Annotated in this window: 101 protein-coding genes and 1 pseudogene (1 of these 102 running past the window's edge); 60 read left to right on the plus strand and 42 right to left on the minus strand. The window is 71.4% G+C overall.

The features are described 5' to 3' along the window. Positions 1 to 89: 89 nt before the first annotated feature. The 6 genes from ACIQWG_RS29300 to ACIQWG_RS29325 all read right to left on the minus strand — a co-directional run bounded on the left by ACIQWG_RS29300 (position 90) and on the right by ACIQWG_RS29325 (position 8507). Positions 90 to 659, minus strand: coding sequence for a GNAT family N-acetyltransferase (locus tag ACIQWG_RS29300; RefSeq protein ID WP_404101157.1), 570 nt, complete (start codon positions 657 to 659; stop codon positions 90 to 92). Positions 660 to 719: 60 nt separating this feature from the next. Further along, a complete protein-coding gene (locus ACIQWG_RS29305; RefSeq protein ID WP_404101158.1) occupies positions 720 to 1094 on the minus strand; it encodes a VOC family protein in 375 nt (124 codons plus the stop codon). A 115-nt stretch (positions 1095 to 1209) separates the two neighbouring features. Continuing rightward, a complete protein-coding gene (locus tag ACIQWG_RS29310) occupies positions 1210 to 3174 on the minus strand; it encodes an AMP-dependent synthetase/ligase (RefSeq protein WP_404101159.1) in 1965 nt (654 codons plus the stop codon). 128 nt (positions 3175 to 3302) lie between these two features. Next, entirely contained in the window at positions 3303 to 4847 is a 1545-nt protein-coding gene (locus ACIQWG_RS29315; RefSeq protein WP_404101160.1) for a von Willebrand factor type A domain-containing protein, read from the minus strand. A gap of 148 nt (positions 4848 to 4995) precedes the next feature. Further along, positions 4996 to 5859 (minus strand): ABC transporter permease, encoded by an 864-nt coding sequence (locus ACIQWG_RS29320; protein ID WP_404101161.1) that lies wholly within the window; start codon positions 5857 to 5859, stop codon positions 4996 to 4998. Continuing rightward, positions 5856 to 8507, minus strand: coding sequence for a CocE/NonD family hydrolase (locus ACIQWG_RS29325; RefSeq protein ID WP_404101162.1), 2652 nt, complete (start codon positions 8505 to 8507; stop codon positions 5856 to 5858). The genes ACIQWG_RS29320 and ACIQWG_RS29325 overlap by 4 nt, the downstream gene beginning before the upstream one ends. A gap of 698 nt (positions 8508 to 9205) precedes the next feature. Here ACIQWG_RS29325 and ACIQWG_RS29330 point away from each other — a divergent pair. The 8 genes from ACIQWG_RS29330 to ACIQWG_RS29365 all read left to right on the plus strand — a co-directional run bounded on the left by ACIQWG_RS29330 (position 9206) and on the right by ACIQWG_RS29365 (position 17124). Continuing rightward, a complete protein-coding gene (locus ACIQWG_RS29330) occupies positions 9206 to 9340 on the plus strand; it encodes a helix-turn-helix transcriptional regulator (RefSeq protein WP_404101163.1) in 135 nt (44 codons plus the stop codon). Between the two features lie 144 nt (positions 9341 to 9484). Beyond that, complete coding sequence (lxmK, locus tag ACIQWG_RS29335; RefSeq protein WP_404101164.1) at positions 9485 to 10606, plus strand: class V lanthionine synthetase subunit LxmK; 1122 nt, start codon at positions 9485 to 9487, stop codon at positions 10604 to 10606. Further along, positions 10603 to 11628 carry a T3SS effector HopA1 family protein gene (locus ACIQWG_RS29340; RefSeq protein WP_404101165.1) on the plus strand — a complete coding sequence of 342 codons (1026 nt, stop codon included), beginning with the start codon at positions 10603 to 10605 and terminating at the stop codon, positions 11626 to 11628. The genes lxmK and ACIQWG_RS29340 overlap by 4 nt, the downstream gene beginning before the upstream one ends. Before the next feature lie 64 nt (positions 11629 to 11692). Further along, positions 11693 to 13474 carry an ABC transporter ATP-binding protein gene (locus tag ACIQWG_RS29345; protein WP_404101166.1) on the plus strand — a complete coding sequence of 594 codons (1782 nt, stop codon included), beginning with the start codon at positions 11693 to 11695 and terminating at the stop codon, positions 13472 to 13474. Then, on the plus strand, positions 13471 to 14112 hold the full coding sequence (locus ACIQWG_RS29350) for a flavoprotein (protein WP_404101167.1): 642 nt from the start codon (positions 13471 to 13473) through the stop codon (positions 14110 to 14112). Before ACIQWG_RS29345 ends, ACIQWG_RS29350 begins: the two co-directional genes overlap by 4 nt. A 20-nt stretch (positions 14113 to 14132) precedes the next feature. Next, positions 14133 to 14897: a class I SAM-dependent methyltransferase gene (locus ACIQWG_RS29355; protein WP_404101168.1), complete on the plus strand. Its 765-nt coding sequence runs from the start codon at positions 14133 to 14135 to the stop codon at positions 14895 to 14897. A gap of 71 nt (positions 14898 to 14968) precedes the next feature. Continuing rightward, a complete protein-coding gene (locus ACIQWG_RS29360) occupies positions 14969 to 15907 on the plus strand; it encodes an ABC transporter ATP-binding protein (RefSeq protein ID WP_404101169.1) in 939 nt (312 codons plus the stop codon). After that, the gene (locus ACIQWG_RS29365; RefSeq protein ID WP_404101170.1) at positions 15904 to 17124 is read left to right on the plus strand and encodes an ABC transporter permease; all 1221 of its coding nucleotides are present in this window, start codon (positions 15904 to 15906) and stop codon (positions 17122 to 17124) included. Before ACIQWG_RS29360 ends, ACIQWG_RS29365 begins: the two co-directional genes overlap by 4 nt. Positions 17125 to 17514: 390 nt before the next feature. On the opposite strand, the gene ACIQWG_RS29370 is transcribed toward ACIQWG_RS29365, so the two are convergent. The 3 genes from ACIQWG_RS29370 to ACIQWG_RS29380 all read right to left on the minus strand — a co-directional run bounded on the left by ACIQWG_RS29370 (position 17515) and on the right by ACIQWG_RS29380 (position 22361). Further along, positions 17515 to 18303, minus strand: a complete 789-nt coding sequence (locus ACIQWG_RS29370) for a S1 family peptidase (protein ID WP_404101171.1) — start codon at positions 18301 to 18303, stop codon at positions 17515 to 17517. Between the two features lie 221 nt (positions 18304 to 18524). Next, positions 18525 to 21335: an AAA family ATPase gene (locus ACIQWG_RS29375; RefSeq protein WP_404101172.1), complete on the minus strand. Its 2811-nt coding sequence runs from the start codon at positions 21333 to 21335 to the stop codon at positions 18525 to 18527. Positions 21336 to 21530: 195 nt separating this feature from the next. Next, a complete protein-coding gene (locus ACIQWG_RS29380) occupies positions 21531 to 22361 on the minus strand; it encodes a LuxR C-terminal-related transcriptional regulator (RefSeq protein WP_404101173.1) in 831 nt (276 codons plus the stop codon). Positions 22362 to 22485: 124 nt separating this feature from the next. Between ACIQWG_RS29380 and ACIQWG_RS29385 the strand changes: the two genes are divergently transcribed. Beyond that, positions 22486 to 24156, plus strand: a complete 1671-nt coding sequence (locus tag ACIQWG_RS29385) for an AMP-binding protein (RefSeq protein WP_404101174.1) — start codon at positions 22486 to 22488, stop codon at positions 24154 to 24156. Continuing rightward, positions 24153 to 25736, plus strand: coding sequence for an AMP-binding protein (locus ACIQWG_RS29390; protein ID WP_404101175.1), 1584 nt, complete (start codon positions 24153 to 24155; stop codon positions 25734 to 25736). Before ACIQWG_RS29385 ends, ACIQWG_RS29390 begins: the two co-directional genes overlap by 4 nt. On the opposite strand, the gene ACIQWG_RS29395 is transcribed toward ACIQWG_RS29390, so the two are convergent. Together ACIQWG_RS29395 and ACIQWG_RS29400 are read right to left on the minus strand one after the other, a co-directional pair. Beyond that, entirely contained in the window at positions 25733 to 26236 is a 504-nt protein-coding gene (locus tag ACIQWG_RS29395) for a GNAT family N-acetyltransferase (RefSeq protein WP_404101176.1), read from the minus strand. The two genes, ACIQWG_RS29390 and ACIQWG_RS29395, sit on opposite strands and share 4 nt — an antisense overlap. A 118-nt stretch (positions 26237 to 26354) precedes the next feature. After that, a complete protein-coding gene (locus tag ACIQWG_RS29400) occupies positions 26355 to 27050 on the minus strand; it encodes a hypothetical protein (RefSeq protein ID WP_404101177.1) in 696 nt (231 codons plus the stop codon). 157 nt (positions 27051 to 27207) lie between these two features. Between ACIQWG_RS29400 and gcl the strand changes: the two genes are divergently transcribed. Further along, entirely contained in the window at positions 27208 to 28992 is a 1785-nt protein-coding gene (gcl, locus tag ACIQWG_RS29405) for a glyoxylate carboligase (RefSeq protein ID WP_404101178.1), read from the plus strand. A gap of 113 nt (positions 28993 to 29105) precedes the next feature. Here the strand turns inward: gcl and ACIQWG_RS29410 are convergent, their stop codons facing one another. The 4 genes from ACIQWG_RS29410 to ACIQWG_RS29425 form a co-directional block, all read right to left on the minus strand. Further along, positions 29106 to 29345, minus strand: a complete 240-nt coding sequence (locus ACIQWG_RS29410; RefSeq protein WP_404101179.1) for a hypothetical protein — start codon at positions 29343 to 29345, stop codon at positions 29106 to 29108. 393 nt (positions 29346 to 29738) lie between these two features. Next, the gene (locus tag ACIQWG_RS29415; RefSeq protein ID WP_404101180.1) at positions 29739 to 31196 is read right to left on the minus strand and encodes a catalase; all 1458 of its coding nucleotides are present in this window, start codon (positions 31194 to 31196) and stop codon (positions 29739 to 29741) included. Positions 31197 to 31378: 182 nt separating this feature from the next. After that, complete coding sequence (locus ACIQWG_RS29420; RefSeq protein WP_404101181.1) at positions 31379 to 32269, minus strand: 2-hydroxy-3-oxopropionate reductase; 891 nt, start codon at positions 32267 to 32269, stop codon at positions 31379 to 31381. A 131-nt stretch (positions 32270 to 32400) separates the two neighbouring features. Continuing rightward, positions 32401 to 33240, minus strand: coding sequence for a TIM barrel protein (locus ACIQWG_RS29425; protein WP_404101182.1), 840 nt, complete (start codon positions 33238 to 33240; stop codon positions 32401 to 32403). A gap of 157 nt (positions 33241 to 33397) precedes the next feature. Here ACIQWG_RS29425 and ACIQWG_RS29430 point away from each other — a divergent pair, with 157 nt between their 5' ends. The 7 genes from ACIQWG_RS29430 (at position 33398) to ACIQWG_RS29460 (ending at position 39150) form a co-directional block, all read left to right on the plus strand. Then, the gene (locus tag ACIQWG_RS29430; RefSeq protein ID WP_404101183.1) at positions 33398 to 33649 is read left to right on the plus strand and encodes a hypothetical protein; all 252 of its coding nucleotides are present in this window, start codon (positions 33398 to 33400) and stop codon (positions 33647 to 33649) included. Continuing rightward, positions 33646 to 34014, plus strand: coding sequence for a helix-turn-helix domain-containing protein (locus ACIQWG_RS29435; protein ID WP_404101184.1), 369 nt, complete (start codon positions 33646 to 33648; stop codon positions 34012 to 34014). The genes ACIQWG_RS29430 and ACIQWG_RS29435 overlap by 4 nt, the downstream gene beginning before the upstream one ends. Before the next feature lie 184 nt (positions 34015 to 34198). Then, positions 34199 to 34708 carry a 2-oxo-4-hydroxy-4-carboxy-5-ureidoimidazoline decarboxylase gene (gene uraD / locus ACIQWG_RS29440; RefSeq protein WP_404101185.1) on the plus strand — a complete coding sequence of 170 codons (510 nt, stop codon included), beginning with the start codon at positions 34199 to 34201 and terminating at the stop codon, positions 34706 to 34708. A gap of 7 nt (positions 34709 to 34715) precedes the next feature. Continuing rightward, positions 34716 to 35111 (plus strand): hydroxyisourate hydrolase, encoded by a 396-nt coding sequence (gene uraH / locus ACIQWG_RS29445; protein WP_404101186.1) that lies wholly within the window; start codon positions 34716 to 34718, stop codon positions 35109 to 35111. A 7-nt stretch (positions 35112 to 35118) separates the two neighbouring features. After that, a complete protein-coding gene (gene pucL / locus ACIQWG_RS29450; protein WP_404101187.1) occupies positions 35119 to 36042 on the plus strand; it encodes a factor-independent urate hydroxylase in 924 nt (307 codons plus the stop codon). A gap of 109 nt (positions 36043 to 36151) precedes the next feature. Then, entirely contained in the window at positions 36152 to 37531 is a 1380-nt protein-coding gene (locus ACIQWG_RS29455) for an 8-oxoguanine deaminase (RefSeq protein WP_404101188.1), read from the plus strand. Between the two features lie 224 nt (positions 37532 to 37755). After that, the gene (locus ACIQWG_RS29460) at positions 37756 to 39150 is read left to right on the plus strand and encodes a nucleobase:cation symporter-2 family protein (protein ID WP_404101189.1); all 1395 of its coding nucleotides are present in this window, start codon (positions 37756 to 37758) and stop codon (positions 39148 to 39150) included. A 96-nt stretch (positions 39151 to 39246) separates the two neighbouring features. Here ACIQWG_RS29460 and ACIQWG_RS29465 read toward each other — a convergent pair whose 3' ends face one another. Beyond that, a complete protein-coding gene (locus ACIQWG_RS29465) occupies positions 39247 to 39696 on the minus strand; it encodes a spore-associated protein (protein WP_404101190.1) in 450 nt (149 codons plus the stop codon). Positions 39697 to 39769: 73 nt separating this feature from the next. After that, a pseudogene (locus ACIQWG_RS29470) lies at positions 39770 to 41175 on the minus strand (MFS transporter). A 92-nt stretch (positions 41176 to 41267) separates the two neighbouring features. Here ACIQWG_RS29470 and ACIQWG_RS29475 point away from each other — a divergent pair. After that, the gene (locus ACIQWG_RS29475) at positions 41268 to 41663 is read left to right on the plus strand and encodes a winged helix-turn-helix transcriptional regulator (protein WP_404101191.1); all 396 of its coding nucleotides are present in this window, start codon (positions 41268 to 41270) and stop codon (positions 41661 to 41663) included. Between the two features lies 1 nt (position 41664). Here the strand turns inward: ACIQWG_RS29475 and ACIQWG_RS29480 are convergent, their stop codons facing one another. From ACIQWG_RS29480 to ACIQWG_RS29500, 5 genes are all read right to left on the minus strand, one after another. Beyond that, positions 41665 to 42087: an acyl-CoA thioesterase gene (locus ACIQWG_RS29480; protein WP_404101192.1), complete on the minus strand. Its 423-nt coding sequence runs from the start codon at positions 42085 to 42087 to the stop codon at positions 41665 to 41667. A gap of 51 nt (positions 42088 to 42138) precedes the next feature. Continuing rightward, the gene (locus ACIQWG_RS29485) at positions 42139 to 42771 is read right to left on the minus strand and encodes a hypothetical protein (RefSeq protein ID WP_404101193.1); all 633 of its coding nucleotides are present in this window, start codon (positions 42769 to 42771) and stop codon (positions 42139 to 42141) included. A gap of 62 nt (positions 42772 to 42833) precedes the next feature. Continuing rightward, positions 42834 to 43433 carry a histidine phosphatase family protein gene (locus ACIQWG_RS29490; RefSeq protein WP_404101194.1) on the minus strand — a complete coding sequence of 200 codons (600 nt, stop codon included), beginning with the start codon at positions 43431 to 43433 and terminating at the stop codon, positions 42834 to 42836. 3 nt (positions 43434 to 43436) lie between these two features. Continuing rightward, the gene (locus ACIQWG_RS29495) at positions 43437 to 43970 is read right to left on the minus strand and encodes a hypothetical protein (RefSeq protein WP_404101195.1); all 534 of its coding nucleotides are present in this window, start codon (positions 43968 to 43970) and stop codon (positions 43437 to 43439) included. A 25-nt stretch (positions 43971 to 43995) separates the two neighbouring features. Then, positions 43996 to 45207 (minus strand): pyridoxal phosphate-dependent aminotransferase, encoded by a 1212-nt coding sequence (locus tag ACIQWG_RS29500; RefSeq protein WP_404101196.1) that lies wholly within the window; start codon positions 45205 to 45207, stop codon positions 43996 to 43998. A gap of 87 nt (positions 45208 to 45294) precedes the next feature. On the opposite strand from ACIQWG_RS29500, the gene ACIQWG_RS29505 reads away from it, so the two are divergent. Further along, positions 45295 to 45921: a winged helix-turn-helix transcriptional regulator gene (locus ACIQWG_RS29505; protein WP_404101197.1), complete on the plus strand. Its 627-nt coding sequence runs from the start codon at positions 45295 to 45297 to the stop codon at positions 45919 to 45921. A 66-nt stretch (positions 45922 to 45987) separates the two neighbouring features. On the opposite strand, the gene ACIQWG_RS29510 is transcribed toward ACIQWG_RS29505, so the two are convergent. The 3 genes from ACIQWG_RS29510 to ACIQWG_RS29520 are packed head-to-tail and all read right to left on the minus strand — an operon-like array spanning position 45988 to position 49628. Beyond that, positions 45988 to 46791, minus strand: a complete 804-nt coding sequence (locus ACIQWG_RS29510; protein WP_404101198.1) for a hypothetical protein — start codon at positions 46789 to 46791, stop codon at positions 45988 to 45990. Next, on the minus strand, positions 46791 to 48059 hold the full coding sequence (locus tag ACIQWG_RS29515; protein ID WP_404101199.1) for a VWA domain-containing protein: 1269 nt from the start codon (positions 48057 to 48059) through the stop codon (positions 46791 to 46793). The genes ACIQWG_RS29510 and ACIQWG_RS29515 overlap by 1 nt, the downstream gene beginning before the upstream one ends. A 54-nt stretch (positions 48060 to 48113) precedes the next feature. Continuing rightward, the gene (locus tag ACIQWG_RS29520) at positions 48114 to 49628 is read right to left on the minus strand and encodes an IucA/IucC family protein (protein WP_404101200.1); all 1515 of its coding nucleotides are present in this window, start codon (positions 49626 to 49628) and stop codon (positions 48114 to 48116) included. Between the two features lie 93 nt (positions 49629 to 49721). Here ACIQWG_RS29520 and ACIQWG_RS29525 point away from each other — a divergent pair, with 93 nt between their 5' ends. Then, a complete protein-coding gene (locus ACIQWG_RS29525) occupies positions 49722 to 51230 on the plus strand; it encodes an IucA/IucC family protein (RefSeq protein WP_404101201.1) in 1509 nt (502 codons plus the stop codon). A 43-nt stretch (positions 51231 to 51273) separates the two neighbouring features. Here the strand turns inward: ACIQWG_RS29525 and ACIQWG_RS29530 are convergent, their stop codons facing one another. Next, positions 51274 to 52737, minus strand: coding sequence for a catalase (locus tag ACIQWG_RS29530; protein WP_404101202.1), 1464 nt, complete (start codon positions 52735 to 52737; stop codon positions 51274 to 51276). A gap of 264 nt (positions 52738 to 53001) precedes the next feature. Here ACIQWG_RS29530 and ACIQWG_RS29535 point away from each other — a divergent pair, with 264 nt between their 5' ends. Together ACIQWG_RS29535 and ACIQWG_RS29540 are read left to right on the plus strand one after the other, a co-directional pair. Beyond that, positions 53002 to 53916, plus strand: coding sequence for a HipA family kinase (locus tag ACIQWG_RS29535; RefSeq protein WP_404101203.1), 915 nt, complete (start codon positions 53002 to 53004; stop codon positions 53914 to 53916). Further along, positions 53913 to 54194, plus strand: a complete 282-nt coding sequence (locus tag ACIQWG_RS29540) for a SelT/SelW/SelH family protein (protein WP_404101204.1) — start codon at positions 53913 to 53915, stop codon at positions 54192 to 54194. Before ACIQWG_RS29535 ends, ACIQWG_RS29540 begins: the two co-directional genes overlap by 4 nt. Position 54195: 1 nt before the next feature. Here ACIQWG_RS29540 and aceB read toward each other — a convergent pair whose 3' ends face one another. Together aceB and ACIQWG_RS29550 are read right to left on the minus strand one after the other, a co-directional pair. Further along, positions 54196 to 55818 carry a malate synthase A gene (aceB, locus tag ACIQWG_RS29545; protein WP_404101205.1) on the minus strand — a complete coding sequence of 541 codons (1623 nt, stop codon included), beginning with the start codon at positions 55816 to 55818 and terminating at the stop codon, positions 54196 to 54198. A gap of 210 nt (positions 55819 to 56028) precedes the next feature. Then, positions 56029 to 56631, minus strand: a complete 603-nt coding sequence (locus ACIQWG_RS29550; protein ID WP_404101206.1) for an NTP transferase domain-containing protein — start codon at positions 56629 to 56631, stop codon at positions 56029 to 56031. Between the two features lie 186 nt (positions 56632 to 56817). Here ACIQWG_RS29550 and ACIQWG_RS29555 point away from each other — a divergent pair, with 186 nt between their 5' ends. Further along, on the plus strand, positions 56818 to 57129 hold the full coding sequence (locus ACIQWG_RS29555; protein ID WP_404101207.1) for a DUF5955 family protein: 312 nt from the start codon (positions 56818 to 56820) through the stop codon (positions 57127 to 57129). A 13-nt stretch (positions 57130 to 57142) separates the two neighbouring features. Here ACIQWG_RS29555 and ACIQWG_RS29560 read toward each other — a convergent pair whose 3' ends face one another. Continuing rightward, positions 57143 to 57835 (minus strand): DUF6304 family protein, encoded by a 693-nt coding sequence (locus ACIQWG_RS29560; protein ID WP_404101208.1) that lies wholly within the window; start codon positions 57833 to 57835, stop codon positions 57143 to 57145. Positions 57836 to 57840: 5 nt separating this feature from the next. Continuing rightward, a complete protein-coding gene (locus ACIQWG_RS29565) occupies positions 57841 to 58635 on the minus strand; it encodes an IclR family transcriptional regulator (RefSeq protein WP_404101209.1) in 795 nt (264 codons plus the stop codon). A gap of 250 nt (positions 58636 to 58885) precedes the next feature. On the opposite strand from ACIQWG_RS29565, the gene allB reads away from it, so the two are divergent. The 4 genes from allB to ACIQWG_RS29585 all read left to right on the plus strand — a co-directional run bounded on the left by allB (position 58886) and on the right by ACIQWG_RS29585 (position 63273). Beyond that, positions 58886 to 60223 (plus strand): allantoinase AllB, encoded by a 1338-nt coding sequence (gene allB, locus ACIQWG_RS29570; RefSeq protein WP_404101210.1) that lies wholly within the window; start codon positions 58886 to 58888, stop codon positions 60221 to 60223. Between the two features lie 38 nt (positions 60224 to 60261). Continuing rightward, positions 60262 to 61377, plus strand: coding sequence for an allantoicase (gene alc, locus ACIQWG_RS29575; RefSeq protein ID WP_404101211.1), 1116 nt, complete (start codon positions 60262 to 60264; stop codon positions 61375 to 61377). Positions 61378 to 61459: 82 nt separating this feature from the next. After that, entirely contained in the window at positions 61460 to 62473 is a 1014-nt protein-coding gene (locus tag ACIQWG_RS29580; protein WP_404101212.1) for a DUF6236 family protein, read from the plus strand. A gap of 11 nt (positions 62474 to 62484) precedes the next feature. Further along, entirely contained in the window at positions 62485 to 63273 is a 789-nt protein-coding gene (locus ACIQWG_RS29585; RefSeq protein ID WP_404101213.1) for a hypothetical protein, read from the plus strand. A gap of 89 nt (positions 63274 to 63362) precedes the next feature. Here ACIQWG_RS29585 and ACIQWG_RS29590 read toward each other — a convergent pair whose 3' ends face one another. After that, positions 63363 to 64130, minus strand: a complete 768-nt coding sequence (locus ACIQWG_RS29590) for an SDR family oxidoreductase (RefSeq protein ID WP_404101214.1) — start codon at positions 64128 to 64130, stop codon at positions 63363 to 63365. Between the two features lie 103 nt (positions 64131 to 64233). Here ACIQWG_RS29590 and ACIQWG_RS29595 point away from each other — a divergent pair, with 103 nt between their 5' ends. From ACIQWG_RS29595 to ACIQWG_RS29605, 3 genes are all read left to right on the plus strand, one after another. Then, positions 64234 to 65043 carry an AIM24 family protein gene (locus ACIQWG_RS29595; protein ID WP_404101215.1) on the plus strand — a complete coding sequence of 270 codons (810 nt, stop codon included), beginning with the start codon at positions 64234 to 64236 and terminating at the stop codon, positions 65041 to 65043. 89 nt (positions 65044 to 65132) lie between these two features. After that, complete coding sequence (locus ACIQWG_RS29600) at positions 65133 to 65759, plus strand: dihydrofolate reductase family protein (protein ID WP_404101216.1); 627 nt, start codon at positions 65133 to 65135, stop codon at positions 65757 to 65759. 151 nt (positions 65760 to 65910) lie between these two features. Beyond that, positions 65911 to 66297, plus strand: coding sequence for a ribonuclease domain-containing protein (locus ACIQWG_RS29605; protein ID WP_404101217.1), 387 nt, complete (start codon positions 65911 to 65913; stop codon positions 66295 to 66297). A gap of 59 nt (positions 66298 to 66356) precedes the next feature. On the opposite strand, the gene ACIQWG_RS29610 is transcribed toward ACIQWG_RS29605, so the two are convergent. Next, positions 66357 to 66557, minus strand: a complete 201-nt coding sequence (locus ACIQWG_RS29610) for a hypothetical protein (RefSeq protein ID WP_404101218.1) — start codon at positions 66555 to 66557, stop codon at positions 66357 to 66359. Positions 66558 to 66736: 179 nt separating this feature from the next. Between ACIQWG_RS29610 and ACIQWG_RS29615 the strand changes: the two genes are divergently transcribed. The 3 genes from ACIQWG_RS29615 (at position 66737) to ACIQWG_RS29625 (ending at position 69982) form a co-directional block, all read left to right on the plus strand. Next, positions 66737 to 67981 carry a sensor histidine kinase gene (locus tag ACIQWG_RS29615; protein WP_404101219.1) on the plus strand — a complete coding sequence of 415 codons (1245 nt, stop codon included), beginning with the start codon at positions 66737 to 66739 and terminating at the stop codon, positions 67979 to 67981. Between the two features lie 82 nt (positions 67982 to 68063). Beyond that, entirely contained in the window at positions 68064 to 68744 is a 681-nt protein-coding gene (locus tag ACIQWG_RS29620; protein ID WP_404101220.1) for a response regulator, read from the plus strand. Between the two features lie 59 nt (positions 68745 to 68803). Further along, a complete protein-coding gene (locus ACIQWG_RS29625) occupies positions 68804 to 69982 on the plus strand; it encodes a cytochrome P450 (RefSeq protein ID WP_404101221.1) in 1179 nt (392 codons plus the stop codon). A 334-nt stretch (positions 69983 to 70316) separates the two neighbouring features. Here the strand turns inward: ACIQWG_RS29625 and ACIQWG_RS29630 are convergent, their stop codons facing one another. Beyond that, positions 70317 to 71339, minus strand: coding sequence for a Gfo/Idh/MocA family oxidoreductase (locus ACIQWG_RS29630; RefSeq protein WP_404101222.1), 1023 nt, complete (start codon positions 71337 to 71339; stop codon positions 70317 to 70319). A gap of 129 nt (positions 71340 to 71468) precedes the next feature. On the opposite strand from ACIQWG_RS29630, the gene ACIQWG_RS29635 reads away from it, so the two are divergent. From ACIQWG_RS29635 to ACIQWG_RS29700, 14 genes are all read left to right on the plus strand, one after another. Next, complete coding sequence (locus tag ACIQWG_RS29635; RefSeq protein ID WP_404101824.1) at positions 71469 to 72206, plus strand: GntR family transcriptional regulator; 738 nt, start codon at positions 71469 to 71471, stop codon at positions 72204 to 72206. A gap of 211 nt (positions 72207 to 72417) precedes the next feature. Next, positions 72418 to 73587: an ROK family glucokinase gene (locus tag ACIQWG_RS29640; protein WP_404101223.1), complete on the plus strand. Its 1170-nt coding sequence runs from the start codon at positions 72418 to 72420 to the stop codon at positions 73585 to 73587. Between the two features lie 2 nt (positions 73588 to 73589). Then, entirely contained in the window at positions 73590 to 74165 is a 576-nt protein-coding gene (locus ACIQWG_RS29645; RefSeq protein WP_404101224.1) for a sugar kinase, read from the plus strand. A 110-nt stretch (positions 74166 to 74275) separates the two neighbouring features. Further along, positions 74276 to 77098 (plus strand): SNF2-related protein, encoded by a 2823-nt coding sequence (locus ACIQWG_RS29650; protein WP_404101225.1) that lies wholly within the window; start codon positions 74276 to 74278, stop codon positions 77096 to 77098. Next, positions 77095 to 79392 carry an SWIM zinc finger family protein gene (locus ACIQWG_RS29655; RefSeq protein ID WP_404101226.1) on the plus strand — a complete coding sequence of 766 codons (2298 nt, stop codon included), beginning with the start codon at positions 77095 to 77097 and terminating at the stop codon, positions 79390 to 79392. The genes ACIQWG_RS29650 and ACIQWG_RS29655 overlap by 4 nt, the downstream gene beginning before the upstream one ends. A gap of 145 nt (positions 79393 to 79537) precedes the next feature. Further along, positions 79538 to 80527 (plus strand): hypothetical protein, encoded by a 990-nt coding sequence (locus tag ACIQWG_RS29660; RefSeq protein WP_404101227.1) that lies wholly within the window; start codon positions 79538 to 79540, stop codon positions 80525 to 80527. A 465-nt stretch (positions 80528 to 80992) separates the two neighbouring features. Further along, positions 80993 to 83116 carry a hypothetical protein gene (locus tag ACIQWG_RS29665; protein WP_404101228.1) on the plus strand — a complete coding sequence of 708 codons (2124 nt, stop codon included), beginning with the start codon at positions 80993 to 80995 and terminating at the stop codon, positions 83114 to 83116. Positions 83117 to 83203: 87 nt separating this feature from the next. Next, entirely contained in the window at positions 83204 to 84715 is a 1512-nt protein-coding gene (pelF, locus tag ACIQWG_RS29670) for a GT4 family glycosyltransferase PelF (protein WP_404101229.1), read from the plus strand. Beyond that, positions 84712 to 86127: a hypothetical protein gene (locus tag ACIQWG_RS29675; protein ID WP_404101230.1), complete on the plus strand. Its 1416-nt coding sequence runs from the start codon at positions 84712 to 84714 to the stop codon at positions 86125 to 86127. Before pelF ends, ACIQWG_RS29675 begins: the two co-directional genes overlap by 4 nt. 84 nt (positions 86128 to 86211) lie before the next feature. Beyond that, positions 86212 to 87213 carry a GDP-mannose 4,6-dehydratase gene (locus ACIQWG_RS29680; RefSeq protein ID WP_404101232.1) on the plus strand — a complete coding sequence of 334 codons (1002 nt, stop codon included), beginning with the start codon at positions 86212 to 86214 and terminating at the stop codon, positions 87211 to 87213. A 31-nt stretch (positions 87214 to 87244) separates the two neighbouring features. Next, the gene (locus ACIQWG_RS29685; protein ID WP_404101234.1) at positions 87245 to 87958 is read left to right on the plus strand and encodes an NDP-sugar synthase; all 714 of its coding nucleotides are present in this window, start codon (positions 87245 to 87247) and stop codon (positions 87956 to 87958) included. 6 nt (positions 87959 to 87964) lie between these two features. Then, complete coding sequence (locus tag ACIQWG_RS29690; protein WP_404101236.1) at positions 87965 to 88891, plus strand: NAD-dependent epimerase/dehydratase family protein; 927 nt, start codon at positions 87965 to 87967, stop codon at positions 88889 to 88891. Further along, the gene (locus ACIQWG_RS29695; protein WP_404101238.1) at positions 88888 to 89544 is read left to right on the plus strand and encodes a spherulation-specific family 4 protein; all 657 of its coding nucleotides are present in this window, start codon (positions 88888 to 88890) and stop codon (positions 89542 to 89544) included. The genes ACIQWG_RS29690 and ACIQWG_RS29695 overlap by 4 nt, the downstream gene beginning before the upstream one ends. After that, the gene (locus ACIQWG_RS29700) at positions 89541 to 90335 is read left to right on the plus strand and encodes an endo alpha-1,4 polygalactosaminidase (RefSeq protein ID WP_404101240.1); all 795 of its coding nucleotides are present in this window, start codon (positions 89541 to 89543) and stop codon (positions 90333 to 90335) included. Before ACIQWG_RS29695 ends, ACIQWG_RS29700 begins: the two co-directional genes overlap by 4 nt. Positions 90336 to 90341: 6 nt before the next feature. On the opposite strand, the gene ACIQWG_RS29705 is transcribed toward ACIQWG_RS29700, so the two are convergent. Beyond that, positions 90342 to 91766, minus strand: coding sequence for a Gfo/Idh/MocA family protein (locus ACIQWG_RS29705; RefSeq protein ID WP_404101241.1), 1425 nt, complete (start codon positions 91764 to 91766; stop codon positions 90342 to 90344). Positions 91767 to 91985: 219 nt separating this feature from the next. Further along, positions 91986 to 94160 carry an MMPL family transporter gene (locus tag ACIQWG_RS29710; RefSeq protein ID WP_404101243.1) on the minus strand — a complete coding sequence of 725 codons (2175 nt, stop codon included), beginning with the start codon at positions 94158 to 94160 and terminating at the stop codon, positions 91986 to 91988. 314 nt (positions 94161 to 94474) lie between these two features. Here ACIQWG_RS29710 and ACIQWG_RS29715 point away from each other — a divergent pair, with 314 nt between their 5' ends. Both ACIQWG_RS29715 and ACIQWG_RS29720 read left to right on the plus strand, forming a co-directional pair. Further along, entirely contained in the window at positions 94475 to 95683 is a 1209-nt protein-coding gene (locus ACIQWG_RS29715; protein ID WP_404101245.1) for a sensor histidine kinase, read from the plus strand. Further along, positions 95680 to 96354, plus strand: coding sequence for a response regulator (locus ACIQWG_RS29720; RefSeq protein ID WP_404101247.1), 675 nt, complete (start codon positions 95680 to 95682; stop codon positions 96352 to 96354). Before ACIQWG_RS29715 ends, ACIQWG_RS29720 begins: the two co-directional genes overlap by 4 nt. Before the next feature lie 32 nt (positions 96355 to 96386). Here the strand turns inward: ACIQWG_RS29720 and ACIQWG_RS29725 are convergent, their stop codons facing one another. Beyond that, complete coding sequence (locus ACIQWG_RS29725; RefSeq protein WP_404101249.1) at positions 96387 to 96860, minus strand: LuxR C-terminal-related transcriptional regulator; 474 nt, start codon at positions 96858 to 96860, stop codon at positions 96387 to 96389. An 81-nt stretch (positions 96861 to 96941) separates the two neighbouring features. Further along, positions 96942 to 97547: a TetR family transcriptional regulator gene (locus ACIQWG_RS29730; RefSeq protein WP_404101251.1), complete on the minus strand. Its 606-nt coding sequence runs from the start codon at positions 97545 to 97547 to the stop codon at positions 96942 to 96944. Between the two features lie 109 nt (positions 97548 to 97656). Here ACIQWG_RS29730 and ACIQWG_RS29735 point away from each other — a divergent pair, with 109 nt between their 5' ends. Both ACIQWG_RS29735 and ACIQWG_RS29740 read left to right on the plus strand, forming a co-directional pair. Then, entirely contained in the window at positions 97657 to 98304 is a 648-nt protein-coding gene (locus ACIQWG_RS29735; protein ID WP_404101253.1) for a hemerythrin domain-containing protein, read from the plus strand. Continuing rightward, positions 98301 to 98987: an SDR family oxidoreductase gene (locus ACIQWG_RS29740; RefSeq protein WP_404101254.1), complete on the plus strand. Its 687-nt coding sequence runs from the start codon at positions 98301 to 98303 to the stop codon at positions 98985 to 98987. Before ACIQWG_RS29735 ends, ACIQWG_RS29740 begins: the two co-directional genes overlap by 4 nt. 30 nt (positions 98988 to 99017) lie before the next feature. Here ACIQWG_RS29740 and ACIQWG_RS29745 read toward each other — a convergent pair whose 3' ends face one another. Continuing rightward, positions 99018 to 99254, minus strand: coding sequence for a hypothetical protein (locus tag ACIQWG_RS29745; protein WP_404101255.1), 237 nt, complete (start codon positions 99252 to 99254; stop codon positions 99018 to 99020). Next, positions 99251 to 99586: a BTAD domain-containing putative transcriptional regulator gene (locus ACIQWG_RS29750; RefSeq protein WP_404101257.1), complete on the minus strand. Its 336-nt coding sequence runs from the start codon at positions 99584 to 99586 to the stop codon at positions 99251 to 99253. Before ACIQWG_RS29750 ends, ACIQWG_RS29745 begins: the two co-directional genes overlap by 4 nt. 361 nt (positions 99587 to 99947) lie before the next feature. Between ACIQWG_RS29750 and ACIQWG_RS29755 the strand changes: the two genes are divergently transcribed. The 3 genes from ACIQWG_RS29755 to ACIQWG_RS29765 all read left to right on the plus strand — a co-directional run bounded on the left by ACIQWG_RS29755 (position 99948) and on the right by ACIQWG_RS29765 (position 105062). Next, positions 99948 to 100649 (plus strand): hemerythrin domain-containing protein, encoded by a 702-nt coding sequence (locus ACIQWG_RS29755; RefSeq protein WP_404101258.1) that lies wholly within the window; start codon positions 99948 to 99950, stop codon positions 100647 to 100649. After that, the gene (locus ACIQWG_RS29760) at positions 100646 to 101557 is read left to right on the plus strand and encodes a pyridoxamine 5'-phosphate oxidase family protein (protein ID WP_404101260.1); all 912 of its coding nucleotides are present in this window, start codon (positions 100646 to 100648) and stop codon (positions 101555 to 101557) included. Before ACIQWG_RS29755 ends, ACIQWG_RS29760 begins: the two co-directional genes overlap by 4 nt. Before the next feature lie 112 nt (positions 101558 to 101669). Then, entirely contained in the window at positions 101670 to 105062 is a 3393-nt protein-coding gene (locus tag ACIQWG_RS29765; protein ID WP_404101261.1) for a BTAD domain-containing putative transcriptional regulator, read from the plus strand. Here ACIQWG_RS29765 and ACIQWG_RS29770 read toward each other — a convergent pair. Next, positions 105041 to 105316, minus strand: coding sequence for a hypothetical protein (locus tag ACIQWG_RS29770; protein ID WP_404101263.1), 276 nt, complete (start codon positions 105314 to 105316; stop codon positions 105041 to 105043). The two genes, ACIQWG_RS29765 and ACIQWG_RS29770, sit on opposite strands and share 22 nt — an antisense overlap. 518 nt (positions 105317 to 105834) lie before the next feature. On the opposite strand from ACIQWG_RS29770, the gene ACIQWG_RS29775 reads away from it, so the two are divergent. The 3 genes from ACIQWG_RS29775 to ACIQWG_RS29785 all read left to right on the plus strand — a co-directional run bounded on the left by ACIQWG_RS29775 (position 105835) and on the right by ACIQWG_RS29785 (position 108749). Further along, positions 105835 to 106323 (plus strand): GNAT family N-acetyltransferase, encoded by a 489-nt coding sequence (locus ACIQWG_RS29775; RefSeq protein WP_404101265.1) that lies wholly within the window; start codon positions 105835 to 105837, stop codon positions 106321 to 106323. Between the two features lie 561 nt (positions 106324 to 106884). Beyond that, entirely contained in the window at positions 106885 to 108300 is a 1416-nt protein-coding gene (locus tag ACIQWG_RS29780) for a DEAD/DEAH box helicase (protein WP_404101267.1), read from the plus strand. Positions 108301 to 108506: 206 nt separating this feature from the next. After that, positions 108507 to 108749 carry a DUF5302 domain-containing protein gene (locus ACIQWG_RS29785; protein ID WP_404089104.1) on the plus strand — a complete coding sequence of 81 codons (243 nt, stop codon included), beginning with the start codon at positions 108507 to 108509 and terminating at the stop codon, positions 108747 to 108749. 420 nt (positions 108750 to 109169) lie between these two features. Here ACIQWG_RS29785 and ACIQWG_RS29790 read toward each other — a convergent pair whose 3' ends face one another. Next, complete coding sequence (locus ACIQWG_RS29790) at positions 109170 to 110855, minus strand: ribonuclease J (RefSeq protein ID WP_404101268.1); 1686 nt, start codon at positions 110853 to 110855, stop codon at positions 109170 to 109172. An 839-nt stretch (positions 110856 to 111694) separates the two neighbouring features. Here ACIQWG_RS29790 and ACIQWG_RS29795 point away from each other — a divergent pair. Continuing rightward, positions 111695 to 111898 carry a cold-shock protein gene (locus tag ACIQWG_RS29795; protein WP_014670069.1) on the plus strand — a complete coding sequence of 68 codons (204 nt, stop codon included), beginning with the start codon at positions 111695 to 111697 and terminating at the stop codon, positions 111896 to 111898. Between the two features lie 310 nt (positions 111899 to 112208). Here ACIQWG_RS29795 and ACIQWG_RS29800 read toward each other — a convergent pair whose 3' ends face one another. After that, positions 112209 to 112832, minus strand: a complete 624-nt coding sequence (locus ACIQWG_RS29800; RefSeq protein WP_404101270.1) for a DJ-1/PfpI family protein — start codon at positions 112830 to 112832, stop codon at positions 112209 to 112211. 88 nt (positions 112833 to 112920) lie between these two features. Here ACIQWG_RS29800 and ACIQWG_RS29805 point away from each other — a divergent pair, with 88 nt between their 5' ends. After that, positions 112921 to 113570, plus strand: the start of a protein-coding gene (locus tag ACIQWG_RS29805; RefSeq protein WP_404101272.1) for a PLP-dependent aminotransferase family protein. The gene runs 688 nt beyond the window's last position; only the first 650 of its 1338 coding nucleotides appear in the window; it begins with the start codon at positions 112921 to 112923; its stop codon lies beyond the right edge, outside the window.

Raw genomic sequence — 113570 nt, forward strand, 5'->3', positions numbered from 1 at the left:
CGCAATCCACACCGAACCCAGAGGCCCTCGCCCCGTTCAAGGACCGCTCAAGGCGTGTCGCCTGTCACCAACGTCCCGGGACAGCACACCTAGACCTGTCGTCGAGCTCCGGGCATCCGGCTCGCGGCGTCCGGCTTCCAGTCCGCGGCGAGCAGGCCGAGCACCACCTCGTCCAGGAACTCGCCCATCACCCAGGCCGAGGAGCGCAGCACGCCCTCGCGGACGAAGCCGTTGCGCTCGGCGGAGCGCAGCATCGCGGCGTTGTCCGACAGGGTCTCGATCTGAAGCCGGTGCAGGCCGCGGACGACGAAACCGTAGTGGCACAGCACGGCGACCACGTCGGTGCCGTAGCCCTTGCCGCGCGCGGACGGCCGCAGCCCCAACCCGATGTGTGCGAACCGGTTGTGCGTGTCTATGCCCCACAGTGTCGCGGTTCCGATCAGCGTGCCGCCGGCCAGCTCCACCGCGGAGAACGAGACGTGCCCCTCCTCCGTGTCGTCCACCACGAGCCGGGAGTCCTTGGAACCCGGTGTGATCGGCCGCCACGGCCGGCCCTCGGCCCGCGCGGCGTTGACCACGTCGTCGTAGAGCTCGGCCCGCAGCACCGGGATGTCGTCCTCGTGCCGGGCCCGCAGCCCGACCTTGCCGCCCTTCAGCATGCAGGGTTCCTATCCGACCGGACCGAGGAGCGGCAAACGAAATAGGCGGCCCGCTCGCCCTCAGTGGAAGCAGAGGCAGAACGGATGGCCGGCCGGGTCCGCGTAGATCCGCCAGTTGGCCTCGGGGCGGAGCTGGTCCGTCCGCTCCAGCACGGTCGCGCCGAGGGCGAGCGCCCGCTTCTCCTCGCCGTCGAGGTCGTCCACGTCGAAGTCCAGGTGGAGCTGTTGCGGGCGCTCCTGGCCGGGCCATTCGGGCCGCTGGTAGCCGTCCACCCGCTGGCAGGCCAGCGGTGTCCCCTCGAACCCGTGCACCTCGACCCAGTCGGCGTCCTCGGCGTCCGCGACCACCCTGCCGCCGAGCAGCTCGGCGTAGAACTCCGCGAGCCGTACCGGGTCGTCGCAGTCCAGCGCGACCGCCTGTAGCTTCCGAATCACTTCCGGCACCTTTCCCTCTACGGCCGCTTCCGTGACGCCCGCGTACGGGAGGGGTCGTACCCGCCGACGGGGTGCGCATGCGTTTCGGTGGGCCGGCCGACCCGGTGTGGGGTCCTCAGCCGCGGTACAGGGCCTCGATCTCGGCCGCGTACGCCGTGGTCACCGCGTGTCGTTTGACCTTCAGGGACGGGGTGAGCATGCCGTTGGCCTCGTTGAACTCGCCGTCGACCAGGGCGAAGGCGCGGATGGACTCGGCTCGGGAGACGGCCTTGTTGGCGTGGTCGACCGCCTTCTGCACGTCGGCGCGCATACGGGGATCCCTGATGACGTCGGGCATCGGGGTGTCGGCCGGCATCTTGCGCACGGCGAGCCAGTGGCTCACCGCGTCCGGGTCGAGGGTGATCAGGGCGCCGATGAAGGGGCGGTTGTCGCCGACGACGAGGCACTGGCCGATGGGTGAGCGGCTGCGCAGGCGGTCCTCCAGGACGGCCGGGGAGACGTTCTTGCCGCCGGAGGTGACGAGGATGTCCTTCTTGCGGCCGGTGATGGTGAGGTAGCCGTCCTCGTCCAGGGCGCCGAGGTCGCCGGTGGCGAACCAGTCGTCCTGGAGCACGGCGTCGGTGGCGGCCGGGTTGTTCCAGTACGAGCCGAAGACGATGCCGCCCTTGATGAGGACCTCGCCGTCGCCGGCGATGCGGACGGCGGTGCCGGGGACGGGGCGGCCGACGGTGCCGGGGCGGGGGCCGAGGGGCGGGACGATGGTGGCGGCGGCCGTCGTCTCGGTCAGGCCGTAGCCCTCGTAGACGAGGATGCCGGCGGCGTAGAAGAACAGGTTGAGGTCGCGGTCGAGGGGGGAGCCGCCGCTGATGGCGTAGCTCGTGCGGCCGCCGAGTTCCTTGCGGACACGGCGGTAGACCAGCAGGTCGTACAGGGCCCAGGCGGCGTAGAGGGCGGGGCCGGGGCCCTTGCCGATGCCGAGGAACTTGTTCAGGTGGGCCTCGCCGAAGCGGACGGCGATGCGGTCGGCGCGGTCGAAGGAGGCGGCGCGGCCCATCTTCTCGGCGGTGGCTCGGCCGGTGTCGTGGATCTTCTCGAAGAGGTACGGGACACCGACGAGGAACGTGGGGCGGAACTCCTTGAGAGCCGGGCGGAGTTCCTCGGGCTTGATGCTCGGGCAGTGGCCGATCTCTATCCGGGCCATGAGGCAGGCGATCTGGAGGCTGCGGCCGAGGATGTGGGCGAGGGGGAGGAAGAGGAGGGTCGAGGCGGTCTGGCCGGTGATCTCCTTGAAGATCGGGTGCAGCAGTTCGACGGTGTTGGCGGCCTCGGCGTGGAGGTTTCCGTGGGTGAGGACGCAGCCCTTGGGTCGGCCGGTGGTGCCGGAGGTGTAGCAGACGGTGGCGATGGTGTCGGGGGTGAGGGCGGTGCGGCGCTTGGTGACCTCTTCGTCGGGGAGGTGGTGGCCGAGGGCGGTGAGGGTGGGGAGGGCGGTGTCGGTGGGGGCTGTGGAGTCGAGGTCGGTCGACTCGGCTTCCAACTGCCATATGCGCGGGGGCTGTTGGTGGTGGGCCGTGCCCGCGGTGACCGTCTCGGTGTTCTCCCGCGTCTCGGTGATGACGAAGTGGGCGCCCGAGTCGCGGACGATCCACTCCACCTGGTCGGCGGAGGAGGTGGCGTAGATGGGGACGGTCTGGCCGCCGGCCGCCGAGATGGCGAAGTCGAGGACCGTCCACTCGTAGCGGGTACGGGACATGACGGCCACCCGGCCGCCGGGTTCGAGGCCGGCGGCCATCAGGCCCTTGGCCACGGCGGTGACCTCGTGGGCGAAGTGCGCGGCGGTGACGGGCTGCCAGGTGCCGTCGCCGTCCCTCTGTCGGCGGCGCAGGACGACGGCGTCGGGGGCGTCGGCGGCGTTGGTGAAGGGGAGGTCGGCGATGCTGCCGGTGGTGGGGTGGGGGGCGAGGGGTGGGGTGCGGGCCTCGCGGACCACGCCGTGGTCGTCCTTGACGATCTCGACCCCGGCGCGGTCGCTCAGCCCGCCGCGCTGCTTCGCCCGCTTCAGATCCTTGCGTACGCCCATGTCGGCTCCCGGTGCCCGTCGGACTTACCGGGGAGTCAACTTACTCGCGCGTAGCTGAGGGTCAATGCCTGCGGCTTGTCGGTGCCGGTCGGTGGCATCAAGGGGCGGAGCCCGCGCCGGAGGCGGAGTCAGCCCTGCGGGGTCAAGCCGCCGGCCGCCCGGATCGCGGCCGCCAGGTCGCGCACCTCCCTGTCCTCCGTCCTCGTCGCCAACCTCTCCGCCCGCTCGGCCAGTTGCGCGAGAGAAGTCCGGCCCGGGAGCGGCTCCCAGCTGCTCGCCCCTCCCCGCAAGGCGTCGGCGAGGTACGCCGCCGTCGCCGTCACCTGGAAGCGCGGGCTCGCGGCCCACACCGACGGCCGCAGGGAACCGGTCTCCAGCCGGCCCGACTCCTCGTGCGGCGCCCGCGAAGCCGGGTCCAGCCAGCGGACGTTCGCCGTCGCGAGGTGCCCCTCCGCGCCGGGTCGGGTGTGGACGGCGTAGAGGGCCGTCACCGTGTGGCCGGGACCGACCTCGCCCCCGTCGACGCTGTCGTCACGGAAGTCCTCGTCGGCCACCTCACGGTTGTCGTAGCCGATGAGGCGGAAGTCGGACACCGTCGCCGGGTCGAAGGCGATCTGGGCCTTGGCGTCGCGGGCGGTGAGGTCGATGTTGCGCGGGAGGTCCTCGCAGAAGAGCTCATGGGCCTCGTCGGACGTCGAGACGTACGCGGTGTGGCCGTCGCCCCGGTCCGCGAGCCGTTCCATCAGGGCGTCGCCGTAGTCGCTGCCGACGCCCACCCCGAACAGGGTGATGCCGTGCTCGCGGCGTTCGGACGCGATGCGTTCGAGGATGGTGTCCGGGTCGGTGTCGCCGGTGTTGGCGAGGGCGTCGGAGACGAGTACGACGCGGTTCGTGGCGCCCTCGCGCAGGCCCTCCACGGCGGTCTCGTAGCCCGTCTCCACACCCGCGCCGAGGTTGGTCGAGTCCGTGGGTTCCAGGGTGGCTATCGCTTCGTGGATCTCCTCGCGGTTGCCGCCCAGACGGGTCATCGGCAGCACCCGCTCCGCCTCGTCGCTGAAGGTGACGATCGCGACCGAGTCGTCGTCGCGCAGGCGGTCGGTCATGACGTCCAGGGACTCCTTCGCCAGGTCCAGGCGGCCCGGTTCGGCCATGGAGCCGGAGATGTCGATGACGAAGGTGAGGGCGGCCGGTGCGCGTTCGCCCGACTCGGCGGCGGGGCGGGTCGCCAGGCCCACACGGAGCAGCGACCAGTTCTCGTCGGCGGTGCGGGCGCCGTCGACGGTCACCGAGAAGCCGTTGCCGTCGGGACGGTCGTAGTCCTGGCGGAAGCTGTTGACGAACTCCTCGGGCCGGACCGTCGAGGGGTCGGGCAGCCGGCCCTCGGCGAGGGTGCGGCGGGCGTAGCCGTAGGAGGCGGTGTCGACGTCGAGGGCGAAGGTGGAGAGGTAGTCGGGGGCCGGGGCGAACTCGCGGGACTCCGGGTTCTCGTCGTTGTTCTTCTGCTCGCCCTCGCCGGTGCCGTTGCCGTTGTTGTAGTCCGGGGCCGGGCGGCCGGTGGGGTAGGTGCTGTTGTCCGCCTTCGACCTTCCGCTGTCCCCCGCGCCGCAGCCGGTGAGCAGCAGGCCCGCCGCCGCGGTGAGAGCCAGCACCCCACGTATTCGGTTTCGGTCCATCTTCCGTGCCCCCTGGATCCGTTGACGTCGGCTTTCTGTGACTGTGACGGGCCGGGGGGCCGGAACGTGCGTTACGTGGCGTTGCGGATGCGTCTCGAAGAGGGCACGGGACCCGCCGTTCGAGACCGGTGGGTGATCTTCCGGTGACCTACGACACGATGTCCTTGCGGGCGAAACCGCGGAAGGCCAGCGCGAACAGGACCACGGCGTACGTTATGGAAATCGCCGTGCCCTGGATCATGCCGGACCACTCGGGAGTGGGCTGTACGGCGTCCGCCCATGCGAACTGCCAGTGCGCGGGCAGGAAGTGACGCCAGTCGCCGAGCGCGGTCACCGCGTCGAGGACGTTGCCGACGATGGTCAGGCCGACGGCGCCGCCGACCGCGCCGAGCGGGGCGTCGGTCTTGGTCGACAGCCAGAACGCCAGGCCCGCGGTGACCAGTTGGGACACGAAGATGTAGGCGACGACCACCAGCAGGCGCTGCGCCGCCGTCCCCGTGTCCAGCGAACCGCCGGTCGGGATCTGCAACGGACCCCAGCCGTACGCGGCCGTACCGACCGCCAGCGCCACCACCGGCAGCAGCACCATCGCGGCCAGGCTGAGCCCCAGCCCGACCACGAGCTTGGACCACAGCAGGCGCGCCCGGGGCACGGGTGCCGCCAGCAGGTAGCGCAGGGACGACCAGCCGGCCTCCGACGCCACGGTGTCCCCGCAGAACAGCGCGACGGGGATCACCAGCAGGAAGCCGGCGGAGACGAACAGGTTGACGGCGGCGAAGTTCGCGCCGGACGCCGTGGCCGTGTCCATCAGGGTGATCCGGTTGCCGCCGCCGTCCGGCTCGCCGCCGATCGCGAACGCCGCGACCAGGACGAACGGCAGCACGGCGAGGATGGTGAACATGGCCAGCGTGCGGCGCCGCTTCAACTGGCGGACCAGCTCGACGCGCAGCGGCAGCGTACGGCCCGCCCGGTAGCCGGAGGCGACCTCGGTGCGCTCGGTGAGCGTGCTCATGCGGAGCCTCCGATCAGGGTGAGGAAGGCGTCTTCCAGGCGCCGGTGCGGGCCGACGCACTGGACGGGCACTTCGAGGCGGACCAGTTCGGCGACCAGACGGGGTGCGCTGCCGTCCGCGTCCAGGCGGACGAGCAGGCCCTCGTCGGTGCTGATCGCCGAGGCGATGCCGGGCAGCGCCGCCACCTTCTCCACGACCGGCTCCTCGATGGGCGCGGCCGTGCCGACCAGCAGGGTGTCGCCCGAGCCGATGATCTCGGCGACCCGGCCGGCCTGTACGAGACGGCCGCGGTCCATGACCACGAGGTGGGTGCAGGACTGCTCGACCTCCGCCAGGAGATGGCTGGAGACGATCACCGTACGGCCGGCCGCCGCGTAGCGGATCATCACCTGGCGCATCTCGCGGATCTGGGGCGGGTCGAGGCCGTTGGTCGGCTCGTCGAGGATCAGCAGGTCCGGCAGGCCCAGCATGGCCTGGGCGATGGCGAGGCGCTGACGCATGCCCTGGGAGTACGTGCGCACCGCGCGGGCCAGTGCTTCGCCGAGGCCCGCGATCTCCAGGGCCTCGTCGAGGTGGGCGTCCTCGGGCGGGCGGCCGGTGGCCCGCCAGTACAGTTCCAGGTTCTCGCGGCCGGACAGGTGCGGCAGGAAGCCCGCGCCCTCCACGAACGCGCCGACGCGGGAGAGGACGGGCGCGCCGGGGCGGATGGCGTGGCCGAAGACGCGGATCTCGCCGGCGTCCGGCTTGATCAGGCCCATCAGCATGCGCAGGGTCGTCGTCTTGCCCGCGCCGTTCGGCCCGAGCAGGCCCAGGACCTGGCCCTTCTCCACACGGAAGGAGAGGTCCCGTACCGCGTAACGGTCCTGCCCTCCCGCGTACCGCTTGCTCAGGTCGGTGATCTGAAGCGGGACTTCGGCCAGTTCGGGGTCGGGTGCCGGGGTGGCGGTGCGCCGACGGGCCGTCAGCAGCAGGGCCAATGCGATCGCCGCGCCCGCGAGCGGCAGCCACCACACCCACGCCGGCAGGGGGACGGCGGCGGTGCCCACGCCGGGGGCCGTGGGGACCGTCAGGTCGCTCTTCAGGGAGACGGTGTACGTCGCCGGGGAGAGCGGCGAGGCGTAGCCGAGGTCGGTGGAGGAGACGACCAGGCGCAGCCGGTGGCCGCTCTCGATGTCGTGGTCGATGGCGGGGAGCGTGACCGCCACGTCCTTGCCGGACTTGGCGTCCTCGACGCGCAGCGGTGTGACCAGCTGGGACGGCAGTACCTGCTGGGTGCCGTCGGGGCCGACGTCGTAGACCTTGGCGAAGAGCACCGCGTCCTCGCTGGTCGAGGTGACGTGCACGGTGGCCTTCGGGGAGCCGGTGATGCGCAGGTTCCCGGTGACCGGCGCCGATTCGAAGGCGGCGAACTGGCCGGGGAAGTCCAGTGACACCCCGAGGCCGAGCGAGGACAGCTGGGCGAGGCCGCCGGAGCCGCCGAGGCCGGGGAGCGCGGAGACGGCGGGCGGGCTGGCGCCGGCCGGGTTGGCGAAGCTCTGTTCGCCGCCGGTCAGCCGGAAGGACTTCGGGCCGCTCTCCAGGCCGGGGTAGGCGTCCGCGCTCGCGCCCCGCAGCAGGGCCTGGCCGTCGGTGGAGTCGACACCTCCGGTGCGGGTGACCCGGAAGGCGGGGCCGGTGTCGGCGCCCTTGTCGTCCTTGAGGTAGCGCTCGAACCAGGACTTCACGCGCCCCTGGATACGGTCCGTCTCCATGTCGCCGCCGTCGTGGCCGCCGGCGATCCAGTCGACGTCGACCGGCGCGCCGTTGGCACGGATGGCCTTCGCGGCCTGGTCGGCCTGGCCCAGCGGGAAGAGCGAGTCGGACTGGCCCTGCATCAGCAGGGTGGGGACCTTGATGCGGTCGCCGACGGCGGAGGGTGAGCGCGCCTCCAGCATCGCGCGGGCCTTCGAGTCCGGGGTGCCGGACTCGGCGACCCGGTCGTACATCTCGCAGATCTGCTTCTCGAACTTCTCGCAGCCGCCCGCCGAGTTGACGAAGATGCCGGCCCAGAGCTTCTTGAAGACACCGTTCGGGAAGAGCGCGTCCGCGAGGTTCCAGTAGGTGATCGCCGGGGCGATGGCGTCCACGCGGTCGTCGTGTCCGGCGGCCAGCAGGGAGATCGCGCCGCCGTAGGAGCCGCCCGCCATGCCGACCCGCGGGTCGCCGGCCTTGTCGAGCTCGACCTGGGGCTGCCCGGCCAGCCAGTCGAGCAGCCTGGAGACGTCGGCGACCTCGCCCTCGGGGTCGTTCAGACCGACCTCGCCGGTCGACCGCCCGAAGCCACGGGCCGACCAGGTCAGCACGGCGTACCCGTCCCCGGCCAGGTCCTCGGCCTGCTGTCGTACGTCGTCCTTGCTGCCGCCGAAGCCGTGGCCGAGCAGGACGGCGGGACGGCGGCCGTCGCCGGCGGCCGTGAAGTACGAGGTGTCGATCCGCACTCCGTCGCCCATGTCCATGACGCGGTCGGCGCGCCGTACCGCGGGCGCGTCGTCGTCGGCCGACGCCACAGTCCATGTGCCCGCACCGGCTATCACGACGACGGCGGCCACGGCGGCCAGCAGCCGCCGCGGCCCCCGCAGCGCGCGGAGCCCGGGCAATCGAAGATCCATGGTTCAACGGTACGGGGCGAACCTGTCGGAACGTTGTCGACCCGAGGCCGAACCTGTAGCCCTCCGACGGGAGTACACGGGCCCCGCCGCATACCGCGTCCGCGGTACGACCGGCCTCGGGGTTGCGCCGCTTTCTCCGGATTCCTCCAGAACATGCTCCAAGAAAAGCGGCCGACCGCATCCGGAACCTCAGATTCCGCGAAAATGCATTGATTAAGTGGAAGCGTCAGTTCGTATACTGTTCGGGCGAACGGCGTCGCGGGCCGACCAACCCGGCGACGCTGGTCACGTGGTCAAACAGCAAGGGGGAAGCATGCTTCAGGACAGGATCGACCACGACCCGGGCCGAACTCTCACGGCCAGACCCACTCGCACACATTAAGTCCGTACCAAAAGATCTGATCTTTAGCTCCGCCTGACGCGCGCCCAGAGGATCCGTGGATTCCTCTTCCTTGACGGCGCAGTGGGCGTGCGAGCTCGCAGAATCAGCGGCGGTACTTATCGGCATGCGCCCGCGGGCATGACACACGCGATGCGAGCTGCACAATCCTCACACCAACAGGCGGAGATTCGACGCCCCACCGTCGGATGAAACCGTGAGGTTACAGGTGAATTTTAGTAGTTCCTTGATAGAGCCCCACCTCAAACTCGGAAACGATCATCTGAGAATCCTGCAACTCGTCTCCCAGGGTTGCACCATGACGCAGGTGGCCCGCCGGATGGAAATGAGCGACCGCACACTCCGGCGTAAGCTCCGGTCGATCTGCCTGCACGTCGACGTCGAAACCCCGATAGAAGCGGTGGTGTGGGCCGTGCGGCGAAGAATCATCTGACGAACGACACGGCGGCGGGTGACGGTTGGCGGAGGAGACCGTCACCCGCCCACCGTGTCCGGCATCCGCGACAGGTCCTGCCGACGGTGGCCGATGCCGGTCAATTCGTTGCCCGGCGGCAGCGCCCCACGATAGAAAACGTCCGTGGCAGGCGAAAAGATTAAATACCCGCAGGGCCGGTCTTCCGCGTCGGCCGTCGACAATCCCGTGGATTCCTCGGTCGAACAGCTGCTGGCCCAGCTCGACTTGGGCTCGTTGAGCACCTCGGAGATCTACTCCTATCCCGGCCGTAACGAGAACTGGTCGGGGACAACGGACACCGGCAATTCGGTATTCGTGAAACAGCTCAAGGGCAGCCCCGAAGAATCCCTGAATCGCTATCGAAGGGTCCTGCTCTTCGAGCGTCTCGCACAGGGTGGTCCGCACCCGTTCCCCCGCCCCGAGTTCCTCGGGGGCGACGAGGAACGGCGGCTGCTGGTGTTCCGGATGCTGGGCGACACCAGATCCGGCAGCGAACTCGCCGCTGACCAGGAGTTCACCGAGTCCATGTCGGCGCTGGCCGGCCGGACGCTGGCGGCGCTGCACCAGCTCCCCCACCGTCCCGGGGACTTTCCCGACTCGGATCCCCACCCGTTCCCACCGGTCGAGGACCTGCGCTCGCTGCCGCTGGAGAACTACCTCAACGCCACCGGCGCCTTCGTCCAGGCCTGGGGGCTGTTGCAGCGTGACGCCCCGCTGGTCGAGGGGCTGGAGCGGCTGCGCGCGACCGAGGCCGGCGTCACGCGCGTGCCCATCCACGGTGACCTGCGGCTGGATCAGTTCCTGATCACCGACGGCGCGTTCTACGTCAATGACTGGGAGGAGTTCCGGCTCGGCGACCCGGCACGCGATGTCGGGGCGTACGTCGGCGAGTGGCTGCACCGCGCGGTGCTGCGGATTCCCGCGCAGGAGACGGACGACGCCTTCTCGGCGGTGCTCACCCACGAGGAGGTCGTGGCGCGGGGCAGCGAGGAGCTGGCCCGCGTACTGCCGCTGATCACCGCGTTTCACCGTGGTTACCGCGAGGGCGGGGGCCCCGACGACGACGGGCTTGTGGTGCGTGCCACCTCGTATGCCGGATGGCATCTGATCGACCGGCTGATCGCCTCGACCAGGGAGAGCGGGCGGCTGTCGGCCATCGTCCGGGCCTCGGCCGGCATCGGCAGGACCGCACTACTGGATCCGCGGAGCTTCGTCTCCACGGTGGGACTCGGAGAGGCAGCATGAGCACGCGCGTCAAGGAGACCGAAGAGGTCGCGGAGGTGCTTTCGGCCGGGCTGCGCGGTGCGCTGACCGACGTGCGGATCGCGCCGGACGGCAGGACGGCCTGGGTGCGCGACGACGAGGTGACCGCGGAGTCCGCGTCCGCGATGCGCTTCACTCTCGCCCGCACCCTCTACGAGGTGCTGCACACCGGGCGCGGCGTCAAGGACCGCGAGGCGCCCAGGACGCTGCGTGCGCCGGAGTACGAGGCACGGCTGGCGAAGGCCACTCCGCACCCGGAGACGGTCGCCGCGGGGATCCGCACCGGGCGGCTGACGAAAGCCGGCCGTCCGGTCGTGGAGATCGACGGCCTGCGGGTGAGTGTCCCGGACTCGGTCACGCTGCGGGAAAGCGGGCGGACCGCGGGCGATCCCGGACGTCCGGTGGTGCTGATGAACCTCCCGTCGGCCCGCCCGCTGGTCTCCCCCGGGTTCTTCCTCGTGGACAGCGGCTCGGGCCGCACCGCCGGCGGCGGCGCTCTGCTGCGGCTCTACCTCAGGGTGGCCGACCCCGAGGCGGCACCCGAGCTGTGGCACACGGTGCTGAGCGCCCTGGAGAGCGGCTCGGTGACCTACCGCGCGAAGATCATCTCGAATCCGGCGAGCCTGCCGCGCAACGACGGCATGGTCGTCTACCTGCCCTCGGCCTCCTGGAACGCCGTCGACGCGGTGGTCCAGAGCGCCATGGCCACCGGCCTGCCGGAGGGCCCCGCCCCCGCTTTCGCCCATGTGCTCGCGCCCGGTGTGACGGCCGCCTGGGAGCCGAAGGACGACCGTACGGGCATGCGCGGACTGAGTTTCGGCGAACACCGGGCGCATGTGGTCGCGCGGGCCTTCGTGGACGCGGCGGAGCAGGGCCGCGAGCGTCCTTCGGCCGCCGCGCTGGCCGACGCGTGCGCCGCGGCGAACGTGGACGCAGCCGACCCCGCCCGCAACCTCGACTCGGACCGCTGGCCGTGGCAGCCGGCCCTCCGGTCCGCGATCTGAACCGTCGGCCGTAGCGCCGAGGGTGACCGGATGTTCACCGCACCCCCGCAGGAGGTCCTTCACCATGGCCAGAGAACCACGCCCGGAGGGCACGGACGAACTGCGTGTCTTCACCCAGCTGCTCGAAGGGCGCAGGCCGACGGTCGCCGCCGCGGTGGTGCTGAGCCTGCTCTCCGCCGCCGCGACGATCGTCCTCCCACTCCAAGTCCGCGATCTGGTCATGGCCCTGGCCGAGGACAAGCGCCCCGTCGGCCCGCTGCTGATGATGGCGGGCCTCGCGGTGGGTGCCGCGGTGGCGACGGCGCTCTCCGCCCATCTGCTCGCCCGTGCCGGTGAGGGCCTGGTCGCGGAGGCACGGTGGCGCACCGCGTCGCACATCCTGACCCTGCCGCTGCGCCGGGTACGGCGGGAGGGGGCCGGCAACCTGGTCGCCCGCGCCAACTCCGACAGCACACAGCTGCGTTCCGTGGTGGACGTCGGCGTCGTGCAGATCCCGTCCTCGCTCTTCCTGGCCGTCGGCACCCTGATCGCCATGGGCCTGCTGGACGGCGTCCTGCTGATCGTCGTACTCGCCACCTTCAGCGTCGCCGGTGTCGGCATCTTCCTGTGCGTGAGGTCGATCCGCAGCGGTGTGGAACGTCAGCAGAACGCCATCGGCACCATGTCCCAGCACATGACGGCGGCCGTCCTGTCCCTGCCCACGGTCAAGGCGTTCCGCGCCGAACGCCAGGTCGCGGCCTCATTGGGCCACAGCATCGAGGACGCCCGTAAGGCGGCGGTGTCGGTCGCGCGGGTGACCGCCCTGGTCGCGCCCACGATGCAGCTCGGGCAGCAGCTTTCGATCGTCGCGGTGATGGTCACCAGCGGTGCCCGAATGGCCTCCGGCCACCTGGGCATCGGCGAGTTCGCCGCCTTCATCGTGTATCTGCTGCAACTCGTGGCTCCGCTGACCCTGTTGGTCTCGGGGGTGGCCAGGATGCAGAGCGGCCTGGCGGCACGCGCACGTCTCAACAGCGTGCTCACGATCGCGTCGGAGAGCTCCGGGGCCACCTCCCCCGTCGAGCCGTCACCGACCGCGGCCGCGGTGGAGTTCGAGGCGGTCAGCTACCGGGACGGTGGGCGAACCCTCATCCACGAGGCGACCTTCGCGGCGCCCGCGCGGGGGCTCACGGCCATCGTCGGGCCGTCGGGGGCGGGCAAGACGACGCTGCTCGGACTCACCGAACGCTTTCTCCTGCCGGAGTCCGGCCGGATCTCCGTCTGCGGACTGCCGGTCGAGCAGTGGCCCCTGCATCAGCTGCGCGGCGCGATCAGTTACGTCGATCAGAGCTTCACCCTTGTGGAGGGCACGGTGCGGCAGAACCTGCTGCTCGGGCGGGACGACGAGACGGGCGCCCTGCCGGACGCGGAGCTGTGGCGGGCGCTGGAGGCACTGGCCCTGCGCGGCGCCGTGGAGGCGCTGCCGGACGGCCTGGACACCGAGCTGGGCCGGGCTCAGGACCTGTCGGGCGGTCAGCGCCAGCGCCTTGCGGCCGCCCGCGTCCTGCTGAGGGACACGCGCATCGTCCTCTTCGACGAACCGACCTCCCAGCTCGACAGCGAGAACGAGGAAAGGCTGCGGACGCTGATGCGCACCCTCGCGGCCGAGCGCTCGGTGCTCGTGGTCGCCCACCGCATCTCCACGGTGCAGGACGCGGATCTGATCGTGGTCGTCGACGAGGGACGTACGGTCGACCGGGGTACGCACGAGGAGCTGCTGTCGCGCTCGGCGCTCTACCAGGAGCTGGTGCACGGTCAGTCGCTGCGCGGCAGTGGTCCGGTGACCGCCGGGGCGGTGGTCCGGTGACCGGCGGGCAGGACGCGGTCGAACCGGTGGGCGCGCGGCGTCTGCTGGTGATCGGGACGGGTTCGGTCACCGCGGCCCATCTGCCGTTCTGGGCGAGCTGGCTGAAGGTCGGGCACCCCGGCACGCAGGTGCGGTACGTGCTGACCGGGGCGGCCGGCAGGTTCGTCACCCGGGAGGCGCTGGCCGCCATCGGCGGCGGTGAGGTGCTGGCGGACCGGTGGCCCGACGAGCCGGAGCCGAAGGCACGCCATGTGGACCTCGCACAGTGGCCGGACACCGTCGTCGTGCTGCCGGCGACGCTGAACTATCTGGCCCGACTGGCCCTCGGGCTCGGTGACTCGCCCTCTCTCCTCGCGTTGCAGTGCACCCGGGCGGCGATCGCGCTGGCGCCCGCGCTGCCGCCCGGCGGCGCCGAGAGCGCGGCGTACGCGGACCACACCGCGAAACTCCGGGCGCGGCCCAACGTGGTCGTCGTCCCGCCCCACCCCGGCCGCAGTACGACCAGCGGGAAACGCGAGGCATGGGCGCCCGCGTCCTTTCCCGACGTGCTGGCCGCGGCCGACCGGCTGCGGGCCGCCCTGGCACATCCGGCTCCCGGCGACCGGGGCGGGCCCGGGCCGGAGCACGTATCCAACTGACACCTCACGGAGGCACCATCATGACCACCGGAACACCCCGGCCGTCCGAGGCCAGCAGCGCGTACGGCGAGTCGCTCGCCGACGTCTACGACTCGCTCTATCCCGCCACGGGCCCCGCCATCGACTCGATGGTCGCCTTCCTGCATGACCTGCGTCCTTCCCCCGCCTCGCTGCTCGAACTGGGCGTCGGGACCGGTCGGCTGGCGATTCCGCTGGCGAAGCACGGCTACCGGGTGCACGGTGTGGACGCGTCCCCCGCGATGCTGGCCAAGCTCCACGAGAACGACACCACCGGGAGTGTCACCACCGCGGTGGGCGACTTCGGCGCGCTGGCCGTCGAGGAGCGCTACGACCTCGTTCTCACGGCGCTCAACACCTTCTTCATGCTGCCCACCCAGGAGCAGCAGATCAGTTGTCTGCGCGGCATCCATGACGCGCTCGCGGACGGCGGGGCGGCGGTCTTCGAGACGTACAACCCTCAGGTGTTCCACCGGCTCACCGAGACGACGACCCGGATCGGTCATCCCGCGCCGGACGCGCTGCTGCTCGACACCGTCCAGGTGAACCGGTCGCTCCAGTCCGTGCTGGTCGTCCACACGATCGTGGGCGCCGGTGAGCTGCGGAAGGTGCCCGAGGTCAGCCGGTACGCCTGGCCGGCCGAGTTCGACGTGATGGCCAGGCTCGCGGGACTGCGCGTCACCGGCCGCTGGGCCGACTGGGACCGCAGTCCGGTGACGGATCAGTCGGAGAAGCATGTCTACGTGGTAGAGCGTCAATCCGTATGACCAAGTTGACGAAGTGATGTGTTAACACAATACTTCATCGAGTTAGTACATCACACGGGGAGGTGCGCGACATGACTGTGCCAGCGCTGGAGGTCGACGGTGTGCGCAAGACGTACGGGAGACGTACGGCCGTCGCCGACATGACCTTCGACATCCGCGCCGGGGAGCTGTTCGGCTTCGTGGGAAGCAACGGGGCGGGCAAGACCACCACGATGCGGATCATCCTGGGTGTCCTCGCGCCCGACGCCGGAGAGGTCCGGTGGCACGGCCGGCCGGTCGACTTCGCCGCTCGCAGGCAGTTCGGCTACATGCCCGAGGAGCGCGGCCTCTATCCGCGGATGAAGGTCGGCGAACAGCTGCGGTATCTGGGCGAGTTGCACGGTCTGTCGTCGGCCGCCGCACGGACCGCGGCCGGCCGGTGGATCGAGCGCCTCGAACTCTCCCGGTACGCCGCGGAGGAGGTCCAGAACCTCAGCCTGGGCAACCAGCAGCGGGTCCAGCTCGCCGCGGCGCTGGTCCACGGACCGAAGGCGCTGGTGCTCGACGAGCCGTTCTCCGGCCTCGATCCGGTGGCGGTGGACGTCATGCACGACGTGCTCGTGGAACAGGCCGCCGACGGCGTGCCCGTCATGTTCTCCAGTCACCAGCTGTCGCTCGTCGAGCGCGTCTGCGACCGGGTCGGCATCGTCGCCGGCGGGCGGCTCACCGCCTGCGGGACGGTCGAGGAGCTGAGCGCGGACGCCGATCGCCGGCTGCTGGTCGACGCCCCGGAGGCGGGCGAGAACTGGGCAGCTGGGCTGGAGGGCGTGGAGGTCGTCAGCCGCGAGGGCACCCGTACCCGGCTTCGCCTGACGAAGGGCGCGGACGACCAGCGGGTCCTGCACACGGCGCTGGCCACCGGGCCGGTCTCCGCCTTCGTCCTGGAACAACCTCCGCTGGCCGACCTCTACCGCGACCTGGTCACCAGGACCGGCACGGCGGACAACCGAAGCGGGGGCGACGAGAGTTGAGCACACTGACACCAACGCCGCAGGACCCCGGCACGCTGTCGGCCCGTCGGGCGGTCGGCCTGGTCACCCGGCGGGAGATCAACAGCCGGATGCGGAACAAGTCCTTCGTCCTGAGCACCCTCGGGCTGTTGCTCGCTGTCGGTGTCTACGCCGTGGTGATCCTCCTCGCCAAGGACGGTCCCGCCGAGGTCGGCGTCGAGCGGGAGGTCTCGGCGATGCGCCCGGTACTCACCGCGGTGGCCGAAGGAACGGGCGGGACAGCCGACTTCGAGTTCGTCACCGTCGACGCCGACCGCGGCGAGCGGCTGCTGCGCGACGGCGAACTCTCCGCCGTGATCGGCGGCGAGGACGGACGGCTCACGCTCCGGGTGGAACGTGAGGCGGACGAGAACCTGCTCGCCGTGGTGCGCGCCACGGTCGCCGAGGAGCGCACCACCCAGGAACTCGAACGCGCGGGCGTCGACCCCGTCGAGTTCAAGGAGCGCGTCGCGTCGTCCACCGTGCGGGTGCGGGCGCTGGAGCCGTCGGAGCACAGCGCGGCCGAACAGTTCGCGCTGATCGTGTCCTCCACCGGTCTGCTGTACTTCTTCTTCGTCTTCTACGGCATCACGCTGGCGCAGGGCGTGGTCGAGGAGAAGAGCAGCCGCGTGGTGGAGTTGCTCCTGTCGACCGTCCGCCCCTGGCAGCTCCTCACCGGGAAGCTCATCGGCGTGGCCGTGGCCGGCCTGACCCAGCTCGTGCTGCTCGGCGGGGCCGCGGTGGCGCTCGCGCAGGGCACCGGTGCCCTCACGCTGCCGGCCGCGGTGGGCGGGACGCTGCTGACGCTGGGCGTGTGGTTCCTGCTCGGCTTCTTCCTGTTCGCCGCGATGCTGGCGGCGGCCGCCGCGCGGGTCTCACGGCAGGAGGATCTGCAAGGGGTGGTGCAGCCGGTGATGCTGCTCATCACCACGCCGTTCGTGCTGGGCATCGCCCTGTTGAGCAAGGACGCGCACGACCCGGTGATCGAGTGGCTGTCGCTCGTACCGCCGCTCAGTCCGATCCTGATGCCGGCCCGCATGCTGCTGGGGATCGCCCCGGTCTGGCAGATCGCCCTCTCCCTGCTCCTCGCGGTCGCCGCACTGGCCGGCATGACCCGCATCGCCGGACGGATGTACGCCAACAGCGTGCTGCGCAGCGGCTCCCGCGTTCCGCTCGCCGAGGCACTGCGGCTGCGTTAGCGCTCCGCTGGGTACGCCGCGATATGCCGTCGTTCGTCTGCGGCTCCGTTGTGGCTGGTCGCGCAGTTCCCCGCGCCCCTGGTCGGCGCTGCCGAACCGCAGGCGACATGACCAGGTCCGCTTAGTCCCCCTGAAAGCCCCGACCCGGTAAATCAACCCCGTAAATCCCAACGCCCTACCCGGAAGGAAACACCTCATGAGCATCGCCCTCTGGATCGCCATCGGTATCGCCGTTCTCGTCGCCGTTGTCGCGGGGATCAAGAAGAGCCAGGGCTGATCCGGCCGATCGGCTCTCCCACCGACGAGGGGGCGGGGGGGGGGGGGGGGGGCCCCCCCCCCCCCCCCCCCCCCCCCCCCCCCCCCCCCCCCTGGTCTCTCAGCCGTTCCCGGTCAGGACTCGACCTGCTCGGTCACCTCGTCCGAGAACGTGGTCAGCCGGGTGTAGACACCCGGGTAACCGGCCTGGGCGCACCCCTCGCCCCAGGAAGTGATCCCTGCCAGGACGCCCCCGATGAGCAGGGGACCGCCGCTGTCGCCCTGGCAGGTGTCGACGCCGCCGGAGGTGTATCCGGCGCAGACCATGTCGGACGCGATGAAGTCCGAACCGTAGGAGCTGGAACAGCTGGAGTTGGAGACCGTCGGCACGGTCGCCGTGCGCAGCTGGTTGGAGGAGCTGCCGTTCGAGGAGGTGGTGCCCCAGCCGAGGATGCGGGCGGTGGTGCCGGCCGCGTACACGCCGGTGTCCGAGGAGTCGACGTACGACGCCGGGGTGTACGACATCGACGTGGACAGGGTCAGCACGGCCACGTCGTTGCCCTCGGTGACGTCCTGGTAGTCCGGGTGGATCCAGATGTCGCTGACCCGGCTGACCGTGCCGTTCGTGCCGTTGAGGTAGGTGCGGCCGCCGACGACGCGGACGCCGGAGGTGCTCTCGCCGACCATGCAGTGGGCCGCCGTGACGACCTTGGTGGCGGAGACCAGGGTGCCGCCGCAGAACTGGTTCTGGGAGGCGTCGGTGATCTGCATCATGAACGGGTACGCGGTCGTCGTGGTCGTCGATCCGCCCACGATGCGCGAGTCGGCGGCCTCAGCGGTGGGGGCGCTGAGCAGGGCCGTCGCGGCGGCTGCGACGGTGGCCGCCACGGCGGCGGTCCTTCTGGCGCGGGTGAGCCCGAACATGAGTCTCCTCATTGGGGGTTGCCGGTGGGGGGTCGCACGGGTGTGGGGGTGTGCACGGGGGGCGTGGGACCGACCCCCGTGTGCCCGGGCGAGCGGCACATCCACAAGGTAGGTCCCGGAAGTTCCCCTTCCCAATGAGGGAACCCCCTAAGGGAGTTGGGCAGGGAAAACCCTCGGTCGGGTACGGTCAAACCCGCGCGCACCGACCGGTACGGGTGAACTCACGTCGTACGACGCTCCGCCGCCAGTCTGACGATGTCGACCCGCGACCGGATCCCGAGTTTGCGGTACACCCGGGTCAGGGTCGCCTCGACCGTCTTGACGCTGATGTACAGACGCGCGGCGATCTCCCGGTTGGTCGCGCCCTCCATCACCAGCGCGGCGACCTGACGCTCCATCGAGGCGAGCCCGTCCAGGCCGGGCGGAGCGGCGGCGGGGGCGGGTGGCGCCTCCGGGGCCGGCAGGGCCGTCGCCGCCTCGACCTGCCGCAGCCAGGGCAGCGCCCGGCAGCGGCGGAACAGCCGGGCAGCCTCGTCGTACGACGCCGGGCCCGCGGTTGCGGTGTGCAGCCGGGCCAGCGCGAAGGCGGCCCGCGCCTCCTCAAGGCCGTACCCCAGCTTGCCGAGCCGGTCCTGTGCCGACGTCAACTGGACGAGGGCGGCGTCCCGTTGGCCGCGTGCGGCGCGGACCAGTGCCTCGGCGCGGTCGAGGACGGCCAGCACGCTCTCCCGGTCCAGCCGCAACGCCAGTTCGCGGGTGACGTCGATGACGTCCTGTGCCTCCGCCAGCTCGCCGCAGCGCACCAGCGCCTCGGCGAGGTCGCCGTGCCAGCGGCCGCGCGCCGGGTCGGTGATGCCCAGGCCCTGCTCCACCTCGCGCACCCGGCGCAGCGAACGCACCGCCGCCTCCGTGTCCCCGGCCACCAACTGGGCGTGCCCCAGCGCGGCCAGGGCACGGGAGACGTACATCTGGTCGCCGACCTCCTCGGCGTGCTCCACCGCTTCCCGGGCCAGCGCCAGCGCGATGTCCACCTCGCCGCCCGCGGCCTCCGCCAGTGAGGTCAGCACGGCCGAGGCCACCTCGCCGATCCCGGTGTCACGGGCGAGGCGCAGACTCTCCCGGGCGAGGTCCAGGGCGCGTCCGCAGTGACCGGAGTGCAGTTCGGTCTCGGCGACCCCGCGCAGGAAGTGCACCTCGCTCTCGACCCAGCCGTGCCGGCGCACCTCGCGCAGCAGCGCGGTCACCACCGCGCGGGCCTCGGGGAGCTGGTCGCTCATGATCAGCCAGCGGAAGCGGGAATAGCCGGCCCCGTTGTGATGGCACGCCACCCTGGGGTCCTGGGGCTCCTCCAGCGCGCGGCGGATGGTCGCGGGCGCGTCCGAGTGGCCCATCAGGGTCTCGATCTGCGCCTTGAGGGCGAGCGCCAGGAGCTCGGTGTAGCGGTCGCCGGCCCGCGCGGCCAGCTCCGCCGCGTACCCGGCCTCCTCGCGGGCCTCGTCGAAGTCGCCCTCCACCAGCAGGGCGCGCCAGGTGAGTTGGTAGTGGACCAGCGCGAGCAGCTCGGGGTCCTCGCCCGCGTCGGCCAGGGCCTGCGGGAAGATCGAGTCGACCTCCGTCATGGCGTGGCCCGCCGTCTCGATCACCGCGATCCAGGCGCGCACCCGCTCGGCGGGCACGGCCGTGCGGGCGAGCACCTCACGGGCGATGTCCCGGGCGAGATCCAGCTCACCGGCGGTGATCGCGTCCTCGACGGCGGTCAGCCGCACGACGTCGGGGTTCGGCGTGCCGTCCGCCGGGGTGTGCCGGGCGGCGAGCAGGGAGAGCTGCGCGGCCACCGAGGGCGCGCCCCGGTCCCGGGCCAGGGTCGCTGCCTCGGCGAGGCGGGCGGCGACCTCGGGGTCGGTGCCGGTGGTCGCGAGCGCCAGGTGCCGGGCGCGTTCGATGGGGTCGAAGGCGGCCGTGGACAGCGCGGCGTGCGCGGCCCGGCGTTCCTGCGCGGGCGCCTCCGCGTACAGCGCGGCGGAGATCATCGGATGCGCGAACCGTACGGCGGGCCCCTCGGGCTCGGTGGCCAGCAGCCCGAGTTCGGCGGCCTGGGCGGTCTCGGCCTCGGCGTTGTCCCGGCCGGCCGCGTGCAGCAGGGCGAGCGTCGGCCGGGCGCCGGCGCTGGCGACGAGAAGGGTGCGGCGGGCCTGGTCCGACAGCATCTCCAGGCGGTTGAGCACCAGGGCGCGCAGCGAGGTCGGCACCGGCAGGGGCTCGCCGGGACGGGGCGGGGTGGCGTTCTCGGCGAGGGCGCGGCCCAGTTCCAGGGCGAACAGGGCGTTGCCGCCGCTGGTGCGGTGGATGTCCCGGACCGTGGAACGGGGCAGGCCGGTGAAGCCGCGGTTCTCCAGCAGGGCGGACAGCTGGGCGCGGGACAGCGGGCCCAGCCGTACGGCGAGGGTGTCCGGCGGGGACGCGCGTAGATGGCGGTCGTACTCCTCGCCCTCGGTCCGCACCGCGCACAGCATCCGGACCGGGGTGTCGCCGAGCCGGCGGGCGGCGAAGCCGAGCAGTTCGGCGCTGGCCGGATCCAGCCACTGGAGGTCGTCGGCGACGACGAGGACGGGGCCCGCGTCGGCGAGGGCGCGCAGGGCGGACAGGACGGCCAGGCGCAGCGCGAGGCCGTCCCGTTGCAGGGTGGACTCGCCGCGGCCGGTGAGCGCCGCTTCCAGCGCGGTGAGCTGGGCGGTGGGGAGCCGGTCGGAGACCTCGTCCAGGACCAGACCTAGGAGGTCGGCCAGGGCGAGGAACGGAAGATGGGATTCGGACTCCGTGGGCGAGCAGCGCAACACGGTGCGCGCCGCGCCGCCGTATTCCCCGGCCAATGCCCGCAGGACCGTCGACTTCCCAATTCCGGCAGGTCCGTGAAGCAGCACGCTGCCGCCCCGCCCGAGCTGCTCACGTGCGGCGGTGAACAACTCCTCCCTGCCGATGACCTGGTCGGGGCGGCATCTGGCAGGCTCCTTGAAGTCCCGTCGCACGGTCACCGCTCCCCTCCGTGTGTCGTGTCCGGGCCAATATTAGGCAACTGTTCTTTGAAATTCGGACCGACCGCGTCGTGAGGGAAATAACAGCGACGGGGCATGGGGAAATTCAAAGCGCGGATGAATGAATGAGGGGTTGTCGGGGTGGGCTGGACCACTGCGGGTGAGCGGCGGGTCCGAGGCGCTCCCACGACAGCCCTACGGGAGCAGCGCCGCCCTGCGCGCCGCCGCCACCGCCTCACCGCGCGTGTGGGCGCCCAGCTTGCGCATCGCCGACCGCAGATAGCCCTTGACCGTCTCCGCGCGCAGCCCCAGCCGTTCGGCGGCGGCCGCGTTCGTCGAGCCGGCGGCCACGCATGCCAGCACGTCCAGTTCGCGCGGGGCCAGCCGCACCTTGCCCGGCACGGACCCCTCCGTCAGCAGGCCGCAGGCGTCCAGCAGTTCCGCGCGCAGGGCGGGGTCGCCGATGCGCGGCGCCAGGGCGCGCAGCGCGGCGTGGGCCTCGCGGACCTGTTCCCACCCCGCGCCCCGTTCGGGCGGCGCCGACGGCGGGCCGGCCGCCGCCACCAGATCCCGCACCTCGTCCCGCACCACCAGCGCCTGCTCCACGTCCCGCGCCGCCGCCACGGCCGCCGTCAGGGTCCGGTCGCCCAGCGGCTGGGCGGTGCGCAGGGCGCCGTACAGGACACCGCGCACCCGGCGCCGTACGACGACCGGCACCGCGAGCACCGAGCACAGCCCCTCCATGGCGACGGCGGCGTCGTACTCGTGGGTGATCTGCCGTGAGGCGGAGTAGTCGGTGACCGCGCAGGGACGGGCGAGGGCGACGGACTTGCCGCCCAGGCCGTTGCCGGCGGTCACCGCGAGTCTGCGCAGGGACTCGGTGGCCGTGCCGTTCAGTTCGCTGATGCGTATCCGCCGGTGGCCGGAATCCACCAGGCCGCCGAAGGCGACAGGGAGGCCCGTCGCGCGGCGCAGGCGCACCAGCGCGCTCCTTATCTCCACTGTTCCGACCGCGTCCACTGCCACGTACTCGCCCTTTCACTGCGGCGTCTCCGGAGCGCACACCCCCGTTCGGGGGTAGTGAGACCCACGTCACGGATTACACGATGGCAGAGAGCCGTCCGGCAAGGTCCGGTACCTAGGAGGACGGATGACGACGGGGACGGAGTCGTTCCGCAGCGCGCGGGACTTCCTGTTGCAGCACCGCGAGGACTACCCGACCGCCTACGAGGGCTTCTCCTGGCCCCGGCCCGAGCGGTTCAACTGGGCGCTCGACTGGTTCGACGTGATCGCGCGCGGGAACGACCGCACCGCGCTGCACATCGTCGAGGAGGACGGCGGCGAGGTGCGGCTGTCCTTCGCCGAGATGGCCGAGCGCTCGGATCGGGTCGCGAACTGGCTGCGGGCGCGGGGCGTGCGGGCCGAGGACCGGGTCCTCGTCATGCTCGGCAACCAGGCCGAGCTGTGGGAGACCGCCCTCGCCGCCATGAAGCTGCGCGCCGTCGTCATCCCGGCCACCCCGTTGCTCGGGCCGGCCGACCTGCGGGACCGGGTGGAGCGCGGACGCGTGCGGCATGTGCTGGTGCGGGCCGAGGACACCGGCAAGTTCGACGAGGTCCCCGGGAGCTACACCCGCGTCGCCGTCGGCGGGGCGCGCGAGGGATGGCAGCCGTACGAGGACGCGTACGCCGCCTCCCGCGACTTCACGCCCGACGGGCCGACCGCGGCCGACGACCCGCTGATGCTCTACTTCACCTCCGGTACCACCGCCCACCCGAAGCTGGTCGAGCACACCCACACCTCGTACCCGATCGGGCATCTGGCCACCATGTACTGGATCGGCCTCAAGCCCGGCGACGTGCATCTGAACATCTCCTCGCCCGGCTGGGCCAAGCACGCCTGGTCCAACCTCTTCGCGCCGTGGAACGCCGAGGCGACCGTCTTCATCCACAACTACACGCGCTTCGACGCGAGCCGGCTGATGGCCGAGATGGACCGCGCGGGCGTCACCACCTTCTGCGCCCCGCCGACCGTCTGGCGGATGCTCATCCAGGCCGACCTGAGCGCGCTGCGCACCCGTCCCCGCGAGGTCGTCGCGGCGGGTGAGCCGCTGAACCCCGAGGTCATCGAGCAGGTGCGGCGAGCCTGGGGTGTGACCGTGAGGGACGGCTTCGGACAGACCGAGACCGCCGTCCAGGTCTCCAACAGCCCCGGCCAGCCCCTGAAGACCGGCTCCATGGGCCGCCCCAGCCCCGGCTTCCGCGTCGAACTCCTCGACCCGGTCTCCGGCGCACCCGGCGCCGACGAGGGCGAGATCGCCCTGGACCTCTCGGAGCGTCCGGTCGGCCTGATGACCGGCTACCACGGAGACGCGGACCGTACGGCGGAGGCGATGGCCGGCGGCTACTACCGCACGGGCGACATCGGCTCCCGGGACGCCGACGGCTACATCACCTATGTCGGCCGCGCGGACGACGTGTTCAAGGCGTCGGACTACAAGATCAGTCCCTTCGAGCTGGAGAGCGCGCTGCTGGAGCACGAGGCGGTGGCCGAGGCGGCCGTCGTGCCCGCGCCGGACGCGCTGCGGCTCGCGGTGCCGAAGGCGTACATCGTGCTGGCGGAGGGCTGGGAGCCCGGCCCCGACACGGCCAAAGTGCTCTTCGAGCACGCACGGGAGGTCCTGGCGCCGTACAAGCGGATCCGCCGACTGGAGTTCGCCCCGCTGCCCAAGACCGTCTCCGGCAAGATCCGCCGTATCGAGCTGCGCGAGGCCACGGCCGCGGGCTCGGACGCCGAGTACCGCGAGGAGGACTTCCGGTGAGCTCCTACACCCACGGAACCGGCGAGACGCCGCTGCTCGGGGATACGATCGGCGCCAGTCTGGACCGGGCGGTGGCGGCCTGGCCGGGCCGCGAGGCGCTGGTCGACGTGCAGTCGGGGCGGCGCTGGACGTACGCCCAGTTCTCCGCGGACGTCGACGAGTTGGCGTATGCCCTGCTCGCGAGCGGCGTGGCCAAGGGTGACCGGGTGGGCATCTGGGCGGTGAACTGCCCCGAATGGGTCCTGGTCCAGTACGCCACCGCCCGGATCGGCGCGATCATGGTGAACATCAACCCGGCCTACCGCACCCACGAGGTCGAGTACGTCCTCAATCAGGCCGGCGTCTCGCTGCTGGTCGCCTCGGTGAGCCACAGGACGAGCGATTACCGGGCGATGGTCGAGCAGGTGCGGGGCAGGTGCCCGCAGTTGCGGGAGACGGTGTTCATCGGGGACCCGAGCTGGGATGCGCTGATCGCGCGCGCGACACCCGTCCCGTTCGAGGACCTGTCCTGCGACGACCCCATCAACATCCAGTACACCTCGGGCACCACGGGCTTCCCGAAGGGGGCCACCCTCTCCCACCACAACATCCTCAACAACGGGTACTTCGTCGGCGAGTTGATCGCGTACGACGAGCAGGACCGGATCTGCATCCCGGTGCCCTTCTACCACTGCTTCGGAATGGTGATGGGCAATCTGGCCGCCACGTCCCACGGAGCCTGCATGGTCATCCCGGCGCCCTCCTTCGACCCGAAGGCCACGCTGGAGGCCGTGCAGCAGGAGCGCTGCACCTCGCTCTACGGCGTGCCGACCATGTTCATCGCCGAGCTGAACCTCCCCGACTTCGCGTCGTACGACCTCTCCTCCCTGCGCACCGGGATCATGGCGGGCTCGCCCTGCCCGGTCGAGGTGATGAAGCGGGTGGTCGCCGAGATGCACATGGCGGAGGTCGCCATCTGCTACGGCATGACGGAGACGTCCCCGGTATCGCTCCAGACCCGGATGGACGACGACCTGGAGCACCGCACCGGCACGGTCGGCCAGGTGCTGCCGCACATCGAGGTGAAGATCGTCGACCCGGCGACGGGCGTGACCCGGCCGCGCGGCACGGCGGGTGAGCTGTGCACCCGGGGCTACAGCGTGATGCTCGGCTACTGGAACGAGCCCGAGAAGACCGCCGAGGCCGTCGACGCGGGCCGCTGGATGCACACCGGTGACCTCGCGACGATGCGCGAGGACGGCTATGTGGAGATCGTAGGCCGCATCAAGGACATGATCATCCGGGGTGGCGAGAACATCTACCCGCGCGAGATCGAGGAGTTCCTCTACGCCCACCCGGGGATCGCGGACGTCCAGGTCGTCGGGGTGCCGCACGAGCGGTACGGCGAGGAGGTGCTGGCCTGCGTCATCCCGCGCGACGCGGATGCCCCGCCGACCCTGGAGGAACTGCGGTCCTTCTGCGAGGGACGGCTCGCGCACTACAAGATCCCGAGCGGGCTGAGGATCCTCGACTCCTTCCCGATGACGGTGTCGGGGAAGGTGCGGAAGGTGGAGCTGCGGGAGAGGTTCGCCGCGGGTTAGCTCCGCCGCATGCACACCCGCGGCCATCGGTCGAGGCCGAGTTCCGCCTCATGGGCACGGATCTTCCGCAGCCCCGGGGTGAGTTCGGCCTCGTCCAGGATGCGGAAGCCGAGGCGTTCGTAGTACGGCGCGTTCCACGGGACCTCGGCGAAGGTGGTGAGCGTCAGACCGGACAGCCCTTCCTCCCGCGCACGATCGGCGGCGTGGGTGAGCAGGGCCCGGCCTACGCCCCGGCGGGCCGCGGCCGGGTGGACCGAGACCTGCTCGATGTGCAGGGCGGCGTCGACGGGTGCGCAGATCAGATAGCCGACCGGGCGGTCCTCGTCGTCGCAGGCGATCCAGGCGTGGCCCGCTCGCCGGTAGCGCTCCAGGACGTCCAGGGCGGGCGGCTCGTCGTCGGCGACGGCCGCCATGCCGAGTCCGCGAAAGACGACGCCCGCGGCACGCTCGATGTCCTGGAGGGCCGGGAGCTCGGCGGGCGCCGGCGGGCGGATGCGCATGTGCCGAGTGTCCGTCGGGGGGTGGGGGAAGCGCGAGCGGATTACCTGTGCGGGGGGTGCCGGCGCGGGTGCGCGAGGTGAGGCACAGGCAGGGGACGGTAACGGCGGCGCGGGCGTGTCACCGGCCGGCGCCCTCCGCGTCCAGGTCGTCCGCGAGGCTGTTGACCGGCTGGGGCGTGCCCGTGAGGTCGAGGACGAACAAGGGGATGCCGAGCGTGTCGGCGCGGGTGCGGGCCTCGGGGGAGTAGCCGGAGAGGGAGAAGTAGGCGCAGGGGACGGATTCCGTCATGGCGGTCAGCCACAGGCACTCGACGTCCCGCAGGGAGGCCGGCGCCACGGTCGGGTCGACCTGGGCGAGCAGGCCGTCCGCGCAGAGGGCGACGCCGTTCGTGGGGCGCCTGCCGGTGCGGCGGATGTCCCGGTAGCCCAGCCAGCGCAGGTACACGGCGGCCGCCGTCACCGCGTCATGGGCGGTGCGGATCGTGACGGGCTGGAAGGCGCGGCGCGCCGGGGGAGCCGGAGGCGGCTCCACCGCGTCCGGTGCCGTCCCCGCCACCGGTACGAGCAGCAGCGTCCCGCAGGGGCAGCCCAGCTCCGGGCGGGGCCACTCGCCCTCGTGGCCGCAGGACGTACAGCGCACCTCGACCCACTCGTCGTCCCAGGCGCGATGGGTGACGGCCGTCGCGGAGCCGTGCGGATCGAGCGGCGGCGCCACCGGCGCACCGCAGCCGCAGGGATACACGGGCGCCGTATAGACGTGCTCGCGACGGCAGGCCGGGCAGCGCAAGGACACGCTCTCGGACATGGCCCTCATCGTCCTCCAAGAGGCCCTGGCTTGTCCCTCTCTTGACGGCATTCGCGCACCCTCCTACATTACTTCCAGATAGCAGAAATACATTTCCACAATACGGAAGAGCTCACCGCGGGGCGCGACGGGAGTGCGAATCCGACAGCCGAAGCAGGAGTACTCAATGGCTCGTATGACCGCTGCCCGAGCGGCAGTCGAGATCCTCAAGCGCGAGGGCGTCAGCAACGCGTTCGGTGTGCCGGGTGCGGCGATCAACCCCTTCTACGCGGCGCTGAAGGCCTCGGGGGGCATCAACCACACCCTCGCCCGCCACGTGGAGGGCGCCTCGCACATGGCGGAGGGCTACACCCGCACGCACGCCGGCAACATCGGTGTCTGCATCGGCACGTCCGGCCCCGCCGGCACCGACATGATCACCGGCCTGTACTCCGCGATCGGCGACTCCATCCCGATCCTGTGCATCACCGGCCAGGCACCGACCGCCGTGATCCACAAAGAGGACTTCCAGGCCGTCGACATCGCCTCGATCGCCAAGCCGGTCACGAAGATGGCCGTGACCGTCCTGGAGGCCGCGCAGGTCCCCGGCGTCTTCCAGCAGGCGTTCCACCTGATGCGCTCCGGCCGTCCCGGCCCGGTCCTGATCGACCTGCCGATCGACGTCCAGCTCACCGAGATCGAGTTCGATCCGGAGACGTACGAGCCGCTGCCGACCTACAAGCCGGCCGCGACCCGCGCCCAGGTCGAGAAGGCGATCGGGATGCTGAACGCGTCCGAGCGGCCGCTGATCGTCGCGGGCGGCGGTGTCATCAACGCCGACGCCGCCGAACTCCTCGTCGAGTTCGCCGAGCTGACCGGCACCCCGGTCGTCCCGACCCTGATGGGCTGGGGCATCGTCCCCGACGACCACGAGCTGAACGCCGGCATGGTGGGCCTTCAGACCTCGCACCGCTACGGCAACGCGACCTTCCTGGAGTCCGACTTCGTCCTGGGCATCGGCAACCGCTGGGCCAACCGCCACACCGGCAAGCTGGACGTCTACACGGCCGGCCGGAAGTTCGTCCACGTCGACATCGAGCCCACCCAGATCGGCAAGATCTTCGCCCCGGACTACGGCATCGCGTCCGACGCCAAGGCCGCCCTGGAGCTGTTCGTCGAGGTGGCACGGGAGTTGAAGGCGGCCGGCAAGCTGCCCGACCGCTCCGCGTGGGCCGCGTCCGCGCAGGAGAAGAAGGCGACGCTCCAGCGCCGTACGCACTTCGACGACATCCCGATCAAGCCGCAGCGCGTCTACGAGGAGATGAACAAGGCCTTCGGCCCGGAGACGCGGTACGTGTCCACCATCGGCCTCTCGCAGATCGCCGGCGCCCAGATGCTGCACGTCTTCAAGCCGCGGCACTGGATCAACTGCGGCCAGGCGGGCCCGCTCGGCTGGACCGTCCCGGCGGCGCTGGGCGTGGCGAAGGCCGACCCGGAGGCGCAGGTCGTCGCCCTGTCCGGCGACTACGACTTCCAGTTCATGATCGAGGAGCTGGCGGTCGGTGCGCAGCACAAGATCCCGTACGTCCATGTCCTGGTCAACAACTCCTACCTGGGCCTGATCCGCCAGGCGCAGCGGGCGTTCGAGATCGACTTCCAGGTCAACCTGGAGTTCGAGAACATCAACTCGCCCGAGCTGGGCGTCTACGGCGTCGACCACGTCAAGGTTGCCGAGGGCCTCGGCTGCAAGGCGATCCGGGTGACCGACCCGGCGGAGCTCGGCGCCGCCCTGGAGCAGGCGAAGAAGCTCGCCGCCGAATTCCAGGTCCCGGTGGTCGTCGAGGCCATCCTGGAGCGCGTCACCAACATCGCCATGTCGACGACCAACGACATCAGCAACGTCGTCGAGTTCGAGGAGCTCGCCACGGAGCCGGGTCACGCGCCGACGTCGATCAAGACGCTCAAGGTCTGACACACCCGCAGTAGCCGACGGGGCGGTCCATCCAAGGGATGGGCCGCCCCGTTCTGTTTGCGCTCCTGCCCTCAGCCCCTCAGCTCCTCAGCTCCTCAGCTCCTTCGCTCCCTCTACTCCTCGTGGTGCTCCGACAGCCCCGGCCAGTCGTCGGGGCCGCCGCCCTGCCAGTCGATGAAGTCGCTGTCCGCCACGTCGGTGACGTACAGGTCGGCGAGCCGCAGGATCTCGCCGACGTCGTCCACATGGGTGGCGATCCCCAGGGTCGCGTCGCCCTCGGTGACCCGCCGGGACCCGTCCAGGGCCGGGGCGTGCACCACGACGTGCGGATGCTCCGTTGGTTGTGCTGCCATGCCTTCAGACTCCTGCGAAAGGGCCCCGCGCGCACCCCGGACGCCGAAGAGCGCCGGGTACGGGACCGTCCGTACCCGGCGCTCTCCGGCCGGTGAGGTATGCGGTTGTGGCCGTCCGACGGTGCGAGGCTGGGCGCGACAGGACATTCGCGCCGCCGGACGGGGTCTGGGGGCTCGGGACCGCGGCGGGAGCGATGGAACCGGGGGCTCCTTCCCTCTGGTCGAAGAAGGAGGCCGGAACCTTCACCACCGCACTGGCTCGCACGCCGCCGCGGTCCTCGTTGCCCGCGCCCCTGCCGGACGACCACCCCTCATCCGGGTCGGCCGGCGACGGGCGCGGGCGATGCGTACGGCTCATGACCTCCCGTCAGGAGCCGTACGCAGCTTGGTGGTTCAGTCCTCGCGCAGGGCGCGGACCGCCTCCTCCACGCGCTTGCCGTACTCCGGGTCGGCGGCGTGGAAGTGGGCCAGGTTCTTCTCGATCACGTCGTCGCGGGAGACCTGGGAGAGGCCGCCGGCGATGTTGGCGACCAGACGGGACCTCTCCTCGGCCGACATCAGCCGGAACAGCTCGCCGGCCTGGAAGAAGTCGTCGTCCTTGGTGTGCAGCGGCGCCTCGTGGGTGCCGGTGTGGCCGGTCACGGCCAGCGGGGCCGACAGCGGGCGGCCGGTCTCGGCGGGGCCGTCGTAGGAGTTCGGCTCGTAGTTCTTCGCCCCGCGGCCCTGGGAGTTGGTCGCCATGAAGCCGTCACGGCCGTAGTTCTGCGCCGTCGTGGCCCTCGGGGCGTTCACGGCCAGCAGGGTGTGGTTGACGCCCAGGCGGTAGCGGTGGGCGTCCGCGTAGGCGAACAGCCGGCCCTGGAGCATCTTGTCGGGGGAGGGACCGATGCCCGGCACGAAGTTGTTCGGCGAGAACGCGGCCTGCTCGACCTCGGCGAAGACGTTGTCCGGGTTGCGGTCCAGCACCAGCCGGCCCACCCGGCGCAGCGGGTAGTCCTGGTGCGGCCAGACCTTGGTGAGGTCGAACGGGTTGAAGCGGTAGTCGGCCGCCTCGGCCGCCGGCATCAGCTGCACATAGAGGGTCCACGACGGGTGCACGCCCCGCTCGATGGCCTGGAGCAGGTCCGTCTGGTGCGAGCCCGGGTCCTTGCCCGCGAGCTCGGCGGCCTGCTCCGACGACAGGGAGCGGACACCCTGGTTCGTCTTGAAGTGGTACTTGACGAAGAAGGCCTCGCCGTCGGCGTTCGTCCACTGGTAGGTGTGCGAGCCGTAGCCGTTCATGTGGCGGTACGACGCCGGGATGCCCCGGTCGCCCATCAGCCAGGTCACCTGGTGCGTGGCCTCGGGGGCGTGCGCCCAGAAGTCCCAGACGTTGTCCGGCTCCTGGCGGCCGGTGAACGGGTCGCGCTTCTGCGAGTGGATGAAGTCGGGGAACTTGATCGGGTCCTTGATGAAGAACACCGGGGTGTTGTTGCCGACGAGGTCGTAATTGCCCTCCGCCGTATAGAACTTGACCGCGAAGCCGCGCGGGTCGCGGACGGCGTCCGCGCCACCGAGGCTGTCGGCCACGGTCGAGAAGCGCAGGAACACCTCGGTCCGCCTGCCCACCTCGCTCAGGAAGTCGGCGTGCGTGAAGCCGGTGACGTCGTCGGTCACCTCGAAGTGGCCGTACGCGCCGCTGCCACGGGCGTGCACCACGCGCTCCGGGATGCGCTCGCGGTTGAAGCGGGCGAGCTTCTCCAGGAGGTGCTGGTCCTGGAGGAGGAGCGGGCCGCCGACGCCGGCGGAGGCTGAGTTCTGGTTGTCGGCGACTGGGGCGCCGGACTCGGTGGTGAGCACGCGCTTCGACATCGGGGACCTTCCGTGCGGTGGCACTTCCGTGCTGGTGGCAGCGGAAAACTCTTTCCGCTTGGTGGAGCCTAGAAGTGAGGGAATCTGAGCGTCAACAGTTTGTTGAAGTCGATTCCGGGCGACGCCCCGCCTGGGCGCGACAGGACAGATGTCAGCGAGGCGCCGCCCGGAAGTCTCGTGGGTCAGACCTGGGCGCCGGAGAGGCGCTCCACGGCCCGCAGCAGGGCCGAGTGGTCCAGGCCGCCGTCGCCCTGCGTCCGCAGGGACGCGACCAGCTGCGCGACCACGGCGCCGACCGGCAGCGCCGCGCCGACGTTGCGGGCCGCGTCCGTGACGATGCCCATGTCCTTGTGGTGCAGGTCGATACGGAAGCCCGGCTTGAAGTCGCGGTTCAGGAAGTTGTCCTTCTTCCGCGTCAGCACGGTCGAGCCCGCCAGGCCGCCGTTGAGGACGTCCAGGGCCGCCTGGAGGTCCACGCCGGACTTCTCCAGGAAGACCACGGCCTCGGCGCACGCCTGGATGTTCACGGCGACGATCAGCTGGTTGGCCGCCTTCACGGTCTGGCCAGAGCCGTGCGGACCGCACAGCACGATGGTCTTGCCGAGCGCCTCGAGGAGCGGCTCGGCCTCGTCGAAGTCGGCCTGCTCACCGCCGACCATGATGGACAGCACCGCCTCGATGGCGCCGGCCTCGCCGCCGGACACCGGGGCGTCCAGGACGCGGATGCCCTTGTCCTTGGCCGCCTTCGCCAGGTCGACCGAGGTCTGCGGGGTGATCGAGGACATGTCGATCAGCAGGGCGCCGGACCTCGCGTTCTCCAGGATGCCGTCCGGGCCGTAGGCGATGGCCTCGACCTGGGGGGAGGCCGGCACCATCGTGATGACGACGTCGGCGTCCCGAACGGCCTCGGCGATCGAACCGGCGGCCGTGCCACCGGCCGCGGCCAGCCGGTCGAGCTTGTCCTGCTCCAGGGTGAAGCCGGTGACCTGGTAACCCGCCTTGATCAGGTTCTCGGACATGGGGGAGCCCATGATGCCGAGGCCGATCCAGGCGATCTTGGGGAGGTTGCTCATGATGGGGGTGCCTCTCTGAACTGCTGTGGTGCGTCTGCGTATGGGCGCCGGGTCAGGGGCGAGTGGCCCGTCCGGCGTTCGAGGACCGGGCCCGTTCGGGGGCGAAGCGGGGGTCCGGGGGTGGAGCGCCGTCAGCGGGCGGCGCGGTGCTCCGCCGGCAGCCAGCCGAAGGCCTCGGTGCTGGGCCGGTCGCCCGGCTTGTACTCCAGGCCGACCCAGCCCTCGTAACCGGCCTTCGTCAGCTGGTCGAGCAGCTCCTCCAGCGGCAGCGTCCCCGTGCCCGGAGCGCCACGGCCCGGGTTGTCGGCGATCTGCACGTGACCGGTCTTCGCGGTGTACTGCTCGATCACCGCCGGCAGGTCCTCGCCATTCATGGACAGGTGGTAAAGGTCCATGAGGAAGCGGGCGTTGCCCAGTCCGGTCGCCTCGTTGACCTTGTCGACGATGCCGACCGCGGCCGGCGCCGACACCAGCGGGTACCGCGGCGACTCGGGCTCGTTCAGGGCCTCGATCAGCAGGATCGCGCCGATCCGGTCGGCCGCGCGGGCCGCGAGGACCAGGTTCTCCAGCGCGAGCGCGTCCTGCTCGGCCGGGTCCACGCCCTCGACCCGGTTGCCGTACAGCGCGTTGAGCGCCGTGCAGCCCAGGGAGGCCGCGAAGTCCGCCGCCACGTCGATGTTGGCGCGGAACCGCTCCGACTCCTCGCCCGGGACCGACAGGGCGCCGCGGTCGGGGCCGGGCAGCTGACCGGCGTAGAAGTTCAGGCCGGTGAGCTGGACGCCCGCGTCCTCGATCGCCTGCTTCAGGGCGTCGAGCTCGGACTGCTCGGGGGTGGGGGAGTCGATCCAGGGCCACCACAGCTCGACCGCGGTGAAGCCGGCCGCGGCGGCGGCCGCGGGGCGCTCCAGAAGCGGGAGTTCCGTGAAGAGGATCGACAGGTTGACGTTGAAGCGCTGCTCTGCGAATCCCATGTCGCCGGCGCTCCCTTCCGTTTGTCGAGATTCCATATAGCGGAAGTTAGTTTCTGCGTACTGGAAGATTGCCGTCGTCTGTCGTGGCTTGTCAAGGGGGCTCGTGCCGATGGTCGAGGGGCTGCCCGAACATTCGCGCGCGCGTTAGGTTGTGCGCGTGCGATTGAGAGTGGAGTTCACGACCGAACCTTTCGACCTGGATGAGGCGCCCGCGCACGCGGTGGTCGCCCGTGAGGTCGTCGAGGCCGCCGAGCTCGACGCGGTGGACGTCGGGCCGTTCGGCAACACGGCGGAGGGCGGGGCCGACGCCGTGCTCACCGCCGTGGACGCCCTGCTGCGCAAGAGCCTGGAGGCCGGCGCCACCCGGATCTCGCTCCAGGTCAACGTGGTCGGGGAGGGCGGGGAGTGACCGGCAGCGGGGAAGAGCCCTTCATCGCGGCCGTGAAGCCGCTGGTCGACGCCATGGGCGGCGAGATACTCCCGCCGGACGAGGCCGGCCCCGAGGATGTCGTGCTCTCCTGGGAGGGTGCCGACGTCCTCGCCGTGCGCCTGCCCCAGCTGGCCGACTCCCTGGATCACATCCTGGCCGCCATGGAGCGCAGGAAGGGCAGGCCGCTGGCCGACCTGGACCGCAAGGACAAGCAGGAGGTCGTACGGATACTGGAGGCGCGCGGCGCCTTCTCCGTCCGGCACGGCGTCGAGACCGTGGCCGGCGCGCTCGGCGTCAGCCGCTTCACGGTCTACAACTACCTCAACCGCGAGAAGGGTGCCTGAGGCGGCACGAACGGGGACACGGGTGTCCGGGAGGGGCTGAACGGGGAGAAGAGGCTCCGGTGACGCCCCGCCCGGTTTCGGTACCGCGAATTTTCAACAAAGTGTTGACGTCTCGTCGTGGTAGGGCGTTAGCTATCGGCACGCCCGTTCAGTACGAAGGCCCTTCGCGGCCACGGAGGCTCCCGTGACGTCGAATTCCACGCCCCCGGGCCTGGCCCGGTTCAACGCCCTGGAGGAGCACGCGGCGCACGCCGCCCTGCACGAGGCGTGCGCCTCCACCGCCTGGGTGAAGCGGCTGCTCGCCGGCCGCCCCCACACCTCCGTCGAGGCCCTCTACACCGCCAGCGACGCCGCCATGGCCGAGCTGACCGCCGAGGACCTGGCCGAGGCCATGGCCGGGCACCCGCCGATCGGCCGCCCCAAGCCGGGCGACCCGACCTCGGCCCGGGAGCAGCGCGGCATGGCCGGCGCCTCCGAGGAGCTCAAGGCGGAGATGCTCGAACTCAACCTGGCCTACCAGGACCGGTTCGGCCATGTCTTCCTGATCTGCGCCACCGGCCGCACCGGCGAGCAGATGCGCGACGCGCTCGAGCAGCGGATCGGCAACTCGCCGGAGCAGGAGCGGGAGATCGTCCGCACCGAGCTGGGCAAGATCAACCGTATTCGGCTCGCCCGCATCGTCGAAGAGGACTGACAGCAGCATGAGCACCAGCACCACGGCCTCCGTGTCCACCCACATCCTGGACACCAGCATCGGCCGCCCCGCCGAGGGCGTCGTCGTCCGGCTCACGGCCCGCAGCGGCCGGGAGGCGGACTGGCAGGCGCTCGGCGGCTCCGCGACCGACGCGGACGGGCGGTGCAAGGACCTCCCCGCGCTGCCGGAGGGGACCACACACGTACGGCTCGACTTCGCCGTCGAGCCGTATTTCGAGAACAAGCAAGCCGATGCGCAGCAGGACGCCCCCGCGAATCGGGACAGCGGACCTGGTGTGTTCTTCCCGGAGGTGGCGATCACGTTCGCCGTCATGCCGGGCGAGCACTACCACGTACCGCTGCTGCTCAACCCGTTCGGCTACTCCGTATACCGAGGGAGCTAGCAGACACATGCCCACGATCCTGGGACAGAACCAGTACGGCAAGGCCGAGAACCGAGTCGTAAAGATCACGCGGGACGGCGCCACCCATCACATCAAGGACCTGAACGTCTCCGTCGCCCTCTCCGGCGACATGGACGAGGTCCACTACTCCGGCTCCAACGCCAACGTCCTGCCGACCGACACCACCAAGAACACGGTGTACGCGTTCGCCAAGGAGTACGGCATCGAGTCCGCCGAGCAGTTCGGCATCCACCTCGCCCGGCACTTCGTGACCTCGCAGGAGCCGATCCAGCAGGCCCGGATCCGGATCGAGGAGTACGCCTGGCAGCGGATCGAGGCCTCCGACGCCAACTCGCAGTTCATCGGCGCCGACGAGGTCAAGCACTCCTTCGTCCGCCAGGGCCAGGAGACGCGGCTCACCCAGATCACCTACGACGGCGAGAAGTGGGAGGTCATCTCCGGCCTCAAGGACCTCGTCGTGATGAACTCGACCAACTCCGAGTTCTGGGGCTACGTCAAGGACAAGTACACGACCCTCCAGGAGGCGTACGACCGCATCCTGGCGACCCAGGTCGCCGGCCGCTGGCGGTTCAACTGGACCGACGACGAGCAGCGGATGCCGAACTGGGAGAAGTCCTACGAGCAGACCAAGAAGCACATGCTGCACGCCTTCGCCGAGACCTACTCGCTGTCCTTGCAGCAGACGCTGTACCAGATGGGCTCGCGCATCATCAACAACCGCAGCGAGATCGACGAGGTCCGCTTCTCCCTCCCGAACAAGCACCACTTCCTGGTGGACCTGGAGCCGTTCGGGCTGAAGAACGACAACGAGGTGTACTACGCCGCCGACCGCCCCTACGGCCTGATCGAGGCGACCATCCTGCGGGACGGCTGCGAGGCGAAGATCCCCGTGGACCTCACCAACCTCTGATCCTTCTCTTTTCGGCACCCGTGTCCGGGGAACCCCCCTCCCCGGACACGGCACTCAAAACTCCCGGGGTCCTGCCGTGCCCTCTCCACATCAGCGCAAAGGACGAACCATGGCAGCAGCCCAGCGCATCGTCATCGAGAACTGTTCGATCGCGACCGTGGACGCGAACGACACCGAGTACGCGACCGGCCACCTCGTCATCGCGGACAACCGCATCGAGTCGCTCGGCGCGGGCAGCGCCCCCGAGGGCCTGGACAACGTGGTCCGCCGTGTCGATGCCACCGGGCATCTCGTGACCCCCGGCCTGATCAACACCCATCACCACTTCTACCAGTGGATCACCCGCGGCCTGGCCACCGACCACAACCTCTTCAACTGGCTCGTCGCCCTCTACCCGACCTGGGCGCGCATCGACGAGGAGATGGTGCGCTCGGCCGCGCAGGGCTCGCTGGCGATGATGGCCCGCGGCGGTGTCACCACCGCGATGGACCACCACTACGTCTACCCGCAGGGCTCCGGCGACCTGTCCGGCGCCATCATCGGCGCCGCCCGCGACATGGGCGTCCGCTTCACCCTGGCCCGCGGCTCGATGGACCGCAGCGAGAAGGACGGCGGGCTGCCGCCGGACTTCGCCGTGGAGACCCTCGAAGGCGCGCTGGCCGCGACCGAGGAGACCGTCAAGCAGCACCACGACTCCTCCTTCGACGCCATGACCCAGGTCGCGGTCGCCCCCTGCTCCCCCTTCTCCATCTCCACCGAACTGCTCAAGCAGGGTGCCGAACTCGCCCGCCGGCTCGGCGTGCGCATGCACACCCACGGCTCGGAGACCGTGGAGGAGGAGAAGTTCTGCCACGAGCTGTTCGGCATGGGCCCGACCGACTACTTCGAGTCCACCGGCTGGCTCGGTGAGGACGTGTGGATGGCGCACTGCGTCCACATGAACGACTCCGACATCGCCGCCTTCGCCCGTACGAAGACCGGTGTCGCCCACTGCCCCTCCTCCAACGCCCGCCTCGCGGCCGGTATCGCCCGCGTCCCCGACATGCTGGCGGCCGGCGTCCCGGTCGGCCTCGGCGTCGACGGCACCGCGTCCAACGAGTCCGGCGAGCTGCACACCGAACTGCGCAACGCCCTGCTGATCAACCGGCTCGGCGCCCACCGCGAGGCCGCCCTGAACGCCCGGCAGGCGCTGCGGCTCGGCACCTACGGCGGTGCCCAGGTCCTCGGCCGCGCCACCGAGATCGGCTCGCTGGAGCCGGGCAAGCTCGCCGACCTCGTGCTCTGGAAGCTGGACACGCTCGCGCACGCCTCCATCGCCGACCCGGTGACCGCCCTGGTCTTCGGCGCGGCGGCCCCTGTCACCGCGTCGTTCGTGAACGGCCGGCAGATCGTCGAGGACGGGCGGCTGCTGACGGCCGACGAGGACGCCATCGCCCGCTCGACGCGGCTGGAGGCCCAGCGCCTGGCGAGGATCGCCGCGCAGGGCTGACCAGTTGAAGATCTCCGGTCGGGAGGGACGGCTCCCGACCGGTGGCCGTGGACCCGAGCGGGGTCCATGGCGGCCGTCTCCGGGGCGCGTGCGTGAACGCGTGCGCCCCGGAACGGTCTCCGTTTCCCCCGGAACGGGCCCGTCCCGGTCCCGCACGACCACTTGCACCACCTCCCTGAAACCCACGTCAGAGCCGACGTGTAACCGCCCGGAGGAGAGCCGCAGTGTCCGCCCAAACCGCTCACCCAGTCGACGAGAAACTCCCCGCCCTGAAAATGGCGACCACCGGTCTGCAACACGTGGCCGCCATGTATGCGGGAGTCGTCGCCCCACCCCTGATCGTCGGCGCGGCCATCGGCCTCTCCGCCACCGACCTGACCTTCCTCACCGGCGCCTGCCTGTTCACCGCGGGCCTCGCCACCTTCCTCCAGACGCTCGGCATCTGGAAGATCGGCGCCCGGCTGCCGTTCGTCAACGGCGTCACCTTCGCCGGCGTCGCCCCCATGACCGCGGTCGTCGCCTCCACCGAGGACAAGTCCGACGCCCTGCCGATCATCTTCGGCGCGGTCATCGTCGCCGGCCTCCTCGGCTTCCTGGCCGCCCCCTTCTTCAGCAAGGCGGTCCGCTTCTTCCCGCCGGTGGTGACCGGTACGGTCATCACGCTGATCGGCATATCCCTTCTCCCGGTCGCCTTCGGCTGGGCGCAGGGTCCCAACCCCGCGGCGGACGACTTCGGTTCGGCGACGAACCTGGGCCTGGCCGCGGTGACCCTGCTGATCGTCCTGCTGCTGCGCCGCTTCACCCGGGGCTTCGTGAAACAGATCGCGGTGCTGCTGGGCCTGGTGATCGGCACGCTGATCGCGATCCCGTTCGGCGTCACGGACTTCGGCCCGGTCGCGGACGCGGACGTCATCGGCTTCCCGACGCCGTTCCACTTCGGCGCACCCCAGTTCCAGCTCGCCGCGATCATCTCGCTGTGCGTCGTGATGGTGGTGTCGATGACCGAGTCGACGGCCGACATGCTGGCGCTCGGTGAGATCGTCGAGCGCCCGGCCGACGAGAAGACCATCGCGGCCGGTCTGCGCGCCGACACCCTCGGCTCGGCGATCAGCCCGCTCTTCAACGGCTTCATGTGCAGCGCCTTCGCCCAGAACATCGGCCTGGTCGCGATGACGAAGATCCGCAGCCGGTACGTCGTCGCCGTGGGCGGTGGCTTCCTGGTGCTGATGGGCCTGTGCCCGATGGCCGCTTCACTGATCGCGGTCGTACCGCGCCCGGTACTGGGCGGCGCGGGCGTCGTCCTCTTCGGTTCGGTGGCCGCGAGCGGCATCCAGACCCTCGTCCGGGCCGGCCTGGAGAAGGACAACAACATCCTGATCGTCGCCGTCTCGCTGGCCGTCGGCATCATCCCGATCACGGCGCCGGACTTCTACCACGCCTTCCCGGAGACGGCACGCATCGTCCTCGACTCCGGCATCTCCACGGGCTGCGTGGCGGCGGTGGCCCTCAACCTCGTCTTCAACCACCTGGGCACCAGCAGGGACGCCCAGGACGTGACCCACCCGATGGAGGCAGGGGAGGAGATCACCGGGGCGACCCGGACGCCGGCGACGCCTTGAGGTCGGCGAACAACGCTGTCTGCTCGACGGCACGCTCGTCGCGGCCGTGCGCCCCGGCATACCCGCCGGGGCGCACGGTGTTCCCGTGGGGCAGGATCAGCGGGTGAAGGTCACCCGGTTCTCCTTGAGGGAACCGCAGTTGGAGCCGGTCACCTGCACGTACACGTTCTTGATGTGCCCACCCCAGTCGACGCAGTGGCCCTTGCCGGTGACGTACGTCGGTCCCGCGTACGACGTGAAGCTGCCGTTGTCCTCGTGGTACTCGTCGGTGTCGGGGACGTAGATCCACGCGGACATGTCCTGGGCGGCGCCCGGGTTCTTGCGGATGGTCACGACGCAGTTCTCGCCGTTGGACGCGTTGTACGTCAGGTAGACGGTGCCCAGCGAGCCGACGGGCGCCGAGTTCACGGTCTTGTAGGCGCTTCCGCAGACCTTCTGCGGGGTGGTGTTGGGCGCCGCGGAGGCGGGCGCGGCCAGGGCGGCCGTGCTCCCCACCATCAGGGCCGCCACCGCGGCGCCGGACAGTACAGAACGGGTGAATCGCATATTTCCCCCTGGTGATCATAGGAGTTGGTTTCTCCTGCATGATGTGACCCACGGGGTATCCGAATGGTTGTGCTCAGTTCTGCCGCGATCGCAGCACGACCGCCGCCAGTATCAGCGCGCCCACCCCGATCAACGCCCCTACCTGGAAAGCAAGTTGATAACCAGCAGCTGTGGCGGCTGTCAGTTCCGTACCGCGCTCGCGCAGGCCACCGACAGCACCGCCAGGCCGAGCGAACCGCCCACCACCTGCGTGGTGTTGAAGAGGCCGGACGCGAGCCCCGCGTCCTCCTCGCGGGCTCCCGACATCGCTAGCCCGGTCAGGGCGGGCATCGCGGCGGCGAAACCGGTGGCGAGCAGGAGCAGGGGCGGGAGCACGTCCGTGACGTAGGAGCCGTCGACGGGGGCGCGGCTGAGCAGTGCCATGCCGGCGACGATGAGCACCAGCCCGGCCAGCAGCACCCGGTACGCGCCGAACCGGCCGACGGTACGGGCCGACAGGCCCAGCATCAGCACGCCGATGGCGATCGGCGCCGGCAGGAACGCCGTGCCGGTCAGCAACTCGCCGTAGCCGAGGACGCGTTGCAGATAGAGGGCGCCGATGAACTGGAAGCCGTACATCGTCGCGATCATCAGGATCTGCACGGCGTTCGCACCGCTCAACAGCCGGGAGTTGAACAGGCGCAGCCGCAGCAGGGGACGTGCCGCCCGTGCCTGGCGGAGCGTGAACGCCGCGAACAGGGCCGGCACGAGGGCGGCGAGCAGCAGGGTGGCGGTGAGTTCGCGCTCGCCGGCGCCGACGATGACGTACACCGTGAGCATGAGGGCGCCGGTGACCAGCGCCGCGCCCGGGTAGTCGGCGCCCCTGCCGAGGCCGGCGCCGCGGTCCGGTCGCAGGATCCGCACGGCCGCGAGCAGGGACACGATCCCGATCGGCAGGTTGATCAGGAAGATCCAGTGCCAGTTCAGGGCCTCGGTCAGCGCCCCGCCGAGAAACGTGCCGAGCGCCCCGCCCGCCGCGCCGACCGCGCTGAACACCGCGATGGCGCGGGCCTGTTCGCGCGGCTCGGGGAAGAGCGCGACCAGCATGCCGAGCACCACGGCCGAGGTCATCGCCCCGCCCACGCCCTGCACGGCGCGCGCCGCGATCAGCATGCCAGGCCCGGTCGCCACCCCGCACAGCACGGAGGCCGCGGTGAACACGGCGAGCCCCGCCGTGAACATCCGCTTGCGGCCGATGAGGTCGCCGAGCCGGCCCGCCAGCAACAGCAGCCCGCCGAACGGGATCAGATAGGCGTTGACGACCCAGGCCAGCCCCGGCCCCGAGAAGCCGAGGTCGCTCTGGACGGCGGGCATGGCGACCGTGACGATGTTGCCGTCCAGGATCGTCATCAGTGTCCCCGCGCACAGCACGACGAGGGACGCCCAGCGGGAGTAGGTTCGGTGTGGTGCCGGCGTCGGGGACTCGACGATGGCCGTCATGGCGGTCCTGCCTCCGGATGCTCCGTGGTGCACGACTTGTAACGGAGTACATCGTGAGTGACCATGGAGGGGCGGCGTAAGGAGGCAGTCCGATGTCCCCGAGGAACACCGGTGTTACCGTCCAGGCAGTGAACGCCGAGGCGTGCCCGGTCCGCGAGGTTCTTGACAGGGTCTCCGGAAAATGGAGCGTACAGATCCTGGTCGCGGCCGCTCACGGACCCATCCGCTTCACCGAGCTGGAGCGCGGGATCGAGGGCATCAGCCGCCGGATGCTCACGCTGACCCTGCGCAATCTGGAGCGCGACGGCCTGGTCACACGGACCGTCCATCCGACGGTGCCGCCAAAGGTGGAGTACGAACTGACGCCCGTGGCGCGGGAGTTGTACGAGACCCTGCGACGCCTGACCGACTGGGCCGAGCGCAACAGGGTCTACATCGCCGACTCGCGTGCGGCCTACGACGAGGAGCACGCACCGGAACCGGGGTGACTCACAGCCCGAACAGGCTCGGGTCCGACGCCAGCTCCTTGAAGATCTCGTCGGGACGGGCCACCAGCTTGCGCTCCGCGAGGTCCAGGAGACCGCCGACCGCCGTGAGCTCGGCGGCCACCGTGCCGTCCGCCTTGCGCACGATCTGCTCGATACGGAAGGTCTTGCCGTCCGACCACTCGAAGACGCACGTCACATCGACCTCGTCACCGGCGAGGAGCTCCCGCTTGTAGCGGATCGTCGTCTCCAGGGCGACCGGGCCGACGCCCTTGCCTATGAGGTTCCGCTGGCCGATGCCCGCGGCCTGGAGCAACGACCAGCGGGCGTGCTCCGCGTAGTTGAGGTACACGCTCTGGTTGACGTGCCCCTGCACGTCCGTCTCATAGCCGCGGACGGTGACCCGGACGGAATACGGCTCGCTCACTTCTTCCCCTTCTGACATTCGATGCGCTGTGCACCGATCTTGGCACGCCCATCAGGTCCGGCGCGGGGACGCCAGCAGATAGCGCGCTCTGGTACGGGGCTCGGTGTACTCGCCGACCTGCCAGCCCGCCTCTTCCAGTGTGGCCGCGCAGGCCCGCAGCCGCTCCCCGTCCGGCTCCCGCACGGCGACCGCGTCGGGCTGCGGGGTCGCCCGCACCCGGTACCCCGCCTCGGAGTCCGGCCCGGCCGGAGGGTGCCCGGCGGCCTCCAGCGCGAGCGCGGCGGCCTGCACGAGATGCGCGCGCTCCCACCCGCACGGCCGGTCCGTCGCCCCGTCCGGGTTGGTCATCCGGCGCAGCTCCAGCATCCCCTGCCAGGCCCCACGCACCTCACGCAGCCGCGCGGGCCCCGGCCTCGGGGGGTGCTCCTCCCCGCCGATCCGCGCGGCGAAGACACCGCGAGCCGCCTCGGTAGGCTCGGACTCCGCGGTTGCGGTCGGCTCGCCCTCCCGTATCCGATGCCCCGCGGGCGTCAGAAAGTGATCGTGCGGCGGCCGCGGATGCCGGAAGGCGAGCCCACGCTTCACCAGCGCCGCGAGCTGTGCCTCCGTGCCCCTGAGCCGCCCGGTGTCGGGATCGGCGGCGTCGATGACACGCCGCTGGGCGGTGGTCGGCGGGCGTGTCATGGCGTACTCCTCCCCGGTGAACTGCTTCCGGGACGCCCCGCTACGGACGACCCATGGGAAGGCTACGACCCGGGTCTGACATTCCAGCCGGCGATGACCGGCCGGCCGTGCTCGGTGCCCAGTCGGCACACCGTTCCCGTCGCCAGTTGGAACAGTGCCCCGTCGGCCGGCGGCAGGCCGAGGCGCCGGGCCGTGAGCACCCGCAGGAAGTGTCCGTGGGCCACGAGCACCACGCAGCCCTCGTTGTTGGCGAAGGCCGCGTCCACCTTGGCCAGCATCCGGTCGGCGCGCTCCCCGACCTGCTCCGGGCTCTCCCCGGGGTGGTCGGGCGGCCCCGGCGCCACCCCGTCCGTGAACAGGAACCACCCCGGCCGCTCGTGCTGGATCTCGACGGTCGTGATGCCCTCGTAGCCGCCGTAGTCCCACTCCCGCAGATCGGTGTCGACCCGCACGTCGTGCAGCCCGATCAGCTCGGCGGTCTCCCGTGCCCGCTGCGACGGGCTGACGAACGCGGCCCCGATCCGATGCGACCGGATCAGCGGTACCAGCCGCCGCGCCTCCTCCCGCCCGCGCTCGGTGAGCGGAACATCCGTCCATCCCGTGTGCCGTCCGGACCGGGACCACTCGGTCTCACCGTGCCGGACGAGAAAGAGATCAGCCATGTGTCACAGGCTAAGAGCCCAGCGTTCCAACTCCGCGAAGTCACGCTCCCGCAGTCCCCTGCGCGCGTCGACCGGCAGCAGCAGCGCCGCGCCTTCGTGGTGGGCCGCCACATGGCGTACGTCGAGGCCGGTGATCATGTCGTCGACCCAGACGAACGGCCGTCCCGCCGCCCACGCGACCACGTGCCGGGTCTTCCAGTACAGCCCCTCGGGGTCCCGCTCGAAGAGGGCGGGCCACTCGATCACCGGCAGATCGGCGGGCAGCCCGATCACCGGCGCGATCATCTCGTTGGCCTGGTGCTGCCAGGTGGTGGCCCACGCCAGCTCGTAGGGCAGTGCCAGCAGCCGCGCCCCGTGCCCGGGATGCAGCCGCACCCGCAGCCCGCGACGCAGCCGCCGGGACCCCGGTGCCTGCCGGGCCGACCAGTTCGCGGGGTGCAGCCGCCGGGTGACATAGCCGCGGTGGCGCAGGAACGGGGCGCGGAACGGGTTGAGGGGGCCGTCCACGTCGAGGAGCAGCAGGGGGCGGGTGCTCATGGAAGGGTCCTACCCACCGGAGCGGTCACTCCTGCCGGTATCCGCTCAGGAACCGCCCGATCCGCCCGATCGCCGCCTCCAGGTCCTCCGCGTACGGCAGGGTCAGAATCCGGAAGTGGTCGGGGCTCGGCCAGTTGAAGCCGGTGCCCTGGACCACCTGGATCTTCTCCCGCAGGAGCAGGTCGAGGACGAACTTCTCGTCGTCGTGGATCTTGTGCACCTTGGGGTCGATGCGCGGGAACGCGTACAGCGCGCCCTTGGGCTTCACACACGACACGCCGGGGATCTCGTTGAGCTTCTGCCAGGCCACGTCGCGCTGTTCGCGCAGGCGTCCGCCGGGCGTGGTCAGCTCGCGGATCGACTGCCGGCCGCCGAGCGCGGCCTGGATGGCGTACTGGGCGGGCGCGTTGGCGCACAGCCGCATGGAGGCCAGCATCGTCAGGCCCTCCAGGTAGTTCTTCGCGTGCTGCTTCGGACCGGTGACCACCAGCCAGCCGGAGCGGAAGCCCGCCACCCGGTACGTCTTCGACAGGCCGCAGAAGGTGAGCACCACCAGGTCGGGGGCGAGGGCGGCGGCCGAGTGGTGCACGGCGTCGTCGTAGAGGATCTGGTCGTAGATCTCGTCGGCGAAGACCATCAGGCCGTGCCGGCGGGCGAGGTCGAGGATGCCCTCGACGATCTCCTTGGGGTAGACCGCGCCGGTGGGGTTGTTCGGGTTGATGATGACCACGGCCTTGGTGCGGTCCGTGATCTTCGACGCCATGTCGTCCAGGTCCGGGTACCAGTCGGACTGCTCGTCGCAGAGGTAGTGCACCGCCTTGCCGCCGGCGAGGGTGGTCACCGCGGTCCACAGCGGGAAGTCCGGGGCGGGGATGAGGATCTCGTCGCCGTCCTCGATCAGTGCCTGTACGGCCATCGAGACCAGCTCGGACACGCCGTTGCCCAGGAAGACGTCGTCGACGCCGACCTCCAGACCGAGCGTCTGGTAGCGCTGGGCGACGGCCCGGCGGGCGGACAGGACACCGCGGGAGTCGGTGTAGCCGTGTGCCTGGGGGAGCATCCGGATCATGTCCTGGAGGATCTCCTCCGGCGCCTCGAAGCCGAAGAGCGCGGGGTTGCCGGTGTTCAGGCGGAGCACGCTGTGGCCCGCCTTCTCCAGTGCGTCGGCGTGCTCGATCACCGGGCCGCGGATCTCGTAGCAGACCTCGCTGAGCTTGTTCGACTGCCGGAACTCCATGCGCGCTCGCCCCTCCGGTTTCGTGTGTTGCTTGGTTTTACCAAGTTCGAGCTTGGAAAGTCCAACAACATGTCTAGACTGCGTCGCATGTCACCTCGCCGAAGCTACGACCAGTACTGTTCCGCCGCCCGCGCGCTCGACGTCGTCGGCGACCGCTGGACCCTGCTGATCGTCCGGGAGTTGCTGGCCGGCCCGCGGCGCTACACCGACCTGCACGCCGACCTGCCCGGCGTCAGCACGGACGTACTGGCGTCACGGCTGAAGGACATGGAGCGGGACGGGATCAGCACACGGCGCAAGCTGCCGCCGCCCGGCGCGGCGTTCGTCTACGAACTCACCTCGCGCGGACGGCAGTTGCTGCCCGTGTTGCAGGCGCTGGTCGAGTGGGGCGAGGCCGAGCTGGGGGAGCGGCGCCCCACCGACGCCGTGCGCGCGCACTGGTTCGCGCTGCCGCTGCTGCGGCAGCTGGACGGGGAGGGACTCGTCGAAGTCCGGCTGGTGGAGGGGGATTTCCATCTCCACCTCGGTGCCGAGGACGGGCCGGTCTACGGCGACGGTGCCGCGCCGACGGAGCCCGACGCGCGGCTGGTACTGGACTCCGGGACGTGCGAGGCGGTCGCGCGGGGGGAGTCGAGCGTGGCGGAGGCCGTCCGGGACGGTCGTATCGAGGTGAGCGGCGACGGGACCCTGGCCAAGGCGCTGCTCGACGTGTGAGTGGAGCGAGCGATGCCCGCCGTACGCGATCGTACGGCGGGCATCGCTCGCTGGACTGACGAGGCGTCAGGCGCCCGGCGGCACCCGCACCGGCCGTCCCGCGCCACGGGTCAGCGCGTAACCGCCGATCCCCGCGAGCGCGGCCAGCACCCCGCCGATCGCCGTCCACACCCACCGGTCGGACCACCAGCCGGACGCCCAGCCGTCGCTGGGTTCGAGGCTCGCGAGCAGCGCCTCCTTGGTGGACTCCTCCTCACCGCCCTGGGAGATGACTCCGGCGCCCGGCACCAGCGGCCGGGCCAGCGAGCCGTCCACCGCCGCCGAACCGCCGATGTCCTTGGAGTCGACCCGGACCTCGGCGCCGACCGGCAGACCGAGGTCGGAGGTGGGCACGTCGACAGCCGTCAGCCGGATGTAGTACGTCCCCGGCAGCGGGTCGTCGGCCCACTGCTCCGACCAGGCGCGGACCGTGCGCAGGACGCAGGTCAGCTCCACCGAGGCCGTGTTCGCCGCCGCGGTGCGCGTCTGGGCCCCGTACTGGCAGGCCTGGCGGCGCCGCAGACCGTCGTACACGTCGATCTGCCAGGTCTCGGCGGCGTGCGTGTCGGGCAGCTTCACCGTCGCCTTCACGGTGGGGCGTCGGCCGGCGTCCGCCGGGAACGACCAGTACAGGTAGTCGCCGGTGGAGGCGCTCGCCGTGGCCGTCTGCCCCTGCTCGACCTCCGTCGCCGTACGGAAGGACGTACCCGCCAGGGTCGGCGCGCCGCCCTCCTCCGACGCGCTCGGCGACGGGGAGGAGTCGGCCGCCGCGGGACCCGCGGCCAGCCCCAGCGCCAGCAGGGCGCCGCTCACCACACGTGTGATCCGCATCAGTTGGTCCTCCAGACCGCGAGCCGCCAGCGCGACAGCCAGCCCCAGACGAGACCGGCGAGGAAGCCGGTGAGGATCAGCGCGCCGAGCAGCCACCAGCCGCGCCCGAGACCGAAGGAGGCCACGTCGCTCGACTGCGACGCACCGTCCACGACGTCGATCGTCAGTTCCAGCGGCAGACCGGGCGTGGTCTGCACACCGGAGCCCGCCGAGAAGGAGTGGGTGATCTGGAGGCACACGGCCTCGGCGGGCGCGGTGTCCTCGTCGTCGTCCGCCTCGGCCTTCGGGTAGCGCACGCCGGTCGACACGACGTCCGTACGGCCGTTGCCCGCCGCCTCGCCGCGCACGATCTCCCGGCCGCGCTCGGTCACCGCCCGCAGCAACACCCCGTAGGAGGGGTTCACCGCACGGTCGGCCGACACGCTCACGGACGCACGCAGCTCCTGGCCGGGCTCGACGTTCACCCGGTACCAGCGCTGCTGCCCGAACTCCTCGCGGTCGGTGTACAGGCCGGACTTCAGCGTGGGCGCCTTCGCACACTGGTCCGCGCCGGTCGTCGCGACCGGAGTCACCACCGGGTCGGCCGCCCGGTCCACCAACTGGTTGACCTTGTCGGTGAGTTCGTCGGTGTGCTCGACCGAGGTGAAGGTGCCGCCGGTCGCCTCGGCGATGCAGCTGAGCTGCTGGCGCAGCTTGGTGTTCGGGACCAGTCCGAGCGTGTCGATGGTCAGGCCGATGCCCTTGGCGGCGATCTCCCGGGCGACCTCGCACGGGTCGAGCGGGGCGCAGGTGTCCTCGCCGTCGCTGATCAGCACGATGCGCTTGGAGCCCTCGCCGCCGTCCAGGTCGTCGGCCGCCTTGAGCAGGGCGGGGCCGATCGGCGTCCAGCCGGTGGGCGCCAGGGTCGCCACCGCGGCCTTGGCCTCGGTGCGGTCCAGTGGGCCGACCGGGTAGAGCTGCGCGGTGTCCTTGCAGCCCGTCTTGCGGTCGTCGCCCGGGTAGTTGGCGCCGAGTGTGCGGATGCCGAGCTGGACCTCCTCGGGAGTCGCGTCGAGCACCTCGTTGAAGGCCTGCTTCGCGGCGGCCATCCGGGACTGGCCGTCGATGTCCCTGGCCCGCATCGAGCCGCTCACGTCGAGGACGAGATCGACCTTGGGCGCCATCGCGCTGGTCTCATCGGCAACCGCCCCGGCCGGGAACGCCATCCCGGCCGCGAGCGCGGCGAGCAGGGCGCAAACCCCGGTCGCCAGCCGTGTTCTTGTGATCATCGGCGGATCTTATTGATCAGAGGTGTCCGGCTTCAAACGAGGTCGGAACGGGGGTCAGAACACCTCACCGACCAGCGGATTGGGCAGTTCCGCCCACTGGTCCCCGGGCGTCCCGGGCGACAGCCGCATCAGGGTCAGCGCCTTCGTGGGCAGCGCCCGATCACCCAGAGCGGCCAGATCCACGGTCCCCGGCAGATCCCGTACGACCGCCTCCAGCGCCCCGCGCAACGCCGGGCCGGAACCCACCGTCCCCGCGAGCGCCCCGGCCACCAGGGATCCGAGCAGCTTGCGGCGCAGGGCCGGCACGTCGTCCGTGACGATCCGGCCGGCCAGCTCGGGAACGGGGATGCCGTGCCGGGCCAGCCGCGCCGGACTGACCCGGATGTCGGCGAGGTCCCGGTAGACCAGCCGCACCGGGGAGCCGTCCGGCCCCACCACCACGAGCAGGTTCTGGCCGTGCGCCTCCAGCGCCACCCCCAGCTCCAGCAGCCGCAGCCCCACGGTGAGGGCGAGCCGGGTGAACTCGGCCTGCCACTTCGGGGACCGGGGCAACCCGGTGGTGACGAGTGCGGCGACCGGCACCACCCGCTCACCGGGACCCGCGTACACCTGCGGCGACTCCCGCACCACCGCCGCCAGATCGGGCGAGTCGGCCGTCGCCGCCCCCAGCGTGCGGGTGACGTGCAGCAGCCCGTCCATGCGGGCCGCCAGCGCCTCCGCGAAGTCGGACAGCGTGGCCGACAGCCCGACGGAGTACACCGAGATGTCCCGCACCGAGGAGGTCAGCCGGGCACTCAACGCGGTCTTGACGTGCGGTCCTCCGGGGACGGCGAGCGTGCGCAGGGACATCAGCGGATGCGCGGCGATCCCCTCGTCGTAGGGGTCGCGGGGCCGCTTGAGCACATGCTCGGCCTGCCACGGATGCACCGGGATCAGCAGCCGGTCCCCGTCCCGCATCCCCTGCGGCCACTCGCCCGTCACCAGGCACTCCCGCGCCCGCACCGGCACCCGCGCCAACGTCACCACCGGCCGGTGCTCGGGCCCGTACGCCAGCTGCTCGGGCACCGAGAAGCCGGGCCGGGAACGGCAGTTGGGGTGGAACGGATGCCCGTCCACGACTCGCTGCTCCCACTCCCAGTCGCGCTCCGGCGCCTCCTGCGAGTGACCTTCCTGACCGGCCCGCGACAGGGCCAACGAGGCCACGCTGTGCCCGAGTTCGGTGGCGAGCGACGCCCCGTGCGGTACGGAGAGGCCGGTCAGCAGCCGGGCCGGATCGTCGTACGAGGTGCCGTCGAGCCGAACGGCGGTGACGTAGGCGGCGGTCGCGTACGGGTCGGCATGCGGGCCGTGCAGCCGGCGACCGTCCGCAAGGCGCAGGGTGAGGCCCTCCCGTCCGCGTTCGCGCCGGTCCACCCACGGCAGCGGCTCGTACGCCAGGGCACGCCACAGCCGGGTCAGCACGGCCGCGCGGGCCCCGGGCAACTCGGCCGAGTACCGCGAGACGAGTTCGGGGCGCACATCGGCCAGTTCGGCCGCTACCTCGGTCTCGGCGCTGGGGGGACGATGCACGGGCAGGCTCCTCGGGTACGAGTAGGGCGTCGGGCAGGCGCCGACCACAGACATACTGATCGTCTTCCCGCCTGAACGGACCGTAGAGAACGAGTGGATCGCGTGCACCTCAACCCTCCGCCCGCCGCCGATGTCGCGGAACGCGCCGACGCCCACTCCGTCGCGCCCCTGCTCAACTGCCTGTTGCGCGAGATCGCCGAACCGCACCGGCCCCCGGAGGGCGAGCGGCGGGTGTACCGGCTGCGCGGCTCGGGCCGTCTGCTGCGCGTCCTCGGCGAGCGGCGGCCCGCCGAGCCCGAGGTGCGCAGGGACGGCGCCTGGCAGCGCATCGGGCATGCCGAACTCGTCAAACTCGTCGCCGACGAGCTGCGTCGGCACACCGGCTCGCCCAACCACGAGCTGCCCGCCGAGATCCTCGACAGCCGGGACGCGCTGGCCGCCCTGCTCACGGCACGCGCGCGTGCGACGCCGCCGGACGACCCCTATCTGCGCTCCGAGCAGTCCCTGCTCACCGGCCACCCCTATCACCCCGCTCCCAAGGCGCGCGGCGGCGGCCCGGTCGCGACCTGGCTGCCGTACGCCCCCGAGGCACACGCCCGCTTCCCGCTGACGCTGCTCGGCCTGCGCGAGGACGCCGTCGTCGAGGAGGGCGACACCTCCGCCCTGGACGCCCTCGGCGAGGCCCCGCCCGGCTACCGGCTGCTGCCCGCGCACCCCTGGCAGCTGGACCTGGTCGGTCCGGCGCTCGCGGACGCCTTCGCCGACGGCAGGCTGCTGCGGCTCGGCACCACGGACTTCGACGCCTGGCCGACGGCGGCGATCCGCACCCTGTACGCCCCCGCACGTGACCTGTTCCTCAAGTTCAGCCTGGATGTGCGCATCACCAATGACATCCGCCGGCTGTGGCGTCACGACCTGCTGAAACTGCGCCGTACGGACTCGCTCACGGCCACCGCCCTCGCCGCGCTCGACGGGCCGGCCGCCTGGCTCGCCGACCGCGGCTACCGCACCGCCGACTTCGCCTTCGAGGAACTGGCCGTCCTGGTCCGCGACGGACTGCGGGACAGCGTGCTGCCCGGAGCGACGCCGCTGCTCGCCGCCGGGCTGGTCGAGGGCTTCGAGGGAAGCCCGCTGCACGGCGCCCGGGACCCGGCGGCATGGTGGCGGGCGTACCTCGCCCAGGTCGTCCCGCCGGCCCTCGCCGCCTTCGCCGACCACGGCGTCGTACTCGAAGCGCACCTTCAGAACGTGCTGGTCGCCGTGGACACCGACGGCCTGCCCGTGCAGGCGCTGTTCCGGGACGCCGAGGGGGTCAAGCTGCTCCCGGACGTGTCCCGGGCGGCCGGCTGGGAGCGGCTGGTGTACTGCCTGGTCGTCAACCACCTCGTGGAGATCGCCGGCGCCCTCGCGGAACACCACCCGGGTCTGGACCCGTGGCCGGCCGTGCGCCGCGAGCTGGCCCGCCACGGCCTTCCCGAGATCCCGGCGCTGCTGGCGTCGCCGACCCTTCCCGGCAAGACCAATCTGCTGCTGCGCTGGACGGGCGCGGACGGCGCGGACGCCCGCTATCTGCCGCTGCCCAATCCATTGCTGCGCGCGTGACGCCGGCGGCCGCCTTCGCCGCCGGCGTCACGCGGCGGCGGCCTCACCCGCCGTTGACCTGGGCGGCGACCCGGTCGCCGATGTTCTTGTCGATGTTCCGCCAGTACTGGATGGCCCGGTCGACGACGGGCCGGCTCACACCCTGGAGGAGGTGGCCGCTGACGTTGGAGACCAGCCGGTCCCGCGCCGCGTCGTCCAGGACCTCGCGGACCATCGTCCCGGCCTGGCCCCAGTCGTCGTCCTCGGCATGCCGCTTGGTCGCCTCGCGGACCAGCTCACCGGCGGTGTGCCAGCTCGCGGGGTCGCCGAAGCGGCCGAAGTCGGCGTCCGGTCCGCCGTAGGAGTTCGGCGCGTACGGCATCGCCGCCCTGGAGGGGGCGTACCGCATGGGGCCGTCCTTGGCGTAGGAGTTCACCGGCGCGTGCGGCCGGTTCGGCGGGAGCTGGGCGTAGTTCGGGCCGATCCGGTACCGGTGGGTGTCCGGGTAGGAGAACAGCCGGCCCAGCAGCATCTTGTCCGGTGACGGGCCGATGCCGGGCACCATGTTGGAGGGCTCGAACGCGGCCTGCTCGATGTGGACGAAGTAGTCCTCGGGGTTGGTGTCGAGGACCATCCGGCCGACGTCGATCAGCGGGTAGTCGCCGTGCGGCCACACCTTGGTGAGGTCGAACGGGTTGAACCGGTAGTCCGCGGCGTCCTCGAACGGCATGATCTGGACCTTCAGGGTCCAGCTCGGCGCGTTCCCGGACTCGATCGCGTCGAACAGGTCACGGCGGTGCTTGTCCGCGTCCGCCCCGGCCAGCTCGTCGGCCTCCTCCTGGGTGAGGAAGTCGATGCCCTGGTCGGTCTTGAAGTGGTACTTCACCCAGAACCGCTCGCCGCCGCCGTTGATCCACATGTAGGTGTGCGACGAGTAGCCGTTCATATGGCGGTAGGTCTTCGGGATACCCCGGTCGCCCATCAGCCACGTCACCTGGTGCGCGGACTCGGGGGACAGGGTCCAGAAGTCCCACTGCATGTCGTTGCTGCGCAGCCCGGTCATCGGGTGGCGCTTCTGGGAGCGGATGAAGTCCTGGAACTTGATCGTGTCGCGCACGAAGAAGATCGGTGTGTTGTTGCCGACCAGGTCGTAGTTGCCCTGTTCGGTGTAGAACTTCAGGGCGAACCCGCGCGGGTCGCGCCAGGTGTCCGGTGAGCCCTGCTCACCGGCGACGGTCGAGAACCGGGCCAGCATCTGGGTGCGCTTGCCCGGCTGGAACAGGTCAGCCTTGGTGAACTGGCTGACGTCGTTGGTCACTTCGAAGAACCCGTACGCTCCGCTGCCTTTGGCGTGCACGACGCGTTCGGGGACCCGTTCCCGGTTGAACTGGGCCATCTTCTCGATCAGGTAGTGGTCCTGGAGCAGAATGGGACCGTCCGCACCCACGGTGAGCGAGTGCTCGTCGCTCTCCACCGGGATGCCGGAGTTGTTGGTGGTGTACGGGGCCGTCTGGGGCTCCTGAGTCATGAGCGTCCTCCGTCCTGAGCCGATTCCAGGTCGCTTCGCCCACCCCAGCAAGTCAAACCCGCTGGCGCGACATCGGCAACTTCTGGACTTTGTCCAAAACGAGCTTCGTTCCGGGGGTCCTGGACGCGTACCCCGATGACGCCGACCGACTCAGCGCATCTCGGTCCCCGGAAAAGCAGTCGTGGTCCGATGTCACGCTCGGTTACTATGCTTTCTTCGTGCCGGAGGCCGGCATCGCCGAGGAGAGGCAGGTGACCTGCGCAAGTGCTGAGAGAGGTCACCGCCGTCCGCTACGTCGCCCCCTTGCACTCCGGCGGCTCCGTGCCCGGAATCGTCGAGGCCGACGACGACGGCACCTACGTCGTGAAGTTCACCGGCTCCGCGCAGGGCCGCAAGGCGCTGGTCGCCGAGGTGATCGTCGGGGAGCTGGCCCGTGCCCTGGGGCTGCGCTTCCCCGAGCTGGTCCTGGTGCATTTCGACCCCGCCGTCGCGGAAGGTGAGCCGCACCAGGAGGTGCGCGAACTGCACGCCGCGAGCGCGGGCGTCAACCTCGGCATGGACTTTCTGCCGGGCGCCCGGGACTTCACCCCCGAGGTGGCGAAGAGCTTCCGTGTCGACCCGCTGGAGGCCGGCCGGATCGTCTGGCTGGACGCCCTGACGGCGAACGTCGACCGCACGGTCCACAGCTCGAACCTGATGATCTGGCCGACGCTCGGCACCGTACCGCCACGGCTGTGGCTGATCGACCACGGGGCGGCCCTGATCTTCCACCACCGCTGGGACGGCTCCGACCCCGAGAAGACCTACGACTTCCGCCATCACGCCCTCGGCCACTACGGCCCCGACATGCGCGCCGCCGACGCGGAGCTGGCGCCCAGGGTGACCGAGGAACTGCTGCGCGGGATCGTGGCGGAGGTGCCGGACGCCTGGCTGGCCGCGGAGCCCAGCTTCGAGACGCCGGACGCGGCCCGCGAGGCGTATGTCGCCCATCTGCACGCGCGCGTGCGGGCGTCCTCCGTCTGGCTCCCCACCGACTTCCCCAGCCGGGAGGAACTCGCCGCCGAGGAGGCCCAGCGGGCGGCGAGGTCGCAGGAAGGCCGGCCGAGGTGGCTGAAGCAGGTGCCCGACCTGCATGGCAAGCCGGCCGCGGAACAGGATTGGTCGGTGCACCTCGGATGAGTGGCCGTGTCGAGATCGAGTACTGCACCCAGTGCAAGTGGCTGCCGCGCGCTGCCTGGCTGGCGCAGGAACTGCTCACCACCTTCGAGGCGGAGCTGTCCGAGCTGGCCCTGAAGCCGGGCAGAGGCGGGGTGTTCGTCGTGCGCGTGGACGACGAGGTGGTCTGGGACCGCCGGGAGCAGGGCTTCCCCGAGCCCACGGCGGTCAAGCAGGCCGTACGCGACCGAGTGGCCCCGGAAAAGTCCCTGGGCCACTCGGACAAGCCTGCGCAGGATTAGATCAGCCCCTGAGCTGCTCGTAGGCGGGCAGCGTCAGGAAGTCCGCGTAGTCCTCGTCGAGGGAGACCTCAAGCAGCAGGTCGTGCGCCTGCTGCCAGTGGCCGGCCGCGAGGGCCTCCTCGCCGATCTCGGCGCGGATGTTCGCCAGCTCCTCGGCGGCGACCTTGCGGGCCAGCTCCGGGGTGGCGTGCTCGCCGTTCTCGAACTGGACGCCCGCGTTGATCCACTGCCAGATCTGGGAGCGGGAGATCTCGGCGGTGGCCGCGTCCTCCATGAGGTTGAAGATGGCGACCGCGCCCAGGCCGCGCAGCCACGCCTCGATGTAGCGGATGCCGACCTGGACGGCGTTGACCAGGCCCGGGTACGTCGGCTTGGCGTCCAGCGAGTCGATGGCGATCAGGTCGGCGGCCCGGACGGAGACGTCCTCGCGCAGGCGGTCCTTCTGGTTCGGCTTGTCGCCGAGCACCTTGTCGAAGGACTCCATGGCGATCGGGACCAGGTCGGGGTGGGCCACCCAGGAGCCGTCGAAGCCGTCACCGGCCTCGCGGTCCTTGTCGGCGCGGACCTTCTCGAAGGCCACCTTGTTGACCTCGGCGTCCCGCCGGGACGGGATGAAGGCCGCCATACCGCCGATCGCGTGCGCGCCGCGCTTGTGGCAGGTGCGGACGAGGAGTTCGGTGTACGCGCGCATGAACGGGGCCGTCATCGTGACCGCGTTGCGGTCCGGCAGCACGAACTTGGCGCCGCCGTCACGGAAGTTCTTGACGATGGAGAACAGGTAGTCCCAGCGGCCGGCGTTCAACCCCGAGGCGTGGTCGCGCAGTTCGTAGAGGATCTCCTCCATCTCGTACGCCGCCGTGATCGTCTCGATCAGGACGGTCGCGCGGACGGTGCCCTGCGGGATGCCGACGTAGTCCTGCGCGAAGACGAACACGTCGTTCCACAGGCGCGCTTCCAGGTGGGACTCCGTCTTCGGAAGGTAGAAGTACGGGCCCTTGCCGAGGTCGAGCAGCCGCTGGGCGTTGTGGAAGAAGTACAGGCCGAAGTCGACGAAGGCGCCGGGGACCGGCTCACCGTCGACCTGGAGGTGGCGCTCGTTCAGGTGCCAGCCGCGCGGGCGCATCACGACGGTGGCGAGCTCGTCGGCGTCCTTGAGGGCGTACGACTTGCCGGACCTCGGGTCGGTGAAGTCGATGTTCCCGGTGTACGCGTCGATCAGGTTGAGCTGGCCGAGGACGACGTTCTCCCAGGTGGGCGCGGAGGCGTCCTCGAAGTCGGCGAGCCAGACCTTCGCGCCCGAGTTGAGGGCGTTGATGGTCATCTTACGGTCGGTGGGGCCGGTGATCTCGACCCGGCGGTCCTGGAGCGCGGGCGGGCACGGGGCCACCGACCACGAGTCGTCCGCGCGGATCGCGGCGGTCTCCGGGAGGAAGTCCAGCGTGGACGTCCGGGCGATCTCGGCGCGGCGCTCCGCGCGGCGGGCGAGCAGTTCGGCACGCCGGGGCGTGAACCGCCGGTGCAGCTCGGCGACGAAGGCGAGGGCCGCCTCCGTGAGGACCTCCTCCTGCCGGGGCAGGGGCTCGGCGTCGACGATGGCCAGCGGGGACGGCGCTGGTGCGGACATGAGCTGTCACTTCCTTCAGCGAGCTACGTGGACGAACTGTCGAGCTTCTGGCACCGGGTGCCAGTCTTCCCGGGTACGGCGGTCGGCGCCCGTGGAGCGGACAGGCGCTTCTGATCAGTGGATACTAGTTTCCTCATAGTGGAAGTTCAATGGTTTGTTGACGTCGAGATTCTCTGGGTCGAGGCAAGGTGGCTCCGGGTGCCACCACCCTCACTCAAGGTGGGCGAGATCGGCCTCCGTGTCGATGTCGTAGGGCTGGGCCACATCCCCGCACTCGACGAGCCTGACCGCCTCCTGGTGTTCCTTCAGATAGACGCGTGCCCCCCGGTCGCCGGTGGCGGTCGCCGCGATGCCGGCCCAGTGGGCGGCACCGAACAGCACGGGATGCCCGCGTACCCCTTCGTAGGCGGCCGAGGCCAGTGACGACTCGCCCTCGTAGGCGGCGCGTACGCGCGCGACCGCCTCCGGCCCGATGCCGGGCTGGTCGACGAGCGAGACGAGCGCGGCCCGCGCTCCGGTACCGGCGAGCGAATCGAGCCCCGCGCGCAGGGACGAGCCCATTCCGTCGGCCCAGTGAGGGTTCTCCACCAGGACGCAGTCCCCGAGCTCCGCCTGCTCCCGTACGGCGGCGGCTCGGGCGCCCAGCACCACGTGCACGCGGGCGCAGCCGGCCGCGCGCAGCACCCCGACGGCGTGTTCCACCAGCGGCCGGCCACGGTGCCGCAGCAGGGCCTTCGGTCGTCCGCCGAGTCGTCGTCCACCGCCAGCCGCGAGGAGCAGACCGGCGACCGGGGAGGCTTCCTTGTCAGTCATGCGTCCTGCATACCTGACACCCGCGCGCGTGCCTGACTTCCAACGACTGAATTTCCGTCCGCGTGGTGGCGCTTCGGCATCGGGTGGCGTTTACTGACCCGCGTCCCCGGCGCCCGAGCTACGCCAGGGGTGCTCGGCGGGGAATGCGCGACTACTGGCGCACAACGGCGTGCGAGGGGGAGAGCATTGTTGCGGAGCTTGGGGCAGAGGCCGGTGACGGGCAGCGACGAGGACCCAAGGGTGGCGGAACTGCGGACGGCCGTGTCCCGTCTGCGCCGCGAACTCGCCGCGCACCCGGCCGAGTTCCCGGACCGGGGCATCGCCGAGGACGAACTCGCGGCGCTGGCCGCGATGGTGATCTCGGGAGCGCCGGAGACCCCCCGGCTGCGCAGGTCGCTGCTGCTGATCGCGGGGGCGATCGGGTCGGTGAGCGCGCTGTCGCCGGGGCTCACACAGGTGCGTGACGCGGTGGAGATGTTCGGGGAGCCGCGCGGCTAGGAGAAGCCCAAGGTCAGGACCGTGTGCGGTACGGGAACGGGCTGCGGTAGCCCCAGGTGGACGTCCGCTGCTCGAACTGGTCGCACAGCCAGGTCTCCTGGACGAACTCGGTGAGCCGCGGCCAGATCGTGAGGATGCCGTGCGGGCCGTGCTTGCCGTCGCACCGCCGGTAGACGTCCTTGGCGTCACGGAAGCAGGCCAGTTGGCTCATCAACCCGTGTCCTACCGGGTGGTAGTCGGACCAGGCGCACGAGACGCACGCCTTGAGCCGGGTGTCCCGGGGCAGCGCGAGCGCGATCTCGTGCAGCCCGTCCTCGAAGTCGTACGTGGGATGCGTGGTGCGGTATTCGCGCCCGTCGAGGCCCAGCGTGAGCGTCAGGTGCTCCTCGTCCAGGCCGCCGGTGTCGGTCCTCGGGTTCCCGAGCCGCAGCGCGCAGTGCAGCGTGGCGACGCGCTCGCCCTGTCCCTCCACCTCGACCGGCATGGTCAGGCCCCACTCCAGGAGGCAGGCGCACAGGTCACCGTCGAGGAAGGTGAACATCGCGTCGAACGGCGGCTCGCCGGTCAGCGCGCCGAGCGAGTCCATCGAGGAGCCCTCGAAGCGGACGCCCCTGATCGTCGTGCGGATCGACTCCCGGCCGTCGGACTCCAGGACGATCTCCTCGGATCCGTGCCGGTCCGTGTACCGCGCCGGCCGGCGCTGCACCGGCGTCAGGCCTGGTTCTGGGTGGCCAGTGCCTCGGAGAGTTCGTCGGCGACCTGCTGGAGCACCGGCACGATTTTGTCCGTCAGCGCCTCGGTGACCCGTCCCGCCGGACCCGAGATGGAGATCGCCGCGGCGGTGGGGGAGTCGGGGACGGAGACCGCGAGGCAGCGCACCCCGACCTCCTGCTCGTTGTCGTCGACCGCGTAGCCGTTGCGCCGTACGTCCTCCAGCGCCGCGAGGAAGCCGTCCGCCGTCGTGATCGTCTTCTCCGTGGCCGCGGGCATCCCCGTGCGGGCCAGCAGGGCGCGCACCTCCTCCGGCGGGAACGAGGCGAGCAGGGCCTTGCCGACGCCCGTGGAGTGCGGCAGCACGCGGCGGCCGACCTCGGTGAACATGCGCATCGAGTGCTTGGAGGGCACCTGGGCGACGTAGACGATCTCGTCGCCGTCGAGCAGGGCCATGTTCGCCGTCTCGCCGGTCTCCTCGACGAGGCGGGCGAGGTAGGGCCGGGCCCAGGTGCCGAGCAGCCGGGAGGCGGACTCGCCGAGGCGGATCAGACGGGGGCCCAGGGCGTAGCGGCGGTTGGGCTGCTGGCGTACGTATCCGCAGGCCACCAGGGTGCGCATCAGGCGGTGGATGGTGGGCAGCGGCAGTCCGCTGCTGGCGGACAGCTCGCTCAGGCCGACCTCGCCACCCGCGTCCGCCATCCGTTCCAGCAGATCGAAGGCGCGCTCGAGGGACTGGACCCCGCCGCCGTTGGACTTGGCGGACTCGGTGGTGCTGGCGCTGGACGTCGGCACGGCGCGTTCCTTTCGGGACCGGTGGGAGGCCAGAAGCCTACCCGTGGGTCGGTCGACTCCCTGCTTGTGCATAGCTACGTTCTGCCTGCTGGAATTGTAATTCCGCTTTGTGGAAACGTCCAGAGAGTGTCGAGCGGGTGCACTGTGGAGAAGTGTGCCCTTGACGGCGCCGGAACGGGAGACGAGACTCCTTCAACAGAACGTTGAATTCCGTGAGAGCGGAAACAAAGTGCGGCAGAGAGGGGTCCGGGTGTCCGACGCTGAACTGGTGCTGCGCTCGACGCGCGTCATCACCCCGGAGGGGACGCGGGCCGCCTCGGTCACCGTGTCCGCCGGCAAGATCACGGCCGTACTCGGATACGACGCCGAAGTCCCGTCCGGCGCCCGGCTGGAGGACCTCGGCGACGACGTCCTGCTGCCCGGTCTGGTCGACACGCACGTGCACGTCAACGACCCCGGCCGCACCGAGTGGGAGGGCTTTTGGACCGCCACCCGCGCCGCCGCGGCCGGCGGCATCACCACCCTCGTCGACATGCCGCTCAACTCCCTGCCGCCGACCACGACGGTCGACAACCTCCGTACCAAGCAGGACGTCGCCCGCGACAAGGCGCACATCGACGTCGGCTTCTGGGGCGGCGCGCTGCCCGACAATGTCAAGGACCTGCGCGCGCTGCACGAGTCCGGCGTCTTCGGCTTCAAGGCCTTCCTGTCGCCGTCCGGCGTCGACGAGTTCCCGCACCTGGACCAGGACCGACTCGCGCAGTCGCTGGCCGAGATCGCCTCCTTCGGCGGCCTGCTGATCGTGCACGCCGAGGACCCGCACCATCTCGCCGCCGCCCCGCAGCACGGCGGCCCCAAGTACGCCGACTTCCTCGCCTCGCGCCCGCGCGACGCCGAGGACACCGCCATCGCCCAGCTGATCGCCCAGGCGAAACGCCTCGACGCGCGCGTGCACGTCCTGCACCTGTCGTCGTCCGACGCCTTGCCGCTGATCGCCGAGGCCAGGCGGGAAGGCGTACGGATCACCGTCGAGACCTGCCCGCACTACCTCACCCTCACCGCCGAGGAAGTCCCGGACGGCGCCAGCGAGTTCAAGTGCTGCCCGCCCATCCGTGAGTCGGCCAACCAGGACCTGCTGTGGCAGGCCCTGGCCGACGGCACGATCGACTGCGTGGTCACCGACCACTCGCCCTCCACGGCCGACCTGAAGACCGACGACTTCGCCACCGCCTGGGGCGGTATCTCCGGACTCCAGCTGAGCCTGGCCGCCGTATGGACGGAGGCGCGCAAGCGCGGGTACGGCCTGGAGGACGTGGTCCGCTGGATGTCCGCGCGGACCGCCCAGCTGGTCGGACTGGACCAGAAGGGCGCCATCGAGGCCGGCCGTGACGCCGACTTCGCCGTCCTCGCGCCGGACGCGACCTTCACCGTGGACCCGGCCGCCCTCCAGCACCGCAACCGTGTGACGGCGTACGCGGGCAAGACCCTGTACGGCGTAGTGAAGTCCACCTGGCTGCGCGGCGAACGCATCGTCGCGGACGGAGAGTTCACCGACCCGAAGGGGCGACTGCTCACCCGGACCGTCTGACTCCCACCCATCGACCTCGAAAGGCAGACCTGATCACCGTGACGGCGATACCGAGCTTCACCGGCGACGCGAACCCCTACGGCGGCGGCGACCCCTACGCGGACTACCGCACCGCCGACTTCCCGTTCACCCAGTACGCCGACCTCGCCGACCGCCGGCTGGGCGCCGGAGTCATCGCCGCCAACGACGAGTTCTTCGCCCAGCGCGAGAACCTGCTGGTACCCGAGCGGGCCGAGTTCGACCCCGAGCACTTCGGGCACAAGGGCAAGATCATGGACGGCTGGGAGACCCGGCGCCGCCGCGGTGCCTCGGCCGAGCACCCCTGGCCGACCGCAGAGGATCACGACTGGGCGCTGGTGCGCCTCGGCGCGCCCGGCGTGATCCGGGGGATCGTCGTCGACACCGCCCACTTCCGCGGCAACTACCCGCAGGCGGTCTCGGTGCAGGGCGCGTCCGTGCCGGGTTCGCCCTCCCCCGAGGAACTGCTCGGCGACGACGTGAAGTGGACGACTCTGGTCCCGCGCACGCCGGTCGGCGGCCACGCCGCGAACGGCTTCGCGGTCTCCGCCGAGCAGCGCTTCACCCACCTCCGGGTCAACCAGCACCCCGACGGAGGCATCGCGCGCCTGCGCGTGTACGGCGAGGTCGTGCCCGACCCCGCGTGGCTGTCGGTGCTCGGCACCTTCGACGTGATCGCCCTGGAGAACGGCGGCCAGGTCGAGAACGCCTCCAACCTCTTCTACTCGCCCGCCACCAACACCATCCAGCCGGGCCGCTCCCGCAAGATGGACGACGGCTGGGAGACCCGCCGGCGCCGCGACCAGGGCAACGACTGGATCAGCTACCGACTGGCGGCGCAGTCCCAGATCCGCGCGATCGAGATCGACACGGCGTATCTGAAGGGCAACAGCGCGGGCTGGGCCTCGGTGTCGGTGAAGGACGGCGACACCGGCGAGTGGACGGAGATCCTCCCGCGCACCCGCCTCCAGCCCGACACCAACCACCGCTTCGTCCTGCCGACCCCCGCCGTCGGCACGCACGCGCGCGTGGACATCTTCCCGGACGGCGGCATCTCCCGCCTCCGTCTGCACGGTTCGCTCACCGAGCAGGGCACGGCGGGCCTGACGGCTCGGCACCAGGAGCTGGGCGGCTGACGCCGATGGCGCACCGGGGCCCCAACTCCGGTGCGCCTCGCTATCGTTGCCCTGGTTGACGTAGAGGGTCCAGGGGGCGTGGATGGGCGTGCTGCTGTACTACCCGACGGTGAATCCGCCCACCGAGGTCGTCCACCAGGCCTTGCTCTACTGGGACGGTCTCGCCTCGGTCGTGCCCCGTGACCCCAGGGTGTACGAGGCGCTCGTCGGCACCGAACTGCGGCGCCTGGAAGAGCGTGAGCTGTACCGGCCGCTCACCTTCACGCCGGAGACACTCGATGTCCTGGACCGGTACGGACCCTCGCCCCACGCCGGCCAGAACTGGTCCCTGCTGACCCGCGAGCTCCAGCGGATCGCGGCCCGCCCGGATCCGCCCCGGCCCACCTCGCCGCCCGAAGCGGTGCTCTTCACATCGAAGATCACCTACGAGCTCCAGCAACTGCTGCTGGAGCTGAGGCTGGCGGCCAACCTGGTGCCCTGGAACCTGAGAGCGGAACTCTCCGTATCCAAGGAGGTCCAGAGCCTTGTCGTCGGCGTGCTGGCCCGTGAGCTCGCCGCCACCACGGACCTCGCCCTCTTCCCGTACACGGACAGCGAGGACGCCTACCGCAACAGCCTGCGCCCGACGTCGCCGACCGGCTGCTTGGCTTGGGAGATGGAACTGGGCCGGCTGCTGCCCGTCCCCGCGCCGGACACCGCGACCGAGGACGTCCTCGTCTTCCGGGAGAGGTACGCCGACGAGCGCCGTCGCCTGATGCGCGCGCTGCACCGCATGCTGGGCGACCTGCGCCGCGACTACGAGCATCCGGCCGACGTCTTCGCCCAGTTGCGCGTGGAGCTCTCCGAGGCGGTCGAGGACTACCGCGCCGCACGCCGCGGCAGCCGTATGGCCTGGGTGCACCGCTCCGTCACGGTGTCGGTCGCGCTGGCCGCCGCGGCCGGCGGTGCCCTGCTGCTGCCGGACCTCGGCTGGCTGCTCGGCACGGTCGGGGGCTACGCCCTGAACGTCGCCACCCGGGAGATCCGCCCGCTGGCCAGGGCCCGCACCGACCACGACTTCAGCTATCTGCACCGGGTGCACAGCGGACTGGCCTGAGGGAGGACACCATGGTGGGACTGGCGGGGAGACAACCGGGCCGCGCACGGCTGGAGGAAGGCCGTCCCTGGCAGGTCGTCATCACCTTCGCGCACGGGTGGTCGGCACTGCGCCTCCCGTCCGGCGGCGAGGCACCCACGTGGGACGAGATCGACCGCTTCCTCGCCGAGGACGGCTACGGGCGCACGGAAGCCGCGCCCGGCCGCGCTCCCCGCGGGGGCGACGAGTTCGACGTGGCGGGCTGGAGCCCGCACCTCGGAAGGTGGCCGCCGTGGGACGACTCCGAGGGGGCCGGGCCGCCGCGGGACGTCGCCGTGACCCTGCCTCTGGTGGAGGTGGGGGAGATTCGACGGGCGCTGGACGCGTTGTCGGCCCACCTTGTTCGTCCCGAGCAGACCGCCCGGGTCACCGCGCTGATCGCGGGGCTGGACGCCATCGGCACGGTGACGGTGACGCTTCCCGAGGCCACCGCGACCGCCCTCCGTTTCACCACGTCACTGGTCGGAGACCGGACCGAGGGGCTGGACGGCGGCACGGTCCACGCGATCGGCGCCCTCACCCGGTACCTGGGCAGCACGCAGCCCGTCGCCGGCCCCTGGCCCCGTGTCCGGGCCACGCTGCGGGACGCCCTGCGCGAGGCGCTGTCCCTGCCCGGCGCCGAGGGGCTGGCCGCGCGCGACGAGCTGCTCGCCGTCCTCCGCGGATTCGCCGACGCCCACGCGACGGCGACGGCGGCGGACGACGCGCAGCAGCGGGACCTCCAGGCGGAGCGGGCCGGGGTGGACGGGACTCAGCCCTAGGCTCCGGCGCCGCCTCGGGGCGAGGTTCGGTCAGGGCCGGTCCCGGTCCAGGGGCACAGCGACCGGCGCCGCCACCCCGCCCGTCGGCGCTACGCCGCGTGCCCGCCGTCCACCGAGAACTCCGCGCCCGTGACGTACTGGGCCCCGGCCAGGTACGCCACGATCGACGCCACCTCGTCCGCCGTACCGAAACGGCCCAGCGCGGTCAGCTGCGCCTGGCCCGGCGCGAACGGGCCGTCCGCCGGATTCATGTCCGTGTCGATGGGACCGGGATGCACGATGTTCGCCGTGATCCCGCGCGCGCCCAGCTCCCGCGCCAGGGCCTTCGTCAGGCCGATCAGGGCCGACTTGCTGGTCGCGTAGAGCGTCCCGCCGGGACCGGGCACGCGCTGGGCCATGCAACTGCCGATCGTGATGATCCTGCCGCCGGCGCCCATGCGGGCGGCCGCCGCCCGGGAGGCCAGGAAGACGCCCCGGACGTTCACGGCGAGGACCCGGTCCACGTCCGTGAGCGCGAGGCCCTCCAGCGGCCCCAGCACGCCGATCCCGGCGTTGTTCACCAGCACGTCCAGGCCGCCGAGCGTCTGAGCCGTACGCTCCACCACGGCCTCGGCCTCGTCCGCGTCACCGGCGTCGGCCCGCAGGGCGACGGCCCGCCGCCCCAGCGCCTGGACGGCCCCTACGACCTCCTCGGCCGCCTCCTTGCCGTGCACGTAGGTCACGGCGACGTCCGCGCCCTCCCGCGCGAGCCGCACCGCCGTGGCCGCGCCGATCCCGCGGCTGCCGCCGGTGACCAGGGCGACCTTTCCGTGCAGAGTTCCGTGAATACCCGTCGTGGGTTCGAGATGCGTTGTCATGCGTCCATCCCAGCTCCGTGCGGGCGCCGATGCTGGCGGCGAACGGTCACCTGGTCGGCCGCAGGAGCGGAACTCTTTGCTCCGCATCCGTCGTTCTCCGGATGTGACCCTTCAGCAAGAGATCGTCGGCAACGCCATGCAGATGGTGGTCGTCAGCCTCCAGCCCGGACAGACGGTGTACTGCGAGGCGGGAAAGTTCCTGTTCAAGACCACCGATGTGGCCATGGAGACGCGTCTGACCGGCCCCTCCGGCGGCAGCGGTCAGCAGTCGTCCGGCGGCGGCATGGGCGGCATGCTGCGCCAGGCCATGGGCACCGCCATGCAGGTCGGCCAGCGTGCCCTCGCGGGCGAGTCGATGGCGTTCCAGTACTTCACCGCCCGGGGCGGCGAGGGCACGGTCGGCTTCGCGGGCGTGCTGCCCGGTGAGATGCGGGCGCTGGAGCTCGACGGCACGCGCGCGTGGTTCGCCGAGAAGGACGCCTTCGTCGCCGCCGAGTCCACCGTCGACTTCGGCATCGCCTTCCAGGGCGGCAGGACCGGCATGAAGGGCGGCGAGGGGTTCGTCCTGGAGAAGTTCACCGGCCGCGGCACGGTGATCATCGCGGGCGCCGGGAACTTCATCGACCTGGACCCGGCCGACTTCGGCGGCCGGATCGAGGTCGACACCGGCTGTGTCGTCGCCTTCGAGGAGGGCATCCGGTACGGCGTCCAGCGCGTCGGCGGCCTCGACCGCCAGGGCCTGATGAACGCCGTCTTCGGCGGCGAGGGCCTCTCCCTCGCGACCCTGGAGGGCAGCGGCCGCGTCATCCTCCAGTCCCTCACCATCGAGAGCCTCGCCAACGCGCTCAGGAAGTCCCAGGGCGGCGACAAGCAGGGACCGACGGGCGGCCTGTTCTCGACGAACGCCGGCTGACGCGGTGCCCCGCCCGCCGATGAGTTGCGGGCGCCGGTGGGGTCTGAGGTGATGACAACAGACGCCACCCCGGAAAAGAGGCACTCCTCATGGGCAAGCTCGTCTCCACCCTCTTCGTCACGCTCGACGGCGTGTACCAGGCGCCCGGCGGTACGGAGGAGGACACCCGCGGCGGCTTCGAGCAGGGCGGCTGGGTCTTCCCCTACGCCGACGACGACTTCGGTCGGTTCATCAACGAGGTCTTCGCCCGCCCGGCCGCCTTCCTCCTCGGGCGCCGTACGTACGACATCTTCGCCTCGTTCTGGCCCAAGGTGACCGATCCCGGCGACCCGGTCGCCTCCAAGCTCAACGCCCTGCCGAAGTACGTCCCCTCGGCCACGTTGACCGACCCCGGATGGGCCGGCACCACGGTGCTCGGCGGCGATCTCGCCAAGGAGGTCACCGCCCTCAAGGAGCGCACCGACGGCGAGCTCCAGGTGCACGGCAGCGGTGCGCTGGTCAGGTCCCTGCTGGCCCTCGGCCTCGTCGACACGCTCCACCTGCTGACCTTCCCGGTCGTGCTCGGCACGGGTCACCGCCTCTTCACGGAGGGGGCCGTACCCACCCGGTTCACGCACGCCGGCGGCAGCAGCACGGCCAGCGGTGTCGCCATCAACACCTACGACCTCGCGGGCCGCCCGGAATACGGCACCTTCGGGCTCCCCGAGGACGCGTGAACGTCGGTCGCGGTGTTCTCGCCCGGCCTGATGGAGATCGGGTGAGAACGCCGGGACGCACGTTAACTTCCCGAGAACTCATCGGACTCGAAGGGAAAATCTCCCGTCTTGACATTGACATGCCACTGTCTACGCGCGTCATCATGAAGGCATGAGATTCCCCCCACGAATCACACGTATCGGTGCGGCAGCCGCCGTCCTGTCCGCCCTCCTCGTCGGCGGTACCGTCACCGCCACTCCGGCCGCGGCCGCGGTGGGCAGCATCTGTTACAGCGACCTGCCCTCCCAGGCGTACGACACGCTCGAACTGATCGAGCAGGGCGGCCCCTACCCCTACGAACAGGACGGCACCGTCTTCCAGAACCGGGAAGGCATCCTGCCGAGCCAGCAGTCCGGGTACTACCACGAGTACACGGTGAAGACGCCTGGTTCCTCCACGCGCGGCGCTCGCCGGATCGTCACCGGTGAGGAGAACCAGGAGGACTACTACACGGCCGACCACTACGAGTCGTTCGACCTGGTCGACTACGGCTGCTGAAACCCCGACCACGGTCGACGCCCAGGAACGGCGCGACCAGCCGGGAGTCCGGTCCGACCTCAGCCGGACTTCCGGCTCTCGGCGGCGGCGAACAGCGCGAACGCCAGCACGAGCAGAGCGACGCTCGCGTAGATCTCGAAGCCGTCGAGGAAACCGACCCGCTGGACAAGTCCCCAGTGCCAGTCGGTGAACTCGTGCACCAGGCCCGCGATGCCCTGCACGAGGGCGATGAATCCGAGGATCTCCAGCAGTTGCTTCATGCCATGACTCTCGCCCCGCGGCACCCCCCACGCCAAGAGACCGCGGGGCGAGCCATGGCCGACGGAAGTCCACGTTCCGGGCGGCTGGGCGCGACCTAAGTCGACAGTGGCGCGACTTTGGTAGCCGGCCACGCCGGAGCAGACGCGGCGGGGTCCCGCACTGCGTAGATTTGTCGACCGTGAGTGGTGACAAGCAGGTGTACGAGCCCCAGGCGTTCGCGGGGCGACGCTGGCTGCTGCCCTCCGCCCTGATCAAGGAGTTCGACCCGGACCCGGACCGCGCCGGGCGGACCCGGCGGACCGTACGCGACTGGGTGGTCGACTTCTCCTGCTTCGTACTGGCCGTGTTCATCGGACTGCTGGCCGCCGACACCCTGCGCAGCGAGGACCTGCCGCAGGGCTACGCCGTCCTCGACCAGGTGCTGGGCGCCCTCTCGTGCGCCGCCGTGTGGCTGCGGCGACGCTGGCCGGTCGGGCTCGCCGTCGCGATGGTCCCGATCGGGTTCATCTCGAACACCGCCGGCGGCGCGGGCGTCGTCGCCCTCTTCACGCTCGCCGTGCACCGGCCCTTCCGGTACGTCGCCTGGGTGGCCCTGGCGGACGTGGCGCTGATTCCGCTGTTCTTCTGGCTGCGTCCCGACCCCGACGTGCCGTACGTCTGGGCGTTGGTCTTCGGCGTGCTGCTGACGGGGGCGATCGTCGGCTGGGGCATGTTCGTACGGTCCAAGCGACAGCTCCTGCTGAGCCTGCGCGACAGCGCCCGACGCGCCGAGACCGAGGCACGGCTGCGTGCCGAACAGGCGCAGCGGCTCGCCCGTGAGGCCATCGCCCGCGAGATGCACGACGTCCTCGCGCACCGGCTGACGCTGCTCAGCGTGCACGCCGGGGCGCTGGAGTTCCGGCCCGACGCGCCCAGCGAGGAGATCCAGCGGGCGGCCGGTGTGATCCGGGAGAGCGCCCACGAGGCCCTCCAGGACCTGCGGGAGATCATCGGCGTACTGCGGGCGGACGAGCCCGACGACTCGGGCCGCCCGCAGCCGACCCTCGCCGCGCTGGAGGCACTGGTCACCGAGTCCCGCGAGGCCGGCATGAAGGTCACCCTCGACCAGCGCGTCACCGACCCCGCCGCCGTGCCCGCCTCGGTCGGCCGCACCGCCTACCGCATCGCCCAGGAGGGCCTGACCAACGCCCGCAAGCACGCGCCCGGCGCCGAGGTCACGGTCGCCGTGACCGGGGCGCCCGGCGAGGGGCTGTCCGTCGTGGTCCGCAATCCCGCCCCCGAGGGGCCCGTGCCGCATGTGCCCGGGTCCGGACAGGGCCTGATCGGCCTGACCGAGAGGGCGACGCTGGCGGGCGGCCTGCTGGAACACGGGCCGACCGCCGCCGGCGGGTTCGAGGTGCGGGGCCGGCTGCCGTGGGGATGACGCCCACCGCCGTGCCGCGCCCGCCGGGCACTGCGCACGATCCGGCACCTGGACGCCGTACAACCGTGATTACGTGGGGCCCATGACTGCGATCAGACTCCTCCTCGTCGACGACGACCCGTTGGTCAGGGCGGGCCTGTCCTTCATGCTGGGCGGCGCCGAGGACATCGAGATCGTCGGCGAGGCGGCCGACGGCGCCGAGGTCGAGGCGCTGGTCGACCGCACCCGGCCGGACGTGGTCCTGATGGACATCCGGATGCCGACCGTCGACGGCCTCACCGCCACGGAGCGGCTGCGCGGCAGGAAGGACGCCCCGCAGGTCGTGCTGCTGACCACCTTCCACGCGGACGACCAGGTGCTGCGCGCCCTGCGGGCCGGCGCCGCGGGCTTCGTGCTCAAGGACACCCCGCCCGCCGAGATCGTCGCGGCGGTGCGCCGCGTCGCGGCCGGCGACCCGGTCCTGTCGCCCACCGTCACACGCCAGTTGATGGACCACGCGGCCGGTTCCGCCGCCGACACCCGCCGCACGCGCGCGCGTGAGCGGCTCACCGGCCTCAACGACCGTGAGCGCGAGGTCGCCGTCGCGGTGGGCCGGGGACTGTCCAACGCCGAGATCGCCGCGACGCTCTTCATGAGCGTCGCCACCGTCAAGACCCACGTCTCCCGCGTCCTCGCCAAGCTCGACCTCAACAACCGTGTCCAGATCGCCCTGTTGGCGTACGACGCGGGGCTCCTGGAGGAACTCGAGGACGGCGGGCACTAGTCGGAACGGCCGTGCGTTGACGGTGTGGTGGGGGAAACGGGGTGCGAGGGGGGAGCTTCATGGCGGAAGCGATCGACCTGGGGGAGTTCGGAGACGGGTTCCGGGTGAATCCGCATCCTGTGTACGCGCGTCTGCGCGAGCAGGGTCCGGTCCACCGGGTCCGGCTGCCCGACTGGGCTTCCGAGGTCTGGCTCGTCGTCGGACATGAGGAGGCCCGCGCGGCGCTCGCCGATCCGCGGCTGTCCAAGGACGGCGCCAAGATCGGCCTGAAGTCGCTGGAGGAGGTGATGATCGGGAAGAACCTGCTGGCCACCGATCCGCCCCAGCACACCCGGCTGCGCGGGCTCATCGCGCGCTCCTTCACCATGCGCCGCGTCGAAGAGCTGCGGCCGAGGATCCAGCAGATCACCGACGACCTGCTCGACGCGATGCTCCCGCGGGGCCGCGCCGACCTCGTCGAGTCGCTCGCCCACCCGCTGCCGCTCACCGTCATCTGCGAGCTGCTCGGGGTGCCCGAGATGGACCGCGCGGAGTTCCGCAGGATGTCGACCGAGGCGATCGCGCCGACCGGTCCGGGCAACGAGGTCGACGCCTTCACCCGCCTCGGTGCGTACTTCACCGACCTGATCGAGGACAAGCGGTGCGCCGGGCCCACCGGCGACCTGCTGAGCGACCTGATCCGCACCACCGCCGAGGACGGCGACCGGCTCTCCCCGGACGAACTGCGGGGCATGGCCTTCATCCTGCTGATCGCCGGCCACGAGACGACGGTCCACCTCATCACCGGCGGCGTCCACGCCCTGCTCACCCACCCGGACCAACTCGCCGCCCTGCGCGCCGACATGACCCTCCTGGACGGCGCGGTCGAGGAGATGCTGCGCCACGAGGGACCGGTGGAGACGGCGACGTTCCGGTATGCCGCCGAGCCCCTGGAGATCGCGGGCACATCCGTCGAGCAGGGCGAGGCGGTGATGGTCGGTCTCACGGCGGCCAACCGGGACGCCGCCCGCTATGCCGCCCCGGACACCTTCGACATCCGCCGGGACACCCGGGGCCACCTCGCCTTCGGGCACGGCATCCACTTCTGCCTGGGCGCCCCCCTGGCCCGCCTGGAGGCCCGCACGGCCCTGCGCTCCCTCCTGGACCGCGCCCCCGGCCTGGCACCGGACGGCCCACCGGGGGAGTGGCTGCCGGGGATGCTGATACGGGGGGTGCGGAGCCTGCCGGTGCGGTGGTAGCCGCGGGGCGCCGCCGGCGGCCCGCGGCAGGGGCGGTGGTGGTCCGGGCGGCCCGTGGCGGGGGCGGTGGTGGTGCGGGCGCGCGGGCCGCTCGCGGGGGCGCTGCGGCTTGTGTGGCGCTTGCAGGGGTGCGGCCCGCGTCCCGCCTACAGGGCTGTGGCTTGTGTGCCGTGCGGGGGGCGGCCGGGTGCGTGCGGTCTTCGTTCGTGTCTCGGCTGTTCGTCTGTCTGCGGGGTGCGCGTGCGCCGGTAGTGGCGCGGGCGGACGGGCGTGGTGCGGGGCGCGGGCCGCTCATGCCGCGCTGCGGCATGCAGGGCTGCGGCCCGCGTCCCGACTACAGCGCCGCGGCCTGGGTTCCGCCCGGGAGTTCGCCGAGTGCGACCGGTCTTCGTTCGTGTCTCGACAGTTCGCAGGCCTCCGAGATCCGTAGCGCCTGAAGGGCCTCCCGGCCGTCGCAGGGGTTGGCCCGCTCGCCGCGCACCACCTCCACGAACGCGTTCAGCTCCGCCTCGTAGGCCGGGCCGAACCGTTCGAGGAACCCGCCCCACGGCTTGTCCGCCGCGGGCGGACCCGTCGGCTCGGTGGACGCGATCGGCGTACGGTCGTCCAGGCCGACCACGATCTGGTCGAGCTCCCCGGCCAGCTCCATGCGCACGTCGTAGCCGGCGCCGTTCAACCGGGTCGCCGTGGCCGTGGCGAGCGTGCCGTCGTCCAGGGTGAGCAGCACCGCGGCGGTGTCCACGTCGCCCGCCTCACGGAACATCGCGGGCCCGGCGTCCGACCCGGCCGCGTACACGTCGACGACCTCGCGCCCGGTCACCCAGCGCAGCACGTCGAAGTCATGGATCAGCGTGTCCCGGTACAGCCCGCCGGACACCGGCAGCCAGGCGGCCGGCGGCGGCGCCTGGTCGCTGGTCAGCGCCCGCACCGTGTGCAGCCGCCCGAGCCGACCGGACCGTACCGCCTCACGCGCGCCCGCGTAGCCCGCGTCGAAGCGGCGCTGGAAGCCCATCTGAAGAATCGTCCCGGCGGTCTCCACCTCGCCGATCGCCAGCAGGGTGCCCGGCAGATCGAGGGCTATCGGCTTCTCGCAGAAGACCGGCAGCCCGGACCGAGCGGCGCGGCCGATCAGTTCGGCGTGGGCCGACGTCGCGGTGGTGATCACCACCGCGTCCACGCCCCACCTGAAAATCTCGTCCACTCCCGGCGCGGCCGTCTCGCCGAGCCGGTGCGCCAGCTCCTGGGCCCGCGAGGTGTCCGCGTCCGTGAGGATCAGCGAGCCGACGTCGCGATGGCGGCTGAGCGTGTTCGCGTGGATGGTGCCGATGCGGCCCGTACCGATGACCCCGATGCGCATGGCAACAAAGTGAGGGTTCAGTGCGTACGCTGTCAATGCAAATGTCCGGACAATCAAACTACACGACTTCCCGTCAACAACGCGTAGAGCTACAGTCGGCCCGTGCCGAAACCAGAAGTGGACCCGACCGTGGAACTCGAGCTGAGCGTGGACCGGAGCAGTCCGGTGCCCCTGTACTTCCAGCTGTCCCAGCAGCTCGAAGCCGCGATCGAGCACGGAGCGCTCACCCCCGGCAGCCTGTTGGGCAACGAGATCGAGCTCGCCGCCCGCCTCGGTCTGTCCCGGCCCACGGTCCGCCAGGCCATCCAGTCCCTGGTCGACAAGGGCCTGCTGGTGCGTCGCCGGGGCGTCGGCACACAGGTCGTGCACAGCCAGGTCAAGCGCCCGCTGGAACTCAGCAGCCTCTACGACGACCTGGAGTCGGCCGGGCAGCGACCGGCGACCAGGGTGATCGTCAACACCGTCGTCCCGGCATCCGCCGAGGTCGCGGCAGCGCTCGGGGTGACCGAGGACAGCGACGTACACCGCGTCGAACGGCTGCGCCTCGCGCACGGCGAGCCGATGGCGTACCTGTGCAACTTCCTGCCGCCCGGCCTGATCGACCTGGCGACCGCGCAGCTGGAGGCGACCGGCCTCTACCGCCTGATGCGCTCCGCCGGCATCACCCTGCACAGCGCCCGCCAGACCATCGGGGCCCGCGCCGCCACCGCCGCCGAGGCGGAACGCCTCGCCGAGGAGGAGGGCGCCCCGCTGCTCACGATGCAGCGCGTGACGTTCGACGACACGGGACGGGCGGTGGAGTACGGCACGCACACGTACCGCCCGTCGCGGTACTCCTTCGAGTTCCAGCTGCTCGTCCGGTCATGAACGCCGCAACCGACGCTCCTGAACAGGCGCGATAGACCAGCCGGTACGTAGCAATGTCCGGACAATGCGACGACCATCAGGGGTGGGTGCCCGGAGGGACGCGGGGAAACGTGCGACCGGTCGCACCCGGCCCGCGGACGGCGCATGGCGTACACCACCCCTTGTCACCCTGTACGGCATCCACCCCGACGGTGAGGCAGAATCGGCCGTGATGAGCACCTACCGCGACCTCGCCTTCCCCGCCCGGACGGGCAGCGCCCCCATCGGCTCCCGCCGCGCGGCGGCGCTGCGCACCGTGGGCCCGAGAGAGCGCCGCTCGCATCTGTCGGCGCCCCGTGTCCCCACCGTGGGCATCGACATCGGCGGCACCAAGGTGATGGCGGGCGTCGTGGACGCCGACGGCAACATCCTGGAGAAGCTCCGCACGGAGACCCCGGACAAGTCCAAGAGCCCGCAGGTCGTCGAGGACACCATCGTCGAGCTCGTCCTGGACCTGTCCGACCGCCACGACGTGCACGCCGTCGGCATCGGCGCGGCCGGCTGGGTCGACGCCGACCGCAACCGCGTCCTGTTCGCCCCCCACCTGTCCTGGCGCAACGAGCCGCTGCGCGACCGCCTCGCCGGCCGGCTCGCCGTGCCCGTCCTGGTCGACAACGACGCCAACTCCGCCGCCTGGGCCGAGTGGCGCTTCGGCGCCGGCCGCGGCGAGGACCACCTCGTCATGATCACGCTGGGCACCGGCATCGGCGGCGCGATCCTGGAGGACGGCCAGGTCAAGCGCGGCAAGTACGGCGTCGCCGGCGAGTTCGGCCATATGCAGGTCGTGCCCGGCGGCCACCGCTGCCCCTGCGGCAACCGCGGCTGCTGGGAGCAGTACAGCTCCGGCAACGCCCTGGTGCGCGAAGCCAAGGAGCTGGCCGTCGCCGACTCCCCGGTGGCGTACGGGATCATCGAGCATGTCAAGGGCCAGATCGGCGACATCACCGGCCCGATGATCACCGAGCTGGCGCGCGACGGCGACGCGATGTGCATCGAGCTGCTCCAGGACATCGGCCAGTGGCTCGGCGTCGGCATCGCCAACCTCGCGGCCGCCCTGGACCCGTCCTGCTTCGTGATCGGCGGCGGTGTCTCGGCCGCCGACGACCTGCTGATCGGCCCCGCCCGGGACGCCTTCAAGCGCCACCTCACCGGCCGCGGCTACCGCCCCGAGGCCCGCATCACCCGCGCACAGCTCGGCCCCGAGGCCGGCATGGTCGGCGCCGCCGACCTGGCCCGCCTGGTAGCCCGCCGCTTCCGCCGCGCCAACCGGCGCCGGGTGGAGCGGTACGAGCGCTACGCGCGGTTCACCGAAGCCCGTCGAGCATCGCAGGGGCCCGCGTAACCGTGTCCGTACCACCCACGGCCGACTCCTCGAACCAGCCGCAGCAGCCGGCCGAGGACCGTCGCCACATGATCCGGCGCAGGGCGCTCACGCTGCTCATCATCGTGCTGCTCATCGGCGTTCCCGCCGGCTATCTGGTCATCTCCGCCAACCAGAGCCGCAACAGCGGCAAGGACAAGGAGGAGAAGTACTCGGCGACCGGCCTGAGCGCGGGCTGGCCGTCGCGGGTCCAGCGGCGCGTCTACCAGATCCCGATCCCGATCCCGTCGTACAAGGTCGCGTACTACGAGACCAACAACTGGAAGACCAGCCGTCTCTACGTCCAGTTCGAGACGACCAACAAGAACCTGGACGGCTATCTGAAGGCCATGGGCGCCGACCGGGACGACCTCGAGCAGGACGAGATCACCATCAACGCCCGCGACCGGAAGATCACCGGCTGGGACTTCGACGGCCCGGGACCGTGGTACGGCTTCGTGCACAAGCAGAAGAACCCGGCGCCCACCAAGGACGTCGTCGTGAACATGTCCGATCCGGAGCATCCGTTCGTGTACGTCGTCTCCCGCACGGTCCCTTGATCACCCCGTGAGACACCGGCCCCGCACCGGCCGCCGGGGCCGATTGTCAGACCCCGCCCGTAGAGTCGGAGACGGTTGATCCGACTGGAGGGCGGGAGGTGACAGGACGTATGAGCGACAGGACCGCGGTGGCCGAGCGTGCGGGGGAGGCCGTCCCCGTCCGGCTCGCGGCCGTCTTCCTGCCCGCCCCCCTCCCGCGTGAGGGGCGGGTCGCCTTCTGGGACCCGGCGGGCGCACCACTGCCCGCCGAGGACACCGAGCTCACTGTCGTACGACGTCATGGAGCCGGCGTCCGCCGCCGGACCACCCCCGCGCTGACCCTGCCGCTCGGCGAGGCACTGCCGCTGCTCGCGCGGGCCCGGCGCGACCCGGCCGCCCATCCCGCCACCGCCTGCTGGGGCGCGGCCGCGCTGCACGCCCTGCGGCTCACCGCGCGCGGCCGGCTGCTGCCCGGACTGACCCCGACCGGCCACGACGCCTGGCGGGCCGGCCCGCTCGACCCGGACGACATCGCGCAGCTGCGCGCGATCGCCGCGGCCCTGCCCTACGAGGGCCATGCCGTCCCACTGCCCGGACCGGGCCCGCTGCGGCTGCCCGAACCGGAGGCGCTGATGCGTGCCTTCCTGGACGCGGTCGCCGACACCTTGCCCCGCACGCCCGCCGCACCGCACGTCTCGGGGCGGCCCTTCGCCGCGCGCGAGGCCCAGCACCTGCCCGGCGCACACGACTGGGCCGCCGAGGTCGCCGCCGGCATGGACGCGGGCGTGCGGATCTCGCTCCGCCTGGACCTGTCGGCCTACGACCTCTTCGACGACCGCGACGAAGGCGTCCGCAGCGCGGGCGCGGCCATCGTCCAGGTGCACAGCCTCGCCGACCCCACCCTGCTGGCCGATGCGGCCGCCCTGTGGTCGGGCGAGGCGGACGCGGCGTTCGGGCCACGCGCGCGGGTGGACGCGGCGCTCGCGGTGCGGCGCGCGGCGCGGGTGTGGGCGCCGCTGGACCGGCTGTCCGAGCAGGACGTGCCCGATGTACTGGCGCTGTCCGACGAGGAGTTGGGCGACCTGCTGGGAGTCGCCGCCAACCGGCTGGCGGCGGCCGGGGTGGCGGTGCACTGGCCCCGGGACCTGGCGCAGGACCTCAGCGCGGCGGCGATCGTACGGCCCGCGCCGGGCTCGGCGACCGACGGCACCGGATTCTTCGAGAGTGAGGAACTGCTCCAGTTCCGCTGGCAGTTGGCGATCGGCGGCGACCCGCTCACCGAGGCCGAGATGGACACGCTCGCCGAGGCGCACCGCCCGGTCGTGCGGCTGCGGGACAGCTGGGTGCTGGTCGACCCGGCCCTCGTCCGCAAGGCCCGCAAGCGCGAACTCGGTCTGCTCGACCCGGTCGACGCGCTGTCCGTCGCCCTCACCGGCAGCGCGGAGGTCGACGGCGAGAGCGTCGAGGCGGTACCGGTCGGCGCCCTGGCCGCGCTGCGGGACCGGCTGACAGCGGGAGAACGACCGGCACAGCCACCGCCGGGACTGCGGGCGACACTGCGGGACTACCAACTCCGAGGCCTGGGCTGGCTGGAGCTCATGACATCCCTGGGGCTGGGCGGCTGCCTCGCCGACGACATGGGACTGGGCAAGACGATCACCGTCATCGCGCTGCATCTGAAGCGCGCCCGGACCGCCCCGACCCTGGTCGTCTGCCCGGCGTCGCTGCTCGGCAACTGGCAGCGGGAGATCACCCGTTTCGCGCCCGGCGTCCCCGTCCGTCGCTTCCACGGCCCGGAGCGCAGCCTGGAGGACCTGGACGGCGGCTTCGTCCTCACGACGTACGGCACCATGCGGTCCGCGGCGCAGACGCTGGCCCGGCACCCCTGGGGCATGGTCGTCGCCGACGAGGCGCAGCACGTCAAGAACCCGTACTCGGCGACCGCGAAGGCCCTGCGCACGATCCCGACGCCCGCACGCGTGGCGCTGACCGGCACACCGGTGGAGAACAACCTCTCCGAGCTGTGGGCCCTGCTCGACTGGACGACACCAGGACTGCTCGGCCCACTGAAGTCCTTCCGCGCCCGGCACGCGCGCGCGGTCGAGAACGGCGAGGACCAGGAGGCGGTGGCCCGGCTGGCCCGCCTGGTGCGGCCCTTCCTCCTGCGCCGCAAGAAGTCCGACCCCGGCATCGTCCCGGAACTGCCGCCCAAGACGGAGACGGACCACCCCGTCCCGCTCACCCGTGAACAGGCGGCGCTCTACGAGGCGGTGGTGCGTGAGTCGATGTACGCCATCGAGACGGCGGAGGGCATGGCGCGCCGGGGCATGGTGCTGAAGCTGCTCACCTCCCTCAAGCAGATCTGCGACCACCCGGCGCTGTATCTGAAGGAGGAGACGGCGTCGGCGACCGAGCGACTGGCCGTCCGCTCGGGCAAGTTGACGCTGCTGGACGAACTGCTGGACACCCTGCTGGCCGAGGACGGCTCGGCGCTGGTCTTCACGCAGTACGTGGGCATGGCCCGGCTGATCGCCTCCCACCTCGCCGCCCGGGCGGTCCCGGTGGACCTGCTCCACGGCGGCACGCCGGTTCCCGAGCGGGAACGGATGGTGGACCGCTTCCAGAGCGGCGCGACTCCGGTCCTGGTCCTGTCCCTCAAGGCGGCGGGTACCGGCCTGAACCTCACCCGCGCGGGCCATGTCGTCCACTTCGACCGCTGGTGGAACCCGGCCGTCGAGGAACAGGCCACCGACCGCGCCTATCGCATCGGCCAGACCCAGCCCGTCCAGGTCCACCGCCTCATCACCGAGGGCACGGTCGAGGACCGCATCGCCGAGATGCTCGAATCCAAGCGGGCGTTGGCCGACGCGATCCTCGGCTCCGGCGAGTCGGCTCTCACCGAGTTGACGGACCGTGAGCTGTCCGACCTGGTGTCGCTGAGGAGGGAGTCGTGACGGAGCCGGAGGAGCCGATCCGTTCGGGCGAAACCGAACCCGAACCGGAACCCCAGCACGCGCCGGAGCCGGAGCCCGAGACCAAGCCCGCGGATGTGGCACGCCGGGCGCTGCGGGCTGCTCGGGAGGGGCGGTCGGGGGCGCTGGGGGCGGGAGCCGCCCGTGGTTCGGAGTCGGCGTTGGCGTCGGCGTCGGCGTCGGCCGCGAAGCAGGATGCGGTGCAGGAGGCCCCCGGAGCCGAGGAGTTGGCCGCGGGTGGGGAGTCAGCCGCCGATGAGGCGTCGCCCGCCGGCGGGCCCGACCGTCGGGAACCCCGACCCGGCGACGCCGCCCGTGCGGCACTGCGCCCCGCCCGGGAGCGGGGCAGGGGGGTCGGCGCCGGTGCCGGCGGTCCGGACGCGGCGGAGGGGGACCGTGAGGCGGGGCGGTCCGGAGCAGCCGGCGAGTCCGGGCAAGGGCCCACGAACCCCCATGTCTCCAGCGGGGACGCGGGCTTCGGTTCCGAGGCGCCCGAACCCGCGTCCGGCCGACAGGGGGTACGCCCTGGGGACGTCGCCCGTGAAGCCCTGCGTGCCGCCATGGAGGAGCGGCGGCGGGCCGAGTCGGAGTCGGCCGACCGGACCGTGACTGCGGGCACGCGAAGGCCGCGTCGCCCGGGGCCGCCGGCCGCTTCCCGTGAGCCGCAGCCCGCCGACGCCGACGCCGACGCCGGCGACGGCGCCGACGTGCGGCGTGCCCGTGACGTGCGGGGCCTGCTCGCCGGTGCGTTCCGGATGCCGTCCCTGGACTCGCCCCACGCCGACCCGGCGCCGACCGAGGCGGCCGGAGGCCACAGGGATGAGCGGACGCCGCCGACGACCCCCACCTCGCCTTCCCGCACCCCCACCTCGCCTTCCCGCACCCCCACCTCGCCTTCCCGCACCCCCGCCACGGAGACAGCACCGGACCACCCGGTCACGACCTACGACGCCGCCCCCGTCCCCGACACGACCGCCCCGCCTCTCGCGGCACCCCAGGTCCCCCGTTCCATGGCCGCACCGGCCCGCGACGGCGACCTGCGCCGCACCTTCCCCGCCTTCGCGCCCCGCCCGGCCGACGACGCCCGCTTCGCCGAGACCTGGTGGGGCAACGCCTGGGTGTCAGCGCTGGAGGAGGGGGCCCTCGACACGGCCCGGCTCGCCCGCGGGCGCGGGTACGCGCGGGAGGGGAACGTCGACGCCATCACCGTGACGCCGGGGCTGGTGCTGGCGTATGTGCGGGGCAGCCGGCCACGGCCGTATCGCGTGCAGGTGCGGCTGCGCACGCTGGACGACGCCGACTGGGCGCGGTTCCTGGACGCCGTCGCCGAGCGTCCGGGGCATATCGCGGCGCTGCTGGACAAGGAGATGCCGCGGTCCCTGGCCAAGTGCGGGGTGCCGCTGCTGCCGGGGGCCGGCGACCTGGACCCCCGTTGCAGCTGCCCCGACCGGGGCCACCCCTGCAAACACGCCGCCGCCCTGTGCTACCAGACCGCACGCCTGCTGGACGCCGACCCCTTCGTGCTGCTCCTGCTGCGCGGCCGTGGCGAACGCGAGCTGCTCGACGCGCTGTCCCGCCTGAGCGCCACCCGGGCGGCCCGCGCCGCGCAGGACCAGGAACCGGCACCTCCGGCGGGCCTACGGGCCACCGACGCGTTGGCCCCGGAGCGCCGACTCCCGCCCCTCCCGGCCCCGTTGCCCCTGCCCCCGCACCCCGAGCAGCCGCCCGTCTACCCGGCGTCCCCGGGCGGCCCGGACCCCCTCGCGCTGGACCAGCTGGCGACCGACGCGGCCGCCCGCGCACACGCCCTCCTCGCCACCGGACGCGACCCGGTCGCCGAACTGACGCTGTGGCAGGACGCGGTCCGGCTGGCCGCCGCCCGCCCCGGTTCCGGCCTCACCGCCACCACCCGCGCCCTGTACTCCTCCCTCGCCTCGGCCGCCGACCGCACCCCGGCCGATCTGGCCCGCGCGGTCGCCGCCTGGCGTCAAGGCGGCTTCGAAGGGCTGGCCGTCCTGGAGGAACCTTGGGACCCGCCGGCCGGCCGCTTCGACCGGGCCCGCCCCCTTCTCCTCGCCGCCGACCTCCCCGCCTTCCGCCCCTGGCGCAACCACCTCACCCACCCCCGCGGCCATGTCCAGCTCCGCCTCGGCCGGGACGGGCTGTGGTACCCGTACGAGTCGGAGCCGGGCCACGACGACTGGTGGCCGCGCGGCACCCCCGACCTGGATCCGGTCGGCGCTCTGACCGGCCTGGGCGCGGCCCCGGAAAGCTGACGGAGGGTCAACCTGCGTAGTCGGCCCGGGTCTCCGTGCGACCACGAGGGTGACCGCGGCCCGTGCCTCAGGGGCCACTACACTGCCGCGTTGTCTCCGGGCGTCACACGGCGTCCGGCCGGAAACGAACGGTGGGAGCAAGGCCATGGCAACGGGGGGATGGGGTCCTGGACCCGGCTCGGGGCAACCGGGCGGCAATGGACCGGGTGGGCAGGGCTGGGGCGCCCCGTACGGGCCCAACTCCGGCGGCAACCCCTACGGTCCGCCCGCGCCGAACCCGAACCAGACCCTGTACCCGAACCAGAACCCGTACCCGAACCCGAACCCCTATGGCCCACCGCCCGCCGCGCCCGTTCCCGCGGCGCGGCGCCGCAGCTGTCTGTGGTACTTCTCCCCGCTCTTCCTCGCCACCCTGATCCTCCGTTCCGCCCACCGCGTCGCCACCAAGCTCTTCGTGCACCAGAGCGGGGACCGGATCGTGGACCGCACGGTGGACCGGGTCCAGGTGGCCCGGACCGTGCTCGGTGTGCTGGCCAGCCTCGCGCTGATCCTCGTCTACGGCGTGGAGAAGGACCGGTGGAACAACGCGGCGGAGACGGGCTTCGCCAACGCGATCGTCACGCCGATCCTGCTGATCTGCACCGGGCCCCTGGTCGTTCTCGGGTTCATCCTCTACACGCCCCCGCATCTCAGGCCCCAGCTGCGCTCCCGGCTGCACGCCCCGCTCAAGGCGGTCGGCTGGTATCTGCTGAGCCTGGTCGTGCTCGCCGCGACCATCTATGTCGCGGGCGGCACCGGATTCAAGGACGACCTGCACGGCTGGCAGGTGGCACCGTTCGCGGTCCTCGTGCTCGTCGCCATCTTCTGGGGGCTGCCCTTCCTCTTCCTGGCGTCGCTGTACTCCGCGCGCAGCGCCTTCAACACCGCCTATGTGCACCCGATGCTGCCGCCCGTGGTCACCGGCGTACTGGTGTGGGTGCTCGCCGTGTTCAACCTGATCGGCAACGGCATGCCGGCGGGTCCGCCGGTGGCCCAGTTCTGCTCCCTGTTGGGCGGACCGCTGTCGGTGACCGCCGTATCGGCGTGGGAGATGTGGCGGCTGCGCACCCGCTTCGGGGTCACCGTCCGGGACTGACCTGCCCGCCACCGTCGTCCCCACGGGAAGACCCCACGGGATGACCTCCCGGGATGACCTCCCGGGATGACCCGCCCGGATGATCGGACAAGATGACCTGAAACCGGCCCCGCGGCCGACGGCCCGACCGGTCCATACCAGTGGCAGTCGCACCGATGGATCCCGGCGCCCCGTCGCCGCGGCCGTCCCCCCTCTCACCTGCGGGGGAGTGGCCGAAGCCGTTCCGGCCGGCCCCCGTGATCCATCGTCGAGCACACGGTCCGGCCGGGGTGCCCGAGTGCGCCGCACCTGCGTTTTTCCGTCAGGTTCCGCAGCAAGAGCACGAAAGCTCCACAGATACATCACCATTTGACGCGACGGATGCGTCGACGACCGGTCTCGGAGGGGGAATCCGGCGTCACGCGCGGGGGTGTGTCCGCTCAGCGGAGCATTACTCACCCCTGCCCGGGGAGGGGACAGCACCGCATGAAGCGGACCTTACGCACCAGCCTGCTCACGACGGGTGCGCTGATAGCAGCCATCGGCCTACCGGCCGCACAGGCGACGGCCGCGCCGCCGCCCCGCATCGACCTGCGGGTGCTCGTCGTCAGCGACGGCGGTCCGGCCACCGACGCCATCGCCGCCGAACTGGACACCGCGGGGACGCCGTACACGGAGATCGACCTCACCAGTTCCGACCGCCCCGTGATCGACGCCGGTTACCTCGCGGACACCGTGGACGGCCGGGACCGCGCCAAGTTCCAGGCGGTCGTCCTGCCCAACGACAACCCGTTCCCGGCCGGCTCGGCGGAGATGGCCGCGCTGGTGGCGTACGAGCAGGCCTACGGCATCCCACAGGTCGACGCCTACACCTACGCCCGCCCCGAGGCGGGACTCCAGTACCCGGTCCACGGCGGCTACTCGGGCAGCGTCGACGGAGTGCAGGCCCAGGTCACGGACGCCGGGCGGACAGGCCCGTTCGACTACCTCGACGGGCCGGTGCCCTTCGAGGACAACTCGCCGACGGTCGGCGAGAGTTACGCCTTCCTGTCGACGCCGATGGCCGGTGCCGACTTCACCCCGTACGTCCAGGCGCCGATCCCGGGCACGACCAAGCAGGGCTCGCTGGTGGGGGAGTACCGGCACGACGGGCGGCGCGAACTCGTCGTCACGTTCGTCTACAACCAGTACCAGCAGCAGTTCCGGCTGCTGGCCCGCGGCATCGTCGAGTGGATGACCGGCGGGGTGCACCTGGGCGCCTCCCGCAACTACTTCGCCGTGCACGTCGACGACGTGTTCGCGGCCGACGACCGCTGGAACTCCACGCTCAACTGCACTCCCGGCGACGTGGACTGCACGGACCCGAACGCCACGCCCGACCCGATCAGGATGACGCCCCAGGACGTCGACCACGCCGTCGCATGGCAGCGCGAGCGGGGCTTCACGCTCGACCTCGCCTACAACGGGGCAGGCAGCGTCGACCACCGTGAGGACAACAACGGGGCCGACCCGCTGGCCGACCGGTTGGTGGCCGAACGGGCCGAGTTCCGCTGGATCAACCACACCTACACACACGCCTTCCTCGGCTGCGAACAGGACACCGCGGTGGTGCCGTGGCGGTGCGCCACCAACCCCGACGGCAGCACCAAGTGGGTCAGCCGCAGCGACGTCGCCGACGAAATCGCCCACAACACGGTGTGGGGTCGGTCGGCCGGACTGCCGCTGAACAGCGACGAGTTGGTGACGGGTGAGCACTCCGGACTGCGGGTGCTGCCCCAGCAGCCGGCCGACAACCCCAACCTGGCGCTCGCCCTCGCCGACACCGGCATCACCTGGCTCGCCTCGGACAACTCCCGTGAACCCGCCCCGCGGCAGGTCGGCCCCGCCACCACCGTCCCGCGCTACCCGATGAACATCTTCTACAACGCGGGCCGCGCCGCCGAGCAGGTCGACGAGTACAACTGGATCTACACCAGCCGCGCGCAGGGCGGCAGCGGCATCTGCGAGGACAACCCGGCCACCACCACGTGTCTGCCCGCACCGCTGGACACGGCCACCGGCTACCCGCAGCACATCGTTCCCCTGGAGCGGCAGATCGCGCTCGGCCACGTCCTCGGCAACGACCCCAAGCCGCACTTCATCCACCAGTCCAACCTGGCCGAGGACCGGATCGCGTACCCGGTCCTGGACGGCGTGCTCGACACCTACGACACGCTGTTCGCGCAGAACACGCCGGTGGTCAACCTGAGAATGAAGGACATCGGCAACGAGCTGGAGCGGCGCGCCGCGTGGCGGACCGCGATCGCCGACGGGCAGGTCACCGCCTACCGGATCGGGGACACCGTCACCGTCGAGAGCCCCGCCGGCGTCGACGTCCCCGCCACGATGCCCGACGGCACCACCCGGTCCGGCTCCGCCTTCGGCGACGCCTACGCGGGCGAACGGTCCGGGTGGACCAGCCCGACCGGGGCGATCGTCCTCACCCTGCCGCAGTCCGCGGCATCCTCCACGGGCGACGGCGCCGGCCGATCCGCGCCGGCCACCGACCCGGCACCGGACGCCCGCGTGCCCGAGGGCGTGGCCGAGCCCGTCTCTCCCGCGGGGAGCTGACCGGGCGCACCGGCAGCGAGGTCCCGGCCGCCCCTCGGCGCGCCGGGACCGGCACCCCTCCCCACACCTCGGCCGTGGAGCACAACGATGCACGTTCACCACGGCGCGCGGCGCGATGCCGCCGCGCGCGTCACCCTGCTCACCGAAGGCACCTACCCGCACAGTCACGGGGGTGTGAGTGTCTGGTGCGACCAGCTCGTCACCGGCATGCCCGACATCGAGTTCGACGTCATCGCCGTCACCGGCACCGGACGGGAGTCGATCGTGTGGGACCTACCTGACCATGTCCGCGGCGTCCTGTCCGTCCCCATGTGGGGCACCGCTCCCGAAGGCCGCCCGCCGCGCGGCCGGGCGCGCAGGCAACTCGCCGGCGCCTACGAGCAGTTCCTGACCGCACTTCTCGACCCCCGCGCCGAGGGCGGTTTCGCACCCGCCCTGCACACCCTGGCGCGGGCGGCGGCGGCCGGCGAGCTCAGCCCCTTCCTGCGGGGCGACACGGCGATCGCGATCCTGACCGCCGTATGGACCCGTCCCGGGCTGGCCGTGTGTGAGGCGCGGCCGACGTTGCACGACGCGCTCACCGCCACCGCCCTGCTCGAACACGCGCTGCGCCCGCTGGCCGCGCCGCCCCCGCAGGACGGCGTCGCGCACGCCGTCAGCGGTGGCGTCGCCGTGCTGCCGGGGCTGGCCGCACGGGAGCGGTACGGGGTGCCGCTGCTGCTCACCGAGCACGGGGTCTATCTGCGTGAGCGCTACCTCGGCTATCGCACCGCGCCGTACCGCTGGCCGGTCAAGGCCGTGGTGCTGGGCTTCTTCCGGCTGCTGGCGGAGGAGAGTTACCGCAAGGCGGCGCTGATCACCCCCGGCAACCGCTACAACCGGCTGTGGGAGGAGCAGGGCGGCGCCGACCCGGAGTCGATCCGCACCGTCTACAACGGCGTCGATCCCGCGGCCTTCCCGCCGGCCGGACCGGAGCCGGAGAACCTCACGCTGAGCTGGGCCGGACGGGTCGACCCGATCAAGGACCTGGAGACGCTGATCCGCGCCTTCGCTCTCGTCCGGAACCAACTGCCGGACGTGCGCCTGCGGTTGTTCGGCGGCACACCCCGGGGCGGCGAGGCGTACCGGGAACGCTGCGAGGCCCTGGCCGCCCAGCTGGGGCACGCCGACGCGGTGACCTTCGAGGGCCGCGTCGAGGACATCAAGGACGCCTATGCCGCGGGGAACGTGGTGATGCTGTCCAGCATCAGCGAGGGCTTCCCGTTCACGCTGATCGAGGCCATGTCGTGCGGCCGGGCGACCGTGTCCACCGACGTCGGCGGCGTACGCGAGGCCGTCGGCGACACCGGACTCGTCGTACCGCCGCGCGATCCGGCCGCCATGGCCGCCGCCGCGCTGGAACTGCTCGGCGATCCGGTGCGGCGCCGGGCGATGGGCGAGGCGGCGCGGCTGCGGGTGATCGAGCAGTTCACGCTGCGGCAGACCATCGACACCTTCCGCGCGATCTACCACGAACTGGCGGCAGGGACAGTGGAGTCGCCGGCCAGGATCGTGCTGCCCGCTCCGGCCGTCAGCGGCACGGGGAGCCTGACCGGATGAGCGGTCCGATGTCCCTGGAGCCCGGCGGCGCCGAGCGGGACACCCTCGCCCTGCGGCTGGCCGAACCCCGCCCGCCGCGTCGCCGCCCGCGCTGGGCCCTGGACGATGCCACGCTCGCGATCCGGCTGCCCGCCCGTGGCCCCGACGAGGAGGCTGTCAGCACGCTGGCCGCCGAACTGGCCGACGCCATAGGGCCGGCCGTCCATCCCTACGAGGTGGCCGCCCTGCTGGAGGCGGAGGGCCTGCCCGCCACGGTCATCAAGGAGCGCTACGGCCACCCGAACCTCTTCTCCCTGGCGACGGCGCTGTACGAGCGGGTGCCCCGGACGTTTCCCGAGCCGCCGCCCGCGGCCGACCCGTGGCGGCCCGACACCCTGCGCTGCCTGCTGCGCGGCGTGCTGTTCGCGCTGCCCGCCCTGGCCTACCTGCTCATCGCGCCGCTGTGGCCGCTCGACCGGCACGCTCCCGTGCTGATCGTGGCGGGCGTCTTCTCCTGGGCGTGGGGCCAGGCGCTGGGCCACCGCGCGCATCTGCGGCTGGTGGCGGGCCGCCGGGAGGCCTGCGGAACCCTGCTGACCGGGTCCCTGCTGGGCGCCGCGGCGGCCACGGCCCTCGCCGCGACGGCCGCCGACAGCGCGACGGCCGTCGGGGTGGCCGCCGCCCAGTCCCTGTACCTGGCGGGCGCGGGCGTGCTGCTGGTCCTGGCCCGGGAGCGGCTGCTGCTGGCCGCGCTCAGCCCACTGGTCGCGGGCGCCGCCGTGCTGCCCTGGTGGGACCCCGGCGCGATAGCGCGGGCCGGGCTGCCCCTGCTCGCACTGCTGGCCACCTCGGTGGCCGCCGGTCACGTCCTGCGGTCGGGCCGGGCCGGGCAGCCGGCATCCGACGCCGCGCGGCCCAGGCTGCTCACGTCCCTGCCGTACGGCCTGTTCGGGCTGGCCGCGGCGGTACTCGTGATGCTGGAGGGCCGGCGGCAGCCGTACGCGGTGATCGCCCTGACCCTCAGCATGGGCCCCGCCGAATGGCTGCTGTACCGCTTTCGCGGCTGGTCGGTCCTCGCGCTGCGGTCCAGCGCGACCCCCGCCGGATTCCTGCTGCGCTCGGCCGCCGTCCTCGGCCTGTGCCTGTCCGCCTACCTGCTGCTGTTGCTCCCGGCCGCCCTGCTCGCCGGCCCCGACCCGGCCACACCGCTGCTCCTGGCGGCAACCCTGTGGACCGCCCTGCTGCTTCAGGCGTTCGGGGTGGCCTGGCCACCCGCACTGCTCTGCCTGGCCGCCGCCGGCACGGCCGCGGCGGCCACCCTGCTGGACCCGCCACCGGGACCGGCCGTGCTGCCCGCAGTCTGCGCCGTCGCCGCCGTCTGTCTCGTGGCCTGCGCGCTGCACCGGCTCGGCCGGCCGTCCCCGCACTCCTGACCCAGCCGTCCCGACCAGCACTCCTGACCACACGCACGACCTCTGAACGGGCCGCGGCCCGCCCCATCACGAAGGGACCGAGAGTTGACCTCCGCACCGCTCGCCGCCGTCACCGGAGCCGAAGGCTTCATCGGCTCGCATCTCACCGAGGCGCTCGTCGCCTCCGGCCACCGCGTCCGTGCCATGGCCCAGTACAACTCCTTCTCCTCGTACGGCTGGCTGGAGACCCTGCCGGCCGACGTCCTGGACCAGGTGGAGATCGTCCTGGGCGACGTACGCGACCCGGGCTCGGTGCGCGGCCTGCTCGAAGGCGCCGACTGCGCCTACCACCTCGCCGCGCTGATCGCGATCCCGTACTCCTACCAGGCTCCGCACAGCTACGTGGACACCAATGTCACCGGCACGCTCAACGTGCTGGAGGCGGTCCGCGCGCTGGAGATCCCGCGCCTGGTGCACACCTCCACCAGCGAGACGTACGGCACCGCGCAGACCGTGCCGATCACCGAGGACCACCCCATCAACACCCAGTCGCCGTACGCCGCTTCGAAGGCGGGCGGGGACCGGCTGGCGGACAGCTACCACGCGAGTTTCGGCACGCCCGTGGTGACGCTCAGGCCGTTCAACACCTTCGGTCCGCGGCAGTCGATGCGCGCGGTGATCCCCACCGTCATCGCCCAGGTGGCGGCCGGGCAGCGCACCATCACGCTCGGCGATCTGCGTCCCACCCGGGACTTCACCTTCGTCGAGGACACCGCGCGGGCGTTCCTCGCGGTGGGCACCGCCGCGGCCGAGCAGGTGGTGGGCCGCACCTTCAACGCCGGGACCGGAGGGGAGATCTCCGTCGGTGACCTGGTCGCGCTGATCGGCAAGGTCATGGACGCCCCGCTCGACGTACGGGAGGACTCCGCGCGGCTGCGGCCCGCGGGCTCCGAGGTGATGCGGCTGGTCGCGGACGCCACCCGGCTCGGCGAGGCGACCGGCTGGCGGCCCGCCCACACCCTGGAGGAGGGCCTCGCCCGGACCGCCCGGTGGTTCACCGAGCCCGCGAACCTCGCCCGCTACAAGACCGGCATCTACAACATCTGACCCGACCGGCACGTACCTCAGGAGGTATGCCATGCACGCAGTGATCCTGGCCGGCGGAAAGGGCGTCAGGCTGCGGCCTTACACCACCGCGCTGCCCAAGCCGCTGGTCCCGATCGGCGACCAGCACGCGATCCTGGAGATCGTGCTGCGGCAGCTGTCCACGGCCGGCTTCACCGGCTGCACCATCGCCATCGGTCACCTGGGCGAGATCATCCGGGCCTTCGTCGGGGACGGGGCCCAGTGGGGGATGAAGGTCGACTACGCCACCGAGGAGAGCCCGCTGGGCACGATGGGCCCGCTGCTGACCCTGCGCGACCGGCTGCCCGAGCACTTCCTGGTGATGAACGGCGATGTGCTCACCGACCTCGACTACGCCGACGTGCTGCGCACGCACGAGGCGTCGGGCACGCCCCTGACCATCGCCACCTACGCCCGCAAGGTGCACATCGACTTCGGGGTGCTGACCACCGACGCCAGCCGGGTGGTCGCCTTCACCGAGAAGCCCAGCATCGACTACCGGGTGTCCATGGGCGTCTACGGCGTCTCCCGGACCACCCTCGACGGCTACACCCCGGGGCTGCCGCTCGGCTTCGACGAGCTCGTGATGGACCTGCTCGCCGCCGAACGCCCGCCGCACGCCTACGAGTTCGACGGCTACTGGCTGGACATCGGCCGTCCCGACGACTACGACCGGGCCAACGCGGAGTTCACCAGCCGCAAGTCGCTGCTGCTCAAGGGAGCCTGAACAGCCATGCACATCCTCGTACTCGGCGCCACCGGCTACCTCGGGGGGCACGTCGTCGAGCACCTGCGCACCCTGCCGGGCGCGCGGGTCCTGGTCGCCGGCCGCTCGGCTGCCGCCGACGTCACGGTGGACCTCGCCGCCGACCGCCCGCAGGACCTGGCGGCGGCCCTCGCCGAGGCCGCGCCCGACGCCGTCGTCAACTGCGCGGGCGCGACCGGCGGCGACGCCGTCACCCTCGCGGAGGTGAACGCCCGGGGCCCCGCCGTGCTGTGCGCGGCGCTGCGGGCCACGGCGCCGGGCGCCCGGCTGGTCCATCTGGGCTCGGCCGCCGAGTACGGACCCACCGGTCCCGGAGAGCGGGTGACGGAGTCGGCGGCGACCCGGCCGGCCGGACCGTACGGCGCGACCAAGCTGGCCGGCACGGTGGCGGTCACCGCGTCCGGGCTGGACGCGGTGGTGCTGCGGGTGGGGAACCCGGTGGGCGCGGGGGCCCCGTCCACCGGGCTGCCCGGCCGGGTCGCGCGGCTGCTCGCCGAGGCCGGGAGCGACCCGGAGGCGGAGTTGCGGCTCGGTGACCTGTCCGCGCACCGCGACTTCGTGGACGTACGGGATGTGGCGCGCGCGGCGCGGCTGGCGGTCACGGCCGCCGGACCGCTGCCGCCCGTGCTGAACATCGGGGGCGGCCGGGCCCGTCCGGTCCGCGACCTGGTGCGCACGCTCGCGGACACGGCCGGCTTCCGGGGCCGGATCGTCGAGTCGGAGGCCGGCGGATCCACCCGGACCGCGCAGGTCTCCTGGCAGTGCTCGGACATCACCGCCGCCCGGGACGCCCTCGACTGGTCGCCGGTCCACACCCTCGACGCGTCCGTGGCGGCCCTGTGGGCGGCGGCCCGCCCCGGCTCGCGCACCGCCGAGGGGGTACCGGCGCGGTGAGCCTGCTGATCCCGCTGTACGTGCACCCGGCTCAGGACCCGGCCGCCTGGCACCGGCTCATCACCTGCGCCGCCCGCACCCACGCCGTCGTGCTGAACCCGGCGAACGGACCCGGCCAGGCCCCGGACCCGGCGTTCGTCACGGCGGCGAAGGCACTGCGCACGGCGGGAGCCCGGCTGCTGGGCTACCTCGACACGGACTACGGCGCCCGCGACCCCGCGCAGATCACCGCGGAACTGCGCCGGCACCAGGAGTGGTACGGCGTCGACGGCTGCTTCCTGGACCAGGTGCCGGCGGCCGAGCACGGGTTGCCGGACTGCCGCCGGCTGGTCCGCTCCGCCCGCCGGCTCGGGGCCTCCACGGTCGTCCTCAACCCGGGCGTCCACCCCGCGCCCGGCTATGCCCGGCTCGCCGACCTGACCGTCACCTTCGAAGGACCGTGGTCGAGATATGTGTCGGACTTCAGCCGCCCGTCGTGGACCGAGCGGCTGCCCCCCGAGCGGCTGTGCCACCTGGTCTACGGCGTACCCGAGCCGCTGGTGCCGCTCGCCATGCGGACCGCGGCGGAGCGGGGCGCGGGGGTGTGCGGGCCGGTGACAGGAGACCTGCCCAACCCCTGGTCCCGGCTGACGCCCGCGCTGGCGGACCGGTGAGGCGGGCGCTGCGGGCCGTCGTGGCCGTCCTGTCGGCCCTGACCGCACTGGCCGCGTGCACCGGCGACCACGCCCCCGACACCCCTCCCGGCGCCCGGTGGCAGCCCCGTCCCGGACTGGCCTGGCAATGGCAGCTCGACGGCAGGGTCGACCCGTCCGTCGACGTGCCCGTCTACGACATCGACGGATTCGAGAACGGCGCCGCCGACGTCGCCCGCCTGCACCGCGACGGCCGCAAGGTGATCTGCTACGTCAACGTCGGCGCCTGGGAGGACTTCCGCCCCGACCGACGCGACTTCCCGCGCTCGGTGCTCGGCCGGCCCAACGGCTGGCACGGCGAACGGTGGCTGGACATCCGCCGGTTGGAGGTGCTGCGGCCCCTCATGGAACGCCGTTTCGACATGTGCCGGGACAAGGGCTTCGACGCGGTGGAGCCGGACCTGGTCGAGGGCTACGGCAACGACACCGGGTTCCCGCTCACCGCCCACGACCAGCTCCGCTACAACCGCATGATCGCCGCCGTCGCCCACGAGCGGGGCCTCGCGGTGGGCCTCAAGAACGACCTGACCCAAATCCCGCAGCTCTTGGGCGACTTCGACTTCGCGGTCAACGAGGAGTGCGCCCAGTACGGCGAGTGCGCGCTGCTCGAACCGTTCACCGCGGCGGACAAGGCCGTCTTCCACGTGGAGTACACGCAGCCCACGGCCCGCTTCTGCCAGGCGTCCCGTGAGCTGCGGCTGTCCTCGATGCTGAAGAAGCTGGAACTGGACGCGTGGCGCAGGCCGTGCTGACGCCGGTCAGCGCAGCGGTGGCATGTCCGTGGGGCTGGAGTCCAGGCCGGGCCGTTTGCCGGCCCAGGCGCCCCGGGTGAAGTCCGGGATCTCGACCGGGCGTCCGTCCCTGGCGAGGGACGCCGCGCTCAGCGGGACCGCCGAGCACCAGGCGGCCGAGTCGTACACGTCGATGTCGGGCACCAGCCCGGCGCGCATCGACTGGACGGTCCGCCACTGAAGGACGTAGTCCATGCCGCCGTGACCGCCGTTGTTCGCGGCGTCGTCACCGACCTTCCGCCACAGCCAGTGGTCGTACTCCTTCTGGTAGTCGGCGAAGTCGCGCCAGGAGTGGCCTGCGTGGTCCGGTTCGAGATAGACGCGCGCGCCGGTCGGGGTGGGCCCGGCGTAGTCCTCGACGATCCCGCGGCTGCCGGCGAGGGTGTTGATCCTGCTGTACGGCCGGGGTGAACTCACCTCGTGCTCGGCCCGGATGACCCGGCCCTTCTCGGTGTCGATGAGACAGGTGACCAGGTCGCCGTTGATGTACGTCTCCTTCCACGACGGGTGGTCCCGGGGGATGAAGCGCTCGCGGTAGTCGGCCAGCCCCTTCGGGGCGGTCGCGGTGGCGCGCAGGGTGGTCATCCGGTCGCCGCGGTTGATGTCCATGGCCGCCGCGATCGGAGCGAGCCCGTGCATGGGGTAGAGCGAGGCGGTGCTGCGGGTGTGCCACAGCCGCCGCCAGGAGTCGGTGTAGTACGTGTCGGAGAAGAGGAGTTCGCGCAAGTCGTGCTGGTAGCCGCCATGGCCGTTGGTGATGTTTCCGAACACACCGGCGTGCGCCATCCGCAGCATGGCCAGCTCGTTGCGGCCGTAGCAGCAGTTCTCGGCGAGGAACAGGTGCCTGCGGGTGCGCTCGGAGGTGTCGACCAGGTCCCACAGCTGGCGCAGTTCGGTCGCGACGGGCAGTTCCACCACGGCGTGCCGGCCGCTCAGCAGGGCGGCTCTGCCGTGCTCGTGGTGGAACTCCCACGGGGTGGCGACGTACACCAGGTCGATGTCGTCGCGCCGGAGCATCCGCGCGTAGGAGTCTGCCGATCCGCCGTATTCGGCGGGGCGGGGCTCGCCCTTGCTCACCAGCCTGTCCGCGACGCGGCGCGCGCGGTCGGCGCGGATGTCGCAGACGGCGGTCACGGTGCAGCCCGGTACGGCCGCCCAGCCCTCGACCATGCCCGAGCCGCGGTTCCCCAGGCCGATGACAGCGACGCGGACGGTTCTGTGGACCTCGAACGGCACGCCGATCATCGACTTCTGTCCGGGACGGCGGTGGGGCGCCGGTCCGGTCGCGGCGGTCGCGGCCGGTGCCGCGGCGGTCATCCCGGCCGCGAGCGCGCCGGTGGCGACGGCTCCGCCCAGGAGCAGTCGGCGTGAGACAGCGGGGTTTTCGGACATGACGGCAACACTCCTCGGTGGGGTGGCTTGCATCACTGCCGGCGCACAGTCGGGACGGTGTGGACTGTCGGGGCACGACTCTGACGGGCTTCGACGGCTCATGTCAATACGTGCTCGATAGGTCGCAGTTCCGAGCAGGATCAAGCATCGAGGGGTGTTTGACGGAACGTCAGGAGGAGGGTGAGGCCGACCACCTCGCCCCGGTGGTCGGCCGTCACGTCAGTTGCTCCGGGAAGCGGGGGCGAGCGCGGGCGCGGGCGGAGGCGGGACGGTGGCGGCCTCCGCGCCTATGCGGGGCAGACGTCGGTCCAGCGGGCGGGGCACCCACCAGGCGGCACGCCCCAGCAGCGCCATGGCCGCGGGGACGAGCACCATCCGGACGACGGTGGCGTCGAGCACGACGGCCGTCGCCAGGCCCAGGCCCATCATCTTGACCAGGGGCGAGGGGCTGGCGACGAAGCTGAGGAAGACCACCGCCATGATCAGCGCCGCGGAGGTGATCACGCGGCCGGTGACCGACATGCCGCGGGCCACCGACTCGATGGGGTCGCCCGTGGCGTCGTACTCCTCGCGGACGCGTGAGAGCAGGAACACCTCGTAGTCCATGGACAGACCGAAGAGGACCGCGAAGAAGATCGTCGGCATGGGCGAGGCGATCGGCAGGGTCTCGTCGAGGTTGAACAGCCCGCTCAGCCAGCCCCATTGGAAGACGGCCACCACGACGCCGTATGCCGCGCCGATGGACAGCAGATTCATCACGGCGGCCTTCAGCGGTACCGCGACGGAGCGGAACACCAGCATCAGCAGCAGGAACGACACCACGAGGATCGCGGCGACGAACACCGGCAGGGTGTCGGAGAGTTGCCGGGTGAGGTCGTCGGTCATCGCGGTCAGGCCCGACACGGCGACATTGTCGGGGACGAGGTCGCGGACGCGTTCGAGGGTGTCGGAGGTCGCGGCGTCCGCGGGGGCGGTGGTGGGGATCGTCGGCAGTACGACGGTGTCCCGTGCCGCCGAGAACTGGGGCTCGCCGACCGACGCGATGCCGGGGTCGTCGGCGATGAGCCGGGACAACTCGGGGACACCCGCGGCGTCCACTCCGGGGCTGCGCAGGTCCCCTACGATCAGCAGCGGGGCGTTGAAGCCGGGTCCGAAGCCCTCCGCCAACAGGTCGTAGGCACGGCGGTGGGTGGTGTTGGCCGCGTCGTTGCCCGCGTCGGGGAAACCCGTCTCCATGCGCAGCGCCGGAACCGTCAGCGCCAGCAGCGCCGCGGACGCGGCGATCAGGTACGGCCACGGCCGGCCGGAGACATGGTGGGCGAACCTCCACCAGGCCGTCGTCTCGGGGCCCTCGTGCCCTTTCGTACGACGTGTGAAGAGGCGTCGGCGCCGCTGCTTGTGGATGCGGTCGCCCAGCAGGGACAGCAGCGCGGGCAGCAGCGTCAGGGCCGTCGCCGCGGCGAACAGAACGACCAGAGACGTACTCAGGCCGACCGAGGTCAGAAAGCCCAGGCCGGTCAGCGCGAGCGCGCTCATCGCCACGACGACGGTGCCGCCCGCGAACAGGACGGCCGCGCCCGACGAAGCCATGGCGTTCGACAGGGCGGTGGAGTTGTCCTGGCCGGCGGCGCGGTTCTCGCGGCAGCGGGCCACGATGAACAGGGCGTAGTCGATGCCGACCCCCAGGCCGATCATCGCGCCGATCGTGGGGGCGGCGGTGGACACGTCCATCGCATGCGCCAGCAGTACGACGCTGCCCAGGCCGGTGGCGACGGCGACCAGGGCGAGCGCGATCGGGACCAACGCGGCCACGATCGTGCCGAATGCCACGATCAGGATGACCAGTGCGGTCAGCAGGCCGGCCGCCTCCGCGCCGGACGTCGGCGTCTCGGCATTGATGAAGACGGCATCGCCGCCGAGTTCGGCGACGACACCGTCGCCGCGCACGGGTGCGATCGCGCCGCCCAGGGCGTCGATCTGCTCGGGATCCACCTCCATCGCCGGTATGTCGAAGGCGACTTGGGCGAAGCCGATCCGTCCGTCCGGCGAGACGGTCCCGGCGGTGAAGGGATCGGTGACCGTGGCGACGTGCTCCACGTCGGCGATCCTGGCGACCGCCGCCTCGATCGCCGGCCGGTGGCTGTCGATCCGCTTCCCTTCCGGCGCGGCGAAGACCGCCATGGCGCTGCCGCCGGACGCCTCCGGGAAGCGCTCCTCGAGCAGTTCCATCGCCTCCTCGCTCTGGCTTCCGGGAGCGACGAGGTCGTCGACGAACGAGCCGCCGGCCACCGCGGCCAGGGGCAGTATGAGGGCCAGGGCGGCAACCCAGGCGGCGATGGTCACCCACGGTCGGCGGGCGCTCGCGTCGCCGATGCGGCGCGTGAGTCGGTTCATGGCTGGGGCTCCTGTGGGACGGCCGCGGGCCGCGGCGGCACGGGTCGTGGGACGGTTGCCGACCGGCGGCACGTTCGGCGCGCGGAGGCAGGAGGATGAGCGGTTCCCATCGTGGGCGCCGGCCTCGGACCCGTCTCCCGCCACCAGGGGGGTCCGGCCTTCCCGCCCTGGGGTGGTCGTCTCCACCCGGGGACGGACGGCGGCATCCGTCCCCAGACGGGTGACGGTGCCTCGGAGCTGGAAATACGATGGCTTGCCCGGTGCGCTCCCCATCGCCTGCGCCAGGGCACTGGACGTCCCTTCATGGAGCGACGATGAACAGCACGGCGCCGCACACCGAGACGCCGGGCCGCGGCGTGCCGGGCAGGTTCCGCGGCCCGTTCACGCGTTGGCCTCGCAGCGCGGACGCCGTCCTGGCGACGGCGTTGTTCCTGCCGACGATGCTCCTGGAAGAGGGGCCGGGGGACACGCTGGTCGTCCGCCCGCTCTCGGAGATCCTCCATCCCGCGCTCCTGCTCTTCCTGGTGTCCGGGGCGGCGTTGTACCGGCGTCGGAGCAGGCCGGTACCGGTGCTGTGCGTGGTGCTCGCCGCGTGGGCCGCGACGCTGGGCAGCAGCCACTCCACCCTGGGCGGGATGGTGATCGTCGCGCTGTACAGCGTCGGGAGGCACGCCGAGGACAACCGGTGGGGCCCCGTCGGCGTCGTCGCCGCCATCGTCGCGCTCACGATCGACGGCATCCTCCTTGAAGTCCCCTGGGGGGACATCGGCTTCGGCGCGTTCGTCATGTCCGGGGCCTGGTACCTCGGCCGGCGCCTGCGGCTTCGGGCCGGTCGTGCCGCCCGGCTCCGCCAGGAGCAGGCCGCCGAGGCCCGGCGGATCGTGACCGAGGAGCGCACGCACATCGCCCGCGAGCTCCACGACGTGGTCGCCCACCGGGTGAGCATGATGACGGTGCAGGCCGGCGCGGCCCGCATGGTGGCGGCCGAGGACCCGCAGGGTGCCCTCGAGGCGATGGCCGCGGTGGAGGAGGCAGGGCGCCAGGCGCTGGACGAACTGCGGCACCTGCTGGGGGTGTTGCGGCCGGACGCCGGGCGCGACGGCCTGGGTCCCCAGCCGGGCCTGGCCGATCTGCCCCGCCTCGTGGCCGACGTCCGAGAGGCGGGGCTGGACGTCACGGTCTCGGGCGGCCTCCGGGATGCCGTCCCGGCCCGCGTGGACCTCTCCGCGTACCGCATCGTCCAGGAGGCCCTGACCAACGTGCTCAAGCACAGCGGACCGGGCACCCGCACCGAAGTGCGCCTGCGCGCGGAAAGCAACGGCATCACCATCGTGGTCCTGGACGACGGCCACGGCTCCGCCGTCGGCTCGGTGTCGACCGGTCACCACGGCCTGCCCGGCCACGGCATCGTCGGCATGCGGGAAAGAGCCCTGCTGCTCGGCGGAACCCTCGACGCGACTCCACGCCCCGGCGGAGGATTCCGGCTCACCGCCCATCTGCCCACCAAGGGAGAACCCACGTGAGCATCCGCGTCGTCGTCGCCGACGATCAGGCGCTGGTACGCCGGGGCTTCACCATGATCCTCCGGGTCCACCACGACATCGAGGTCGTCGCCGAGGCGGGCAACGGCATCGAGGCGGTCGAGGCGGCACACCGGCATCGCCCGGACGTGATCCTCATGGACATCCGCATGCCCGAAATGGACGGCCTCGAAGCGACCTCCCGGATCCTGAAGGAGGCCGACTGGGGGCCTCGGGTGCTGATCCTGACGACCTTCGACCCGGACGAGTACGTGTACAAGGCCCTGCGCTCCGGCGCCAGCGCCTTCGTACTCAAGGACATCCCACCCGAACAACTGGCCACCTCCGTACGCACCGTGGCCGAGGGCGGCACGCTGCTCGCCCCGTCCATCACGCGGCGCTTCATCGACCGGTTCGCGCAGCGCCGCGTCAACACCGTCGCGGCGGCCCGCCTGGAACGCCTCACCGGCCGCGAACGCGAGATCATGACCGCCGTCGCCCGGGGCGCGAGCAACGCGGAGATCGCCGAGCAGTTCGTCATCGGAGCCGCCACCGTCAAGTCACATGTGTCGAGCATCCTCACCAAACTCGGCCTGCGTGACCGGATCCAGATCGTGATCTTCGCCTACGAAAGCGGCCTCATCGAAGCGGGCGACCACGATGTCGGCCACTGACGACGCCCCGGGCCGCGCGGTGCGGCGGGGCTTCACAGCAGACCGAGGTCGCGGGCGCGCAGCGCCGCCTGGGTACGGTCGCGCAGGGCGAGGCGGGTCAGGATGTGGGAGACGTGGTTCTTGACCGTGCCCTCGCTGAGGTACAGCCGCGCGGCGATCTCCCGGTTGGTGTGACCCTGGGCCACCAGCCGCAGGATGTCCGTCTCGCGTGGGCTCAGGGGGACCGCGGGGGCCTGGGCCGGGCCGGGGGAGGACAGGGACGTGGTGAGGTGATGGGCGACCGACGAGTCGAGCTGGGTGACGCCCGCGTGCGCCAGGCGGACCGCGTGGGCGAGTTCCTCGGCCGGCAGGTCCTTGAGCAGGTAACCGTGGGCGCCGGCCCCCAACGCCTGCACGACGTACTCCTCGTCGTCGAACGTCGTCAGCATCACCACCCGGCACTCCGGGGCGCGGCTGCGCAGGACGGCCACCGCTTCGACGCCACCGGCCCGCAGCGCCGAGCACACCGCGATCCCGAACCGGGTATCCGTCTGAGGCGGAAGACGGCTTGACTCAAGCTCGCCGACGTAGCGCCGGTGGCGCCGCGATCAGCTGAAGAGGATCTGCCGCATGATCCGCGCGAGGTGTTCGGTGAGCTGGTCGGGCGGCATCGAAGCGAGGGGTTCGGTGCGGGCGATGTACCGGCCGAACGCCACCCCGATCATCTGCGCCCCCACGAGGGCCACGCGCGTGTCCAAGTCGTCGGGCGCCGTGGTCTCACCGGATGACAGGACCGACCGGTAGACGGCGATGCTGCGCTCCTGCATCGCGAACAGGAGGTCGGATGCGGCTCGTTGGTCGGATGCGCTGCGCAGCAGAGCGATGAGCGGGTCGTTGACGGCGTCGCTCTCCAGCCGCCGTACGAAGCCGTCGGCGATCCGCTCGGGCAGCGTCGCCGGGTCACCGGCCGCGACGCCCTCCAGGTCGCGATGGCCCGGCACCGCTGCGAGGAACAGCCGTTCCTTGGACGAGAAATGACGCGTGATCAGGCCATGGGTGACGCCGGCCCGGCGGGCGATCTCACGGAGGGTCGTACGGGCGTATCCGCGCTCGGCGAAGGTGTGGCGGGCCGCCTCGATGATGGCCGCCCGGTGTCCCTCGGGATCCCTCCGACGCCTGCGCGGCTGCTCGTCGGCCGACTCTGCGTCGCTCACGGCACCTCCTCCATGTGATCACTCTACGACGGCGAAGCACCTCGTCCGCCGGCACTGCTACGTTAGTATCCAATTGGATATTAACGATGAGGGGTGGAGCCGAGTGAGCATGCAGACATCCGAGGCGGCGGCGGTCGTCGAGACCCGCCTGCTGCACAAGATGCACAGGGCCGCGACGTCCCTGCTGGCAGAAGCCGCGCAGAGCGGTACCGCCCCCTCCGCCGCCCTGGAGGAGCTGCGCGACTTCCTCGTCGCCGCGCTGCGGCACCACCACGAGAGCGAAGACGACGTGCTCTGGCCGCAGTTGACCGCCGCGGACCCCTCGGCCGCCACCGGGCTGGCCGAGCTCGCGGCGGAGCACGACGCCCTGGACGCGGCGCTCGACGCGCTGGCCGCCGCCCCCGTGCAGGACGTCGACGACCGGGCGACGCTGACCGCCGCGGCGGTGGCCGTACGCGACCTGGTGCACAGGCACCTCGACCATGAGGAGCCGGTCCTCTTCCCGGCACTGACGGCGCACATGTCCGACGAGGCGTGGGCCCGGTTCTCCGGCGAGGTCATCGCCTCGGCCCCGCCCCTGGGCGCCCACCTCAACATCGGCTTCTTCGAGCAGGTCGGCACCCCCGACGAACTCGCGGTGGTCACAGCCAACTTCCCGGAGGCCGCCCTGCCCCTCGTCCCGGCCATGCGCGAGCAGGCGCGGGCCACTCTCGGCAGCCTCCGGGCCACCGGCGAGCAAAGGACAGCCACAGCATGACCAGCACACTCATCGTCGGAGGCAGCGGCGGACTGGGCAGCGTCATCGCCGAGCACTTCGCGAGCCGCGGTGACGACGTCATCATCACCAGCAGGGACAAGGCACGCGCCGAGACCGTTGCCGCCCGGATCGGCGGCGGCACGCGCGGGCTGGCCCTCGACCTCGCCCGGCCCGAGACGATCAGCGCCTCGCTCGCGGAGGTGACGGAGGTCGACCACCTCGTGATCACCGCTGTCGGCCAAGCGGCCAACACATTGGCGCAGTTCAGCATCACGGACGCGGTCTCCGCCGTGACCATGAAACTCGTCGGCTACGCGGAGACCGTCCGCGTGTTGCGCGAGAGGTTCACCCCGGGCGCGTCAGTCGTGCTCTTCGGCGGGCTGGCCAAGGAGCGCCCGTACCCCGGCTCGACGATCGTCAGCACCTTCAACGCCGGGATCACCGGCCTGGTCAGGACGCTGGCCGTGGAAATCGCCCCGCACCGTGTCAACGCCGTGCACCCGGGCCTGATCGGCGACAGCCCCAAGTGGCGCGACGTCCCCGACCCACCGCACTCCGACCGGACACCGATCGGGCGGCTGGTGACCATGGCCGAGATCGCCGACGCCACCGACTTCCTGCTCCGCAACACCGGTATCAACGCGCACGACCTGCACATGGATGGCGGCCTGCTCGCCACCTGACGTCCTGGTGCTGCCCGAGTACTGCGCTGTTCAGCCGGCGGCGCGTCGGCGGGCTGGCCCGTGGCTGGTCTCCTCGGCCGCGATGGCGTCGAGCGCCCGGGCGAACTCGGCGAGAGGAAGGTCCCCGAGGTTCGCCAGGACGACCCGGCGCACGCTTTCCAGGTGCGCCGGCCACGCGCCCTGGATGCGCTCCAGACCGGCGTCGGTCAGGACGGCCGCCTGCCCGCGGCCGTCACCGGGTGCCTTCGAAGCTGATCGACGGATCATGAGGCTGAGCGGGGCGCTGCTACCCGGGGTGGCGGCGTCCCGCGCTGAACCGTGTCCTCCGAGGCCGCCCAGGACTCGTCCGCGTGCTCCGCGAAGGCGGGGCCCTGCCACCACCCGAGGGCCTCGGTGAGCAGCGCGCGGACGTCCTCCGCCGGGGCGTGGCGGGCCCGGCCCACCGCGCCCTCGAAGCGCCAGGCGTCCACGGCGTCCCGGGGCAGCCGCAGGGCGTAGCCGGGCGGCGCGGTGACCAGGAGGGTCGCCGGGGTGCGGGGCGGCCGCCCGGGTTCGAGCGAGCGGCGCAGGTTGGAGATGTAGGTATGCAGGGGACACAAGGGCCTTGGCCGGCGGTTCCCCGCGCCACAGCGCGTCCGTCATCCGGTCCACCGGCACGACACCGCCACGGGCCGCCGTCACCAACGACAGAACGGCCCGCTGCCGGGGCGTGCCCAGGTCTACCGGTTCGCCCCAGACCTCGGCGCCCAGTGAACCCAGGACTCGCATACGCAGCACATCGTGGGAATCAACCCGTTTGGTGATGTCGTCCTGTGAACCGACGACAGTCACGGGCGCGCGAGCAGAGCCGAGCAGTGCGACGGGCGCCAAGTGGATGCCAAGTCGGCGCCAAGCGGTTTCCAAGTGGTGGACCGACCCTGGGAGCCTGTTGCCGGCACCTGATCGTTGGAGCTTTTGAGCGTGTCCCCTGGCTTTACGACGGACGAACTTCCCCCGGCCGAGCGGCCGTACACCCACGAAATGGTCGTGGTCCACCGTGTCTTCCGCCGCGAGTCGGCGCTTCTCCCTCGGTTGGTGCGCGCGGTGCCCGACGGCGGGACGGCCCGCGCGGCGCAGGTCGCGGAGCATCTGCGCACGTACGTGGACGGTCTGCACCATCACCACGCCCTGGAGGACGAGCTGGTCTGGCCACTCCTGCACGCCCGTGCCGTGCAGGACGACGAACTGGTCTCCCGGATGGAGGAGCAGCACCGGCGCATAGACGAGAGTCTCCAGGCGGTCGCGGAGTGGACGCCCGTCTGGGAGCGGGCGGCGGACCGTATCGCCGGGGAGGAACTGGCCCTGGCACTGGACGCGCACCGTGCTGCCCTGCTCGAACACCTCGACGACGAGGAGCGGTTGGTCCTTCCGCTGGTCGCCGAACACCTCACCGTCGCGGAATGGGACCTGGTCGGCACGCGCGGTCTGGAGCAGGTGCCGAAGAACCAGCTCTTCCTCGCCCTCGGCGCCCTCCTGGAGGAGGCCACGCCTGAGGAGCGGGCCTACTTCCTCGGCAAGGCCCCTCTCGTCGGCCGGGTGCTGTGGAGGGTCGTCGGCAGGCGCCAGTACGCCGCCGCCTGCCGGGCGATCCGCGGCCCGCTGGACGGGGGGCCGAACGCGTGAGCCCGCTCGACTCCGCCCCGCTCGACGTCCTGGACGCCTACCGGACCTGCGAGTTCGTGACACTCGGCAAGGACGGCACGCCACTGGTCTGGCCGACGGCCGTGTGGCGCCGCCCGGACGGGACGCTACTGCTGTCCACGTCCGTGGCGTTCGCGCAGAAGGCGCTGAACATCCGCCGGGACGGCCGGGTCGCCCTGCTCTTCTCCGACCCCACCGGCAGCGGCCTGGAGCAGGCCCCGGAGATCTTCGTCGGGGGCCGCGCCGAGTGCCCCGACGAGATCAGCACCGGTCCGCAGGGCGCCGAGGACTACTGGCGGATGCTCTTCGAGCGGCAGCCGCACAGCAAGGCGTACGTCTCGTTCCCGCTGCGCCGCACGATGGCCTGGTACTACCTGCGGTTGCTGATCACCGTCACCCCCGAGCGGGTGATCGTACGAGAGCCTCCCGCGCCCCTCGCCGAGCCACCCCGCCCGAGCACACTCCCGGGAGCCGTACAGCTGGCCCGCCACCCGAGTGCGGTGCTCGCCGCCCGGGACGCCTCCGGAGCGCCGGTGCTCGCCCGTACCCGGCCCCTGCCCGCGGACGGCGGCTTCGAGGTCGGCGTCCCCGAGGACTGCACCGCCGTCCCCGGCCCGGCCTCCCTGCTGGTGCACCGGCACGACGAGAAGCTCAACCACATGCACAACGCTTTGGTGCGCGGCGAGTTGAGAAGGTCCGGCACCACCTGGCTGCTGCTTCCCGAGCGGGTCGTGGAACCCATGGGCACCGGACGCCCGAGCGACGCGTGGCGGGTGCTGCGCCGTACGAACCGGGCCACGGCCCGCTATCTGGAGCGGCGCGGCATCTCCCGGCCACCGGTCCAGTGGGCGGAGTTCAGGAACCTGGTGGCCGAGGTCAAGGGCCGCTGACACGCACCGGCCCGGCGATGTGCGCGAGACGGTGTCCGGGAGGAAGTCCACGTGCGGGACATGGGCGGGCCGGTTCGGTCAACTGCCTCACCTGTCCTAGGGTCGCCACACCATGGTCAAGATATGCGTGCTCGGCCCCCTGCGGGTCGAGGTCGAGGGGCAGGCGGCGAGCTTCGGCAGCCGTCTGACGCGTGCGATCCTCGCCCAACTGCTGATCGCACGCGGGGCGTATGTGCCGGTGGACCGGCTCGTGCAACAACTGTGGCAGGAGACCCCGCCGCCGAGCGCTCACGCTTCCCTCCAGGGCTATGTCGCGAAGCTGCGCCGAGTCCTGGAACCCGACCGCCCGCCACGGGCGCCCGCACGCTTGCTGGCCAGTGCGCCGTACGGCTATGCGCTGCGGCTGTCACCGGACCAGCACTTCGTGGACGCCCGGCACTTCGAAGGCGAGCTGGCGGCCTGCCTCGCGCTTGCACCGGGGCATGACGCCGAGGGGGCTCACCGGTTGAAGGCGGCGATGAACCTCTGGTCCGGAACGGCCTACGCCGAGTTCGCCGATGAACCGTGGGCGGCGGACGAGAGCACGCGCTTGGAGGAGCTCCGGCATGCCGGGCGCGAAGCTCTCGCTACTGCCCACCTGAACAGCGGCGCCCTGCACGAGGCAGTCGCGGAAGCCGACACGCTCACCCGCGAGCAGCCGCTGCGCGAGGAGGGCTGGCGCCTGTTGGCTCTCGCTCTGTGGGCGAACGGCCGTCAGGGTGACGCCTTGGCGGCGCTGCGGCGGGCCAGGGACGGTCTGCGGAACGAGCTGGGTGTCGACCCGGGCCCCCAACTCGTCGAACTGGAAGAGGCCGTACTCCAGCAGCGATGGGACGTCCTGCATCGCTCCACGCGTGTGGCCGTCACCGACCCCCCGCCGCAGGAGAGGGCGTCTTCGCAGCCGACCTCACCAAAACCAACTCAAGTTGCGCCCGTGGCCGCCGCCGAACTCCTGGGCCGGGACACCGAGCTGACCGAGCTGGCGTCCGCGGCAGCCCGGGTACGTCAGGGTCGGGGGCAGGTCGTCCTGCTCTCCGGCGAAGCGGGCATCGGCAAGTCCAGCCTGCTCGACCACCTGGAGAGCCACCTCCCCGAACAGGGGTGGCTGGTCGCCCGCGGACAATGCCCGGAAACCGACGGGGTACCTCCCGGCTGGGCCTGGTTCGACGTCTTCGGCACGCTCGCCGCCGCAGCCCCGCCCTCCGGTGACCTCGCCGCGGTGCCGCCGGTCGAGGCCACGGACGCCCCCGACGCGTGGGCGGCCACGGACGGCAACCCGGCCCAACGGTTCCGCCTGCACCGGGCTCTGCTGTCCTGGCTCCGGGACATCGCCGCCCAGCGCCCCCTGGCCCTCCTCCTGGACGACCTGCACCGAGCGGACGAGGAAAGCCTCGAACTGTTCCTGCTGTGCGCCGAGCAACTGCGCACGGCCCCCCTGCTTCTGGTCGCCGCCTACCGTCCCGACGAAGGCGACATGACCAAGGCGCTCGGCCGCCTGGCGCGTTGCTCCCCGATCCGTCTCGCACTGAACGGGCTGACCGCACCCCAGGCGCGACAGCTGGTGCAGCAGGTCTGCCCTGTCGCGGTGAGCGACCAGGCAGCCGTCGCCCTCGCCGAGCGCACCGGCGGCAATCCGTTCTACCTGCGCGAGAGCGCCCTGCTGCTGGCCGAGGAGGGGGAACGGGAGGCTCTCGCCCGGGTTCCGCAAGGCATTCTCGACACCTTGCGGCGCCGTTTCGCGCGCTACGAGCCGGCCGATCTCGCGGTGCTGCGGCTCATGGCGGTGGCCGGACGACAGACGACGGTGGATCTGCTGGTCGCCGCGGCCGACGTGGACGAGGAGCGGGTTCTCGATGCTCTGGACACCGGCGTCGCCGCCGGACTGGTCGTCGAACCCGGACCCGGCCAGGTCAGGTTCTCCCACGCGCTGGTCCGCGACGCCTTGGAAGCCGACCTGACCGAAGTGCGTCGAGCTCGCCTTCATTCCAGGCTGGGCCACTGCCTGTTGAAGCTCGGGTCCCGCGATGTGGCAGCGGTCGCTCATCACTTCCTCCGGTCCTGCGACGTTCTGGCCGCCGACGCGCCGCTCGCGGTGGAATACGCCCGCAGAGCCTCGGAACAGGCGGTCCAGCGCTACGCGCCGCACGTGGGCGAAGCCCTGCTGAACAGGGCTCTGGAGTGCCTGGAGCGACACCCCGCGGCCTTCGCCACGACGGACGCCCCGGCCCTGGAGGTGACGCTGCTCGGCCGTCTCGTCCACATCCGGGTCCGGCTCGGCGCGATGCTCGGTGCGCAGCAGGCCCTCAGCCGGGCGGTGGAGCTGGCGCGCAGCCACGGGCGCGACGACCTGATGGTCGCTGCGTACAGCTCATGGACCGAGCCCACCCCGTGGTACTCACGCGGCTACGGAATCACCGACGCGGTTGCCGTCGCGGACCTGACCAGGCTGCTGGACCGCGCCGACCTGGAACCGCGCCAGCGGTGCCTGTTGCTGGACAGGCTCGCCTGCGCCCACGACCTCGCGGACGTCCGTGCCGAGGAGCCGGCGCGCGCGGCCGTGGCGCTCGCCCGCAGCCTGGGTGAACCGCGTCTGGTCGCCCTGTCGATCACCTCGCTCCTGAAGATCGTCGACTTTCTGCAAGGCCCGGACGCGGTGCTGACGCTGAACCGGGAACTCGCCGTGCTCGCCGAGGCCGACGACATGCCGGAGTACGCGTGGATCGCGGAGTACACGGCCGCCCGCGTGGCCGCGGTCCGCAACGACCTGCCCGCCCTCAACCGCCATCTCGACCTGGCCGATGAACTGGCGCGAAGCCATGAGCTGGCCGGCACGAACGCCCTCGGCCTGCTGCGACACCCGATGCTCGCCATGGCCGAGGGTCGCTTCCAGGAGGCAGAGCAGGCCCTGCTGAAGGCCGTGGACGTGTTGCGCGAGCAAGGAATGGTGAATCTGGAGGGTCTGGTAGCCCTGGCCCTCGGCTGCATGCGGCAACAGCAGGGCCGGCTCGCCGACATCGCTCCCGCGGTACTGGCCGTGTACCAGCAGATCCGTCCCGCAGGCGAGGCTCTCGCGGTCCTCGCCCTGCTAGCCGTCGGCGACGCGGAAGGCGCCCGAGAGGTCCACGCCGAGCGCATCCCCCTCCGGCGCGATTTCTCCTTCTCCCTCCAGGCGACGCTGAGGGCCGTCGCCGTCGTCGCCCTCGACGACCGTGCCGAGGCCGCCGAGCTGTATCCGACGCTGCTGCCCTTCCGGGACGAAGTGGCCGGGGCCGCCAGCCTCTCCATCGCTCTGCGGCCCGTGGCACAGTCCCTCGGGGAACTCGCGGTGCTCCTCGGCCACTGGCAGGAGGCCCGGGAACACTTCATACGGGCCGAGCGCGTGGCCAACCAGTGGAACTCCCGGCACTGGGCCGACGCCGCCCGCGCTTCCCTGACCGGGCTGCCTCAGCTGTGCGGGGAGCCGTAGGCGCGGAACGGCGCCACACCCGCCCCGATCCGAAGCCTGAGGGGTTCTGCGAAGACGGTCCTGGTGCCCGCCTGCACGGTGGACAGATCGTCACGCACGAGACGGCGGCCTCGCACGTACCGGCGCCGCCGGACCAGCCTCCAGGCGGGGCGGACGACCGCCGGGACCCGGGCGAGGACGGTCAGATGATCCTCGACCAGCGGGAGCACCAGCTTCTCCTTGGATGTGCTGTCGGTCTTCGTCTTTGCGGACACGTGAACCTCTCCGGTAACGCACGGCGTAGCACTGGCAACGCCAGATGCTGCGCTCCCGCGGTTGGAGCCGACTTGGCATCGGGTGGCAGCCACGGTGACCTCGTCGGACCCAGGTAGGAGAAGTAGGGCTTTGGCCTTGTACTCGCGAGGGATGGCAGGGCATGCCAACGTGGGCCTCCACCACGCAGTGGCACGTGAAGCCCGATGCAGAGGACACTTTCATTTGCTAGTGCAAAGTCCGACGTCTCCTGGTGCGGCTCACGAGGCCAGCCTGAAGTCGTCCTGCACAGGCCGGCCCTCGCTGCGGCAGCCCAGGGGAAGCAGCGGTTGACCACCCCGTTATCCAGCTCCTCCGCAGCGGTTCGGGCGTCCCAGTCGCTGTCGGCGGCGGTCGATGCGGTGGCAGTGACATGGTCGATCGGGGCCTGGGCAGACGGTTCCCGGGAGCGGTGCAGGAATCCTGCCCGAGCAGCCGACCCGCCGCACGAAGGCACTCCTCGCTGCGAAATACTCTCCCGATGAATTCACGCACTTCCCCGATCAGTCAGCCGGTCACGATACGGCGGGCCGTCGCGCGGGATGCCAAACGGCTCACGCGGCTCGTGCGTGGCTCAGGGGCCTACGAGGGTAAGTACGCAGCGGCAGTCGCGGGCTACCGGGTCGGTCCGGATTACATCGAGGCCCACCGCACCTTTGTGGCCGTCGGCGCCGACGAGCACGAAGGCCGGGTCCTCGGGTTCTACTCGCTCGTCCTCGCTCCACCGGAGCTCGACCTGCTGTTCGTCGCCGACGACGTGCAAGGACGGGGTATTGGACGGCTGCTCGTCGCGCACATGCAGTCCGAGGCCCGTGCCGCCGGGATCGACCGTGTCAAGGTCGTGTCGCATCTTCCCGCCGAGGACTTCTACCACCGCGCAGGTGCAGTGCGGATCGGGACCGCGCTCGCGAACCCACCCGCCGTGCCGTGGGACCGTCCCGAATTCGAGTTTCGCATTCCTTCGGAATGACGCGGTGTGCCGGTTGGCGGGGCCCCGGCTTCGACCGTGTGGTGGCCGGCATGCAGGAGCCGCTGGACGCCGCGCGCTCCGTGTGTGTGGTCTCCTCTGCCCTGGCGCCGTGATCGCCTGCGTCAGCGGTCTGCCGCGATGCCCTCGCCGGGCTGCTCTTCCAGGGCTCGCAGAAGTAGTTCCTGGACCGTCCCACGGGTGGTGACCTCGCCCAGTGACGCGAGCATCAGCCGATAGTCCGGGAACTCCTCGGGCGGTAAACGGCAATGCCGGTCTTCCCGGTCGGCCACGGGAGCCAGATCCCGTGCTCGATGCGTGGCTCGACAGCTCTCCTGTGGGGTGGGGCCGTTCTTCAAGGGGAACGGTTGTTCCAGGCCGACCCGCTGCCGGCACCCGCAGACAGGGGCAATCGGTATCAGCGGCGCGAGGTCATGCCGTGCTAGTCTCACGCGTTTGCGTGGTCGTCGCGGTGGGCGATTCTGTCTGTTCCGTTCGGCCTGTGCGTGGGCTGTTCAAACCTGCCGGGCCTTCCTCGGTACGTTCCCTTGCGGAAGGCTGTTCATGAAGCATCCCCATGACTCCGGCATCGCTCACGGCAGTCCCGCCCAGCCTGGGACAACGACTCCGGCGCTGCTCCCGGCCGTCACCTTCGCCGGTCTGGAACTGCCGACGGAGGTGCTGCGGACACTGAGCGAACTCGGGGTGCGCGAACCCTTTCCGATCCAGGCAGCCACACTGCCCGATGCCCTGGAGGGGCGCGACATCCTGGGACGCGGGCGCACCGGATCAGGTAAGACGCTCGCCTTCGGCCTGCCGCTACTCGCACGGACGGCCGGGCGGCGCGCGGAACCGAAGCAGCCCCTTGCTCTGATCCTGGTGCCTACCCGGGAGCTGGCCCAACAGGTCACCCAGGCGCTGGCGCCGTACGCCGAGGCACTGCGGCTGCGGATCGCCGCGGTCGTCGGCGGAACGTCGATCGGTCGGCAGGTCGCCGCGCTGCGCCAGGGAGCCGAGGTGGTCGTCGCCACCCCCGGACGCCTGCACGACCTGATCGAGCGCAATGCCTGCCGCCTGGGACGGGTGAGGATCACCGTGCTGGACGAGGCCGACCAGATGTGCGACTTGGGATTCCTGCCGCAGGTTGCCGACGTGCTCGACCAGGTGCACCCCGACGGTCAGCGGATGCTCTTCTCGGCCACTCTCGACCGCGACGTCGATCAACTGGTCCGCCGCTACCTCCACGACCCCGTCGTCCACTCGGTCGACCCGGCCGCGGGCACAGTCACGACGATGGAGCACCACGTTCTGGTCGTCCACGGCCCTGACCGCTACGCCGTCATCACGGAAATCGCCGCCCGCGACGGCCGCGTACTGCTGTTCCTCGACACCAAGCACGCCGTCGACCAGCTCACCCGGCATCTGCGGGCCAGCGGGGTGCACGCCGGGGCCCTGCACAGCGGCAAGTCCCAGCCACAGCGCACACGGACCCTGGCGCAGTTCAAGAACAGCCAGATCACCGTTCTGGTGGCGACCAATGTCGCGGCCCGTGGCCTGCACGTCGACGACCTCGATCTCGTGGTCAACGTCGACCCGCCCACCGATGCCAAGGACTATGTGCACCGGGCGGGCCGCACCGCCCGCGCCGGTGAGTCCGGCAGCGTGGTCACGCTCGTGCTGGCGGGCCAGCGCCGTGAGACGAGCCGCATGATGGCCGAGGCCGGCATCGAGCCGACCGTCACCAAGGTGCGCTCGGGCGAGGCGGAGCTGAGCCGGATCACCGGCGCCAAGACTCCCTCCGGGATCCCGCTCGAGGGCGCGCCCGCCGTCCCCCGACCCAAGAACACCAACGCTCCCTTCCGCGGCCTCGGCACCAGCAAGGGCACCTCCCGCGGCGCCGGCGGCAAGTCCCGAAAGGCGGGCGAGGCCCGCAAGCTCGCCGAGGCCCGCAGGGCCGCCCTCGTGCGTCGCACCGGCTGAGAGTCGTTGCCCTGGCAGCCTGGCCACGGGATCGACGACCCTCGGCCCGGCCCGAAGCCGTCCTGTGTGCCTCACCCACGAAGTCAACGCCTTTGGCCGCGAGAGGGATGCCCGCCGAAACGGAGCAGGATGATGTTGCCGGCGCCTCGAACTGCGCCCAGCATGACAAGCTGTGCTTGCCCACCCCCCGAACCCAGGAGGTCACCATGACCGCAGAGCCCGTATCTACGGAAGGTTCGGAGCCGGCTGCCCCCGAGACGTCCCCTCTGGAGCCGGACAGCGACGGCAACTACGACCTCAAGCGCAAGTTCCGTGAAGCCCTCGCGCGCAAGCGCGGTGCGCAGGCGGATGCCGCTGCTGTTGCCGCCAAGTCCGGTGCGTCGAAGGTGCGTTCGGCGCACGGCCCGGCTGCGAGCCAGCGGTCGTTCAGGCGCAAGAGCGGCGGCTGAGTCGATGAGTCCCGCGATCTGACCGCTTCATCGGCACTTGCGCTATCGACTCACGCATCCCGTGCTGTGGCCCGCGACGTGCGCATGCCCGTGCGCGCGTCGCGGGCGGGGCGTAGCCGGAGGACTCGCCTGAGCCCTCGCGTGCCCCTGTACCGCTGTGAAAATCGACTGCGGCCGTCCGGGGTGACGGTAGGCATCCGCGTGGCAAGGACATTCGTTCCCCGTCCTGCTGCGGCTGAACGACGGACGGACGGTCGCCCGCAACACCGACTCCCTCGCGAACCTGCCGGCCGCCCGCGGCGAGGCGATCCGCCTCGCCGCGGGCGCCCGGCGGCTTCGCCACCGTCCGGTCCGGGCGTGCCCGACCCCGATGCTCGCGGGGCGGCCACCTGAACCGCGGACGCGCGGCCGGGCCGCGGCTCAGGCGTCGATGATGACGGGGATGATGAGGGGCCTGCGGCGGTGGGTGCGGAACGCCCAGTTCGCCACGGCGCGGGCGACGAGTTGTTCGAGTTGGCGGGCGTCCCCGACGCCTTCCTCAGCTGCGGTGGCCAGGGTCTTCTCGATGACGGGGATGACCGGCTCGAAGGTGTCGTCGTCGTGGACGAAGCCCCGGGCCAGGAAGTCGGGGGCCTCGGCGAGGGCGCCGGTGTCCGCGTCGACGATCGCCACCACCGTGACCACGCCTTCGGCGGCGAGGGTGAGGCGGTCCTTGAGGGACGCTTCGGTCGCGCCGCCGACCTCCATGCCGTCCACGTAGACGTTGCCGGCGGGGACCTTGCCGGTGATGGATGCGCGTCCGTCGATCAGGTCGACGACGACGCCGTCCTCGGCGATGACGACCCGGTCGGGGTCGACACCGGTACGGATGGCGAGGTCGGCGTTGGCCCGCAGGTGGCGCCATTCGCCGTGCACGGGCATGACGTTGCGGGGTTTGACGATGTTGTAGCAGTAGACGAGTTCGCCGGCGCTGGCGTGTCCGGAGACGTGCACCTTGGCGTTGCCCTTGTGGACCACGTGGGCGCCCCAGCGGGTGAGTCCGTTGATCACCCGGTAGATGGCGTTCTCGTTGCCGGGGATGAGGGAGCTGGCGAGCAGGACGGTGTCGTCCTTGCCGATGCGGATCATGTGGTCGCGGTTGGCCATCCGTGACAGCGCGGCCATCGGTTCGCCCTGGGAGCCGGTGCACACCAGAGCGATCTTGTGATCCGGAAGCTTCTCCAACTCCTTCGTGTTCACGACCAGACCGGAGGGGACCTTCAGATAGCCCAGGTCACGGGCGATGCCCATGTTGCGGACCATCGACCGGCCGACGAAGGCGACCTTACGGCCGTGCTGGTGGGCGGCGTCCAGGACCTGCTGGATGCGGTGCACGTGGCTGGCGAAGCTGGAGACGATGACCCGGCGCGGCGCGGTGCGCATCACCTGCTCGATCGCCGGGTTCAGCTCTCGCTCGGAGGTGGTGAAGCCGGGCACTTCGGCGTTGGTGGAGTCGGTGAGGAACAGGTCCACGCCCTCCTCGCCGAGGCGGGCGAAGGCGCGCAGATCGGTGATGCGGTCGTCGAGAGGGAACTGGTCCATCTTGAAGTCGCCAGTGTGCAGCACCATCCCGGCCCGGGTGCGGATCGCGACCGCGAGGCTGTCGGGGATGGAGTGGTTGACCGCCACGAACTCGCAGTCGAAGGGCCCGAAGCCACGCCGGTCGCCCTCCCGCACCCGCACCGTGCGCGGCCGGATGCCGTGTTCCTTGAGCTTGGCCTCCAGGAACGCCAGCGTCAGCTTGGAGCCGACGACGGGAATGTCGGACCGCTCGCGCAGCAGGTACGGTACGCCGCCGATGTGGTCCTCGTGGCCGTGGGTGAGGACCACGGCCACGATGTCGTCCAGCCGGTCGCGGATCGAGGTGAAGTCCGGCAGGATCACGTCCACGCCGGGCTGGGTCTCCTCGGGGAACAGTACGCCGCAGTCGACGATGAGCAGCTTGCCCGCGTGCTCGAAGACGGTCATGTTGCGGCCGATCTCACCCAGGCCGCCCAGGGCGATGACCCGCAGCCCTCCTTCAGGAAGGGGCGGGGCGGCTTTCAGCTCGGGGTGCGGATGACTCATACCCTGACGGTACCCGGAGAGCGGGACAGGGTGATCCACTGCCTGTGCGATGTCCTTGTCCCGACGGGGCGGGGCACCCGCAGCGTGCCTCGGCACGAGCGGATCACGCCGGCGACCGGGGACAGGGAGCGGTGAAAGCGGTACCACCTTCCGTGGCCGAACCGTTCGCCCGGTGCTGGACAAGATCTCGTGCACCCTGTCGTGTTTTCCGACGTGCGCTGCCTCCCGGCGGGCCTCGGCACTGGTCCACTCGCAGTAGTCGACACTCGGGTGTCTTCGGCGCTCAGGAGCAAGTGGGCTGAGAGGGCCCGAGGCAGCTTCCTTCGCCGGGCAGGCAGACGGCGGTGTCACAGAGGCGCTTGCCGCCCCCGCCCGCCATGCAGGAAGCCGATGTGGTGCCCCATCGAACTCGACGACGAGGTCACGCGGGGGTGGCTCGTCCCTGGTCTCGAGCCGGTTCCGGGAAGTCGAAGGTGACGTCGTGTGGGGAGGGGCCGGTCACGCATGACCGGTGGGGCCCACCTGGAGAACAGTCGGCGGCGGGGAGAGGTCATGCCTCGCCGCAGCCTTGTGCAGAGGAAGGGCGCGAAACTGCTTGATCACCATCGGCTGAGCCTCACGGGCGACCCAGCCCTTCGTTCCGTGCGGGATGCTGGCGCGTTTTCGCTAGCGGCTTCCGTCATGCCGTTATAGCGTTGTGATCAGCAGTCGTGGTTCCGAAGTTCCGTTCGCCCGTGATCGCCTCACGGGCGTTCTTGCTGTTCAGCGCCTCTCCGGACCAGGGCGATCACCTCCCGGTCGCGCAGGGTGCGTGCCCGGTTTCTCCAAAGGAGACAGTCATGGCCAAGGGCACAGTGAAGTGGTTCAACAGCGAGAAGGGCTTCGGCTTCATCGAGCAGGAGGGCGGCGGCCCCGACGTCTTCGCCCACTACTCCAACATCGCCAGCCAGGGCTACCGCGAGTTGCAGGAGGGCCAGAAGGTCGAGTTCGACGTCACGCAGGGCCAGAAGGGCCCGCAGGCTGAGAACATCCGCCCCGCCTGATCGCGCCCCGGTAAGGGGGGCCCGGCATCCCGGCTTCGGGACGCCGGGCCCTTACCGTCGCGCGACGGTTCATCTGACTACGGGGGGCGGCCGCGCGCTGGCCTGGGACGGGCAAAAGGGAGACCCGCTGTTTGACACTCAGGTGTCCCGACGCGTCAGAGTACGGCCCCCTTGGTCGCTGACGACGCCGTCCACATCGCCGTATTCGACCCAGGGCGGCTTGTAGTCCTCGATCCGCTGGTGTTCGGGCTGCGCAGCCAGGCTGCCGGGCCACTGCTTCCTGGCCGGTCACTGCGTGCGACTGGTCGTTTCAGACGAGCGACGGTGTGGGAGCGGGCAGGTAGGGGGTGATGTTGCGCCACGCGCGCTCGATGTATTCCTCCTTCTCGCCGACCGGGGCGACATAGTGCAGTGCGCTTTCGGCGGCGTCGTTGCCCTGGAGGCGGGCGATGATCCAGGCGGCGAGGTAGTGCGAGGCGAGGCAGCCGCCGGCGGTGGCGATGTTGTCCTTGGCGTAGAAGGGCTGGTTGAGTACCTCGACGCCGGCGGCGATCACCCAGGGCTTGGTGGTCAGGTCGGTGCAGGCGGGGATGTCATCGAGCAGGCCGAGCTTGGCCAGCACAAGCGCGCCGGAGCACTGCGCGGCGATGAGTTGGCGCGAGGGGTCCAGGCCGCGCAGGATGTTCATGATCGCCTGGTCCTCGACGACCTCGCGGGTGGCGATGCCACTGCCGACGATGACCGCGTCAGCGGCGCACGCCTCCTCGATGGTGGACATTTGTTCAATGACCACCCCGTTCCTTGACGTCACCTTCGGGCTGGGGGTGGCGATCGTGACGCGCCAGTCGTCGGTCTTGGCGCGGTTGAGCACGTTGAGCGCGATCAGGGAGTCGAGCTCGTTGTAGCCCTCGAAGGTGAGGATGGCGATGTGCATGGCGGCTGTCCTTCCGGATGAGTGGGCCTTGACGGTAGGGACCCGCGAACAGGACAGTCAAAGAATTGTCATGGATACAATTCGGCGTATGGCAGCCTCGCGGTACAAAATCCTGGTCGACTCGCTCGCGTCTGACATCCGGACAGGCCGGCTTGCCGCAGGCGTGCGGCTGCCGACACACCGCGGGCTCGCCGCCCGCGAGGGCATCGCCGTGGTGACCGCGACTCGGGTGTACGCCGAACTGGAAGCCATGGGCTTGGTGAGCCGGGAACAGGGCCGCGGCACGTTCGTGCGTGACATGGCGGCCCCCTCCGGTCACGGCATCGATCTGCATGTCGTCGCCACGGATGCGGTCGATCTCAACTTCAACTATCCGTCCCTGCCCGGCCAGGCCGATCTCCTACGGCAGACTCTGCGAGAGGTGGCCACCTCAGGTGAACTCGACTCGCTGCTGCGCTACCAACCACATCGAGGGCGTCCCCAGGACAGAGCCTCGATCGCTCGGCACCTGACACATCGAGGAATCACTCCTGACGCGGATCGGATCCTCATCGTCAACGGTGCGCAGCACGGCTTGGCCATCACCGTCATGGCCGCGCTCAACGCCGGCGACGTCGTCGCGGTCGACGCGCTCACCTACCCGGGTTTCAAGATGCTCGCGCAAGCCTTTCATCTCGACTTGGAACCCATTCCCACAACGGCCAACGGGCCGGATCTCGATGCCTTCGAGAGGCTGTG

It is taken from the genome of Streptomyces sp. NPDC098781 (assembly GCF_044759995.1).
In the GTDB taxonomy this organism is placed as follows: domain Bacteria; phylum Actinomycetota; class Actinomycetes; order Streptomycetales; family Streptomycetaceae; genus Streptomyces.

Bases quoted from the DNA above. Each gene is read 5' to 3' on its own strand.
- ACIQWG_RS29475 (WP_404101191.1), top strand. From the start codon at position 41,268: ATGTCCCCGAGGAACACCGGTGTTACCGTCCAGGCAGTGAACGCCGAG.
- ACIQWG_RS29370 (WP_404101171.1), bottom strand. From the start codon at position 18,303: ATGTTCGGGCTCACCCGCGCCAGAAGGACCGCCGCCGTGGCGGCCACC.
- ACIQWG_RS29400 (WP_404101177.1), bottom strand. From the start codon at position 27,050: ATGAGGGCCATGTCCGAGAGCGTGTCCTTGCGCTGCCCGGCCTGCCGT.
- ACIQWG_RS29785 (WP_404089104.1), top strand. From the start codon at position 108,507: ATGACCGCAGAGCCCGTATCTACGGAAGGTTCGGAGCCGGCTGCCCCC.
- ACIQWG_RS29420 (WP_404101181.1), bottom strand. From the start codon at position 32,269: ATGAGCAACCTCCCCAAGATCGCCTGGATCGGCCTCGGCATCATGGGC.
- ACIQWG_RS29690 (WP_404101236.1), top strand. From the start codon at position 87,965: ATGCACATCCTCGTACTCGGCGCCACCGGCTACCTCGGGGGGCACGTC.
- ACIQWG_RS29710 (WP_404101243.1), bottom strand. From the start codon at position 94,160: ATGAACCGACTCACGCGCCGCATCGGCGACGCGAGCGCCCGCCGACCG.
- ACIQWG_RS29685 (WP_404101234.1), top strand. From the start codon at position 87,245: ATGCACGCAGTGATCCTGGCCGGCGGAAAGGGCGTCAGGCTGCGGCCT.
- ACIQWG_RS29360 (WP_404101169.1), top strand. From the start codon at position 14,969: ATGACTGTGCCAGCGCTGGAGGTCGACGGTGTGCGCAAGACGTACGGG.
- ACIQWG_RS29340 (WP_404101165.1), top strand. From the start codon at position 10,603: ATGAGCACGCGCGTCAAGGAGACCGAAGAGGTCGCGGAGGTGCTTTCG.
- ACIQWG_RS29590 (WP_404101214.1), bottom strand. From the start codon at position 64,130: ATGACAACGCATCTCGAACCCACGACGGGTATTCACGGAACTCTGCAC.
- ACIQWG_RS29315 (WP_404101160.1), bottom strand. From the start codon at position 4,847: ATGGACCGAAACCGAATACGTGGGGTGCTGGCTCTCACCGCGGCGGCG.
- ACIQWG_RS29790 (WP_404101268.1), bottom strand. From the start codon at position 110,855: ATGAGTCATCCGCACCCCGAGCTGAAAGCCGCCCCGCCCCTTCCTGAA.
- ACIQWG_RS29490 (WP_404101194.1), bottom strand. From the start codon at position 43,433: ATGGCTGATCTCTTTCTCGTCCGGCACGGTGAGACCGAGTGGTCCCGG.
- ACIQWG_RS29625 (WP_404101221.1), top strand. From the start codon at position 68,804: ATGGCGGAAGCGATCGACCTGGGGGAGTTCGGAGACGGGTTCCGGGTG.
- ACIQWG_RS29780 (WP_404101267.1), top strand. From the start codon at position 106,885: ATGAAGCATCCCCATGACTCCGGCATCGCTCACGGCAGTCCCGCCCAG.
- ACIQWG_RS29605 (WP_404101217.1), top strand. From the start codon at position 65,911: ATGAGATTCCCCCCACGAATCACACGTATCGGTGCGGCAGCCGCCGTC.
- ACIQWG_RS29600 (WP_404101216.1), top strand. From the start codon at position 65,133: ATGGGCAAGCTCGTCTCCACCCTCTTCGTCACGCTCGACGGCGTGTAC.
- ACIQWG_RS29800 (WP_404101270.1), bottom strand. From the start codon at position 112,832: ATGCACATCGCCATCCTCACCTTCGAGGGCTACAACGAGCTCGACTCC.
- ACIQWG_RS29395 (WP_404101176.1), bottom strand. From the start codon at position 26,236: ATGCGCATCCGCCCGCCGGCGCCCGCCGAGCTCCCGGCCCTCCAGGAC.
- ACIQWG_RS29675 (WP_404101230.1), top strand. From the start codon at position 84,712: ATGAGCGGTCCGATGTCCCTGGAGCCCGGCGGCGCCGAGCGGGACACC.
- ACIQWG_RS29495 (WP_404101195.1), bottom strand. From the start codon at position 43,970: ATGAGCACCCGCCCCCTGCTGCTCCTCGACGTGGACGGCCCCCTCAAC.
- ACIQWG_RS29485 (WP_404101193.1), bottom strand. From the start codon at position 42,771: ATGACACGCCCGCCGACCACCGCCCAGCGGCGTGTCATCGACGCCGCC.
- ACIQWG_RS29355 (WP_404101168.1), top strand. From the start codon at position 14,133: ATGACCACCGGAACACCCCGGCCGTCCGAGGCCAGCAGCGCGTACGGC.
- ACIQWG_RS29585 (WP_404101213.1), top strand. From the start codon at position 62,485: ATGGTGGGACTGGCGGGGAGACAACCGGGCCGCGCACGGCTGGAGGAA.
- uraH (WP_404101186.1), top strand. From the start codon at position 34,716: ATGAGCACCAGCACCACGGCCTCCGTGTCCACCCACATCCTGGACACC.
- ACIQWG_RS29795 (WP_014670069.1), top strand. From the start codon at position 111,695: ATGGCCAAGGGCACAGTGAAGTGGTTCAACAGCGAGAAGGGCTTCGGC.
- pucL (WP_404101187.1), top strand. From the start codon at position 35,119: ATGCCCACGATCCTGGGACAGAACCAGTACGGCAAGGCCGAGAACCGA.
- pelF (WP_404101229.1), top strand. From the start codon at position 83,204: ATGCACGTTCACCACGGCGCGCGGCGCGATGCCGCCGCGCGCGTCACC.
- ACIQWG_RS29775 (WP_404101265.1), top strand. From the start codon at position 105,835: ATGAATTCACGCACTTCCCCGATCAGTCAGCCGGTCACGATACGGCGG.
- ACIQWG_RS29465 (WP_404101190.1), bottom strand. From the start codon at position 39,696: ATGCGATTCACCCGTTCTGTACTGTCCGGCGCCGCGGTGGCGGCCCTG.
- ACIQWG_RS29660 (WP_404101227.1), top strand. From the start codon at position 79,538: ATGGCAACGGGGGGATGGGGTCCTGGACCCGGCTCGGGGCAACCGGGC.
- ACIQWG_RS29580 (WP_404101212.1), top strand. From the start codon at position 61,460: ATGGGCGTGCTGCTGTACTACCCGACGGTGAATCCGCCCACCGAGGTC.
- ACIQWG_RS29610 (WP_404101218.1), bottom strand. From the start codon at position 66,557: ATGAAGCAACTGCTGGAGATCCTCGGATTCATCGCCCTCGTGCAGGGC.
- ACIQWG_RS29455 (WP_404101188.1), top strand. From the start codon at position 36,152: ATGGCAGCAGCCCAGCGCATCGTCATCGAGAACTGTTCGATCGCGACC.
- gcl (WP_404101178.1), top strand. From the start codon at position 27,208: ATGGCTCGTATGACCGCTGCCCGAGCGGCAGTCGAGATCCTCAAGCGC.
- aceB (WP_404101205.1), bottom strand. From the start codon at position 55,818: ATGTCCGCACCAGCGCCGTCCCCGCTGGCCATCGTCGACGCCGAGCCC.
- ACIQWG_RS29705 (WP_404101241.1), bottom strand. From the start codon at position 91,766: ATGTCCGAAAACCCCGCTGTCTCACGCCGACTGCTCCTGGGCGGAGCC.
- ACIQWG_RS29300 (WP_404101157.1), bottom strand. From the start codon at position 659: ATGCTGAAGGGCGGCAAGGTCGGGCTGCGGGCCCGGCACGAGGACGAC.
- ACIQWG_RS29530 (WP_404101202.1), bottom strand. From the start codon at position 52,737: ATGACTCAGGAGCCCCAGACGGCCCCGTACACCACCAACAACTCCGGC.
- ACIQWG_RS29715 (WP_404101245.1), top strand. From the start codon at position 94,475: ATGAACAGCACGGCGCCGCACACCGAGACGCCGGGCCGCGGCGTGCCG.
- ACIQWG_RS29640 (WP_404101223.1), top strand. From the start codon at position 72,418: ATGAGCACCTACCGCGACCTCGCCTTCCCCGCCCGGACGGGCAGCGCC.
- ACIQWG_RS29630 (WP_404101222.1), bottom strand. From the start codon at position 71,339: ATGCGCATCGGGGTCATCGGTACGGGCCGCATCGGCACCATCCACGCG.
- ACIQWG_RS29515 (WP_404101199.1), bottom strand. From the start codon at position 48,059: ATGATCACAAGAACACGGCTGGCGACCGGGGTTTGCGCCCTGCTCGCC.
- ACIQWG_RS29665 (WP_404101228.1), top strand. From the start codon at position 80,993: ATGAAGCGGACCTTACGCACCAGCCTGCTCACGACGGGTGCGCTGATA.
- ACIQWG_RS29325 (WP_404101162.1), bottom strand. From the start codon at position 8,507: ATGGATCTTCGATTGCCCGGGCTCCGCGCGCTGCGGGGGCCGCGGCGG.
- ACIQWG_RS29540 (WP_404101204.1), top strand. From the start codon at position 53,913: ATGAGTGGCCGTGTCGAGATCGAGTACTGCACCCAGTGCAAGTGGCTG.
- ACIQWG_RS29425 (WP_404101182.1), bottom strand. From the start codon at position 33,240: ATGGGATTCGCAGAGCAGCGCTTCAACGTCAACCTGTCGATCCTCTTC.
- ACIQWG_RS29330 (WP_404101163.1), top strand. From the start codon at position 9,206: ATGACGCAGGTGGCCCGCCGGATGGAAATGAGCGACCGCACACTCCGG.
- ACIQWG_RS29550 (WP_404101206.1), bottom strand. From the start codon at position 56,631: ATGACTGACAAGGAAGCCTCCCCGGTCGCCGGTCTGCTCCTCGCGGCT.
- ACIQWG_RS29620 (WP_404101220.1), top strand. From the start codon at position 68,064: ATGACTGCGATCAGACTCCTCCTCGTCGACGACGACCCGTTGGTCAGG.
- ACIQWG_RS29415 (WP_404101180.1), bottom strand. From the start codon at position 31,196: ATGTCGAAGCGCGTGCTCACCACCGAGTCCGGCGCCCCAGTCGCCGAC.
- ACIQWG_RS29320 (WP_404101161.1), bottom strand. From the start codon at position 5,859: ATGAGCACGCTCACCGAGCGCACCGAGGTCGCCTCCGGCTACCGGGCG.
- ACIQWG_RS29310 (WP_404101159.1), bottom strand. From the start codon at position 3,174: ATGGGCGTACGCAAGGATCTGAAGCGGGCGAAGCAGCGCGGCGGGCTG.
- ACIQWG_RS29500 (WP_404101196.1), bottom strand. From the start codon at position 45,207: ATGGAGTTCCGGCAGTCGAACAAGCTCAGCGAGGTCTGCTACGAGATC.
- ACIQWG_RS29650 (WP_404101225.1), top strand. From the start codon at position 74,276: ATGAGCGACAGGACCGCGGTGGCCGAGCGTGCGGGGGAGGCCGTCCCC.
- ACIQWG_RS29345 (WP_404101166.1), top strand. From the start codon at position 11,693: ATGGCCAGAGAACCACGCCCGGAGGGCACGGACGAACTGCGTGTCTTC.
- ACIQWG_RS29735 (WP_404101253.1), top strand. From the start codon at position 97,657: ATGCAGACATCCGAGGCGGCGGCGGTCGTCGAGACCCGCCTGCTGCAC.
- ACIQWG_RS29745 (WP_404101255.1), bottom strand. From the start codon at position 99,254: ATGATCCGTCGATCAGCTTCGAAGGCACCCGGTGACGGCCGCGGGCAG.
- ACIQWG_RS29765 (WP_404101261.1), top strand. From the start codon at position 101,670: ATGGTCAAGATATGCGTGCTCGGCCCCCTGCGGGTCGAGGTCGAGGGG.
- ACIQWG_RS29740 (WP_404101254.1), top strand. From the start codon at position 98,301: ATGACCAGCACACTCATCGTCGGAGGCAGCGGCGGACTGGGCAGCGTC.
- ACIQWG_RS29510 (WP_404101198.1), bottom strand. From the start codon at position 46,791: ATGCGGATCACACGTGTGGTGAGCGGCGCCCTGCTGGCGCTGGGGCTG.
- ACIQWG_RS29410 (WP_404101179.1), bottom strand. From the start codon at position 29,345: ATGGCAGCACAACCAACGGAGCATCCGCACGTCGTGGTGCACGCCCCG.
- ACIQWG_RS29385 (WP_404101174.1), top strand. From the start codon at position 22,486: ATGACGACGGGGACGGAGTCGTTCCGCAGCGCGCGGGACTTCCTGTTG.
- ACIQWG_RS29505 (WP_404101197.1), top strand. From the start codon at position 45,295: ATGTCACCTCGCCGAAGCTACGACCAGTACTGTTCCGCCGCCCGCGCG.